Consider the following 111,854-nt stretch of genomic DNA (forward strand, 5'->3'; position numbering starts at 1 on the left):
CAAGCTGGCCAAGCTGGAGTCGGTGCGTGTGCTGGCGGCTGGTGAAGAAGCGCCGATGTCCGCCACCGCCCTGGTCGGCGAGATGCAGGTGCTGGTGCCGATGGCCGGGCTGATCGACAAGGACGCGGAGCTGGCGCGCCTGGACAAGGAAATCCAGCGCCTGCAAGGCGAAGTCCAGCGCGTCGGCGGCAAGCTGGCCAACGAAGGCTTCGTCGCCAAGGCCCCGGCCGAAGTACTCGACAAAGAGCGCGCCAAGCTGGCCGAAGCCGAACAGGCGCTGGCCAAGCTGGCCGAGCAGCGCGAGAAGATCGCCGCGCTGTAAACCTCGGCTCTGCCAAAAGGCCCGCCGTCCTCGCGACTGCGGGCCTTTTTTCTGTCCGCATGACCCAGCTGCGACTTAGGGCGGCACGATAATTGCGCCAGACAACACTTCCCAGTATGGTTCCGGAGCTGCTGTGACCCAAAGCTCACCATCAAAACAACAAATGACCGCGAAACAGCGGCTAGACCCAGGGAGCCACTCATGACCCCAGCCGAACTGCTGCTGGAAGGCGTCGAGCTCATGCTGTTCGGCATGGGCATCGTCTTCAGCTTCCTCATCCTCCTGGTGTTCGCCATCCGCCTGATGTCGGCCGTGGTTGCACGCTTCGCCCCGGAGCCGGTACCTCAGCCAGTCGCGACAGCTGCCCCGCCCAGCGCGCTCGTCGATCCCGACACCCTCGCCGCCATTCAGGCCGCCATTCGCCAGCACCGCGCCAAGCGCCGCTGAATCGCCCTTCCGGAGAGAACAAGATGAGCCAGAATCCTCTCGGCATCACCGACGTGGTGCTGCGCGACGCCCACCAATCCATCCTCGCCACCCGCCTGCGTCTGGAAGACATGCTGCCGATCGCGCCCAAACTCGACCAGGTCGGCTTCTGGTCGGTGGAGTCCTGGGGCGGCGCCACCTTCGACGCCTGCATCCGCTACCTGGGCGAAGACCCCTGGGAGCGCATCCGCCAGCTCAAGGCGGCGATGCCCAATACCCGCCAGCAGATGCTCCTGCGCGGGCAGAACCTGCTCGGCTACCGGCATTACGCCGACGATGTGGTGGACAAGTTCGTCGAGCGTGCCGCGCTCAACGGCGTCGACGTGTTCCGCGTATTCGACGCGATGAACGACCCGCGCAACATGGAAACCGCCCTGCAGGCGGTCAAGCGCCAGGACAAGCACGCCCAGGGCACCATTTCCTACACCACCAGCCCGGTGCACAACCTGCAGATGTGGCTGGACCTGGCCAAGCAGATCGAGGACATGGGCGCCGACTCCCTGGCGATCAAGGACATGGCCGGCATCCTCACGCCCTACATGGCCTTCGAACTGGTCTCGCGCCTGAAGCAGAGCCTGGCCATCCCGATCCACATGCAGTGCCATGCCACCGCCGGGCTCTCCAGCGTGGCCATCCTCAAGGCCGTGGAAGCCGGCATCGACAACGTCGACACGGCCATCTCCTCGCTGTCGATGACCTACGGCCACTCGCCGACCGAATCCGTGGTAGCCATGTTCCAGGGCACCGAGCGCGACACCGGACTGAACCTGCCGCTGCTGGAGGAAATCGCCGCCTACTTCCGCGAGGTGCGGAAGAAATACGCCAAGTTCGAAGGCAACCTGCGCGGCGTCGACTCGCGCATTCTGGTCGCCCAGGTGCCCGGCGGCATGCTCACCAACATGGAAAGTCAGCTCAAGGAACAGGGCGCCTCGGACAAGTTCGACCAAGTGTTGGCGGAAATCCCGCGGGTGCGCGAAGACCTCGGTTTCATCCCGCTGGTGACGCCGACCTCGCAGATCGTCGGCACCCAGGCAGTGATCAACGTGCTCACGGGCGAGCGCTACAAGTCCATCACCAAGGAAACCGCCGGCGTGCTCAAGGGCGAGTACGGCGCCGCCCCCGCGCCGTTCAACCTGGCCCTGCAGGCACGAGTACTCGACGGCGGCGAAGCCATCACCTGCCGCCCGGCCGACCTGCTCGAACCGGAAATGGACAAGCTCGAGCAGGAGCTGCGCGAGCTGGCGGCGCAGAAAGGCTTCGCCCTGGCCGAACAGGCCATCGACGATGTGCTGACCTACGCCCTGTTCCCGCAGATCGGCCTCAAATTCCTGGAAAACCGCGGCAACCCGGCCGCCTTCGAGCCGGCGCCGAACGGCCAGGAGTCCGTGGCCCGCGAGCCTGGCCAGCCCGAGTCCTATACGGTCGAGGTCAATGGCCGCAGTTTCGTCGTGCAGGTCAGCGACGGCGGCGATATCAGCGGCATTCTGCCCCTGGGCGGCCATCCCCAGGCCGCTGCACCGGCGCCGATGACCGCCCACGGCGGTGGCGAGCCACAGAAGGCGCCGCTGGCCGGCAACATCTTCAAGGTACTGGTACAGCCCGGCCAGCGGGTCGAGGAAGGCCAGCTGGTGATGATTCTCGAAGCGATGAAGATGGAGACCGAAATCCGCGCCTTCCGCGCCGGCAGCATCGGCAGCGTCAACGTCAAGGTCGGCGACGTGGTGGCGGTGGGCGACAGCCTGCTGACCATCGGCTGAGGAGGCGACCATGGAAAACCTCGTCAAACTCTGGCAGAGCACCGGCATCTACAACCTGGAGCCCGGCCAGGCGCTGATGATCGCGGTGTGCGCCGGGCTGATCTTCCTCGCCATTCGCAAAGGCTTCGAGCCGCTGCTGCTGATTCCCATCGGCTTCGGCGGCATCCTCGCCAACATCCCGGTAGCCAATATGGCCGAGGGCGCCGGCATCCTCCACCTGTTCTACGAGGTGGGCCTGCCGACCAGCGTGTTCCCCCTGCTGATCTTCATGGGCGTCGGCGCCATGACCGACTTCGGCCCCATGCTGGCCAACCCCAAGACCCTGCTGCTCGGTGCCGCCGCCCAGTTCGGCATCTTCGGCACCCTGCTCGGCGCCCTGGCGCTGACCGCCGCCGGCATCCCGGGCATGGAGTTCAGCATCAAGGAAGCCGCCTCCATCGCCATCATTGGCGGCGCCGATGGCCCGACCTCGATCTTCGTCACCGCCAAGCTGGCGCCCGATCTGCTCGGCCCCATCGCCGTAGCGGCCTACTCCTACATGGCCCTGGTGCCGCTGCTGCAGCCGCCGATCATGCGCGCGCTGACCACCCCGGCGGAGCGTGCCATCGTCATGCAGCAGCTGCGCCCCGTCAGCCAGGCCGAGAAGATCGTCTTCCCCATCGTGCTGTGCCTGCTGATCGGTATGCTACTGCCGGATGCCGCCCCCCTGGTCGGCATGTTCGCCTTCGGCAACCTGCTGCGTGAGGCAGGCGTGGTCGAGCGCCTGGCCGACACCTCGCGCAACGCGCTGATCAATATCGTCACCATCTTCCTCGGCCTGACCGTGGGCTCCAAGCTGTCGGCCGAGGCCTTCCTGCAGATCAAGACCCTGGGCATCCTCCTGCTCGGCATGGTCGCCTTCTGCGGCGGCACCGCCGCTGGCGTGCTGATGGCCAAGGCGATGAACCTGTTCAGCCAGCAGAAGATCAACCCGCTGATCGGCTCGGCCGGCGTCTCCGCCGTGCCGATGGCGGCGCGGGTGTCAAACAAGGTGGGCCTGGAAGCCAATCCGCAGAACTTCCTGCTGATGCACGCCATGGGGCCCAACGTGGCAGGGGTGATCGGCTCGGCGGTGGCCGCCGGCGTGCTGCTCAACTTTGTCGGCTGACTGTCGTTCGGTGAACCAAGGCCCCGCTCTCGCGGGGCCTTTTCGTTACACCCGGCAAAGCCGCTCGGCGGCCTGGCGCAGCGTTTCCTCGCGTTTGGCGAAACAGAAGCGCACCAAACGCATATCGGCGGGGGGATCACGGTAGAACACCGACACCGGAATCGCCGCGACGCCATGCTCACGGGTCAGCCACTCCGCCATCTCCACATCGCCCAGCTCTGGGCGGATCAGCGAATAATCAACCAGCTGAAAATAGGTGCCAGGCGCCGGTTTGAAGCTGAAGCGGGAGCCTGCCAGCAGCTCGCAGAACAGATCGCGCTTGGCCTGGTAGAAGGCCGGCAACTCCTCCACGTGTTCGGGGTTGGAAGCCATGAAGTCGGCGAGGGCATGTTGCAGCGGAGTTACCCCGCAGAAGTTGACGTACTGGTGGATCTTGCGCAGCTCGGCGGTGAGTGCCGGCGGCGCCACCACGTAGCCGGTCTTCCAGCCGGTGACGTGGTAGGTCTTGCCGAACGAGCTGACCACGAAGGCGCGGGCGTACAGCTCGTCGTGAGCCAGCACGCTGGCGTGGCGGGCGCCGTCGAAGATCAGGTGCTCGTAGACCTCGTCGCTGATCACATGGATATCGCGACCGCGGATCAATGCGGCCAGGCGGTCCAGGTCGGCACCGCTGAGCAGGGCGCCACTGGGGTTGTGCGGCGAGTTGAGGAAGATCAGGCGAGTACGCGCGGTGATGGCATCGGCCAGGCGCTGCCAGTCCACAGCGAAGTCTGGCAACGCCAGCGGCACATGCACGCAGCGGCCGCCGGCCAGTTCCACCGAGGGCTCATAGCTGTCGTAGCAGGGATCGAGGACGATGGCCTCGTCACCCGGACGGATCAGCGCCTGCACCGCGCAGAAGATCGCCTCGGTGGCGCCGGGGGTGATGGTGATCTCGCCCTCGGCATCGCGCTGCACGCCGTAGCTGCGGGCGATCTTGGCCGCTACCTGCTGGCGCAGTGCCGGCAGGCCGATCATCGGGCAGTACTGGTTGCGCCCCTCCAGCACATGCCGGCTCACCGCTTCGCGCAAGGCCAGCGGGCCATCGAAATCGGGAAATCCCTGAGACAGGTTGATAGCGCCGGTTTCCGCAGCGAGCTGGGACATACGGGTGAAGATGGTGGTGCCGACATTGGGCAGCTTGCTGGCGAGCATCGGGACTTCCTGCGGGGCTTGGTGCGAGCCGCGAGCATAGCCGAACGCCAGGCCCGCTCCCATATGAAAAAGGCGTGCAGAGCGGGAGTCTGCACGCCTTTTCAGCGTTACCGCCAGGGAATCAGCGCTTCTTGTCCTTGCGCTTCTTCTCGGCCTTCTTGTGGTGGCTCATCAGGCGCTTCTTGCGGTTCACCTGGCGCTCGGTGAGCTTGTTCTTCTTGCCCTCGTAGGGGTTTTCGCCGCCCTTGTACTCGATGCGGATCGGCGTACCGACCAGCTTGAGTACACGGCGGTAGGTGTTCTCCAGGTAGCGCGTGTAGGTCTTCGGTACGGAATCCACCTGGTTGCCGTGGATCACGATCAGGGGCGGGTTGGCGCCACCGAGGTGAGCGTAACGCAGCTTGATGCGGCGGCCATTGACGGTCGGCGGCTGGTGCTCCTGTACGCAGTCTTCGAGGATCTGCGTCAGGCGGTTGGTCGGCCAGCGAGTGACGGCGGCCTTGAACGCGGTCTGCACCGACTTGTACAGGTGACCGACACCGGTACCGTGCTTGGCGGAAATGAAGTGGATGTCCGCCCAGTCGACGAACATCAACCGGCGCTCCAACTCGGTCTTCACGTAGTCCTTCTCGCCCTGCTCCATGCCGTCCCATTTGTTCAGGGCGATGACCAGCGCGCGACCGGTCTCCAGCACGAAGCCGAGCAGGTTGAGGTCGTGCTCGACAACGCCCTCGCGGGCGTCCATCACGAAGATCACCACGTTGGCGTCCTGGATGGCCTGCAGGGTCTTGACCACCGAGAACTTCTCGACGGCCTCGAAGATCTTGCCGCGACGGCGCACACCGGCCGTGTCGATCAGGGTGTACTTCTCTTCGTCGCGCTCGAACGGGATGTAGATGCTGTCACGGGTGGTGCCGGCCTGGTCATAGACGATCACCCGCTCTTCGCCAAGCATGCGGTTGACCAGGGTCGACTTGCCGACGTTGGGACGGCCGATGATGGCGATCTTGATGCCATCCTTCTCGCTCGGGCCGGGGATGCGCTTGGCTTCCTGGCCTTCGGCAACCACTTCCTCGGCCGGGGCTTGCTCGCCCTCCTCGCCTTCAACCGGCTCGGGCTCGCCATCGTCACGCGGAAAAATACCCAGCGCGGCTTCCAGCATCTGGCTGATACCACGACCATGAGCGGCGGCGATCGGCAGGGCATCCCCCAGGCCCAGCGGGCTGAACTCGGCGCGGGCGATGTCCGGATCAACGGTATCGACCTTGTTGGCGATCAGGAAGCTGCGTTTGTTTCGCTTGCGCAGGTGCTCAGCGATCATCTGATCGGAGGCAGTCATGCCGGCGCGCGAGTCGACCATGAACAGCACGGCATCGGCTTCTTCAATGGCCTGCAGTGACTGCTCGGCCATCTTCGCGTCGATGCCTTCCTCGTCGCCGGAGATACCGCCGGTATCGATGACGATGTAGGTGCGCCCCTGCCACTTGGCCTCGCCGTACTGGCGATCACGGGTCAGCCCCGCGTATTCGGCGACGATAGCATCACGGGTCTTGGTCAGGCGATTGAACAGCGTCGACTTGCCGACATTGGGGCGGCCCACCAGGGCGATAACCGGAACCATTGGCTCCTCCTCAGAAAACACAAAGGCCGCTGCCGTAGAACGGCAGCGGCCGGACATTGCTCAACAGCTTAGCGGATGGTCAGGCCGACCAGCTTGCCGCTGTTGCCGTAAACATAAATCCAGTCGCCAATCACCAACGGGCGGGCACGCACGCCATCACCGTCGATCTTTTCGCGACCGACGAAGTGGCCATCCACTTGGCTCAGCAGGTGCAGGTAGCCTTCGAAGTCACCCACGGCCACATAGCTGGAGAACACTTCAGGGGCCGACAGCTGGCGACGCGCCAGGGCATCGTTGTTCCACAGCGCCGAGTTGGAGCGCTCGTCGACACCTTCCACGGCACCGGCGGACTGACTCACATAGACACTGCCGAAGCCCTGGGCCAGGCCGCTGTAGCTGGAGGCATCGCGATTCCACAGCGGACGCCCGCTGTCGACGTCGATGGCGGCCACTTTGCCCTGATAGGTCACCACATACAGGGTGCCGCCGGAGAGCAGCAGGTTGCCATCGATATCAACCACACGCTCCAGTTCGGAACGGCCTTGCGGGATGGCCACACGCTGTTCCCACACGGGGATACCACGGCTGGCATCCAGCGCCAGCACCTTGCCGGTGGACAGGCCAGCCATGACCAGGCGATTGGTCATCACCGGACTGCTGGTACCACGCAGGGTCAGCACGGCAGGGCTGTTTTCATAGATCCAGCGCTGGTTGCCCGTACTGGCATCGAAAGCGATCAGGCGGTCATCCTGAGTCTGCACCACCACGACGTCACCATTGGTGGCTGGAGCAGACAACACTTCGCTGGTCACGCGAGCACGCCACTTCTCTTCACCGCTGCTGGCATCCAGGGCGATGACCTCCCCCTTGAGGGTTCCGACCATGACCAGACCATAACCAGCGCCAACGCCACCGGAAATCGGCAGATCAAGTTCGACCTCCCAGAATTTGTCGCCCGTCAGACGATCCAAAGCCACGACTTCACCGTCGGCAGAGGCGGCGAACAGGCGCTCGCCATCGGCGGCGGGAGTCAGCAGGTTGTACAGTTCACCCTGCCCATCACCCACGGATACGCTCCACTGGGCATCAAGACGGACTTCTTCCTGGATATCAGGGAGCTCGGCTGGCGGCAGTTCCTTCTTGCTATTGCTGCTGCAACCCACGGCCATCACGGCCAGGGCCAGCACTGCGGCATTCTTCCAACGCATCACGTCAGGCATCCCCTTTCGCCAGGTCATCGAGTTTCATCTGCAGGCCACCCACCGCGGCATCCTCGGCGAGGGACTCCTTGGCCTTCAGGTAGGCCGCATGAGCTTCATCACTACGACCGAGTTGCACCAGCAAGTCGCCTTTGAGTTCTTCGCGGCTGGCCTGCCAGGCCTTGTCAGCCTCACCGTCCAGCAGTTTCAGCCCTTCTTCGGCCTTGCCCTGTGCAGCCAGCACGCGAGCCAGGCGCTGACGCGCCAGCTCGCCTACGGTCGCGCCGGCCGGCTTGTCCACCAGCGGCTTGAGTTCGGCAACCGCGTCATCCAGCTTGTCGCTCTCGACGGCCAGCTTGGCGACGAAGAGGCTGGCGTACTGGGCATAATGACTGCCGCTGTATTCGCTCTTGAGCTTGTTGGCCAGCTCGGTGACCTTACCGATATCCGGCTCGCCAGAAGACGTCAGGCTGGTTTCCAGCAACTGTTGGTACAGCGCCGATGCGCTCTGCGCCTGATTGCTCTGATACTGCTGCCAGGCCTGCCAGCCGAATACCAGTGCCAGCGCCAGCGCGCCGCCAGTGAGCAGGGGCTTGCCGTTGCGCTGCCACCAGTCCTTGATCTGCGCAATCTGTTCTTCTTCGGTCATGCTCACCCCAATGGACTCCTATTCGCTGTGTTCTCAGGCCTGCAGGCAGGCGGCGAGATGCGCGGCCAGCGCATCCCAGGCAATGTTCTGTTGCTGCGTGTCGTCACGCAGGGGTTTGCAACCTACCACGCGGGCAGCCAGTTCGTCCTCACCCAGAATCAGGGCGTAACGAGCGCCGCTCTTGTCGGCCTTCTTGAACTGGCTCTTGAAGCTGCCACCACCGCTGTTGACCAGCAGGCGCAGACCGGGAATGGCATCGCGTAAACGCTCGGCCAAACCGAGGCCCGCCAGCTCGGCCGCGTCGCCAAAGGCGCACAGGTACAGATCCGCCGGAGCATTGAGCTCGGCCGGCAGCAGCTCAAGGGTCTCGAGCAGCAGTACCAGACGCTCAACGCCCATGGCGAAACCGACGCCCGGCGTGGCCTTGCCGCCCAGCTGGGTGACCAGACCATCGTAGCGGCCACCGGCACACACGGTGCCCTGGGCGCCGAGCTTGTCGGTGACCCACTCGAACACGGTGCGGTTGTAGTAGTCGAGACCACGCACCAGCTTGTGGTTGATCTCGTAGCGGATGCCCACGGCGTCCAGGCGCGCCTTGACGCCTTCGAAGTGCAGACGCGACTCCTCGTCGAGGTAGTCAGCCAGGGTCGGCGCACCGACCAGCAACGCCTGAGTCTGGGCATTCTTGCTGTCGAGGATACGTAACGGATTGCTGGTCAGTCGGCGCTGACTGTCCTCGTCGAGCTGATCGAAACGCTCGTTCAGGTAAGCCACCAGCGCATCACGGTAGGCCGCGCGCGCCTCGCTGGAGCCCAGGCTGTTGAGCTGCAGGGTCACCGCATCGGCCAGGCCGAGCTTCTGCCACAGACGCCAGGTCAGCACGATCAGCTCGGCATCGACATCCGGGCCAGGCAGATTGAACGCTTCTACGCCAATCTGGTGAAACTGGCGATAACGCCCTTTCTGCGGTTTCTCGTAGCGGAACATCGGGCCGGCGTACCACAGTTTCTGCACCTGCCCACCGCCGGACAGGCCGTGTTCGAGCACGGCACGCACGCAGCCCGCAGTGCCTTCCGGACGCAAGGTCAGGGACTCAGCGTTACGGTCGAGGAAGGTGTACATCTCCTTGTCCACCACATCGGTGCCTTCGCCGATACCACGGGCGAAGAGCTCGGTGAACTCGAGGATGGGCAGACGAATTTCCTGGTAACCGTAGCCATCCAGCAGCTCGGCCAGGGTGCCTTCCAGGTAACGCCAGGCAGGGGTCTGCGCTGGCAGGATGTCATTCATGCCACGAATGGCTTGCAGGGACTTGCTCACGAATCTTCCTTTATCAGCCGCGGGCGATGACTGCCGCGTCGGCCTCGACCTTCTCGGCCGCCTTGCGACGGATCAGCTTCTCCAGCTCATCCACCAGGTTGTCATTGGTCAGTTTCGAGGCCGGAGCGCCATCGATATAGACCAGGTTGTTCGGGGTGCCGCCGGTAAGGCCGATATGCGCCTCCTTGGCTTCACCCGGGCCATTGACCACGCAGCCGATCACGGCAACGTCGAGCGGCACCAGCAGATCCTCGACCCGCTGTTCCAGCTCATTCATGGTCTTGACCACATCGAAATTCTGCCGCGAGCAGCTCGGGCAGGCGATGAAGTTGATGCCACGCGAACGCAAGCGCAGTGACTTGAGGATATCGAAACCGACCTTGATCTCCTCCACCGGATCGGCGGCCAGGGAGATGCGAATGGTGTCGCCGATGCCCTCGGCCAGCAGCATCCCCAGGCCAACCGCCGATTTCACGGTGCCGGAACGCAGGCCACCGGCCTCGGTGATGCCCAGGTGCAGCGGCTGTTCGATCTGCTTGGCCAGCAGCCGGTAGGCCTCGACGGCCATGAACACATCGGAGGCCTTCACACTGACCTTGAAGTCCGGGAAGTTCAGGCGGTCCAGATGCTCGACATGGCGCAGTGCAGATTCCACCAGCGCCTCGGGCGTGGGCTCGCCGTACTTTTTCTGCAGGTCTTTTTCCAAAGAGCCGGCATTCACGCCGATACGAATCGGAATGCCTTTGTCGCGAGCAGCCTCGACCACGGCCTTAACACGGTCTTCGCGACCGATATTACCCGGATTGATGCGCAGGCAATCGACACCCAGTTCGGCCACGCGCAGGGCAATCTGGTAATCGAAATGGATATCGGCCACTAGCGGCAGATTGACCCGCTGCTTGATCAGGCCAAACGCCTCGGCCGCCTCCATGGAAGGCACGGAGACGCGCACGATGTCGGCGCCAGCCGCCTCCAGACGCTGGATCTGGCCGACCGTGGCATCGACATCGCAGGTCTCGGTGTTGGTCATGCTCTGCACCGCAATGGGCGCATCGCCACCGACCGCTACATTACCGACCCAGATTTTGCGAGATGGGCGACGCTTGATGGGAGATTCGCAATGCATGTTCTGACTCACTGCCCCAGTTTGAGGCGAGCGGTTTCACCGTGAATGAAAGGCGCGACGTCGACCGCCTGGCCATTGACCAGCACCACAGCACCACGGGCATAGCCCAGGCGCAGTTCCAGCGGAGCCTTGCCGACCAGTTCGACGCTGTCGCCACGACGCTTCAGAGCACTGAGCAGCACCTTGCCATCAGCATCGGTCAGCTGCGTCCAGCAATCAGCCGTAAATTGCAGATTGACCAGCGCCTCACCCGCTACAGCAGCCACCGCCGTAGCTTCCGGAGCCGAAGAAGACTGTGTCGCTTCCGCGGGCTGCTCAACAGGCGCTTCGACAGGGGCAGCAGGCGTTGCGACAGAGTCTGGGGCTGGTGCGGGGTTTGTCTCTGGCTCGGCGGCAGGTGCCTCATCGGCGCTCAGAGCCGGAGACTCGACCAGCGCCGGCGTATCCGTTGCAGACAGGGCCGGCTCCTCAGCCTGAGCGTCGGCCACGGCCTGATCTTCCGGCTCGGTAAAGGTGTGAATCTCCACCGTACCGTCAGCCGCTTCCACTTCAACATGTGCGGGGGTTGCGTTACCCGCCTCCAGACGCTTGCCCTGATCCTGCCACCAGAAAAAGCCGGCCGCCCCCAGCGCCAACAAGGCAACGATGCTGAAAAACTTCAGAATGCCTTGCGAAACCCGTGCTGGCTCCTCGATACGCGACAAACTGGACACGCTGCTGCCACCGGCATTGGTGCCTGTGAACCGATCGAACTCTTCGACCAACTGAGCGGGGTCCAAGCCCATCAGCTTGGCATAGGAGCGCACATAACCACGAGCAAAGGTGTGCCCTGGAAGCTGATCAAAGTCGCCCGCCTCCAGGTGACGCAGGGCGCTCGGGGTGAGATTCAACTGTGCGGCAACATCGCCCAGCGCCAGGTTGCGGTCTTCGCGTACCTTGCGCAGCGTCTCACCAGGATTGACCCGATGCGCTGTCGCTACTTCAGGATGCGAACTCTTCATCACTGCTCCGCCAGGTATTGCTGATACTCCGGAGTGCCCGGATAGAGACGTTTAAGCTGTAGGCCGAGACTGGCGGCCTGATCAGGATCACTGAACACCTTGGCCAGGCGAATACCCAGCAGCAGGCTTTGCGGGGTCTGCCTGGACTGCTGGCTGAAACCTGCGTAATAGCTGCGTGCTGCCACGTAGTCCTTATCCTGATAGGACAATAGCCCCATCTGCAGCAACGAAGTCGGACGCTGGCTATTCAGGCGCAAGGCTTTCTGAAAATGCTGCTTGGCCTCATCCGGCTTGCCCAGTTGCAAAGCTGTCAGGCCAAGGTTTTCGAAAACCCGGGAACGTTCGCCATAGAGAGTATCCTCGGCCGCGTTACTGTATTGGGCATAGGCCTCGGGATAGCGCTTTTGTTCGAAGAGAAAGCCGCCATAGTTATTCAACAGGCGTGCATCGCCATTGCTCAGCGCAATCGCCTTGCGATAGTTCTCATCGGCCAGTTTGGGTTCAAGTTCATACTGATAAACCAGCGCCAGTGCGGCATAGGCTTCAGCACTCGACGAATCAATCTCCAGGGCTTTACGCAGGGGCTCTTTGGCCTTCTCGGTGGAGCCTTGCCGCAGATGACCGATACCCAGTTGAATGTAGGCATCGCGTGCATTATTGCGCCCCTCTTCGGTATCCATGGGATTTTGTGGTCCTCCGGTCCGGACACATCCCGCCAACAGGCAGACAACGAATAGGTAAAGCGCAGCGCGCAAAGTCATGGAGCCCCTCCCCTTCAATTTCGATTATTTTCGCGAGGTTCTACAGCCTCGCTACCCAACTGGCGCACCGCAATGTAACGCTCGCTACGCCGAGTGCGATCTTGCACCTGGCCGACCAGCTGCCCGCAGGCGGCATCGATATCGTCACCACGCGTGGTGCGTACGGTGACGTTGAAACCAGCCTTGTGCAACAGATCCTGGAAGCGACGGATAGCGTTGTTGCTCGGCCGTTCGTAACCGGAGAAGGGGAAGGGATTAAACGGAATCAGATTGATCTTGCAAGGAAAATCCTTGAGAAGTGCGATCATCTGCGCAGCGTGTTCGGGCTGGTCGTTGACGTCCTTGAGCAGCGTGTACTCGACGGTCAGGAAGCGTTTCTCGCCCAAACCCTCGATATAACGGCGGCAGGAAGCCAGCAGCACGTCCAGAGGATACTTCTTGTTGAGCGGCACCAGTTGGTTGCGCAGCTCGTCGTTCGGTGCGTGCAGCGACAGGGCCAGGGACACGTCGGTAACGGTCGCAAGCTTGTCGATCATGGGCACGACGCCGGAGGTGGACAAAGTCACCTTACGCTTGGAAATGCCATAACCCAGATCATCCATCATGATCTGCATGGCGGGTACGACATTGTCGAAATTCAGCAGGGGCTCGCCCATGCCCATCATCACCACGTTGGTGATGGCACGGTCGATCTTCGCCGGTACGGTGCCGAAGGATTTGTTGGCGATCCACACCTGGCCGATGATTTCCGCGGCAGTCAGGTCGCTGTTGAAGCCCTGCTTGCCGGTGGAACAGAAACTGCAATCCAGCGCACAGCCGGCCTGCGAGGACACACAGAGGGTGCCACGGCCGCCTTGCGGGATATATACGGTCTCGACGCAGCTACCGGACGCCACGCGCACCACCCACTTGCGGGTGCCGTCGCTGGAGATATCCTGACTGACGATCTCGGGACCGCGAATCTCGGCGCAGGCACTGAGCTTTTCGCGCAGGGCCTTGCCGAGATTGCTCATGGCGTCGAAATTCTCGACGCCAAAGTGGTGAATCCACTTCATGACCTGACCGGCACGGAAACGCTTTTCCCCGATGCTCTCGAAGAAGCTTTCCATTTCAGGCTGGGTCAGCCCCAGCAGGTTGGTCTTGGCTACATCAGTCATGGATTCACCCTCGCCGGTTCGCGCTTAGCGAATGCGAGCGCACACCTCGGTGGCGGAGAAGAAGTACGCGATCTCGCGAGCGGCGGAAGCCTCGGAGTCGGAACCGTGTACGGCGTTCTCGTCGATGGAAACGGCGAAATCGGCGCGGATGGTGCCGGCAGCAGCTTCTTTCGGGTTGGTGGCACCCATCAGCTCACGATTCTTCAGGACGGCGTCTTCGCCTTCCAGTACCTGGACGATGACCGGACCGGAGGTCATGAAGGCAACCAGATCCTTGAAGAAGCCGCGCTCGCTGTGCTCGGCATAGAAGCCAGCAGCTTCGCGCTCGGACAGCTGAACCATCTTGGAAGCGACGACGCGCAGGCCGGCCTTCTCGAAACGGGTGGTGATTTCACCGATTACGTTCTTGGCAACGGCATCGGGCTTGATGATGGAAAAAGTGCGTTGAACAGCCATGTGAAGCTCCAGAGTTAAAGCGAAAAATTAAACCCGCGAATTATACGCGGGTTAGGGGGAATTGCGTAGGGTGGCACCCAAGGGTGCAGCAGCTCAGTCGAGCTCTCCGATCCAGGCAGCTTGAATGGCCTCTAGCACCTTCTCGCCACCGCGCTGTGGATCGTCGGAGAAATCCGGCAAGTCCAGCACCCAACGATGAAGATCAACGAAGTTGACGTAGCGTGGATCGACATCCGGCTTGCTGTCCGCCAGCTCGATGGCGATATCCAGCACATCCGTCCATTTCAGGCTCATGACAGCTCCCAGATTCAATGCGGCGCTTCGGCGGCGTGGTTGAGCGAGTATTTGGGGATTTCGACGGTCAGGTCTTCAGTACCAACGATAGCCTGACAGGCCAGGCGTGACTGAGCCTCCAAGCCCCAAGCCCGATCGAGGAAGTCTTCCTCCAGCTCATCCGCCTCTTCCAGCGAGTCGAAACCCTCGCGAATGATGCAATGGCAGGTGGTGCAGGCGCAGACACCGCCACAGGCGCTCTCCATTTCGATGTGGTGCTCATGAGCCAGATCGAGAATGGAAGTACCCGGCTCAGCCTCGACGACCATGCCTTCGGGGCAGAACTTCTCGTGAGGCAGAAAAATGACCTGCGGCATTGCGCTTATTCCTCGAGTTCGTTGAGTCGACGCCCGGACAGAGCCGCCTTGACGCTGGCATCCATCCGCCGCGCGGCGAAGGCATCGGTAATCTGGGCCAGGCGTTTGGTCTGCTGCTCGATGGCATGACTGTCATCGCCCACGACCAGGCTGCGCAGCTCATCCATGGCGGCCTGGATTGCAAGCCGCTCATCACCATCCAGCAGACGTTCGCCATCAGCATCCAGCGCGGACTGCACAGCCTCAAGCAGGCGCTCGGCCTCGACCTGCTGCTCACGCAGCGCACGCGCCGCCTTGTCGCCCCCAGCATTGCTGAAGGAGTCCTGCAGCATGCGGGCAATCTCGCCATCAGTCAGGCCGTAGGACGGCTTGACCTGAATACTGGCCTCGACCCCCGAACCCAGCTCACGCGCCGCAACACTGAGCAAGCCATCAGCATCGACCTGGAAAGTCACGCGAATCTTCGCCGCCCCGGCGACCATGGGCGGGATGCCACGCAACTCGAAGCGCGCCAGCGAACGGCAATCCTTGATCAGCTCACGCTCACCTTGCAGCACATGCACGGCAAGCGCCGTCTGGCCATCACGATAGGTGGTGAAATCCTGCGCACGCGCCACCGGAATGGTGGTGTTGCGCGGAATGATCTTCTCCATGAGGCCGCCCATGGTTTCCAGCCCCAGGGACAACGGAATCACATCGAGCAGCAGCAACTCTTCACCGTCGCCGCGCTGATTACCAGCCAGCGTATCCGCCTGGATGGCAGCACCGATGGCAACCACCTGATCGGGGTCGATATCGGTCAGCGGCTCGCGCGCGAATAGCTCCGCAACGGCCTGGCGTACACGCGGCACTCGGGTGGAACCGCCCACCATGACCACCGCCTCGACCTCATCGAGCTCGATATCAGCATCACGCACCGCACGACGGCAAGCCTTGAGGCTACGCGCGATCATCGGCTCGATCAGCGACTCGAAGTGGCTGCGCGTCAGCTGACCGGCCCAGCCACCGTATACAACCTGAACCTCATCGCCAGCGGTCAACGCTTCCTTGGCGACACAGGCAGCCTGCAACAGACTGCGCTGAGCCGCTGGATCCAGATCACTGGAAAGCCCGACCTGCTCGATGATCCAACCGGCGATGGCATGATCGAAGTCATCACCGCCCAAGGCACTGTCACCACCGGTAGCCAGCACCTCGAAAACACCACGACTCAGCCGCAGGATGGAAATATCGAATGTACCGCCGCCCAGGTCGTAGATAGCCACAACCCCTTCGGCACCTTTATCCAGACCATAGGCCACGGCAGCGGCAGTCGGCTCATTGAGCAGCCGCAACACACTGAGCCCGGCCAGGCGGGCAGCATCCTTGGTCGCCTGGCGCTGCGCATCGTCGAAATAGGCCGGCACCGTGATCACTGCCCCGACCAGCTCGCCACCCAACGCGCCCTCGGCGCGCAGACGCAGCTCACGCAGGATGTCCGCCGACACCTCAACCGGACTCTTCGCCCCCTGCACCGTCTCGATGAACGGCATGTGCGACTCGCCTTCGGCAAAGCGATAGGGCAACTGCTCGCCGAGCTGCTTGACGTCGGACAGGCCGCGACCCATCAGACGCTTGACGGACGAGACGGTATTCAGCGGATCCTGGGCGGCAGCCGCCCTGGCCGACAGACCGATCTCGACACGATCGGCGTGATAACGCACCACGGACGGCAGAATCACCTGCCCAGCAGCATCGGCCAGCGGTTCGGAGAGGCCGCTGCGCACGGCAGCGACCAGCGAATTGGTGGTGCCAAGGTCGATACCCACGGCCAGACGGCGTTGGTGGGGTTGCGGGCTCTGCCCGGGCTCGGCGATCTGCAATAGGGCCATGGTGCTCTGAATGTCAGGCGCGCAGCGCGAGGCTACGCCGGGTTAATCGTCGAGGCGCTCTTCCAGAGCGCGCACTTCATGTGCCAGCTTATCGAGGAACTGCATGCGGCGAACCAGGCGCTCAGCCTCGTCACGCCGAGCGGCATCATCCCAGCAGGCAGCGAAAGCCTGGCCCAGCTCATCCTGAGCCAGCCTGAGTCGCTTCTTGAACATAGAGACGCCGGACAGATCGGCATCGTCCTGCAGATCTTCCAGCTCCTCTCGCCACTGCATCTGCTGGAGCAGAAAATCGGGATCCTGCACCGTCACCTCGAGCGGCAACTCTCGGCCACGCAGAGCCAGAAGATAAAGCGCCCGCCGCGGAGCACTCTTGAGCGTCTGATAGGCATCATTGAGGCTTGCCGAGCGCTCCAGCGCCAAGCGCTGCTCACGCTCACCAGCATCGGCGAAACGGTCCGGATGCACAGCCTTGGCCAGCTCACGATAACGCGCAGACAACTGAGCCAGATCCAGGGAAAAATCCGGCTTCAGATCGAACAGGGCGAAATGACAGGGACTACCCACGCAAGCCTCAGACGTTGAAGCTCTCGCCGCAGCCGCATTCGCCGCGCACGTTGGGGTTGTTGAACTTGAAGCCCTCATTGAGGCCTTCCTTGGTGAAGTCCAACTCGGTGCCATCGAGGTAGACCAGGCTCTTCGGGTCGATGATGACCTTCACGCCATGGCTCTCGAACACCTGATCCTCGGCAGCCAGTTCGTCGACGAACTCCAGCACATAGGCCAGGCCGGAACAGCCGGTGGTGCGCACACCCAGGCGAATACCCTCGCCCTTGCCGCGCCCATCAAGGGAGCGCTGTACATGGCGAGCGGCAGCTTCGGTCATGGTGATGGCCATAGCAACTCCTTAAGGCTTAGAGCAGGCCTTTCTTCTGCTTGTAATCACGCACGGCAGCCTTGATGGCATCTTCGGCGAGTACAGAGCAGTGAATTTTCACCGGCGGCAAGGCCAGCTCTTCGGCCAGCTGGGTATTCTTGATGGTTTCGGCTTCGTCCAGAGTCTTGCCCTTCATCCACTCGGTGGCGAGGGAGCTGGAGGCGATGGCGGAGCCACAGCCATAGGTCTTGAACTTGGCATCTTCGATCACGCCCTGCTCATTGACCTTGATCTGCAGGCGCATGACGTCGCCGCACGCCGGAGCACCAACCATACCGGTGCCGACATCAGGATCCGCCGCATCCATCTTGCCGACGTTGCGCGGATTCTCGTAGTGGTCGATGACCTTATCACTGTACGACATGGTGTAATTCCTCTCTCATCAGGTGCCGCTCTGCAGGCGACTACAAACTCAGTGTGCCTGCCATTCGACCTTGGACAGATCGACACCCTCTTTGAACATATCCCACAGCGGCGACAGCTCACGTAGCTTGTTAACCGCACCGGCCACCTTGCTGGCGGCGTAGTCGATTTCTTCTTCGGTGGTAAAACGACCAAAGGTGAAGCGGATCGAGCTGTGCGCGAGCTCGTCGTTGCGCCCCAGCGCACGCAGCACGTAAGAGGGCTCCAGGGAGGCGGAAGTACAGGCGGAACCGGAGGACACCGCCAGATCCTTGAGCGCCATGATCAAGGACTCGCCCTCGACATAGTTGAAGCTCAGGTTCAGGTTGTGCGGCACGCGCTGGGTCATGCTGCCATTGATGTACAGCTCTTCCATGCCCTCGACCTGCTTATAGAAGCGGTCACGCAGGGCCAGAATGCGCTGATTTTCCTGAACCATTTCTTCCTTGGCGATGCGGAAAGCCTCACCCATGCCGACAATCTGATGGGTCGCCAGGGTGCCGGAGCGCATACCGCGCTCATGACCACCACCATGGATCATCGCCTCGAGACGGACGCGCGGCTTGCGGCGCACATAAAGCGCACCAATGCCTTTCGGGCCGTAGGTCTTGTGGGCAGAGAAGGACATCAGGTCGACCTTCATGGTCTCCAGATCGATCGCAACCTTACCGGTGGACTGCGCCGCATCGACATGGAACAGAATGCCGCGCGAGCGGGTCAGCTCGCCAATAGCAGCAATGTCGTTGATGGTGCCAATTTCGTTATTGACGTGCATGATCGACACCAGAATGGTGTCCTCACGCAGGGCCGCCTCGACCATGGCAGGCGTGACGATGCCATCCTCGCCCGGCTCGATATAGGTCACTTCGAAACCTTCGCGCTCCAGCTGACGGGTAGTATCCAGAACCGCCTTGTGCTCGATCTTCGACGTGATGATGTGCTTGCCCTTGCTGCCATAGAAATGCGCAACACCCTTGATGGCCAGGTTGTCGGACTCGGTGGCACCGGAAGTCCAGACGATCTCGCGCGGATCGGCATTGACCAGCTCGGCGACCTGACGGCGTGCATTTTCTACGGACTCCTCAGCCTTCCAGCCGAAAGCATGGGAGCGCGACGCCGGATTGCCGAAGTTGCCATCCACCAGCAGGCATTCGCTCATTTTCTGCGCCACACGCGGGTCGACCGGAGTGGTGGCGGAGTAATCAAGGTAAATCGGCAATCTCATCAGGTATCTCCTATTCAGGCAGGCGCCCTGCTCACTCGATGGCGGACGCTTCTATCTTGTCCAGCTGCGGCATCATGCCGCTGCGGCGGCGCTGATCCTGACGCAGTGCGACTTCCTGCACCTCGCGCCGGGTTACCAGATCAGCCAGACTGATGCCGCTGAGAAACTCGTGAATCTGTTGACTGAGGTCGCACCACAGGTGGTGTGTCAGACAGGTGTCACCCGAGTGACAATCACCCATGCCCTGGCAACGGGTTGCATCGACCGACTCATTGACCGCATCGATCACCTGAGCCACCTGAATCCCTCGCATGTCCCGCGACAGCTGATAACCACCACCCGGACCGCGCACACTGCTAACCAGATTGCCGCGGCGCAACTTGGCGAACAGCTGCTCCAGATACGACAGGGAAATACCCTGCCGCTCGGAGATATCCGCCAGCGATACCGGCCCACTCTGAGCATGCAGCGCAAGATCAAGCATGGCGGTCACGGCGTAACGGCCTTTAGTAGTCAGACGCATGGTTTCGCACCACGGGTGAAACTGAATTGCCGCGATTATCGCCTTTTCCGACTATTTAGGTCAACTATAAGACCAATCAAAACAGTCAGGTATAGCGGCAGCGTGGGGCGCGAATCATAGCAGAGTCCGCCAGAATCAGGCAGCCGGCTTGTCGCCTTGCTCCTTGCAGACCCCAACGAAGTCTTCATCCCGCAGCTCTGGGAGATCCTTGGCACAGTAATCACTACCGAGAGCCTTGAGCGCCGAGCACATACCCTCCAGACGCCCATCCACGGCATGCAGATGATCAAGCAACTGACCAATGGCCCGCGCCACCGGATCCGGCATGTCCTGACCAACGCCATAGGCGTCGAAACCCAGCTTTTCAGCCATGGCCTGGCGCTTGGCCTCTTGCTCATCATCGCTCTTGACGATGATCCGGCCAGGAATACCCACCACCGTAGCACCCGCCGGCACCGCCTTGGTCACCACCGCATTGGAGCCCACTTTAGCTCCCGCACCGACAGTGAAAGGACCCAGCACCTTGGCCCCCGCCCCCACGACCACACCATCCTCCAGCGTCGGGTGACGCTTACCCTTGTTCCAGCTGGTGCCACCCAGGGTGACCCCCTGATAGAGCGTCACGTCGTCACCAATTTCCGCCGTCTCGCCAATAACGATGCCCATGCCGTGATCAATAAAGAAGCGTCGACCGATCTTGGCCCCTGGGTGAATCTCGATACCGGTCAGCCAGCGACCGAAATTCGACACCACCCGCGCCAGCCACTTCCACCCACCACCCCACAAGGCATGGGCAACACGATGCAGCCACACGGCATGCAATCCGGGATAGCAGGTCACCACCTCAAAAGCATTGCGCGCCGCCGGGTCACGATGGAAGACGCTCTGGATATCCTCGCGCATACGCTCAAACATCATCTTCTCTCCGCTTGTGGGACTCGCCACGCGCCGCCTTCTGAGTTTCCGTGAGAATGCCGCGCAGGATGTTCATTTCCAGCTTGCTGATACCCGAGCGCCCATAGAGGCGGCGCAGGCGCGACATCAAATGACGCGGCTTGGCAGGATCAAGGAAACCGATATCCACCAAGGTAGTTTCCAGGTGCCCATAGAACAGCTCCAGCTCGTCAGTGGTCACTGGTTGCGTATTCAGCATCGCGGTGGTTTCCACCTTGCTCATCTTGGTCGGCTGCCCTTGAATCGCCAGCCAAGCCATGCGCACCTCATAGGCCAGAACCTGCACGGCAGCCGCCAGATTCAGCGAGCTGAAATCCGGATTTGAAGGAATATGCACATGAAACTGACAGCGCTGCAGCTCTTCGTTGGTCAGGCCGGCATATTCACGCCCGAACACCAGCGCCACCTCGCCGCCCTGCTCCACATGCAGCAGAGAAGTCGTTGCGCATTCACGCGGATCAAGCAACGGCCAGGGAATACGACGATCCCGTGCACTGGTGCCCAGCGCCACGCTGCAACCCACCAGCGCCTCCTCCAAAGTATTCACAACGACGGCGGCGTCGAGAATATCGGTCGCACCCGAAGCACGCGCCACCGCCTCGCCACTGGGAAAGTCCAGCGGATCGACCAGCACCAGGCGCGACAGCCCCATGTTTTTCATGGCCCGCGCAGCGCCGCCTATGTTGCCGGGATGACTGGTATTGACCAGAACCACACGAATATTCTGCAGCACGCTCGCCCTGCCAATAATGCAAAAGGGCTATGGATGTTACAGAAGGCCACAGCCCAATGCCATGCACCGCAATATGCCGGCTGCGTAGAAAAAGCTAGTCTGCTAGAATGCTCGGCTTTCTTCTTTAACGACCCAGGTAACCTTCCATGCAGCCTATGCTGAATATCGCGCTGCGCGCTGCGCGCAGTGCCGGCGAACTGATCATCCGCTCCGTCGAACGCCTGGACGTCATCTCGGTCAACGAGAAAGATGCCAACGACTACGTCAGCGAAGTCGACCGCGCCGCCGAACAGACCATCATCCAAGCGCTGCAGAAGGCCTACCCGAACCACGGCTTCGTCGGTGAAGAGAGTGGCGTCATCAAAGGCAGCGGCGAAGGCGCTGACTACCAGTGGATCATTGACCCGCTGGACGGCACCACCAACTTCCTGCGCGGCGTACCGCACTTCGCCGTGAGCATCGCCTGCAAATACCGTGGCCGCCTGGAGCACGCCGTGGTGCTCGACCCGGTACGCCAGGAAGAGTTCACCGCCAGCCGCGGCCGTGGCGCCGCCGTCAATGGTCGCCGCATCCGCGTCAGCAATCGCAAGAGCCTGGACGGCGCGCTGCTGGGTACCGGCTTCCCGTTCCGCGCTGAGCAGGTCGACAACCTCGACAACTACCTGGGCATGTTCCGCAGCCTGGTCGGCCAGACCGCCGGCATTCGCCGCGCCGGCGCCGCCAGCCTGGATCTGGCCTACGTCGCCTCCGGTCGCTATGACGCCTTCTGGGAATTCGGCCTGTCGGAATGGGACATGGCTGCTGGCGCCCTACTAATCCAGGAAGCTGGCGGCCTGATCAGCGACTTCAGCGGCGGTCACGAATTCCTCGAGAAAGGCCAGGTGGTCGCCGGCAATACCAAGTGCTTCAAGGCTGTACTGACCGCCATTCAGCCGCACCTGGCGCCCTCGATGAAACGCTGAACACTAGCCAATAAAAAACGCCCTACAGGGCGTTTTTTATTGGCTGAAAATCACTACTGCGCCTGCTGCACCAGCACCAACTGGCCCTGCTCATTGACCGGTATGCGGCTACCCGGATCGCGATCCATACGCACCTGATCGACCTTGCCATCCAGCTGATATTTCACGTTATAGCCCACCACTTTTTCGCTGGTGTCCATAACCGTGTTGCAGCGGGTTTCCGTGGTGGTGTAGGTGTCACGCTCCTGCATGCCTTCCTGCACTTTGTTGCCGGCATAACCACCGCCAACAGCACCCGCCACAGTAGCAATCTTCTTGCCGCTGCCACCACCGACCTGGTTACCGAGCAAGCCACCCACTACCGCGCCAATGGCAGTCCCGGCAATCTGGTGCTGATCCTTGACGGGCGCCTGACGTGTAACGGCGACGTCCTTACAAACCTCGCGCGGCGTCTTGATGGTTTCTTTTACCGGCTGCACGGCCAGTACTTCTGCATAGCTAGGGCCGCTGACCAGACTGTAAGTGGCGACTGCACCGCCGGCAGTGACACCTACCGCACCCAGCACCGCACCCACGATCATCGACTTGTTCATTTCGCCCTCCTCAGGCTTTTACGAGCGTTTTTTCGCCCTTGCTCTGAGCCTTGGAAAGCTAAAGCCTGGCGCGAGTTCCACGAAAGGCAAATCGAAACCGATAAATGGGACAACCTTCACAGGCCAGAAACGACAAGGCCCGGCATATGCCGGGCCTTGCTGAACGATGCGCCTTAGGGGCGCTCGTCTACCTCCTCCACCACCGGCGGAATCAGATCATCACGGGTCAGTTTCAGCCAAACAAGCAGCGCGCTGGCGATATACACCGACGAGTAGGTACCCGCAGTCACACCAATAAACAGCGCCAGCGAGAAGCCCCACAGGTTTTCACCACCGAAAACCATCAACGCAATGATCGCCAGCAAGGTGGAGACCGACGTTGCCAAGGTCCGCAGCAGGGTCTGGGTGGTCGAAATGTTGATGTTCTCGATCAGCTCAGCCTTGCGCAATACGCGGAAGTTTTCCCGGATGCGGTCGAACACCACGATGGTGTCGTTCAGTGAGTAACCGATCAGCGCCAAGACAGCCGCCAGCACCGTAAGATCGAAGGGAATCTGAAAGAAGGAAAAAACCCCCAGGGTCACGATCACGTCATGGATCAGCGACACGATGGCACCAAAACCGAACTTCCACTGGAAGCGAAACGCCACGTAAACGAGGATGCCGCCCAACGCGAGAAGCATGCCCAGGCCGCCCTGGTCACGCAGCTCTTCCCCCACAGCCGGCCCGACGAACTCCACACGCTTAACACTGAAAGTCTCACCACTGACCTTAGCCAGATCGGCGGCCAGCTGGTTGCCCAGCTGCGGATCATCACCCTGCAGACGCACAACCACATCGGTAGTGGCACCGAAGTGCTGCACCACAGCACTGCCGTAGCCGACTTCCGCGAGCTGGCTACGTACCTTGGCCAGATCGGCCGGCTGCTCGTAAGACAGCTCGATCAGCGCACCGCCAGTGAAGTCCAGGCCGAAATTGAGCCCCTTGACCGCCAGACTACCGAGCGAGATCAGGGTGAGCAGCACAGTCACGGCAAACGCCACATGGCGAATGCCCATGAAATTGATTACACGTTTCATCGCAACACGCCCCTTAGATCCACAGCTTCTTAAAGTCACGACCACCGAAGATCAGGTTGACCATGGCACGGGTCACAAAGATAGCGGTGAACATCGAGGTGATAATGCCGAGCGACATAGTCACGGCGAAGCCCTTGACCGGGCCGGTACCCATGGCGAACAGGATGCCGCCGACCAGCAGAGTGGTCAGGTTGCCGTCGATGATCGCCGAGAAGGCCCGATCAAAGCCCTCGTGAATGGCCCGCGCCACCGACATGCCGTTGGCGATCTCTTCGCGGATACGCGAGAAGATCAGCACGTTGGCGTCCACGGCCATACCCATGGTCAGCACGATACCGGCGATACCTGGCAGAGTCAGCGTCGCGCCGAGCGCCGACATCAGCGCCAGCAGCACCACCATGTTCAGCCCAAGAGCAAAAGTCGCCAAAATGCCGAAGAAGCGGTAGATGGCGATGATGAACAGCGACACGAAGAGCATGCCCCAGAGCGACGCGTCGATACCCTTGGCGATGTTGTCGGCGCCCAGGCTCGGACCAATGGTGCGTTCCTCGGCAAAGTACATCGGCGCCGCCAGACCGCCGGCCCGCAGCAGCAGCGCCAGCTCGGAAGATTCACCCTGGCCGTTCAGCCCGGTAATACGGAACTGGCTACCCAGCGGCGACTGAATGGTCGCCAGACTGATGATTTTCTTCTCTTCCTTGAAGCTCTGAACCGGCACTTCCTTCTCGACGCCGTCGACCATCTGCTTGACGTAGCGGGTCAGCGGCTTCTGCTCGATGAAGATCACCGCCATGCTGCGCCCGACGTTGTTGCGGGTGGCGCGGTTCATCAGATCGCCGCCATGGCCATCAAGACGAATATTGACCTGCGGACGACCGTTCTCGTCGAAGCTGGCCTGGGCATCGGTCACCTGATCACCGGTGATGATCAGACTGCGCTCCAGATCCACAGGCGGACGGCCCGACTCGCGGAACTCGAAGGACTCAGTCGAAGCACGCGAAGCGTCAACATCAGCCTGCAGACGGAATTCCAGGTTGGCGGTCTTGCCGAGAATACGCTTGGCCTCAGCGGTGTCCTGCACACCCGGCAGCTCGACCACGATGCGGTTGGCACCCTGGCGCTGCACCAGCGGCTCGGCCACACCCAGTTCGTTGACCCGGTTGCGCACGGTGGTCAGGTTCTGTTTTATCGAGTATTCGCGAATCTCGGCCAGCTTGGCCTGCGTCATCGCCAGGCGCAGCACCTGCTGACCATTGCGCTCCTCACTGGTCAACTCGAAGTCATTGAAGCTCTTGCGAATCAGGCTCTGCGCCTGGTCCAACTGCTCGCTGTCGGCAAAACCGAGGAGGAAAGCAGTGTCCTGCGCCGGCAGACTACGGTAGCGCACGCGCTCCTTGCGCAGCAGGCTCTTGACCTCGCTCTCGTAGACCTTGAGGCGAGCATCCAGCGCCTTGTCCATATCCACTTCGAGCAGGAAATGCACACCGCCGGACAGGTCCAGACCCAGCTTCATCGGGCCAGCGCCCAGGTTGCGCAGCCAGTCCGGAGTGGTAGGCGCGAGATTGAGCGCGACGACGTAGTCATCGCCCAGCACCTTGCGCGCCAGCTCCTTGGCCGGCAGCTGATCGTCCTGCTTGACCAGGCGCAGCAAGGCACCCTTGCCCTCCTTGGTCAGGTCGGCCGCCTTCACCGCGATGCCCGCTGCTTCGAGCGCCTGGCTGACACGATCGATGTCGCCCTGGCTGATCTCGGTTGCGGTACTGACGCCGCTGAACTGGATGGCCGGATCGTCCGGATAAAGATTGGGTGCGGAATAGATGAAGCCGATCACCAGCACAGCCAGGATCAGCAGGTACTTCCACAGGGGAAATTTATTGAGCATGACGCCGCCCGTTATGACACGGGGCGCTAGAAGCGCCCCGTAGTGGTGAACAAAGAATCGTTAGATGGCTTTCAGCGTGCCTTTCGGCAGAGTGGCCGCGATGGCCTGCTTCTGGAACTTCAGCTCGACGTTGTCGGACACCTCGATCACAACGAAATCGTCGGCCACCTTGGTGACCTTGCCAGCAATACCGCCGCTGGTCACAACCTCGTCACCCTTCTGCAGGCTACCGAGCAGATTCTTGTGCTCCTTGGCCCGCTTGGCCTGCGGACGCCAGATCATCAGATAGAAGATGACCAGAAAGCCGATCAGAAACACCCACTCGAAGCCACTACCAGCAGGACCAGCGGCAGCTGCCGGAGCGGCGGCATCGGCGTAAGCGGCGGGAATCAGAAAGCTCATGGAACACTCCTATCAAAGGTCGGGAATCGAACTATTTATTATCTGCACCCGCACGCGGCCGGCGGGCTGGGTCGACACTTAATGGGGTGCCGCCCAGCCTATTTCAATGCGGATGCGACTCAGGGCTCGAGAGGCGGCGTTGATTGGCCGCGCTTGGCATAGAAGGCATCGACGAAGTCGGCCAATTTACCCTGTTGAATAGCCTCGCGCAAACCGGCCATCAGGCGCTGATAATGGCGCAAATTGTGGATCGTATTAAGCATGCTACCCAGCATTTCACCGCATTTATCCAGGTGATGCAGATAGGCACGGGAGAAGTGTTTGCAGGTGTAACAGTCGCATGCGGGATCCAGCGGCGAGTTGTCGTGCTTGTGCACCGAGTTGCGGATCTTGATCACACCCGTGCCCGTGAACAGATGACCATTGCGCGCATTACGCGTCGGCATCACGCAATCGAACATGTCCACACCGCGACGCACACCCTCGACCAGGTCTTCCGGCTTGCCAACCCCCATCAGATAACGGGGCTTGTCCGCCGGCATGTGCGGCGGCAGAAAATCCAGCACGCGGATCATCTCTTCCTTGGGTTCGCCCACGGACAAACCACCGATGGCCAGACCATCGAAACCGATCTCCATCAACCCTTCCAGCGAGCGCAGGCGCAGTTCCTCGTGCATACCACCCTGCACGATGCCGAACAGCGCTGATGGATTGCCCTCATGGGCATTCTTCGAACGCTTAGCCCAGCGCAGCGACAGCTCCATGGAGCGCTTGGCCACCTCGAAATCGGCTGGATACGGAGTGCACTCGTCGAAGATCATCACAATGTCCGAGCCGAGATCGCGCTGGACCTGCATGGACTCTTCCGGCCCCATGAACACCTTGGCGCCGTCCACCGGCGAGGAGAAGTACACGCCCTCCTCCTTGATCTTGCGCATGGCGCCCAGGCTGAACACCTGGAAACCACCGGAATCGGTGAGAATCGGCCCCTGCCACTGCATGAAGTCGTGCAGATCGCCGTGACGCTTGATCACCTCGGTACCCGGGCGCAGCCACAGGTGGAAGGTGTTGCCCAGGATAATCTGTGCACCGATATCCTCGACATCACGCGGCAGCATGCCCTTGACCGTACCGTAGGTACCCACCGGCATGAAGGCCGGGGTCTCCACAACGCCACGCGGAAAAGTCAGGCGACCACGCCGGGCACGTCCGTCGGTGGTCAGCAACTCGAAGGACATATGGCTCATGGGGTTTCCTCGGGGCCACGCGGGGCGGGATTACGGGTAATGAACATGGCATCGCCATAGCTGAAGAAGCGGTACTGCTCGCGCACCGCCTCCGCATAGGCGGCCATGGTTTCCGGATAACCGGCGAAGGCCGAAACCAGCATCAGCAAGGTCGACTCCGGCAGGTGGAAGTTGGTGACCAGGGCGTCGACCACATGGAACGGCTTGCCCGGGTAGAGAAAGATGTCGGTGTCGCCGCTGAACGCCTTGAGTTCACCATCGCGCGCCGCACTTTCCAGCGAGCGCACGCTGGTAGTGCCTACCGCGACCACCCGCCCACCACGGGCACGACAGGCCACCACGGCATCGACCACGGCCTGCTCGACCTGCAGCCACTCACGGTGCATGTGGTGTTCCTCGATGCGTTCGACCCTAACGGGCTGGAACGTACCGGCGCCGACGTGCAAGGTCACGAACGCCGTCTCGACACCCTTGTCCCGAATCGCCGCCAACAGCGCCTCGTCGAAGTGCAGCCCTGCCGTAGGCGCTGCCACGGCACCCGCCTTGTCACGATCGGAATAGACCGTCTGGTAGCGCTCGCGGTCAGCAGCTTCGTCGGGGCGATCGATATAGGGCGGCAACGGCATGTGCCCCACTCGATCCAGCAACGGCAGTACCGGCTCGGCGAAGCGCAGCTCGAATAGAGAATCATGGCGCTGCAGCATTTCGGCTTCGCCGCCGCCTTCCACCTGAATCAAGGTGCCCGGCTTGGGCGCCTTGCTGGCACGCACATGCGCCAGCACGCGATGCTCATCCAGCACCCGCTCGATAAGCATTTCCAGCTTGCCGCCCGAAGCCTTCTGGCCGAACAGGCGCGCAGGAATCACCCGGGTGTTGTTGAACACCATGAGATCGCCGGGCTGCAGATAGTCGAGCAGATCGGGAAAGGCACGGTGGGCTAGAGCACCGCTGGCGCCATCGAGCACCAGCAGGCGACTGCCCCTTCGCTCAGCCAGCGGATGGCGGGCGATCAGGGCATCAGGAAGGTCAAAATGAAAGTCGGCAACACGCATGGTCGGTCAGTCTCGCGGGGGCGGAGAGCTTACCGGAAAGCAACCCCATCTGGCCATTCGGGCCGATTGACCGCCTCTATTCGCCTCCCTATACTGCGCGCCCATCGTGCCTCGGTGGCGGAATCGGTAGACGCGGCGGATTCAAAATCCGTTTTCGAAAGAAGTGAGAGTTCGAGTCTCTCCCGGGGCACCACGATATTCCCTCCTTTACCCCCTGCAGACCTCTGGAATCAGCCATTCCAAGAGGGTTGGCAAACGCGTTTGAGTTAGCGTAGAGTTGGCCAACTGTGTTTGCATGGGTCGCCTTGAATCGTGACCTGGTGCAGTAGATCCTAGATCCGCTACATCCCGCTCGACTTCTCTTACTCTCTGCAACCAGTTCCAGCCCTCTCGTGCCAGAAGCACAAGAGGCTGTCATCAACTCTAGTTTCAAGGAAATAAGACAATGTCGAATCGTCAAACCGGCACCGTCAAATGGTTCAACGACGAGAAGGGCTTCGGCTTCATCACCCCCGAGAGCGGTCCGGATCTGTTCGTGCACTTCCGCGCTATCGAAGGTTCGGGCTTCCGCAGCCTGAAAGAAGGCCAGAAGGTCACCTTCGAAGCCGTGCAAGGCCAGAAAGGCATGCAAGCTGATAAGGTTCAGGTTCTGGCCTAATCGCTTCAGCTGCGAAAAAGCCCCTGTTGGCAACATCAGGGGCTTTTTTGTGCCTGTCGTTATGACCCCGTACAATCCTGCGCAGTTTTCCCGCTGTCGAGCCCTCCATGCCCAAGCACATGCTGCGCCCGCAAGGCGATTTCCCTAGCGCCGGCCTGATCCGACGCCTCGCCGCAATGTTCTATGACTTCCTGTTGTCCGTCGCCCTGCTGATGGTCACCACTCTGCTCTACAAAGTGGTGCAGATGGGCATCTACGGCCAGGAACAGCTTCGTCAGATGTCCGATGCCGGCGCCCTGGACGGTGACCCACTGCTCTCCACCCTGTTGGTAATGACGCTATTCGCCTTCTTCGCCAAGTTCTGGACCCACAACGGCCAGACGCTGGGCATGCAGGTGTGGGGCTTGCGCATTCAGAACGCCGACGGCTCGGCCATTAGCCTGTGGCAAGCTCTGCTGCGCTTCGTCGTGGCCATCGGCTCCTGGCTGTGCCTGGGGCTCGGGTTCGTCTGGGTATTGTGGGACAAGAACAAGCGCAGCTGGCATGACATCTACTCGGACAGCCGCGTGGTGCAACTACCCAAAGGCATTCACAAGAAGGCCTGATCGGCTATAGCCCCGGCAGCAGCACGTTACTCATTAGCCAGGCGGTAGCCAGCGCACCGGCCACGCACACCAGCGCGCCGCCTGCCGCCTGCCAGTAGAAGCCCCTTGCCAGCTCGTCTTCTCCGCGCGTGGAAAGAATGAAGGGGTAAGCCTCCCCCGGCTGGCGCAACTGGTGGTGCACCGGCGCCTCACCTCGTGCCTGCTGGCGACGCTGCGCTTCGACGCGAGCCGACTGGCGCATACGCTCCCACTCGGCCGGATCCAACTGGCCATCGCCATTGCTGTCGAAACGCTGCAGCAACCCGGCGAAGTCGTTTTTCCACTCTCGCACCACAGCGCCCTGGGCCAGGGTCAGGTCGAAGGCCTCGGTGCCGCCCTTGGTACGGAAGTCGCCGATGGCGTACAACGGCTGCCCGGCATGGAGGCGCTCCTCGGTGTAACGATATTCACTGCCCACCGAGAGCAACCGGCCGAGCAGGCTGCCGCGCCCGCTCAGGCCACGCGGATGCCGCTCGCTGCCACGCCAGACCTGCCGGGTGCTGACCCGCACCTCGGCACCCGCCGGGTTGATCAGGCACTCGCCGGTACCATCCTTCAGCCGCAGCCATGCCTCGCTGGTGCCGCGTTCCACCACCCTCCAGGAGCGCCGCTTGCCGTTACTGTCGTACTCCTCGATCTTGAAGCGCCACCACAGGCAAGGCGTGCCGCTCAACGGTGCCTCGACCTCGCCGCCCTCCAGCGCATGCAGCACGCCGTACAGCTCGACGTAGCCCTGGGCCGCAGAGCGGATCTTCGAGGTCGGGGTATTGAGCAGAAAGCGCGCTTCCGAAACGCGCTTGACGAACCACCAGCCGCCGCCGGCACAGGCTCCGACACTGAAGGCCATGCTGATGGCCAGCCCCGCCACATCCATCTCAGTTGAACAGCGACTTGAGGTCGACGTCGGCCTTTTCAACGTCACTGAACTGCAGCAGTTCAGCCTCCTTGAAGGCGAACAGGCGCGCCAGAATCACGTCGGGAAACTGCTCGATGCGCACGTTGTTCAGGTTGACCGCCTCGTTGTACAGCTCGCGGCGGTCGGCGATGGCGTTCTCCAGACCGGAGATGCGCTGCTGCAGGTGCTGGAAGCTTTCGTTGGCCTTCAGCTCCGGATAGTTCTCGGCCAGGGCAAACAACTGCCCGAGCCCGGCACGCAGACCGCTCTCGGCCTTGCCCAGAGCGCCCACATCGTGCTGCTCGCGGGCACTGGCGACGGCACTGCGCGCCGCAATTACCCGCTCCAGGGTGGTGCGCTCGTGCTGCATATATTGCTTGCAGGTTTCCACCAGCTTGGGCAGCTCGTCATGGCGCTGCTTGAGTAGCACGTCGATATTCGACCAGGCCTTGCTCACGCCGTGCTTCAGGCGCACCAACCCGTTGTAGAGGCTCACCGCCCAGGCGGCGAGCAGAAACAGTACGACAACAACCGCTACGAGCGAGAGACTCATGCCAGGCACTCCGTGTGGACTGACGGCATTCTAACGAGCGCAGCACAGGCGTCCAGCGCAGTGCCAAGCGGAAAACGTCTTTGCATTTAATGCAAATCTTTCGCATCATTACTGCTGTTTATCTCATGCCTTCCAACACTAGAAAGCAAAGGACTCCGCTATGACTCGCATGCCCCTGGCTACCGCCAGCTTGCTGGCACTCGCCATTTCCCTCGCCGGCTGCGGTGACGACAAGAAAGAGGCCGCCGCATCGCAGGCGGCTGCTCCAGCCGCAGCCGCCGCTGCCGCCGCGCCGGCTAAAGTCGCGGATGCCGAAGCCAAAGCGGTTGTCACTCATTACGCCGACCTGGCCCTGGCCGTGTTCAGCGATGCCGCCAGCACCGGCAAGCAGCTGCAGGCCGCCGTCGACGCCCTGCTGGCCAACCCCAGCGCAGAGACCCTGAACGCCGCCAAACAGGCCTGGCTGGCTGCTCGAGTGCCCTACATGCAGACCGAAGTATTCCGCTTCGGCAATGCCGTGGTCGACGACTGGGAAGGCCAGCTGAACGCCTGGCCACTGGACGAAGGCCTGATCGACTACGTGGCCAAGGACTACCAGCACGCCCTGGGCAACCCGGGTGCCAGCGCCAACATCATCGCCAACACCGAGATTCAGGTTGGCGAAGACAAGGTCGACGTCAGCGAGATCACCGGCGAGAAGCTGGCCGAGCTGAACGAACTGGGCGGCTCGGAAGCCAACGTCGCCACCGGCTACCACGCCATCGAGTTCCTGCTCTGGGGCCAGGATCTGCATGGCACCGCTGCCGGCGCCGGCGAGCGCCCATACACCGACTACCTGACCGGTGAAGGCGCCACTGGCGAGCACAACGAGCGTCGCCGCGCCTACCTGAAGGCCGCTACCGACCTGCTGGTCGCCGACCTCGACAGCATGGTCGAGCAGTGGAAAGCCGGTGTTGCCGGCAACTACCGCGCCACCCTGGAAGCCGAACCGGCCGAGAACGGCCTGCGCAAGATGCTGTTCGGCATGGGCAGCCTGTCGCTCGGCGAACTGGCTGGCGAGCGCATGAAAGTCGCGCTGGAAGCCAACTCCACCGAAGACGAGCACGACTGCTTCAGCGACAACACCCACAACTCGCACTTCTACAACGGCAAAGGCATCCGCAACGTCTACCTGGGCGAGTACAAGAAGGTCGACGGCACCACCCTGAGCGGCCCGAGCCTGTCCTCGCTGGTGGCCAAGACCGACGCCGCGACCGACACCACCCTCAAGGCCGACCTTGCCGATACCGAGGCCAAGCTGCAGGTACTGGTCGACAGCGCCGAGAAGGACAACGTGCACTTCGACCAACTGATCGCCGCCGACAACACCGCCGGCCAGCAGAAGGTTCGTGATGCCATCGCCGCCCTGGTCAAGCAGACCGGCGCCATCGAGAAGGCCTCCGCCGCGCTGGGCATCAGCGACCTGAACCCGGACACCGCCGATCACCAGTTCTGATACCCGCAGAGCTGTCCAGGACGGATGCGCCCACAAGGTGCATCCGTTTTTTTATGGCCCGCCATCCCTGACGCCCCCCTCGGTCCGTCGCTATGCGACGTTAAGAATGGCTCTCGGCAATTCTTGTAGCCGCGACAATCTGGCCAAGACACAAACGCTAATTGCTCTTATTTGACATCCATTAGCCTGCTAAGATTGCCCACCTGTTCGATTGCCCTGGTTCGTGCCAATGCCTTCCCCGTTGCGCCTCTGCCTTCTGCCGCTGGTTTTCGCCCTGGCAGCCTGCGAGCGCACACCGCCGCCCGCCGAGCCCGGCGAGGCGCTGTCCGCAGGCAGCACCACGGTGCGCCAGGCTGACCACAACGCCTTCTCCCTGCCTTCCGCCAACCTCGCCCCGTCACGGCGCCTGGACTTCAGCGTGGGCAATAGCTTCTTCCGCAACCCCTGGGTCATCGCGCCGTCCACCACCACGGCGCGCGACGGCCTCGGGCCGCTGTTCAACACCAACGCCTGTCAGAACTGCCATATCAAGGACGGCCGCGGCCACCCGCCCGCCCCCGACGCCATCAGCGCCGCCTCGCTGCTGGTGCGCCTGTCGATCCCCGGTGACGACTCGCCAGCCCACGCAGCCCTGCGCCAACGCCTGGGCGTGGTGCCCGAGCCGGTGTACGGCGGCCAGTTGCAGGACATGAGCAACCCCGGCCATGCCCCCGAAGGCAAGGTGCGCTTCAGCTACCAGCCGGTGACGGTGCGCTTTGCCGATGGCACCCAGGTCGAACTGCGCAAACCGCTACTGCAGATCAGCAACCTCGGCTACGGTGCGATGCAGGCCGACACCCTGTTCTCCGCCCGCGTCGCACCACCGATGATCGGCCTGGGGCTGCTGGAGGCGATTCCCGAGAGCGCCATTCTGGCCAATGCCGACCCGGATGATCGCGATGGTGACGGCATTCGCGGCATGGCCAACCGGGTCTGGGACGACGCTCGCGGTGAAACCGTACTCGGCCGCTTCGGCTGGAAGGCCGGCCAGCCCAGCCTCAACCAGCAGAATGCCCACGCCTTCGCTGGCGACATGGGCCTGACCACCAGCCTGCTGCCCCGTGACGATTGCAGCGAGGCGCAAGCCCTCTGCCGCAGCACACCCGATGGCGGCAGCCCGGAAGTCAGCGACAACATCCTCGCCGCTGTGCTGTTCTACAGTCGCAACCTGGCCGTGCCAGCCCGGCGCAACGTGGACGATCTGGAAGTACGCCGCGGCAAGCAGCTGTTCATGGACGCCGGCTGCCAGAAATGCCACACCCCCAGCTTCGTCACCGCCGCCAATGCTGCCGAGCCGGAACTGGCCGAACAGACCATCCGCCCCTATACCGATATGCTGCTGCACGATATGGGCGAAGGCCTGGCCGACAACCGTCCGGAATTCCTCGCCAGCGGCCGCCAATGGCGTACCGCGCCGCTGTGGGGGATCGGCCTGACTGAAACGGTCAACGGCCACACCCAGTTCCTGCATGACGGCCGTGCACGCAACTTGCTGGAAGCCATTCTCTGGCACGGTGGCGAGGCGGAAAGCGCCAAACAGGCCATCCTCGACTTCGATGTCAGTGAGCGCAGCGCGCTGCTGGCCTTCCTCAACTCCCTGTAAGGAGACCGGCATGATCCGCTCGCCCTTCGCCATTACGCTGCTTGCTCTCGGCCTCAGCGCCTGCAGCCAGCCCGATCCCCAGCAACGCGTCAGCGCCGCCCTGGCCGAAGGCGTCATGCTGCCGGCCTACAGCGCCTGGCAGCAATCGAGCCAGCAACTGGCTGACAGCGCCAAGGCCTATTGCGATGGCAGCCAGGACCTGGGCGTGGCGCAACAGGCCTTTCTCGCCGACGTCAGCAGCTGGGCTGCCCTGCAGCCGCTGCTGTTAGGCCCGCTGGCCGAGGGCAACCGCGCCTGGCAGGTACAGTTCTGGCCGGACAAGAAGAACCTGGTGCAGCGTCAGGTCGAGGCACTGCTCAAAAGCAAACCGCAGCTGAGCCAGGCGGATGTGGAAAAAGCCAGCGTCGTGGTCCAGGGCCTCACTGCCTATGAATACGTACTGTTCGATGCGGGTGTCGACCTGTCCGACGCGGCGCAGAAGAGCCGCTATTGCCCGCTGCTGACCGCCATCGGCGAGCATCAGGTACAGCTGTCCAGCGATATCCTCCAGCAGTGGCAGGCCGAAGGCGGCATGCGCGCCCAGCTCAGTGAATTCCCCAACGCTCGCTACGCCGAGGCCCCCGAGGCCATGGCCGAGCTGCTGCGTGCTCAGGTCAGCGCCATCGACGGCCTGAAGAAAAAGCTCGGCACGGCCCTCGGCCGTCAGAGCAAAGGCGTACCGCAGCCTTATCAGGCCGAGTTCTGGCGCAGCAGCGCCAGCCTGGCCAGCCTCGCGGCCACCCTGAGCAGCGCCGAGCGTATCTGGCTGGGGGCCAATCAGGATGGCGTGCGCGCCCTGCTCGCCGACGACCAGGTCGAGCTGGCCAAGCGCATCGACCAGCAGTACAGCGCTACCCGCCAGCAGCTAGCGGCCCTGCAACGCCCGCTCGGCGAACTGCTGGCCGACGAAATCGGCCGCAGCGAGCTGAATGCCTTCTACGACAACCTGAACACTCTGCATCGCCTGCACGAGAGCGAGCTGGCCAAGGTGCTCGGCATCCAGCTGGGCTTCAATGCTCACGATGGTGACTGAATGAAGCGCAGAGCTTTCCTGGGGCTCGGCAGCCTGGCCCTGGCCGGTGGTGCACTGGGCGGCTGGCAACTGATCGGCCGAGGCACACACACCATGCTGCTGTCGGCCCGTGATGACGCCGACGGCAACCATTACGCCGTGGGCTACCGCCTGGACGGCAGCCAGGTCTTCGCCACCCGGGTGAACGAGCGTTGCCATGACGTGGTGCCGCACCCGCACCTGCCCCTGGCGGTGTTCGTCGGTCGCCGGCCAAGCCGCGAGAGCTACTTGATCGACACCCGTGACGGCCGCTTGCTACAGACCCTCGCTTCGCCCGCCGAGCGCCATTTCTATGGCCATGGCGTCTTCCACAAGAGCGGCGACTGGTTCTACGCCACCGAGAACGACACCGCCGAACCGGGCCGTGGCGTACTCGGCGTCTACCACCTGCGCAACAACCAGCTGCAGCGCACGGACGAGCACAGCACGCACGGCATCGGCCCGCACCAGTTGCTCTGGCTGCCGGGTGGCGAAGCACTGGTAGTGGCCAATGGCGGCATTCGCACCGAGGCCGACAGCCGGGTAATGATGAACCTCGATGCCATGGAACCGAGCCTGGTACTGATGCACCGCGACGGGCGCCTGATCAGCAAGGAGCAGCTACCCGAGCAGATGAACAGCGTGCGCCACCTGGCCGTGGCCGCCGACGGGACCGTGGTATCCGGCCAGCAGTACGAAGGCGAGCCGCTGGACAAGGTGCCGCTGCTGGCGATCAAGCGCCCCGGCCAGCCGTTCCAGCCGTTCCCCCTGGGCGAAGCGCAGCGCGCGGCGATGAGCCAGTACACCGCCAGCCTGGCCATCCACGACGACCTGCGCCTGCTGGCGCTGACCGCGCCGCGTGGCAATCGCTTCTTCATCTGGAACCTGGACAGCACCGAACTGTTGCTCGACGTACCGCTGCCGGACTGTGCCGGCGTCGGCGCGGTAGCCGACGGTTTCGTCGTCACCTCGGGCCAGGGCCGCTGTCGCCTGTACCACTGCCGTGGCGAGCACATCATCGCCGAAGCGCTCGAACTGCCCGCCGGGCTGTGGGATAACCATCTGCGCCTGGCCTGACCGAGCGAAATACAACTGCAACAAAACCGTCATCTTCGCCCGACATAATCCTGTAACAAACGTCCCTGCGCAGCCAATCGGCTGCGCGGCGGCGCCCGGGCGCAATCACGGCCAAAGGCCATCTCGCCGCTGCCGACCTATACTCAACGGCACGTCACTTTCGCTGCGGGCAGCTGCTTCTGGCCTCTAGCGACAACGACGCCGCAGCACCGCCTGATAGGGATATCCGCAGTTCCGGCACTCACCCGAGTGCCGGGTGCCATTACTCCTCGAAGAGGCGTTCCCCATGTTCCTGCAGAAATCCCTGCGCGCGCAGATCCTCACCCTGCTCGGCGGCAGCCTGGCGCTGATCCTGATCACTGCCCTGGCCTGCTTCAGCTTCCTGTCCAGCGGTATGCGCGACTATCGCGGCCTGCTCGATGGCCCACTGCAGGCCGCCCGCCTGATCGATGTCGCCAACGTCGAATTCAAGATCCAGGTGCAGGAATGGAAGAACGTCCTGCTACGCGGCCAGGACAGCGAGAACCTGAACAAATACTGGGCGCAGTTCGAGGCCCAGGAGCGCAAGGTGCAGGACACCCTCGGCGAGCTGGTCAGCCTGGCCGGCGAGAATGCCCAGCTGAAAAGCCAGGTCGAGCGCCTGCGCAGCGAGCACCAGACCCTCGGTGCCAACTACCGCAAAGGTCGTGACGCCTTCGTCGCCGCCAACGGCGATGCCAAGGCCGGCGATGCCGCCGTCAAGGGCATCGACCGCGCCACCAGCGAGCAGATGAGCGCCCTGGTCGACCAACTGCGCAGCCAGAGCCTGGAGCAAGCCGCACAGATCAACAGCAGCGCCGAACGTACCATCACCCTCGGCACCCTGATCATGCTGGCGGCTGCGACGGTGATCGGTCTGTTCAGCCTGTGGCTGGTCAATAACAACCTGATCATCCCGATCCGCCACCTGATCAGCCATGTCGACCAACTCAGCCACGGCCGTTTCGACCAGCGTGTCGAGGTCAAACGCCAAGACGAACTGGGCATGCTCGCAAGGGCCGCCAACACCCTGCGCGACTTCCTCGCCAGCACCACCGACAGCCTGCGCCACAGCACCGGCAACCTGGACAACGCCAGCGGCGAACTGAACCAGATCGCCACGCGCATGACCCTGGGCATCAACGAGCAGTTCGAGCGCACCGATCAGGTCGCCACCGCCATGCACGAGATGTCCGCCACGGCCCAGGAAGTGGCTCGCCACGCCGCCGAAGCGGCTCATGCCGCGGACGATGCCGACCACTCGGCACGTCAGGGTGGCAAGGTCATGGAATCAACCATCCAGACCATCACCGGCATGCGCAGCGAGATCGCCAGCACCGCCGAGGTGATCCGCCGCCTGGAAGCCGACAGCGGACGCATCGGCAAGGTGCTGGAAGTGATCCGTGGTATCGCCGAGCAAACCAACCTGCTGGCGCTCAACGCTGCCATCGAGGCCGCCCGTGCCGGCGAGCAGGGACGCGGCTTCGCCGTGGTCGCCGACGAGGTGCGCCACCTGGCACAGCGCACCGCCGAATCCACCGCCGAGATCAACCAGATCATCGACACCGTGCAGACCGGCGCGCTGAACGCCGTGCGCGCCATCGAGAGCGGGCAGAACCGCAGTGAGGAAGGCGTGACCCAGGTCACCGAGGCCGGCGCCATGCTTGAACGCATCACCGGCGCGGTCGAAGCCATCCGCGACATGAACCGGCAGATCGCCACCGCCGCCGAGGAACAGACGTCAGTGGCCGAAGACATCTCGCGCAACCTCACCGAGATCACCGCCATCGCCAGTTCCAACCAGGAGAACGTCGAGCGCACCCAGGCCGCCAGCCAGAACCTGCGAGGCCTGTCCGGCGAGCTCAACGAAGTCACCCGACGCCTGGGTTCCTGAGCGGGCGCAAGGCCAGGCAGGGCAAGCACAATGGCTGCAGAAAATGCAGCCATTGGCGCTTTTCGCGCAACAAGTCGTCGTAAAATTGCGCACTAGAAACCTTTTGCATATGGGTTTTTTTGACTTGATCGTCAGGCGGTACTAACGTGCCCGCTTCGCCTATTCCCAGGCCCCCAATTGCCCTGCCAAGGAACCGGAATATGTTGCTCCGCCGCATGCTGATCATGCTGGGCGTAGTCGTCCTCGTGGTACTCGCCCTCGCCGCCTACAAAGGCTTCTCCATCTATCAGCAGATCCAGATGTTCTCGGCCCCGCAGCCGGCCATCAGCGTGTCTGCCGCGATTGCCGAAGAGCAGCCCTGGCAGAAACGCCTGCCGGCCATCGGCACGCTCAAGGCCTTTCAGGGCATCGATCTGACTGCCGAAGTCGTAGGCACGGTCGAATCGGTACTGTTCCAGTCCGGCGAAAAAGTCAGCCTGGGCCAACCTCTACTGCAGCTGGACAGCAAGGTCGAACAGGCCATCCTCACCACCGCCGAAGCGGTGCGTGCTCTTGCGCGGGTCGAGTATCAGCGCGGCCAGGACCTGATCAAGCGCCAGGCCATTTCCAAGAGCGAGTTCGACCGGCTCAACGCCGAACTGCTCAAGGCCGAGGCCAGCGTCACCCAGCTCAAGGCCGAACTGGATAAGAAGCGCATCGTCGCCCCTTTCGCCGGCACCATCGGCATTCGCCAGGTAGACACCGGCGACTACCTGAGCCCCGGTAACCCCTTCGCCACCCTGCAGGATTTGTCCAGGCTGTACGTCGACTTCTTCCTGCCCGAACAGGACTACCCCTTACTGGCCATCGGTCAGAAAGTGCGCATCAGTGTGGCGGCGTATCCGGGCAAGGTGTTCGAGGGCGAAATCAACGCACTCAACCCCAAGGTCGAGGAAACCACCCGCAACGTGCAGGTACGCGCCATGCTACCGAACCCGGACAACAAGCTGCTGCCGGGCATGTTCGCCAACCTGGAAGTGCTGTTGCCGGGCAGCACGCCACAGGTGCTTGTCCCTGAAACCGCCATCACCTACACCCTCTACGGCAACTCGGTCTACGTGATCGGCGAGCAGAAGGATGAGCAAGGTCAGGTAGTGAAGGACGAGCAGGGCCAGGTACAGCTGAGCGTCGAGCGCCGCTTCGTCGAGACCGGCGAGCGCCGCGATGGCCAGGTGCTGGTGCTCAAGGGCCTCAAGGCTGGCGAGCAGGTCGTCACCGCCGGCCAGCTCAAACTGGACAACGGCGCCCATATCAAGGTGGTCGACGACCCGGCGCTGGCCAGCAAGCCCGAGTAATCGCCGCGAGAGCCCGCCGGCAACCTGACGGGCTCCATTCGCTGATGCACAGGCCGCCCCGCGGCAGCCAAGGAAATCGTTATGGCTTTTACAGATCCCTTTATCCGTCGCCCGGTGCTGGCGACCGTGGTCAGCCTGCTGATCATCCTGCTGGGCCTGCAGGCCTTCAGCAAACTGGTGATCCGCCAGTACCCGCAGATGGAAAACGCCCTGATCACGGTCAGCACCGCCTACCCCGGCGCCAACGCCGAAACCATCCAGGGCTACATCACCCAGCCGCTGCAGCAGAGCCTGGCCAGCGCCGAAGGCATCGACTACATGACCTCGTCGAGCCAGCAGAACCTGTCAGTGATTTCCATCTATGCGCGCATCGGTGCCGACAGCGACCGCCTGTTCACCGAGCTGCTGGCCAAGGCCAACGAGGTGAAGAACCAGCTGCCGCAGGACGCCGAAGACCCGGTGCTGTCCAAGGAAGCGGCCGATGCCTCGGCACTGATGTACGTCAGCTTCTACAGCGACGAGCTGTCCAACCCGCAGATTACCGACTACCTGTCCCGCGTCATCCAACCCAAGCTGGCCACCCTGCCCGGTATGGCCGAGGCCGAGATCCTCGGCAACCAGGTGTTCGCCATGCGCCTGTGGCTGGACCCGGTGAAGATGGCTGCCTACGGTATCAGCGCCGTGGACGTGACCAACGCCGTGCAGCGCTACAACTTCCTCGCCGCCGCCGGCGAAGTGAAGGGCCAGTACGTGGTCACCAGTATCAATGCCAGCACCGACCTCAAGTCGGCCGAGGCCTTCGCCGCCATTCCGGTAAAGACCGACGGCGACAGTCGCGTGTTGGTGCGCGACATCGCCCGGGTGGAAATGGGCGCGGCCAACTACGACTCGATCAGCTCCTTCGACGGCATTCCCTCGGTATACATCGCGATCAAGGGCACACCCAGCGCCAACCCGCTGGACGTGATCAAGCATGTGCGCGCCGCCCTGCCGGAACTGGAAGCCCAGCTGCCACCCAACCTGAAAGTCTCCATCGCCTACGACGCCACCGAGTTCATCCGCGCCTCCATCGAGGAAGTGATCAAAACCCTGGGCGAGGCGGTGCTGATCGTCGTCGTCGTGGTGTTCCTGTTCCTCGGCGCCTTCCGCTCAGTGCTGATTCCGGTCATCACCATCCCGCTGTCGATGATCGGCGTGCTGTTCTTCATGCAGCTGATGGGCTACTCGATCAACCTGCTGACCCTGCTGGCCATGGTGCTGGCCATCGGTCTGGTGGTGGACGACGCCATTGTGGTGGTGGAAAACATCCACCGCCATATCGAGGAGGGCAAGACGCCGTTCGACGCCGCCATTGAGGGCGCCCGCGAGATCGCCATCCCGGTGGTGTCGATGACCATCACCCTGGCCGCGGTGTACGCCCCCATCGGCTTCCTCGAGGGTCTGACCGGCGCGCTGTTCAAGGAGTTCGCCCTGACCCTGGCCGGCGCGGTAATCATCTCCGGCATCGTCGCCCTGACCCTGTCGCCGATGATGTGCTCGCGCCTGCTGCGCCACGAGGAGAACCCCACGGGTCTGGCACACAAGCTCGACCAGATTTTCGACAAGCTCAAGCGGCGCTATCAGAAGGCACTGCACGGCACCCTGGAAACCCGTCCGGTAGTACTGGTATTCGGGGTAATCGTCATGTGCCTGATCCCGGTACTGCTGAGTTTCAGCAAGAACGAGCTGGCGCCGGACGAAGACCAGGGCATCGTGTTCCTGTTCACCAACGCGCCGCAGCCGACCAACCTCAATTACCTGAACGCCTACACCGACCAGTTCGTGGACATCTTCAAAGAGTTCCCCGAGTACTACTCGTCCTTCCAGATCAACGGTTTTAGTGGCGTACAGTCCGGTATCGGCGGTTTCCTGCTGCAGCCCTGGAGCGAGCGTGAGCGCACGCAGATGGAACTGCTGCCCATCGTGCAGGAACGTCTGAACGACATCCCCGGCCTGCAGATCTTCGGCTTCAACCTGCCGGCCCTGCCCGGCACCGGTGAGGGCCTGCCGTTCCAGTTCGTGGTCAACACGCCGAACGACTACGAATCACTGCTGCAAGTCGCGGAGCGGATCAAGACACGCGCCATGGAGTCCGGCAAGTTTGCCTTCCTCAACGTCGACCTGGCCTTCGACAAGCCCGAAGTGGTGGTCGATATCGACCGCGCCAAGGCCGCCCAGATGGGCGTGTCCATGCAGGACCTGGGCGCCACCCTGGCCATTCTGCTCGGCGAAGGCGAGATCAACCGCTTCACCATCGACGGGCGCAGCTACAAGGTGATCGCCCAGGTCGAGCGCGCCTACCGCGACAATCCGGGCTGGCTGAGCAACTACTACGTCAAAAGTGAAAGCGGACAGATGGTGCCGCTGGGCACGCTGATCAGCGTCAGTGACCGCGCCCGGCCGACCAAGCTCAAGCAGTTCCAGCAGCTCAACTCGGCCATTGTCGAGGGTGTGCCGATCGTCAGCATGGGTGAGGCGGCCGAGACCATCGCCCAGATCGCGCGCGAGGAAGCTCCGCGCGGCTTTACCTTCGACTATGCCGGCGCCACCCGCCAGTATGTGCAGGAGGGCAGCGCGCTGTACGTCACCTTCGGCCTGGCCCTGGCCATCATCTTCCTGGTGCTGGCGGCGCAGTTCGAGAGCTTCCGCGACCCACTGGTGATCCTGGTCACCGTGCCGCTGTCGATCTGCGGCGCGCTGATCCCGATCTTCCTCGGCTTCTCCAGCATGAACATCTACACCCAGGTGGGCCTGGTGACGCTGATCGGCCTGATCAGCAAGCACGGCATCCTGATCGTCGAGTTCGCCAACCAGCTGCGCCGCGACAAGGGCATGAGCATCCGCGAAGCGATCGAGGAAGCTGCCTCTATCCGCCTGCGCCCGGTGCTGATGACCACGGCGGCCATGGTCTTCGGCATGGTGCCGCTGATCCTTGCCAGCGGTGCCGGCGCGGTGAGCCGCTTCGATATCGGCCTGGTGATTGCCACCGGCATGAGTGTCGGCACGCTGTTCACCCTGTTCGTGCTGCCCTGTGTCTACACCCTGCTGGCCAAGCCGGACCAGGCGCCGGCCACAGCGCCCGCGCACTGAGGCCGAGCAACAAAAAGCCCCGCAAATGCGGGGCTTTTTGTTGGTCCATCCGTTGTTCTACTGCTCGCCTTTCATGGCCTGATTCAGACCGAACATCAATAGCAGCAGGTTGTCGCTGTCGGCCTCGACCGGCGTAACGCCGGCATGATGCTTGGAGACCGCCGGACAGGCTTGCTCGGCACAGTGCTTGTCATCCAGTACGCGCGGGGCCGGCTCCTGCCAGGCTGCGGCGGCCAGCGCGGTCACGCTGAGCGCGCCTACGAGGAACAAACCTCGAGCGATTTCTAGCTTCATCACAGTAACCTCTTGATAGTGCTGCCAAACACCTGTTCGTAACCGTAGCCCACCTGCTGCCACTCCAGCGCACTCCACGACGAATGGCGCCGTAACTGACGCAGGTCGTGACGTGCCGCGGCCCGGCGAGTCCAGCGGCGGCGGCTCTTCTCCAGATCGAGCAGCGCCACATCCAGCGCGTCGTCGGTCACTTTCACGAACACATGCTTGGCATACAGGCAGCCATGCTGCCAGCGGGCCAAGTTCATGCGGGCCAGCATCGCACCAATGCGTTGCAACAGCTGGTTATGCCGAGCAGGGTCGATCTGCTCACGGCCACCCGCGGCATACCAGCTCTCGATATCCTGAAAGCCTTCGAGTTCGGCACTGATCAGCAAGCCGCGCCACCCCTCGACGCTGCGCTCGGTACCGCAATAGACGATCTGCGGCACACGCACGCCGTGTCGATCGAGAGCGAGCAGGGCCTTGCGCTCACGCAGCACGGTCGGGCAACCGAACGGATGGCGCAAGCTGCGGTAGATATGTCCCACCTGGCGCTTGGCGTAATAGACGCTGCCGTCTTCCTGCTGCAGACGCTGCACGCCGCTCTCCCCACCACGCCTGCGATTGGGCTCCTCCACCCAATCGCCTTGGCGCTGCCACCACTGCTCGAACTGGCCAGCTAGATTCATCTGTTTCTCCGCTCTATAACCCGACTGGGTTTACCTTGCTTCTGCTCCCGGTCACCCTGGGTAACACGGTAACCCGCGCTCCCATCCACAACGCCTCTGGCTCAAGGGCGTGAGCGGTGCAGGGTATTAACCAAAAGCTACCAGCAAGTTGCATACCGCCAATCATCATCAGCCTTTCATTTGGCCAAATTGACTTCAAAACGACAGCCACGCGGCACAGCATCTGCCAGTTCCACACTCCAGCCCTGGCTTTCACAGATGCGCTGCACCAGGGACAGACCGAGGCCAAGCCCCTCCCCCCGCGCCGCGCCGCCACGCACGAAAGGCTGAAACATCGCCTCGCGCTCCGCGGCGGGAATCCCCACACCCGTGTCCTCGACCACAAAGCCACTGCCCCCCAGGCGTAGCTCGATCCGTCCCTGCTCGGTGTAATGCCAGGCGTTGCGTAGCAGGTTGCCCAATACCGAGCGCAGCAGCGGACCGTTATAGGTTTGCTGGCCGCCGTCTGCCGGCTGGTAGTCAAACACCAGGCCCTTGCTTTCGATCAGCGGACGCCATTGCTCGACCAACCCATCGGCAATCTCGCGCAAACCCGCTTGCGACTCCGCAGCGACGCCATCAGCAGTCGAACGCGCCAGCAGGAGAAAGGTTTGCACCAGTTCGCGCATCTCTTCACATGCACGAGCAATGCGTTGCACCTGAGTGCGGCTACGCGCGCTCAGTTCCGGGCTTTCCAGCAACAGCTCACAGGAGCTGGCGACGACCATCAACGGCGTACGCAGTTCATGACTGACATCGCTGGTGAACAGCCGCTCACGCATCAGCGCGCGGCGCAGCAGTCCCAGCGTGATATCGAAGGAAGCGGCCAGACGCCCTACTTCGTCCTCGGCATAATCCGGCGCCAACTGCGGAGCCCGCTCGAGCAGTTGATCCGGATGGCCGACTTGGCCCGACAACCGCACCACGGGCTCGATCACCTTGCGCGCCAGCAACCAGCCAAGCAGGCCGGACAACCCCAGGCTGAGCAGGAAGCCCACCAGCACTACGGCAAACAGCAGCTGCTCGCGTTCCTCGAACTCGCTCTGATCCTCCATCAGCACATAGCGCCGGCCGTCGACCAGATGCACATAGGCATAATAGGAATGGTTGTCGCGAAACAACTCGCTGAAACCAGGCGGCAGGTTTTGCAGATCCTCGCTCAACGCGAAGTCGCCACGCCCCCCGGAAAAGTGGAACAGCTGTGAAGGTTCCGGACGATGCCGCCATTCATCGATACTCTCCATCTTCAGCAGACGATCGAGGTCGCCGCCCAGCTCGGAGGAAATCAGCCGTTCTTCGACCAGATGCACGGTTTCGACGATGCCGATGGCGAACGTACCGCCCACCAGCGCCGTCATCAGCACGAAAGCGATGACAATGCGCCGCGACAGGCTTTGCTTAAACTCCATCGCCACCCTCGACCAGACGGTAGCCGACACCGTGCACGGTCTGCAGCAAAGCACTGGGGAAAGGCTTGTCGATCACCTGGCGCAACTGATGCACATGGCTGCGCAGGCTGTCGCTGTCGGGGCAATCGTCGCCCCATAGCGCCTCTTCCAGCACATCACGGCGCACCACGTGAGGGCTTTTCTGCATCAACAGCGCGAGCAGCTTGAGCCCCACGGGATTGAGCTTGAGCGCCTTGCCCGCGCGGACAATCTCCAGGGTGTCGAGGTCATAGCTCAGGTCGCCCACCTGCAGCAGACGCTTGCCAGCGCCCAGACTACGGCGCAATACGGCCTCAATGCGTGCGGCCAGCTCGGACAGCGCGAAGGGCTTGACCAAATAGTCGTCAGCCCCCGACTTGAAGCCCTGCAGCCGATCATCCAGCTGGTCGCGGGCGGTGAGCATGATCACCGGGGTATTGCTGCGCGCCTCCTCACGCAGGCGCTTGCACAGGGTGTAGCCATCGATACCCGGCAGCATGATGTCCAGCACCAGCAGGTCATAGTGTTGAGTCGTGGCCAGGTGCAGGCCGGATAGGCCATCCTGGGCGCAGTCCACCGTATAGCCCTTGATCTGCAGGTAGTCGGCCATGTTGGCCAGAATGTCGCGGTTATCCTCGACCAGGAGGAGGCGCATGGTCGTCGTTCTCGTTGCCTGATGCCGGCAAAGATAACCCGCAGTCACCGCGCATTGGCGAGTAATGACAGATTTTTCACATTCGCCAGCACCTCGAATCACGCCCATGAAAAAGCCCCGCACGAGGCGGGGCTTTTTCTGACAGCTCAGGGAGCAGGTCGGCTTACATCATGCCGCCCATGCCGCCCATGCCACCCATGTCCGGCATGGCCGGAGCAGCCTTGTCTTCCGGAATGTCGGCGACCATGGCTTCGGTGGTGATCATCAGACCGCCGATGGAGGCCGCAGCCTGCAGGGCGGAACGAGTGACCTTGGCCGGGTCCAGGATGCCCATCTCGATCATGTCACCGTAGGTGTCGGTGGCAGCGTTGAAGCCGAAGTTGCCGGCACCCGCCTTGACCTTGTCGACCACGACGCTCGGCTCGCCGCCGGCGTTGGAAACGATCTGACGCAGCGGCGCTTCAACCGCGCGACGCAGCAGGGCGATACCGACGTTCTGGTCTTCGTTGTCGCCTTTCAGGCCTTCGATGGCCTGCAGAGCACGAACCAGAGCCACGCCACCGCCAGGTACCACACCTTCTTCCACGGCAGCACGGGTCGCGTGCAGGGCGTCTTCAACGCGGGCCTTCTTCTCTTTCATCTCGACTTCGGTGGCAGCGCCAACCTTGATCACGGCAACACCGCCAGCCAGCTTGGCCAGACGCTCTTGCAGCTTCTCTTTGTCGTAGTCGGAAGAGGTTTCTTCAACCTGCTTGCGGATCTGCGCAACGCGGGCTTCGATGTCAGCCTGAGCGCCAGCACCGTCGATGATGGTGGTGTTTTCCTTGCTCAGCTGAACGCGCTTGGCGTTACCCAGGTGCTCCAGAGTGGCGCCTTCCAGGGACAGGCCGACTTCCTCGGAAATCACGGTACCACCGGTCAGGATGGCGATGTCCTGCAGCATGGCCTTGCGACGGTCGCCGAAGCCAGGAGCCTTGACGGCAGCGACTTTGACGATGCCACGCATGTTGTTCACGACCAGGGTGGCCAGGGCTTCGCCTTCCACGTCCTCGGCAACGATCAGCAGCGGACGACCGGCCTTGGCAACGGCTTCCAGCACCGGCAGCAGCTCACGGATGTTGCTGATCTTCTTGTCGACCAGCAGCAGCAGCGGGCTTTCCAGCTCGGCGACCATGGTGTCCGGCTTGTTGATGAAGTACGGCGACAGGTAGCCGCGGTCGAACTGCATGCCTTCTACGACGGACAGTTCGTTTTCCAGGCCAGAGCCTTCTTCAACGGTGATCACGCCTTCCTTGCCGACCTTTTCCATGGCTTCGGCAATGATGTTGCCGATGGAGTCGTCGGAGTTGGCGGAGATGGTGCCGACCTGGGCGATGGCCTTGGTGTCAGCGCACGGCTTGGACAGTTCCTTGATCTGGGCAACGATGGCCGCGGTGGCCTTGTCGATGCCGCGCTTCAGGTCCATCGGGTTCATGCCAGCGGCAACCGATTTCAGACCTTCGTTGACGATGGCCTGGGCCAGAACGGTCGCAGTGGTGGTGCCGTCACCGGCAGCGTCGTTGGCCTTGGAAGCAACGTCCTTGACCAGCTGAGCGCCCATGTTTTCGAACTTGTCTTTCAGCTCGATTTCCTTGGCAACGGATACGCCGTCCTTAGTGATCAGCGGAGCACCGAAGCTGCGATCCAGCACCACGTTACGGCCTTTCGGGCCGAGGGTGGCTTTGACGGCGTCGGCCAGGACGTTGACGCCAACCAGCATTTTCTTACGAGCGGAATCGCCGAATTTGACTTCTTTAGCAGCCATTTTGCTTGTTCCTCAATTCTTGAATTAGACGGGGATTCGCGAGAATCAGGCTTCGATGACAGCGAGGATTTCGTTCTCGCCCATCACCAGCAGGTCTTCGCCGTCGACCTTGACGGTGTTGCTGCCGCTGTACGGGCCGAACACCACTTTGTCACCGACCTTGACGGCCAGGGCGCGGACTTCGCCGTTTTCCAGAACCTTGCCAGCGCCGACAGCGACGATCACACCCTGATTCGGCTTCTCGGCAGCCGAACCCGGCAGCACGATGCCACCGGCGGTTTTGGTCTCTTCTTCGCTACGACGGATTACGACGCGGTCGTGCAGAGGACGAAGCTTCATTGTCGATCACTCCTGATAGTGGTTTCACTGGCCGGCGACTGCGCCGGCGGGTTAGGCAAAAACCGGCTTGAGGCCGGGCGCGCCTCGCCGACGGCAAGACGCGAAAGTCTGTTCTGTCGCACAACGCGACAGAAACCTTGCGGTGATCGCTAGATAAGGGCGTTCAAGCGCTTTTCAAGGCCGCGGGCGAAATTTTTTACGCGCCGCGCACTCAATCGCGACGCTGATACTCGCCTTCGATCACATGGGGATGGGTCTGGCCGCTACGGGCCTGGGGATCATCGAAGAAAGCACGCTGACGCAGCGCCTGTTCCTGGGCACGGCGTTGCAGCTTGCCAATCATCAGGCGACGGGTGAACGGAAACAGACAAAGCAGGCCGAAGATGTCGCTGATAAAGCCCGGCAGCAGCAGCAAGCCGCCACCCACGGCAATCAGCAGGCCCTCGAACATCTCCTGCTCAGGCATCTCGCCGCGGGCCAGCTTCTCGCGGGCACGCCAGGCAGTGGCCACACCGGCCACGCGCAGCAGCACGCTACCCAGCACGGCCGAGCCGATGACCAGCAGCAGGGTGGGCAGAACGCCGATGGCGCTGCCGACCTGAATCAGCACGGCCAGTTCGAGGATGGGGAACAGCAAAAAGAGAAACAGAAAAGCGCGCATTGCAGGGTCCTTGGCGGAAGAACGGCTTCCGGTAACGATGAAGTATGGGGGGCGGCGCTTAATTCAAGCTGAAGCCTGCCCAACGGTCGGCCAGGCATCGCTGCGAGCCAGCTGTACCAGGGCCTGACGCACCGCCCCCGGGTTGTTACAGGATGTTGGAAAGGCCAGCCAATACAGCGCTTTGCCGATGCGCAGGTGGAAGCCCTCACTGTCGATGCCGACCAACTGCGCCGGCTCGTGCCGGGGCAACCCGGCCAACGCGACATAGTGGGCGATGGCACTGGCGTGTTCGTCATTCATGTGCTCGACCATGCTGCGCTCGGCCTCGCCGGCATGCGGATTGGCCAGGGTGACCTCCGCCAGCCAGTGAATGGCGCCGAAACCGCCGATATAACGGCTGCGTACCGGTTTCAAGTGCCAAAAGTCGAAGTCATGGGTGCGGTGGTAGTCACGCGCCTCAGGGAAGTAGCGGTAGTAACGCGCCGCAGCAGCCTCGACGGCGCCTCGCTCCTCTAACTGCTCTGCCTCGGCCAGAATGGTCAAGCGCCCAGCGGCCTGAACATCCTCGGCACCCCGCTCGCCCACCAGCAACGAGCATTTGTTGTCCTTCTGCAGGTTATGGGTGTGCTGAGCTATACGGCTGATGAGGATCAGCGGCCAGCCCCGTTCATCCAGGCAATAGGGCACCACTGATCCAAAAGGGAAGCCCTGTAGCACTTTGGAGTGAGTGGAAAGCACCCCGTGGTATTCCTTGAGCAGCAATTCTCGGGCATGCTTTGCGGCTGTTTCGCTCAATTTATGACTCCTCGCTGAGAATCCGTCGAAAATGAAACGGATCGGCGCCCTGCACAGCCAGCTGAAGCGCGGGCGAGGCCACCTGTAAGACCTTGAGGGGTAGTGTTATGGAACTCAAAGACAAAGTCATCATCATCACCGGTGGCTGCCAGGGCCTGGGCCGTGCCATGGGCGAATACCTGGCCGCCAAGGGCGCCAAGCTGGCGCTGGTCGACCTCAACCAGGAAAAACTCGATGAAGCCGTAGCCGCCTGCAAGGCCGCTGGCGGTGACGCCCGCGCTTACCTGTGCAACGTCGCCAATGAAGAGCAGGTGACCCACATGGTTGCCCAGGTGGCCGAGGACTTCGGCGCCATCAACGGCCTGGTCAATAACGCCGGCATCCTGCGTGACGGCCTGACCATCAAGGTCAAGGACGGCGAGCTGAGCAAGATGAGCCTGGCCCAGTGGCAGTCGGTGATCGACGTTAACCTGACCGGCGTGTTCCTCTGCACCCGCGAAGTCGCCGCCAAGATGATCGAGCTGAAGAACCAGGGCGCCATCATCAACATCTCCTCCATCTCCCGCGCCGGCAACATCGGCCAGGCCAACTACTCCGCAGCCAAGGCCGGTGTCGCTGCCGACACCGTGGTCTGGGCCAAGGAGCTGGCGCGCTACGGCATCCGCGTAGCGGGCGTGGCGCCGGGCTTCATCGAGACCGAGATGACCGGCAGCATGAAGCCGGAAGCCCTGGAGAAGATGACCGCCGGCATTCCGCTGCGCCGCATGGGCAAGCCGGCCGAGATCGCCCACTCGGTGGCCTACATCATGGAGAACGACTACTACACCGGTCGGATCCTCGAACTCGACGGCGGCCTGCGCCTGTAACTTGGGTTTCGATCTGCTGCGCGTCGGCCTGGCGTTGTTGGAGAAGGGCCTCAGGCTGCTCATTTACACTCGGTAAACTCCGCGCCCTCGGCCCTTCTCCGCCTAGCCTGGCTCTAGCTCGCGAGATCGATTCTTCAGCCCGTAAAAAAGCCCCGCAATGCGGGGCTTTTTGTTTTCTGCGACGGTTACTTCTTGCGCAGCTTGGCGCAGTGATCCTCCGGCGCATTGGCGGCGGTGTACCAGACGTAATCGGCGCTGCCGGCGGCCGGCTGCTTGCCGACTTCGGCGAGGATCAGCACCAGGTTGCCTTCGCCGGCACCGAGGTCGGCCAGGTGCAGCGGCACACCCAGGTCCTTGCGCACATGGAAGGCACCGGCCAACAGCATGGCCGGCTGCGGCGCGGCGAGCAGGCGCTCAGCCATGCGCCGGTCGCGCTGCTGCTGCATGGCGAGCATGGCGGGAATCTGGCTGTCCGGCAGCAGGCCGCAGTGGGACTCGCGAATGTCGTCCTGCAGTTTTTCCTGCACCGCCGATGCGGTGGAAGCCGAGCCTTGCAGGGTCGGACGCGCCTGGTAGATCTGCATGATCTCGGCGCGGTCCAGGTTGGCCGACAGCAGCGGATAGGGCTGGCGCAACTGGTAGTTCACCAGCGCACCATATAAGCCCCAGTCCCAGCCCGGCTGCCAGGCCAGCGCAGCAAAAGCGTCGGTCGGCGGCTGCCCGGCACGAGTCTCGGCCTGCGCCTGTTCAACCCTGGCCTGCTGGTCGGGGTTGAGCATCTCCAGCAGCACGCTGCCCTGCGGACGCTGCGCCGCCAGCTCGCGCGACAGCCATAGCTGCAGCGCATGGTGGTCGGGATTGTCATGCTGTTCGCCGACCAGCACGCGCGGAGCCTTGGCCAGGCGCTTGATCAGTTGTTCAGGGGTGATGCGTGCACCGCTGGCCAGGTCGATGATCTGGCCCAGCTCGGCGTGGGCGCGCCCCTCGGGGGCGATGGGCGCCGGAGGCGGCAGTACGCCGCGGGACTGGCAGGCGGCCAGTAGAGAGATGCAGCAGAGCAGAAAAATGCGCATGCGGTTTCCTTGTGGAAAAGTCCCCTCTCGAGTTTACGGGGAAACGCCTAGTTGAGAGCGCCAGGGGGAGGCCCAGCCCTCTCCCCCTCTCCCACAAGCGGGAAAGGAGGGTTCATTTGGCCGTAGCCCGGATGCAATCCGGGGCAGCCCATCCCGGATTGCATCCGGGCTACCTCAGCGCGCAATGATCAGCGGGTGGCCACGCTCCGGATGACGCTGGATCAGCACATCGAGGCCAAACACCTGGCGCAGCGGTTCGGCCTGCAACACCTCATCGGGGCTGCCGAGGGCATGTGGCCGGCCGTTCTGCAGCAACAGGATGCGGTCGCAGTAACGCGCCGCCAGGTTGAGATCATGCAGGATCACCAGCACCGCCGCGCCCTGGCCAGCGAAGTCGCGCACGGCCTGCAGCGTGGTGTGCTGGTGCAGCGGATCGAGCGCCGAGGTCGGCTCGTCGAGCAGCAGCACCTGCCCCGCCCCACCCGGCCACAGCTGCGCCAGCACCCGCGCCAGGTGCACGCGCTGGCGCTCGCCACCGGACAGCGCCAGATAGCTGCGCCCGCGCAGGTGTTCGGCGTCGGCCGCCTGTAGCGCGGCCTCGACGATCTCGGCATCGCGCACGCGGCCGCTGTCATGAGGCAGGCGGCCCATGGCAACCACCTCCTGCACCGGGAAGGCAAAACTCAGGGTCGAACTCTGCGGCAGCACGGCCAGGCGTCGCGCGCGCTCCTGACCGGGCCAGGCGTCGAGCCCCCGCTCGTCGAGCGTCACACGGCCCTCGCTGGGCGCCAGCTCGCCGCACAGGGCGCCGAGCAGGGTGCTCTTGCCGGCACCGTTGGGGCCGAGTACGCCGAGCACTTCACCAGGCTGCAAGGCCAGGTCGATACCTGACAGCACGGTGCAGGGTCCGCGACGGACGCTGAGGTTATCTGCACGCAGCATCAGGCACGCCCCCGAACCAACAGATAAAGGAAGAACGGCGCGCCGATCAGCGCCGTGACGATGCCGATCGGCAGCTCCGCCGGCGCCAGCACCAGGCGCGCCGCCAGGTCGGCCAGCAGCAACAGGCTGGCCCCAGCCAACAGGGACGCCGGCAGCAGCACGCGATGGTCCGGGCCGACCAGCAGGCGCATGAGGTGCGGCACCACCAGACCGATGAAGCCGATCAGACCGGCCGCCGCGACCGCCGCGCCAACACCCAGCGCCGTGCACAGCACCAGCTCCAGCTTGATCCGCTCGACATTGAAGCCCAGGTGACGCGCCTCGGACTCACCGAGCAGCAGCGCATTGAGCGCCGAAGCCCGCCGCGGCAGCCAGAGGGCGATGCCGAGGGTGATCAGCAGCAGCGGCCACAGCCGCGGATAGCTGGCGCCATTGAGGCTGCCGAGGTTCCAGAAGGTCAGGCTGCGCAGGGTGGCGTCGTCGGCCAGGTAGGTGAACAGGCCGACACCGGCGCCGGACATGGCGGTCAGCGCCACCCCGGCCAAGAGCATGGTGGCGACGTTGGTCTGCCCGTCGCGCCGGCCGAAGCGATAGACCACCGCAGTCACGATCAGGCCGCCGCCGAAGGCGCAAAACGACAACAAATAAGGTGCAATGGCCGGCGGCAGGCCACCGACCAGACTGCCGCCGACGATGGCGATGGCCGCACCGAGCGCCGCACCGCCGGCGACACCGACCAGGCCGGGGTCGGCCAGCGGGTTGCGGAACAGGCCCTGCATGGCGACACCGGACAGCGCCAGTACGATGCCCACGCACAGCCCCAGCAGGCTGCGCGGCAGGCGGATCTGGCCGAGAATCAGCTCGGCCTGCTGCAGGCCCTCGCCATCGATGGGCAGGCCCGTCAGACGCAGCGCCGCCAGCAGGGTGTCGCCCAGCGGCAGGCTAACCGGCCCGAGGGCCAGCGACAGCCAGAAGGCGAGCAGCAGGAGAGCGCCCATTGCCAACAACAATGGGCGGGGGCGGAAAACAGGAGTCATCGGTCGCGTTTGGCCGTCAGTGCGTGCTCGGAAGGATAAAAGGCTGCCGACAGATCGGCCAGCCCTTCAGGTAGACGCGGGCCAAGACCGCCGACCAGCAGGGTCGGGTCGAGGCTCAACAGGCGGCCCTCACGCGCGGCGCTGGTCTGCCGCAGCACCGGGTTATGCTGTAGCAGCGCCTGGCGCGCCTCCTCGCCCTGCAGGCTACGGTCGGCGAAGATCACCACTTGCGGGTCCATGGCCAGCAGCGCCTCATTGGAGATCGGCTTATAGCCGCTGTGCTCGATACGGCTCTCGCCACCGGCCCGTTCAATCAGCCACACCGCCAGGCTGTCCTTGCCCGCTGCCATCACGCTGCTGCCGGCATGGCCAAGCAGCATCAGCACCCTCGGTGCCTTTTGCTGGGTGCGCGCTTCGGCCACCCAATCGGCCTGCTGCTGCAGCGCAGCGCGGTAGGCGGCCATCTGCTCGCGCGCCTTTTCCGCAGTGCCCAGCAGTTCGCCCAAACGCAGCACGTTATGTTCCAGGGTATCCAGATCCGGCTTGGCCGAGAGGGTCTCGACCACGATACCAGCGGCCTTGAGCTGTGCAATCACCGGCGGCGGGCCCATTTCCTCGCTGCCGATGAGGATATCCGGGCGCAGCGCCAGCACGCCCTCGGCGGACAGCGCGCGCTGGTAGCCGACACTCGGCAACGCGCGCAGGGTCTGCGGGTGCAGGCTGGTGGTGTCGACGCCAACCAGCTTGCCCTCGCCTCCGAGGCGCACCACCCATTCGCTCAGCGAGCCGCCGGAGCTGACCCAGCGCTGCGGCAGCTCGGCCGCCGCCGCGCCGTGGCTGAACAGCAGGCTGCCACACAGCAGGAGAAACTTGGACAGGCGCATCTCAGGCCTCCAGGGCAGCGAAGGATTCGGCCAGCTCACGCCACTCGACCAGCTCCGGCACACCCGGCTTGCGCGCACCGAACAGCTGTACGACCAGCTCACCCTCGGCATCGAAGGCCTCGTAGCTGGTGATGATGCCGTCGCTGCTCGGCTTGCGCACACGCCACAGCTCGACCACGCCCGGGGTCTTCAGGTGCAGGTTGAACTCGGGGTCGAGCACGTTGAACCAGTCGCCCACCCAGCGCAGGTTGCTCACGGTGCCGGAGTGGATCTGGATGCAGTGCGGGTTGCCGACAAAGACCATGATCGGCACCTGACGGCTACCGGCTTCTTCCAGCAGCCTGGGCAGCTCGGCGGTGGCCAGCGGCTCGGCCCACTCGCGACCGGCCAGACGCAGGGCCTGAGTACGCGCAACGGCGTGGCGCTTGAGCAGGGCGAAGAAGTGGTGGGTGTCCTTCAGCTCGGCCCAGTCGGCGCGCAAGGCGACGGCATCCACCTCGGCGTCGGCGCGCGGCGCCTTGCGCTCGGCCAGCGGCTGCAGGTCCAGCTCGGCGCTTTGCTCTTCGGCGCGGAAGCGTTCGACCAGCGGCGCCCAGGCCGCCTCCTCGCTCTTGTCGGTCAGGTAAACCTTGTGCACGGCGGTGCCCTGGCGATCGAAGATCTGGATGCTGCGCTGCACGCCACGCTCGGTGGTCTCGGCCACGGCGAACACGCTGGCCCATTGGCTCATGAACAGGCGCAGGTCGATGTCGGGAGAAACCACCAGGCCCATGGCGCCGTTGGCGCTGACCGAGACCTCGCGGTAGTAGCCCTTGCGCTCGTGCACGCAATGCTCGTTACGGGTCAGCGCCATGATGTAACCCAGCTCGCCGAGGGCCGGCAGCAGCTCGGCCCAGTCGGTGCGCAGGCGTACGGCATCCACGCCGAGGCGGCTGGCGGTCAGTTCGGCCTCGCTGACGCCCAGACGGGCGGCAGCGTCGCGGGCGCGCAGGCCGGCTTGCTCGGTGCGCAGCTGTTGCCAGCGCTGATACAGGGGAGAAACGGTCGCGTGGGTGGCGATATTCATGAATGACCTCGAGTTGGCTAGATGACGGCTGAAACACCCCCCACCCCGACGCGGGGAGCAAGGCGCCTCACATGAAGCGAGTCGGCGCAGCCTACCCAAAAGAAAATGAATTTCCAATGCTTTCAAGAATTATTTGCATTTGAGAACTTGATTCAAGTAACGTGCGCCCCGCCAATTCAACCGGCCCCCAGAGCCGTATCGCGGGAGTAATGCCATGACCACACCACCCTTCGCCCTGCGCCCATGGATGGCGCTCGTGTTGCTCAGCCCATCGCTGGCGCTGGCCCAGGACGCCGAGACCAGCAGCGTCGCCACCGAACTCGCCGCCACCCGGGTGGTGAGCCAGCACAGCGAACCCACACTGCCCACCACCAGCGAAACCAGCGCCGCAACCCTCGAACAACGGCAGATCCGCAGCTTCGACGACCTCGGCCGCCGCGCCGAGCCCGGGGTGAACTACAGCCGCAGCAGTGAGAGCATCAACATCCGTGGCCTGGACCGCGACCGCGTGCTCACGACCATCGACGGCATCCGCGTGCCGTGGCTGACCGACGGCGCACGCAGCCAGGGCCCGACCGGCGGCGCACAAGGCGGGCTCGACTCGATCGACTTCAACGGCTTGTCCGCGGTGGACATCGTGCGCGGCGCCAACTCCAGCGTGGTGGGCTCCGGTGCGCTGGGCGGCGCGGTGCAACTGCGCACCCTCAACCCGGAAGATCTGCTGCGCGAAGGCAAGGACTTCGGCAGTCTGGTGAAAACCGATTACGACAGCGCCGACCACAGCTGGGGCCTGAACGGCGCCCTCGCCGGCCGTTACCAGGACACTTCCTGGCTATTGCAAGCCGGCCAGCGCCAGGGCCACGAACTGGAGAGCGGCGGTAGCGACAACAGCTACGGCACCAGCCGCACCGAGGCCAACCCGGCCGATACCGAGCAGCAGAGCCTGCTGGTCAAGCTGCAGCAGCGCTTCGACGGCGGCCACAAGCTCGGCTTCACCGGCGAACTCTTCGAGCGCGAGAACGACATCGACAGCCGCACCGGCCAGGGCAGCACCTACCTGCTGGGCGAAAACAGCACCACCGAGCATGTGAAGCGCCAGCGCCTGTCGGTCGACTACGCCTTCCGCAGCGAGAGCGACGACAACCTGATCGACAGCGCCAACGCCATCGCCTACTGGCAGAAGCTGCGCCGCCATGACGACCAGAACGGCATCCGCACCGTCAGCGATTCGCGCGCGGCGATTCCGGACTTCGTCTTCGGCCCCGCCGGCAACCCCTACAAGTACCCGAGCGGCGCCTTCGGCCGCGACAACCAGATCGAGAAGGAGCTGTACGGCGTTTCCGGCGACATCGGCAAGAGCTTCACCATCGCCGGCTTGCCGAACAGCCTGACCCTGGGCGGCGAGCTGTACCAGGTCAACACCGAACAGCTCTCCGAGGGCTACGACAACTGCCCGGCCGTGCTGAACGAGCTGATGGGCCCGAGCGCCTGCAGCTTCCTGCATACCAACCAGGCCGACATGCCCAAGGCCGAAGGCACCCTGTGGGCGCTCTACGCCAGCAACGAGATCAGCTTCGCAAATGGTCTGGTCAAGCTCACCCCGGGCCTGCGCTACGACCACTACGAGCAGGACCCACAGGCCACCAGCGACTTCGCCCACAACATCAACCCGGCCAACGACCAGACCCTGGAAACCAGCTCGGACCACAAGCTGTCCGGCAGTCTGCTGCTGACCTGGCAGGCGGCTGAGCAGGTCATGCTGTATGCCCAGTGGGCGCAGGGCTTCAAGGCGCCGGACGCCACCCAGCTGTACATGAACTACGGCGCCGAAGGCAGCTACCTGCGCCTGGGCAATGCCGACCTCAAGCCGGAAGAAAGCAATGGCTACGAGATCGGTGCGCAACTGGGCGACGAGAAACTGGGCGGCTCGATCAGCCTGTTCGACAACCACTACAAAAACTTCATCGACGACGACGTGGCGGTGAGCGCCGCCGACCTCGCCGCCATCGGCCTGGACACAGCCGACTACCCCTACGGCGTGACCCGCACCGAGAACCGCGCCAAGGTGCAGATCTACGGTGCCGAGCTGGCCGCGCACTGGGAGTTAGCCCCGCACTGGCAGGTCTGGGGCTCGGTGGCCTGGGCCAACGGCGAGGATCGTCAGACCAACCAGCGTCTGAGCTCGGTCGCACCGATCAGCAGCCTGCTCGGCCTCAGCTACGAGCATGACCAGTACGGTGCCGACCTGATGCTGCGCGCCGCCACCGCCCGCGACAAGGTGGAAACCGACGGCGACTTCAAGGCCCCCGGCTACGGCGTGGTGGACCTCACCGGCTGGTGGCAACCCGCCGAGCTGAAGGGCGTCAAGCTGCAGGCCGGCCTGTTCAACGCCTTCGACAAGCAATACTGGAACGCGCTCAACGTGCCCACCGGCACCCTGGCGCAACCGGACGACTACTACAGCGAAGTCGGACGCAACTTCCGCGTTTCCGCCTCCTGGCAGTACTGAGCAAGACCCTGGCGCAAGGATGCGCCCCCGCTCACCTTGAGGGATAATCCGCCGCCTGTTGCTGGAGGTAGCGATGATCCTTCTTTGCGCCCCGGATGCGCTGGCCGAAGGCCAGAGCCGGGGCTTCTCCCTCGATGATTTACAGGTGCTCGCGGTTCGCCGCGCGGGCCAGGTCTACGTGTACCGTAATCGCTGCCCGCACCGGGACCTGAACCTGGAGTGGCGCGCCGACGACTTCCTCGACGCCAGCGGCAGCCTGCTGCAGTGCAGCCACCATGGCGCGCTGTTCCTGATCGAGAGCGGCGAGTGCGTGACCGGCCCCTGCGCCGGACAATCCTTGCAGTCCGTGCACTGCCGGGAAGACAGCGGCGGTATCTGGATCGAGCCCTAGGCTGGATCGCCGCGCGACCAGCAAAGCCGTGCCTACTCCAGCACGTCCAGACGCCTCAGCAGACGCACTTCCTCGGGCGTGATATCGACGCCATAGGCCAGTACCTCGACCCCCGCCGCCTTCGCTTCGCGCAGGGCGGCCGCGTAGGCCGGGTCGATCTCCTCGGCGGCGCGTACCGCTTCGATACCGTTGAGGTTGACGCAATACACCAGCACCGCGCGCATGCCCTGCCGTGCCAGCGCCGCCAGCTCGCGCAAGTGCTTGGCGCCACGCGTGGTCACCGCATCGGGGAAGGCCGCTACCGGCGAGCCGGCAAAGCCCAGGGTCACGCTCTTCACTTCGACAAAGACAGACTCGCCTGGGTAATCGAGGCGAAAATCCGCCCGGCTGTTCTCCTCGCCATAACGCACCTCGCGCTTGAGCTCGGTGAAACCGGCCAGCTCGCCGATCACCCCGGCGCGCAGGGCCTCTTCCACCAGGCCATTGGCGCGACCGGTATTCAGACAGGCCAGGCGCCCATGCGGAGTCTCGCCCAGTTCCCAGGTGCCCTTGAGCTTGCGCTTGGGATCGTCACTGCGGCTGAACCAGACCCGCCCACCCGGGTTCAGGCAGTTGAGCATCGAGCCGGTATTGGGACAGTGAATGGTCAGTGGCCCGCTCGCCGTCTCGATATCGGCGAAGAAACGCTTGTAGCGCTTGACCAGGCGCCCTTCTTCCAGCGGCGGGTCAAAGCGCATCGGGCCTCCAGGTCTTGAGACCTCGGGCGATGCGCTCGACAGCCTGCCCCAGCCGCTCCAGGTTCTGCGTGTAGGCGAAGCGCACATGGTGACCGGCCAGATGGCGACCGAAGTCCAGCCCCGGGGTGAAGGCCACGTGCTCGGTTTCGATGAAGTGCCGGCAGAAGGCAAAGGCATCGCCGCCGAAAGCCGAGATATCGGCATATAGATAGAAGGCGCCCTCCGGCTCCACGGCGATGCCGAAGCCCAGCTCGCGCAGTGCCGGCAACAGGTAGTCGCGGCGGCGCTGGAACGCGTGACGACGCTCTTCGAGGATGGCCAGGGTTGCCGGTTCGAAACAGGCCAGCGCGGCATACTGGGCCATGCTCGGCGCACTGATGTAGAGATTCTGCGCCAGCTTTTCCAGCTCCGGCACCGCGTTTTCCGGCGCCACCAGCCAGCCCAGGCGCCAGCCGGTCATGCCGAAATACTTGGAAAAACTGTTGAGCACGAAGGCCTCGTCATCCACCTCCAGCACGCTGGCGGCATCGCAACCGTAGGTCAGGCCATGGTAGATCTCGTCCACCACCAGATGACCACCGCGTTGCCTGAGGCTGGCCGACAGCGCCGCCAGTTCATCGCGGTGCAACAGGGTGCCGGTAGGGTTGGCCGGCGAGGCGACCAGGGCGCCGACGCTGTCGCCATCCCAGTGACGCTCGACCAGCTGTGGCGTCAGCTGGTAACGGCTTTCCGGGCCGACCGGCACCAGCTGGGCGGCGCCCTCGACCAGGCGCAGGAAGTGGCGGTTGCAGGGGTAGCCTGGATCGGCCAGCAGCCAGTGCTTGCCGGGGTCGACCAGCAGGCTCGATGCCAGCAGCAGGGCGCCGGAGCCACCCGGGGTGATCAGGATGCGCTCGGGGTCGACAGTCACCGCGTAGCGGCTGGCGTAGAAGTCGGCGATGGCCTGGCGCAACGGCGGAATGCCCCGCGCCGCGGTGTAACGGGTATGCCCGGCCGCCAGCGCCGCCTGCCCGGCCTGGACGATGGGCGCGGCGGTGGTGAAGTCCGGCTCGCCGATCTCCAGGTGGATCACATCGTGACCGGCCGCCTGCAGTTCGTTGGCCCTGGCCAGCAGGGCCATGACGTGGAAAGGTTCGATGGCGCGACTGCGCCCGCTGTAGGGCTGGGCCATGGGCCTTCCTTAATCTGCGAAATGGGAGGATTCTACCTAACTGCCCATCAGGCATGACAACCGGGAGTAGCGTCGTCGGAATCGATCTGGTAAGTTCGCCCGCTTGCAGCCGCAGGGCCGGCGCATTTGCTGGCAAAGGAACAGATCCTGCGCAATGGATCAGAAGAGTGAGAGGCGGTCATCCATGCCCACCAAAGCAAAACAGAACGGCAGTCAGCTGATTCGTGGCTTCGAACCCTATAAAGAGAAAAAGGGCGAGGAGTACATGAGCGATCCGATGCGAGCTCACTTCACCGGCATCCTCAACAAGTGGAAGCTGGAGCTGATGCAGGAAGTGGATCGCACCGTGCACCACATGCAGGACGAAGCCGCCAACTTCCCGGATCCGGCCGACCGTGCCAGCCAGGAAGAAGAGTTCAGCCTGGAACTGCGTGCCCGCGACCGCGAGCGCAAGCTGATCAAGAAGATCGACGAAACGCTGCAACTGATCGAAGACAACGAATACGGCTGGTGCGACTCCTGCGGCGTTGAAATCGGCATCCGCCGCCTGGAAGCCCGCCCGACCGCCACCCTGTGCATCGACTGCAAGACCCTGGCGGAAATCAAGGAAAAGCAGCTCGGTTCCTGATCGGAACAGCTGTAACGAAACGGGGCGCTCAGGCGCCCCGTTTGCATTTTGGGGGCTGGCAATCGCGATCAGCAGTCGATAGCCTCGCGCCTCATGAACGGCTCTTCCTACATCGGGCGCTTTGCCCCCACCCCCAGCGGTTATCTGCATTTCGGCTCACTGGTAGCCGCCCTCGCCTCCTACCTGGATGCCCGCAGTGTTGGCGGCCAGTGGCTGCTGCGCATGGAAGACCTCGACCCGCCACGGGAAGTCCCCGGCGCCCAGGACGCCATCCTGCGCAGCCTGGAAACCTACGGTTTCGAGTGGGACGGCCAGCTGATACGCCAGAGCGAACGCCACAGCGAATACGCCGCGCTGATCCAGCGCCTGCTCGGCCAGGGCCTGGCCTACGCCTGCACCTGTTCGCGCAAGCAACTGGAAGGTAGCGGCGGCATCTACCCTGGTACCTGTCGCAACCTCTGCCACCCCGACCATGACGCCGCCATCCGCCTGCGCGTACCGGAGCTGGAATACCGATTCGTCGACCGGGTGCAGGGCGAGTTTCGTCAGCACTTGGGCCGCGAAGTCGGCGACTTCGTCATCCGCCGCCGCGATGGCCTGTTCGCCTACCAACTGGCCGTGGTGCTGGACGATGCCTGGCAAGGTGTCACCGATATCGTGCGCGGCGCCGACCTGCTCGACTCGACCCCACGCCAGCTGTACCTGCAGGAACTGCTCGGCCTGCCGCAGCCGCGTTACCTGCATGTCCCACTGATCATCCAGCCGGATGGCCACAAGCTGGGCAAGAGTTACCGCTCGCCGCCGCTACCGGCCGACCAGGCCGCACCGCTGCTCAACCGCGCCTTGCGCGCCCTCGGCCAGCAGCCGCCTGCCGACCTGAGCCAGAGCCGCCCACAGGAGGTGCTGGCCTGGGGGATAACCCACTGGGACGCCACGCGTATACCGCGCAGCCGCACCCTGGCCGAGGCGCAACTGCGCTGATGCGGTCAAGACTCGCCAAGCCAGGGCTCAACGCTTATAACTGACAGCTTGCTGCCTGAGGCTTGTCGCTCAATATGTACATCTATCGACTGGTGCTGATCCTGGTGGTCGGCATCTACCTGTTCTCCCCCGCCATCATGGACTGGTGGATCGACCCGAGTGGCGCCTGGTATCGGCCCTACCTGCTGTGGCTGATCCTCATCGTGGTTACCTTGATCCTGCAGAGTCACCGCGATGCCGATGAGCTTTGATCTCAGCCAGCTGATCCTGATCAGCTGCGCCTACCTGCTGGTGCTGTTCGGCGTGGCCTGGGTCAGCGAGAAGGGCCTGATCCCGCGCTGGATCATCCGCCACCCACTGACCTACACCCTGTCGCTGGGCGTTTACGCCAGCGCCTGGGCCTTCTACGGCACGGTGGGCCTGGCCTACCAGTACGGCTTCGGCTTCCTCGCCAGTTATCTGGGCGTGACGGGCGCCTTCCTGCTCGCTCCGGTGCTGCTCTACCCGATCCTACGCATCACCCGTACCTATCAGCTGTCGTCGCTGGCCGACCTGTTCGCCTTTCGCTTTCGCAGCACCTGGGCCGGTGTGCTCACCACACTGTTCATGCTGGTCGGCCTGCTGCCACTGCTGGCGTTGCAGATCCAGGCGGTGGCCGACTCCATCGGCATCCTCACCCGCGAACCGTTGCAGGACCGCTTCGCCCTCGGCTTCTGCGCGCTGATCACTCTGTTCACCATCCTCTTCGGCGCCCGCCACATCGCCACCCGCGAGAAACACGAGGGTCTGGTGTTCGCCATCGCCTTCGAATCGGTGGTCAAGCTGGTCGCCCTCGGTGGTATCGGGCTGTACGCCCTGTACGGTGTATTCGGCGGCCCCACCGAGCTGGAGCAATGGCTGCAACAGAACCAGCACGCACTCAGCAACCTGCACACGCCCCTCCAGGAAGGCCCCTGGCGCACCTTGCTGTTGGTGTTTTTCGCCTCGGCCATTGTCATGCCGCACATGTACCACATGACCTTCACCGAGAACCTCAACCCGCGTGCCATCGTCAGCGCCAGCTGGGGCCTGCCTCTGCTCCTGCTGCTGTTCAGCCTGGCGGTGCCGCTGATCCTCTGGGCCAGCCTCAAGCTCGGCACCACCACCAACCCCGAATACTTCACCCTGGGCCTGGGCCTGGCTGTGGGCGACAGCCGCCTGGCCTTGCTCGCCTATGTCGGCGGCCTGTCGGCTTCCAGCGGCCTGATCATCGTCAGCACCCTGGCGCTCTCCGGCATGGCCCTCAACCACCTGGTGCTGCCGCTCTATCAGCCGCCAGCCGAGGGCAATATCTATCGCTGGCTGAAATGGACACGCCGCGGCCTGATCCTCGCCATCATCGCCGCCGCCTATGGCTTCTACCTGCTGCTCGGTGCCGAACAGGACCTGGCCAACCTCGGCATCGTCGCCTTCGTCGCCACCCTGCAATTCCTCCCCGGTGCCCTGTCGGTGCTGTACTGGCCGGCCGCCAATCGCCGTGGCTTCATCGCCGGCCTGCTGACCGGCATCGTCGTGTGGACGCTGAGCATGCTGATTCCACTGGTCAGCAACCTGGAAGGCATGCACCTGCCCTGGTTCGACATCATCTACGTGCTGGACGAGAACAGCTGGCACTACGCGGCCGTCGGCTCGCTGGCGGCCAACGTCCTGGTGTTCACCCTGGTCTCACTGTTCAGCGAGATCAGTGACGAGGAGAAGAGCGCCGCCGAGGCCTGCACCGTCGACAACATCCGCCGCCCGCAGCGCCGTGAACTGGTGGCCGGCTCGCCCCAGGAATTCGCCAGCGAGCTGGCCAAGCCGCTCGGCGCGGTGACCGCGCAGAAGGAAGTGGAGCGCGCCCTGCGTGACCTGCACCTGCCGTTCGACGAGCATCGGCCCTACGCCCTGCGCCGCCTGCGCGACCGTATCGAGGCCAATCTGTCGGGCCTGATGGGCCCGAGCGTGGCCCAGGACATGGTCGAGACCTTCCTGCCCTACAAGGCCGGCAGCGAGGCCTATGTCAGCGAGGACATCCACTTCATCGAGAGCCGCCTGGAAGACTACCAGTCGCGCCTCACCGGCCTGGCCGCCGAGCTCGACGCCTTGCGCCGCTTCCATCGCCAGACCCTGCAAGACCTGCCCATGGGCGTGTGCTCGCTGGCCAAGGATCAGGAGGTGCTGATGTGGAACCGCGCCCTGGAAGAACTCACCGGCGTGGCCGCGCAGCACGTGGTGGGTTCGCGCCTGGCCAGCCTGGACGAGCCCTGGCGCGGCCTGCTGCAGGGCTTCATCGAGCAAGGCGAGGAGCACCAGCACAAGCAGCACCTGGCCGTGGACGGCGAAGTGCGCTGGCTCAACCTGCACAAGGCCGCCATCGACGAGCCCCTGGCGCCGGGCAACAGCGGCCTGGTACTGCTGATCGAGGATGTGACCGAGACCCGCGTGCTGGAAGACCAGCTGGTGCATGCCGAGCGCCTGGCCAGCATCGGCCGCCTGGCCGCCGGGGTCGCCCACGAGATCGGCAACCCGGTCACCGGCATCGCCTGCCTGGCGCAGAACCTGCGCGAGGATCGCGAGGAAGACGAAGAGATGGTCGAGCTGAGCGGACAGATCCTGCAGCAGACCAAACGCATCTCGCGCATCGTCCAGTCACTGATGAACTTTGCCCACGCCGGTCAGCAGGAGCAGGCCGAATACCCGGTGAGCCTGGCCGAGGCCGCACAGGATGCCATTGGCCTGCTGTCGCTCAACCGCAACGCCAACGAGGTGCAGTTCTTCAACCTGTGCGACCCGGAACACCTGGCCAAGGGCGACCCACAGCGCCTGGCCCAGGTACTGATCAACCTGCTGTCCAATGCCCGCGACGCCTCACCGCCCGGTGGCGCCATCCGTGTGCGCAGCGAGGCTTCGCAACAGAGCGTGGAACTGATCGTCGAGGATGAAGGCCCGGGCATCCCCCAAGCCATCATGGATCGTCTGTTCGAGCCGTTCTTCACCACCAAGGACCCCGGCAAAGGCACCGGTTTGGGACTCGCGCTGGTCTATTCGATCGTGGAAGAGCATTATGGGCAGATAACCATCGACAGCCCGGCCGACCCACAAGGCCATCACGGAACCCGTTTCCGCGTGACCCTGCCGCGCTATGTCGAAGCGACGTCCGAAGCGACCTGAGTAGTGACCTATGAATCCGCGCCGCTTCAACAGGCCCGGAATCTGAGACCGTCGAGAGAGAGTCAATGCCGCATATCCTCATCGTCGAAGACGAAACCATCATCCGCTCCGCCCTGCGCCGTTTGCTCGAGCGCAACCAGTATCAGGTCAGCGAGGCCGGTTCCGTGCAGGAGGCTCAGGAGCGCTTCAGCATTCCCAGCTTCGACCTGGTGGTGAGCGACCTGCGCCTGCCTGGCGCGCCCGGTACCGAGCTGATCAAGCTGGCCCAGGGCATCCCGGTGCTGATCATGACCAGCTACGCCAGCCTGCGCTCGGCAGTGGACTCGATGAAGATGGGTGCGGTCGACTACATCGCCAAACCCTTCGACCACGACGAGATGCTCCAGGCCGTGGCGCGCATCCTGCGTGATTTCCAGGAAGCGCGTCGCAACCCGCCCAGCGAAGCGCCGAGCAAAGCCGCCGGCAAAGCCAATGGCAGCGCCGCCGAGGGCGAGATCGGCATCATCGGCTCCTGCGCCGCCATGCAGGACCTGTACAGCAAGATCCGCAAGGTTTCCCCGACCGACTCCAATGTCTTGATCCAGGGCGAGTCCGGTACCGGCAAGGAGCTGGTCGCCCGTGCCCTGCACAACCTGTCCAAGCGCGCCAAGGCGCCGCTGATCTCGGTGAACTGCGCGGCCATTCCGGAAACCCTGATCGAGTCGGAACTGTTCGGCCATGAAAAAGGCGCGTTCACCGGCGCCAGCGCCGGCCGTGCCGGCCTGGTGGAAGCAGCGGATGGCGGCACCCTGTTTCTCGACGAAATCGGCGAACTGCCGCTGGAAGCACAGGCCCGCTTGCTGCGCGTGCTGCAGGAAGGCGAGATCCGCCGGGTCGGCTCGGTACAGTCGCAGAAGGTCGATGTGCGCCTGATCGCCGCCACCCACCGCGACCTGAAAACACTGGCCAAGACCGGCCAGTTCCGCGAAGACCTCTATTACCGCCTGCACGTCATCGCCCTCAAGCTGCCGCCGCTGCGCGAACGTGGTGCCGACGTCAACGAAATCGCCCACGCCTTCCTCGCCCGCCAATGCACCCGAATGGGGCGTGAGGAGCTGCGCTTCGCCCACGACGCCGAGCAGGCGATCCGCCACTATCCCTGGCCAGGTAACGTGCGCGAGCTGGAAAACGCCATCGAGCGCTCGGTGATTCTCTGTGAAGGCACGGAAATCTCCGCTGAGCTGCTGGGCATCGACATCGAACTGGATGATCTGGACGACGAGGACTACAGCGCCTCCGGCAGCGCATCCGGCTCCAGCAACAACAACCACGAGCCAACCGAAGATCTATCGCTGGAAGACTATTTCCAGCACTTCGTGCTCGAGCACCAGGATCACATGACCGAGACCGAACTGGCGCGCAAGCTGGGCATCAGCCGCAAGTGCCTGTGGGAGCGTCGCCAGCGCCTGGGCATTCCACGGCGCAAGAGCGGAGCCGCGACCGGGTCCTGACAGAAAGGCAAGTGACAAAGGCGAGCGACAAAGGTTCCGCATTTGTTACCCCTACAAATATCGCGTAACAAAAGCCGGGTTCATCGGTAACGAGAACCCGGCTTTTTTCTGCCCACCCTTAGCGCCAGATATCCGTAACCCATTGAAAATAAAGGAATCCAAAAAACTGGCACGGCTTCTGCTTTATCTCTGGCACAACAACAATAACAACGCTCGAAAACTCCATAACAAAAACAACATAGAACGACTCCAGCACAACAAAAACAACAACGCGGAGGCGCAGCTAACTGATTCTTTTGGAGAGGATTTGCCTTAAGAGACTCGTCTCACGGCCAGGTCGAGAACAACAAAAACTGCACTCCAAAGCAGCACCTACCCTGGTTGGATCACGGAAAGATCAAGGCAGCATCAGCATCCAAAGCAATCCGTTTGCTACTGGTACCCGGATGGGGTTACCAACAACGAGCCGAAAACAAAAACAACAGGCTCGCATCAATAACAAAAACAAAGCACGCACCTATTTGGGGGGGAGCTTCGGCTCCCCCTGTAGCTTAAGCCCCCTCGCCATCCCCAGCCTGCCTTTACCCTCATTTTCTCTCCCGATGCTAGAATCCGCGCCATTCCTGTGGCTGATGGCATTCCCGGCCGCCTATTCCTGCAAACAGTGCCCCCCATGCTGAAAAAGCTGTTCAAGTCATTTCGTTCGCCACTCAAGCGCGCCCAGCGCCCGCGCAGTACTCCGGAAGTCCTGGGGCCGCGCCAGCACTCACTGCAGCGCGGCCAGTTCAGCCGTAATGCCGTCAGTGTGGTCGAGCGCCTGCAGAAGGCCGGCTACCAGGCCTACCTGGTCGGCGGATGCGTTCGCGATCTGTTGATCGGCGTGCAACCCAAGGATTTCGATGTCGCCACCAGCGCCACGCCCGAACAGGTCCGCGCCGAGTTCCGCAATGCACGCGTCATCGGTCGCCGCTTCAAGCTGGCCCACGTGCACTTCGGTCGCGAGATCATTGAGGTCGCCACCTTCCGCAGCAACCACCCGCAAGGCGACGACGAGGAAGACAGCCATCTGGCCGCACGCCACGAAAGCGGGCGCATCCTGCGAGACAACGTCTACGGCACCCAGGAAAGCGATGCCCAGCGCCGTGACTTCACCATCAACGCCCTGTATTTCGACGTGACCGGCGAGCGCGTACTCGATTACGCCCACGGCGTGCACGACATCCGCAACCGCCTGATTCGTCTGATCGGCGACCCCGAGCAACGCTATCTTGAAGATCCGGTTCGCATGCTGCGCGCCGTCCGCTTCGCCGCCAAGCTCGATTTCGACATCGAACAACACAGCGCCGCGCCCATCCGCCGTCTGGCCCCCATGCTGCGCGACATACCTGCCGCGCGCCTGTTCGACGAAGTGCTCAAGCTGTTTCTGGCCGGCTATGCCGAGTACACCTTCGAACTGCTGGTCGAGTACGACCTGTTCGCCCCGCTGTTCCCCGCCAGCGCCAGGGCACTGGAACAGAACCCCGACTACACCGCAAAGCTGATCCGCCAGGCCCTGGCCAACACCGACGAACGCATCGCTCTGGGCAAACCGGTCACCCCAGCCTTCCTCTTTGCCGCACTGCTCTGGCCGGCCATCCCGGCCCGCGCTGCCCAACTGCAGGCACGCGGCATGCCGCCGATCCCGGCCATGCAGGAAGCCGCACACGACCTGATCAGCGAGCAGTGCAAGCGCATAGCCGTACCCAAGCGCTTCACCCTGCCGATCCGCGAAATCTGGGACATGCAGGAGCGCCTGCCTCGGCGCCAGGGTAAACGTGCTGACCAGCTGCTGGAGAATCCTCGTTTCCGCGCCGGTTACGACTTCCTTCTGCTGCGCGAAGAAGCGGGTGAACAGACCGGCGGCCTTGGCGACTGGTGGACCGAGTATCAGGACGCCAGCGACAGCGAGCGCCGCGCCATGATCCGCGACCTCAGCAATCGTCCTGCGGAGACCGGCGAAGCGCCGGCCCGCAAGCGCCGCCGTGGCGGACGCAATCGCAACCGCAAACCTCGCGACGATACTCCAGCAGGCGAATAGGATGGAGCGGGTCTATATCGGCCTCGGCAGTAATCTGGCCGAGCCCCGCACACAGCTGCAGGCAGCACTCGCAGCTATCGCCGAACTGCCAAACAGCCACCTGGCCGCCACCTCCTCTTTCTATGCCAGCGACCCGCTGGGGCCGCCTGACCAGCCGCGCTACGTCAACGCAGTGGCCGCACTGGATACCGGCCTGGAGCCGCTGCAACTGCTCGACGCCCTGCAACGCATCGAACAAGAGCAGGGGCGTGTGCGCAAAGCCGAACGCTGGGGACCACGCACCCTGGATCTGGACATCTTGCTATTCGGCTCGCGCCAGCTGGCCGAAGAGCGCCTGACCGTACCGCACTACCACATGCACGCCCGTGCCTTCGTGCTCTACCCGCTGGCCGAGATCGCATCCGAGTTGCTACTGCCCGATGGCCGCTCCCTGCGGCAGCTGCTGGCTGAGTGCCCCTACACCGGCCTGGAGCGCATGTGCGACTAGGCCGCGCCAATCTGCGGTAACGTCGTAACAGCGCGGTAACACCGCGTGATTGACTTCACGCACCCTCATCGGGACTATAGGCGTCCCTTTGCCCCGAGACGGCGTATATAAGCCGTCCAGAGAGGCCAGAGCAGGCGCCACAAGTGCCGGAATCCGGCCCGTAGATGAGGATTTGCCAATGCCTGATGTAACCGTAAGCACTCTGTTGGGCCTCAAGCAGAAAGGCGAGAAGATCGTCATGCTGACCGCCTACGACGCCACCTTCGCCCAGGCAGCGTGCCAGGCGGGTGTGGAAGTGCTGCTGGTAGGCGACTCCCTGGGGATGGTCCTGCAAGGCCACGACAGCACCCTGCCGGTGTCCGTCGCCGACATGGCCTACCACACCGCTGCGGTCAAGCGCGGTAATCAGGGCGCGCTGATCCTCACCGACCTGCCCTTCATGGGCTATGCCACGCTGGATCAGACCTTCGCCAGTTGCGCCGCGGTGATGCAGGCAGGGGCGCACATGGTCAAACTGGAAGGCGCCGGCTGGCTGGCCGAACCGATCCGCCAGCTGGCCGAGCGCGGCGTGCCGGTGTGCGCCCACCTGGGCCTGACACCGCAAGCGGTCAATGTCTTCGGTGGCTTCAAGGTACAGGGGCGTGGCGACGCCGCCGCACGCCAGCTGCGTGCCGACGCCATGGCCCTGGAGCAGGCTGGCGCGGCCATGCTGCTGCTTGAGTGTGTACCTAGCGAGCTGGCGGCCGAAATCACCCAGGCGGTGAAGATCCCGGTCATCGGCATCGGCGCCGGCAGCGCCACCGACGGCCAGGTGCTGGTGATGCATGATTTGCTCGGCCTGGCGCTGACCGGTCGCACACCCAAGTTCGTGAAGAATTTCATGGAAGGCCAGACCAGCGTGCAAGCGGCCTTCGCCGCCTATGTACGCGCCGTGAAGGACGTCAGTTTCCCCGCCGAGGAGCACGGTTTCTCCGCATGAATACCGTCAAGACCGTACTGGAGCTACGTGCCGCTGTCGCACGCGCTCGCAGCGAGGGCAAGCGCATCGCTTTCGTGCCAACCATGGGCAACCTGCATGCCGGGCACGTCGCTTTGGTGGAAAAAGCTCGGCAACGCGCCGACTTCGTGGTTGCCAGCATCTTCGTCAACCCGCTGCAGTTCGGCCTCAGCGAGGATCTGGCCAGTTATCCGCGTACCCTGGCTGCCGATCAGGACAAGCTGGTCGCCGCCGGCTGCCATCTGCTGTTCCACCCGGATGTCGAAGAAATGTACCCCCACGGCATGGATAGCCAAACCCGCGTCAGCGTGCGCGGAGTTTCCGAAGGCCTTTGCGGCGGCAGCCGCCCCGGCCACTTCGACGGCGTGGCCACGGTGGTCAGCAAGCTGTTCAACATGGTCCAGCCAGATATCGCCGTGTTCGGCGAGAAGGATTTCCAGCAACTGGCGGTGATCCGCACCCTGGTGCGTGACCTGAACATGCCGATCCAGATCATCGGCGAGCCGACCGTACGCGCCGAGGACGGCCTGGCCCTGTCCTCGCGCAACGGCTACCTCGATGCAGAGCAACGCGCCACGGCCCCCGTGCTCTACCGCACGCTGATGCAGATGGCCGACGCCATCCGCGGTGGCGAGCGCGACTTCGAACGCCTGACCGAGCAAGGTAAAACCATGCTGCAACGCGCCGGCCTGCGCCCCGACTACCTGGAGGTGCGCGACAGCCACGACCTGCGCAGCGCCACGGAAGAGAGCCGCCAACTGGTCATCCTGGCCGCCGCCTTTCTCGGCAAGACCCGCCTGATCGACAATCTGGCCTTCGAGCTGTAATCGCCGAGGCATGGCACCGCGCCACACTGGCTGTCGCCTGAGCACAGCGCATGCCGTTACACTCAAGCCCGGAACCCTCCGGGCTTTTTATTGCCAGGACGCCACACCTACAAGGAGGCAGCACTACATGGCCTACTATCAGCAGCCACTCGACGTCACCGCCCTGCCGAGCTGGCAGGCTCTGCTCCAACACCGCAAGGCCATGCAGGATTTCAGCATGCGCGAAGCATTTGCCAGTGACAGCAAACGCTTCGAGCGTTTTTCCCTCAGCACCAGCGGCATTTTCCTCGACTATTCGAAGAACCTGATCAACGAAGAGACTCGCAACCTGTTGGTCGACCTGGCCAAAGAGAGCGGCCTGCAGGAAGCCATCGAAGCGCTATTCAACGGCGAACACATCAACGCTTCGGAGAACCGTCCGGCCCTGCATACGGCACTGCGCCGCCCGATCGGCGACTCGGTCGAGGTCGACGGTCAGGATGTGATGCCGCAAGTGCATCGCGTGCTCAACCAGATGACCGATATCGTCAGCCGCATCCACAGCAACCAGTGGCGTGGCTACAGCGACCAGACCATCACGGATGTGGTCAATATCGGTATCGGGGGCTCCTTCCTCGGCCCACAACTGGTCTCGGAGGCCCTGCTGCCTTTCACTCAGCGCGGTGTGCGCTGCCATTACCTAGCCAATATCGACGGCAGCGAGTTCCACGAACTGTCCGCCAAGCTGAATGCCGAAACCACCCTGTTCATCGTCTCCAGCAAGTCCTTCGGCACCCTGGAAACGCTGAAGAACGCCCAGGCCGCACGCAGTTGGTACCTGGCCCGCGGCGGCACCGAAGAAAAGCTCTATCGCCACTTCATCGCCGTGACCAGCAACAAGGAAGCGGCCATCACCTTCGGTATCCGCGAGAAAAACATCTTCCCCATGTGGGACTGGGTGGGCGGGCGCTATTCACTGTGGTCGGCTATCGGCCTGCCCATCGCCCTGGCCATCGGCATGTCCAATTTCAAGGAGCTGCTGTCCGGCGCGTACAGTATGGACGTGCACTTCCGTACAGCCCCCTTCGAGCAGAACATGCCCGTGCTGCTGGCCCTGCTCGGCATCTGGTATGGCAACTTCTGGGGCGCACAGAGCCACGCGATCCTGCCGTACGACCATTACCTGCGGAACATCACCAAGCACCTGCAGCAGCTGGACATGGAATCCAACGGCAAGAGCGTGCGCCAGGACGGCAGCCCGGTCAGCTGCGCAACCGGCCCGGTGATCTGGGGTGGTGTCGGCTGCAATGGCCAGCATGCCTACCACCAACTGCTGCACCAGGGCACCGAACTGATTCCGGCGGACTTCATCGTACCGGTGGTCAGCTACAACCCGGTGGCCGATCACCATCAGTGGCTCTACGCCAACTGCCTGTCGCAAAGCCAGGCGCTGATGCTGGGCAAAAACCGCAGCGAAGCCGAGGCCGAGCTGCGCGCGCGTGGTGCTGAAGAAGCCGAAGTGCAGCGCCTGGCACCACACAAGGTGATCCCCGGAAACCGCCCCAGCAACACCCTGGTGCTGGAACGCATCAGCCCGCGCCGCCTCGGCGCGCTGGTGGCCATGTACGAGCACAAGGTGTTCGCGCAGAGCGTGTTGTGGGGCATCAACGCCTTCGACCAATGGGGGGTGGAGCTGGGCAAGGAGCTGGGCAAGGGCGTGTATGAACGCCTCACGGGCTGGGACCAGCCAGCGGCAGAAGATGCCTCGACCCAGGGTCTGATCGACTTCTTCCGCGGCCGGCACCGCGGCTGACGAACGCCTGCACCGACGAACCCGGCCCCGCGCCGGGTTCGTGCTTTCTGGGGTGTTCTAAAGTGGAGGGTAGTCTGACTGCGGGTTGAACCAAGCAGCCGCTTGGATGCACCCTAGCCCCATCGCGAACGACAACAAAAAGGCCCAAGCCATGTTCGAAATCACCCGCCACCCCGTGCCCGACGCCGTACGCCAGCGCGCCCTACTGAACAACGAGGGTTACCTGCGCCTGTATCAACAGTCCATCGAGCAGCCCGAAGCGTTCTGGAGCGAGCAGGCACAGCAGTTCCTCGACTGGTTCAAACCCTGGGAGCAGCTCCATCACAGCGACCTGAGCAAAGGCGACGCGCAGTGGTTCAAGGGCGGCCTGCTCAACGTCGCGCACAACTGCATCGACCGTCACTTGAAAGAGCGTGGTGAGCAGATCGCCATCATCTGGGAAGGCGACAATCCGGCCGAGTCGGCCAACATCACCTACAACAAGCTGCACAGCCATGTCTGCCGCCTGGCCAATGTGCTCAAAAGCCGTGGCGTCAAGAAAGGCGACCGGGTATGCATCTATATGCCGATGATCCCCGAAGCGGCCTATGCCATGCTCGCCTGCACGCGCATCGGTGCCATCCACTCGGTGGTGTTCGGCGGTTTCTCCCCGGACGCGCTGCGCGACCGTATCCTCGATGCCGATTGCCACACCGTGATCACCGCCGACGAGGGCGTGCGTGGCGGCAAGTACATTGCGCTGAAGAACAACGTCGACAAGGCCCTGCAGAGTTGCCCCAAGGTCAGCACCGTGGTGGTGGTCGAGCGCACCCAGGGTGAGATCGCCTGGGTGGAGGGGCGCGACCTCTGGTATCACCAGGCCCTGCATGAGGCCAGTGCAGACTGCCCCGCCGAGCCAATGGACGCCGAGGACCCGCTGTTCATCCTCTACACCTCGGGCAGCACCGGCAAACCCAAGGGCGTGCTGCACAGCACCGGCGGCTACCTGCTCAGCGCGGCCATGACCCACAAGTACGTGTTCGACTACCACGAGGGCGACATCTACTGGTGCACCGCCGACGTCGGCTGGGTCACCGGGCACAGCTACATCGTCTACGGTCCGCTGGCCAACGGTGCCACCACCCTGATGTTCGAGGGCGTCCCCAACTACCCGGACGCCTCGCGCTTCTGGCAGGTGATCGACAAGCATCAGGTCAACATCTTCTACACCGCACCCACCGCCCTGCGTGCGTTGATGCGCGAGGGGGAGGCGCCGGTCAAGGCCACCGACCGCTCCAGCCTGCGCCTGCTCGGCTCGGTGGGCGAACCGATCAACCCGGAAGCCTGGGAGTGGTACTACCACGTGGTCGGCGAAACCCGCTGCCCGATCGTCGACACCTGGTGGCAGACCGAGACCGGCTCGATCCTGATCACCCCACTGCCTGGCGCCACCGACCTCAAACCCGGCTCGGCGACCCGGCCGTTCTTCGGCGTGCAACCGGTACTGCTCGATGAACAGGGCAAGGAGATCGGCGGCCCCGGCGCCGGCGTGCTGGCGATCAAAGCCAGCTGGCCGAGCCAGATCCGCAGTGTGTACGGCGACCATCAGCGCATGATCGACACCTACTTCAAGCCCTACCCCGGCTACTACTTCACCGGCGACGGTGCGCGCCGCGACGAGGATGGCTACTACTGGATCACCGGTCGCGTCGACGATGTGATCAACGTCTCCGGCCACCGCATCGGCACCGCCGAGGTGGAAAGCGCCCTGGTACTGCACGATGCCGTGGCCGAAGCGGCGGTGGTCGGTTACCCACACGACCTCAAGGGCCAGGGAATTTACGCCTATGTCACCCTGATGAAAGGCAGCGAACCCTCCGAAGCCCTGCAGAAAGAGCTGCTGACACTGGTCGGCAAGGAGATCGGCAGCTTCGCCAAACCCGAGCTGATCCAGTGGGCGCCCGGCCTGCCCAAGACCCGCTCGGGCAAAATCATGCGCCGCATCCTGCGCAAGATCGCCTGCAACGAACTGGAGAACATGGGTGACACCTCCACTCTGGCAGACCCCTCGGTGGTCGACAGCCTGATCGAACAGCGTCTCAATCGCTGAAACGCCGGCGGGGCATCAACCCCGCCAGCGTCTTGATCCAAGGGGTCAGAGCACGGACACTGGCGCACATGGAGCCCCTACGCCGCCAAATAGAAGCCCAGGTGCACAGCCTCACCGGTGCTTCGCTGAAACAGCTCGACCTCGACCAGCCACGAGGCGATCCCGGCCTGTTCGGCCCCGCGTCGATGGTCTGGGAAGTACACGCCGACTTCACCTCAATGATGGTCGGCGGCATCTCCGCCCTGCTCCTGCAGATGCTCCATCCGCTGGCCCTGGCCGGCGTCTGGGACCACTCCAACTTCCGCCAGGACATGCTCGGCCGCCTGCGGCGCACCAGCCTGTTCATCGCCGGCACCAGCTATGGCGGGGTGCAGGATGCCGAGCGGCTGCTCGACAAGGTGCGCACCATCCATTTACAGGTGGTGGGCCAGGCGCCGGATGGCCGTGCCTATGCAGCCAGCGATCCGCAGCTGCTGACCTGGGTGCATGTTTCCGAAGTCAGCCAGTTCCTCGCCGGCTACCTGCGTTACGTCAATCCGCAGCTGCCAACGGCCGAGCAGGATCGCTACTACCAGGAGGTGGCGCTGATCGCTCACCGGCTGGGCGCGCGGGACGTGCCCCAGTCACGCCAGGCGGTCGCCGACTACCTGCAACGCATGCAGGCACAACTGCTCTGCGATGAACGCACCCGCGAAGTGGTCCGACTGCTGTACGCGGCGCCGATGCCGAGCATCCTGGCCAAACCCTTCGGTCAGCTGATGATGAGCGCCGGCATCGACCTGCTGCCGGACTGGGCCAGCGACCTGCTGGGCGAGCGACAGGCCGCCTGGCGTCGCCCGTTGATTCGCAGCAGTGTCCAGCGCACGGCTGCGATGCTGCGCTGGGCCGTGCGCAACAGCGCAGCCCAGCGCGCAAGAGGTCGCCTGTTGCCGTAAAGAACGTGGCTGGCCGGTCAGCTGTGGCTGTGCGACCATCAACGCCTTTCCGGTCACACCATGAACCGAATCGAGGAACTGCACATGCAAGAAGTCGTCATCGTCGCCGCAACCCGCACCGCCATCGGCGGCTTCCAGGGCGCCCTGGCCAATGTGCCGGCCGTCGACCTGGGCGCCGCGGTGATCCGCAGCCTGCTGGACAAGACCGGCCTCAACCCCGCCGAAGTCGATGAAGTACTGCTCGGCCATGTGCTCACCGCCGGCGCCGGGCAGAACACCGCACGCCAGGCCGCGATCAAGGCCGGCCTGCCGCACGCCGTACCCGCCATGACCCTGAACAAGGTCTGCGGCTCAGGCCTGAAGGCCCTGCACCTGGGCGCCCAGGCCATTCGCTGCGGCGACGCCGAGGTCATCATCGCCGGCGGCATGGAGAACATGAGCCTGGCGCCCTACGTCATGCCCGCTGCCCGCACCGGCCAGCGCATGGGCCACGGCAAGCTCATCGACACGATGATCCAGGACGGCCTGTGGGATGCCTTCAACGACTACCACATGGGCATCACCGCCGAGAACCTGGTGGAGAAATACGGCATCAGCCGTGAGGCGCAGGACGCCTTCGCCGCCGCCTCGCAACAAAAGGCCTGCGCCGCCATCGAGGCCGGGCGTTTCAATGATGAGATCACCCCGATCCTGATCCCCTCGCGCAAGGGCGAGCCGGTCAGCTTCGCCACCGACGAGCAGCCGCGCGCCGGCACCAGCGCCGAATCCCTGGCCAAACTCAAACCGGCGTTCAAGAAGGACGGCACAGTGACCGCCGGCAACGCCTCCAGCCTCAACGACGGCGCCGCCGCCGTGCTGCTGATGAGCGCGAGCAAAGCCGAGGCCCTGGGCCTACCGGTGCTGGCCAGGATCGCTGCCTACGCCAATGCCGGCGTCGATCCGGCGATCATGGGCATCGGCCCGGTGTCGGCCACCCAGCGCTGCCTGGAGAAAGCCGGCTGGCAGCTGAGCGATCTGGACCTGATCGAGGCCAACGAAGCCTTCGCCGCCCAGGCCCTGTCGGTGGGCCAGGAACTGGGCTGGGACGCCAGCAAGGTCAACGTCAACGGCGGCGCCATCGCCCTCGGTCATCCGATTGGCGCCTCCGGTTGCCGCGTGCTGGTGACCCTGCTGCACGAAATGCTCAAGCGTGATGCCAAGAAAGGCCTGGCCACCCTGTGCATCGGCGGCGGTCAAGGTGTGGCCCTGGCCATCGAAAGGTAAAAGCGTGATCCCGTAGGTTGGGTCGGGCCGCGTAGGTTGAGGGCATAGCCCGAAGCCCAACGGGAGGAGCAAACGGCCACGACGCGGCTCTCGACATCGCTTGTTGGGCTTCGCTGCGCTCAACCTACGCGGCCCGGCCCAACCTACACACCAAGGTTTACTTCTCGGGCATCGGCATGGGGAACGGCATCACGTTGCCGCCGCCCTTGGCTTCGCTGATCTTCGGTGTACCCAGGCGCTCCACCTCATCGATGCGAATGATCGCGTGCATCGGCACGAAGCTGCGTACCACGCCCTCGAACTGCGCCTTGAGTTTCTCCTCGCTGGGGTCGACCACCACCTGGGTACGCTCGCCAAAGACGAACTCCTCCACCTCCAGGAAACCCCACAGATCGCTCTGGTAGATCTGCTTGGCATACATCTCGTACACCTGGCCCTGGTTCTGAAAGATCACCTTGTAGATAGGTTCGCGCTTGCTCATGAGGGGAAACTGCTGAAAATCGGGGGCGCAGATACTAGCACAGCACCTCCCCGCAGACGGCACTTGCCCATTCCCCGCCAGCAGCTATGCCCCTATAATCCCCGGTCATTTTTTAAACAGCACGACCTTACCCATGGCCAAGAAGCTTTATATCGAAACCCACGGTTGCCAGATGAACGAGTACGACAGCTCGCGCATGGTCGATCTGCTGGGCGAACACCAGGCCCTGGAAGTCACGGAAAACCCGGCAGAAGCCGACGTGATCCTCCTCAATACCTGCTCGATCCGCGAAAAAGCCCAGGACAAGGTGTTCTCCCAGCTGGGCCGCTGGCGCGAGCTGAAACAGGAAAACCCTAACCTGGTGATCGGCGTCGGCGGCTGCGTGGCCAGCCAGGAAGGCGCCGCCATCCGCGACCGCGCGCCCTATGTCGACGTGGTCTTCGGCCCGCAGACCCTGCACCGTCTGCCGGAAATGATCGACGCCGCCCGCACCACCAAGACCGCCCAGGTCGACATTAGCTTCCCCGAGATCGAAAAGTTCGATCACCTGCCCGAAGCCCGCGTCGACGGCCCCAGCGCCTTCGTCTCGGTCATGGAGGGCTGCAGCAAGTACTGCACCTTCTGCGTGGTGCCCTACACCCGCGGCGAGGAAGTCAGCCGGCCGCTGGCCGACGTACTGGTGGAAATCACCCAGCTGGCCGAGAAGGGCGTGAAGGAAGTCACCCTGCTCGGGCAGAACGTCAACGGCTACCGCGGCCCGACCCCGGACGGACATATCGCTGACTTCGCCGAACTGCTCTACGCAGTCGCCGAAATCGACGGTATCGAGCGCATCCGCTACACCACCAGCCACCCACTGGAGTTCTCCGACGCCATCATCCAGGCCCATGCCGACATCCCGAAGCTGGTCAAATACCTGCACCTGCCGGTGCAGTCCGGTTCGGACCGCATCCTGGCGGCGATGAAGCGCAACCACACGGCACTGGAGTACAAGTCGCGCATCCGCAAGCTCAAGGCGGCTGTGCCGGATATTCTGCTCAGCACCGACTTCATCGTCGGCTTCCCCGGCGAGACCGAGAAAGACTTCGAGCAGACCATGAAGCTGATCGAGGATGTCGGCTTCGACTTCTCCTACTCCTTCATCTACAGCTCGCGCCCCGGCACCCCGGCCGCCGACCTGGCCGACGACACTCCGGAAGAGGTGAAGAAGCAGCGCCTGTCGATCCTGCAGGCGCGCATCGCCCAGCAGGGCTTCGAGAACAGCCGACGTATGGTCGGCACCACCCAGCGCATCCTGGTCAGCGACTACTCGAAGAAGGACCCCGGCATGCTCCAGGGCCGCACCGAGAGCAACCGCGTGGTCAACTTCCGCTGTGATAATCCACGCCTGATCGGCCAGTTCGTCGACGTGCATATCGATGACGCCCTGCCCCACTCACTGCGCGGCACGCTGATCGACGCCGTGCACTGATCGACCAATGGCTAATATGTCCCTGCGCGCGCGAACTTTTCCCGCGGCCCGCGCAGGGTTATGCTCCCTCCATCATTTCTGCCGCATGGCGGTAACCGGACTCCATTGAACGCCCCCATAGAACCCCATCGTTTTATCCTCGAACCCTTCGAAGCACGCCGCTTCGCCAACCTCTGCGGACAGTTCGACGAGCATCTGCGCCTGATCGAGCAACGCCTCGCCATCGAGATCCGCAACCGTGGCAACCAGTTCGAGCTGATCGGCCCGTCGCAGCACACCCAGTCCGCCGAGAACCTGCTGCGCCGTCTGTACCGCGAAACCAAAAGCACCGAGCTGTCGCCCGAACTGGTCCACCTGTACCTGCAGGAATCCGGCCTGGAAGCGCTGGACAGCGGCAAGGCTGACGCCGGTGTCACCCTGCGCACCAAGAAAGGCGTGATCAAGCCGCGCGGCGCCAACCAGCAGCGCTACGTCAAGGCGATCCTCGATAACGACATCAACTTCGGCATCGGCCCGGCCGGTACCGGCAAGACCTACCTGGCCGTGGCCTGTGCAGTCGATGCGCTGGAGCGCGAGCAGGTGCGCCGCATCCTCTTGGTACGCCCGGCGGTCGAGGCCGGCGAGAAGCTCGGCTTCCTCCCTGGCGACCTGGCGCAGAAGATCGACCCCTACCTGCGCCCTCTGTACGACGCGCTGTACGAGATGCTTGGCTTCGAGACCGTGGCCAAGCTGATCGAGAAGCAGGTGATCGAGATCGCCCCGCTGGCCTATATGCGCGGGCGCACCCTTAACAACAGCTTCATCATTCTCGACGAGAGTCAGAACACCACCCTCGAACAGATGAAGATGTTCCTCACCCGTATCGGCTTCGGCTCCACCGCCGTGATCACCGGCGACATCACCCAGGTCGACCTGCCGCGCGGCACCAAGTCGGGCCTGAGCCATGTGATGACCGTACTCAAGGACGTCCCCGGCATCAGCTTCACCCACTTCAAGCCCAAGGACGTGGTGCGCCACCCGCTGGTGCAGCGCATCGTCGAAGCCTACGAGCGCTTCGAGGAAAGCCAGAGCCAGGACGGCAAGGGTCACCCCGATGCTTGAGCTCGACCTGCAGAACGCCTCGCAGGCCAGCCAGCTGCCGAGCGAGGCGCAGTTCCGCCAGTGGTGCGAACTGGCCCTGCGCCAGCGCACGGCTGATTCCGAACTGACCATCCGCCTGGTCGATGAAGCCGAAGGCCAGGAGCTGAACCGCACCTGGCGGCACAAGGACTACCCGACCAACGTGCTGTCCTTCCCGGCCGATGTGCCCGACGAGATGCTCGACATTCCGCTGCTCGGCGATCTGGTGATCTGCGTGCCGGTGGTCGAGCGCGAAGCGCAGGAACAGAACAAGTCGCCAGAGGCCCACTGGGCCCACCTGGTGATCCACGGCTGCCTGCACCTGCTCGGCTACGACCACATCGAGGATGAGGAAGCCGAGGAAATGGAAACACTGGAACGACAATTGCTGGCTGAACTGGGTCATCCCGACCCTTATGCAGCCGACGAATAACCACAGAGACTCAGGAAAACTCCCGAGACCATCATGAGCGAAGACCGATCGAGCAACGAGCAGAAGTCCTGGTTCAACAAACTGACCCAAGCTTTTGCTCATGAGCCGAAAAACCGCGAAGAACTGCTGGAAGTCCTGCGCGAAGCCCACCAGAACAAGCTGCTCGACAGCGAAGCGCTGACCATTGTCGAAGGCGCCATCCAGGTCGCCGACCTGCAGGTACGCGACATCATGGTGCCGCGCTCGCAGATGATCAGCATCAAGGCCAGCCAGTCGCCGGCCGAATTCCTCCCCTCCATCATCGACTCCGCGCATTCGCGCTACCCGGTGATCGGTGAGAGCCTCGATGAAGTCATCGGCATCCTCCTGGCCAAGGATCTGCTGCCGCTGATCCTCGGAGGCGACCAGCCTTTCGACATCAAACAACTGCTGCGCCCGGCCACCTTCGTGCCGGAATCCAAGCGCCTCAATGTGCTGCTGCGCGAGTTCCGCGCCAACCATAACCACATGGCCGTGGTGATCGACGAATACGGCGGCGTAGCCGGCCTGGTGACCATCGAGGATGTGCTGGAGCAGATCGTCGGCGACATCGAGGACGAACACGATGTCGAGGAAGACAGCTATATCAAGCCACTGCCATCCGGCGACTTCCTGATCAAGGCACTGACCCCGATCGAAAACTTCAACGAAACCTTCGACACCGAGTTCCCCGACGACGAGTTCGACACGGTCGGCGGTCTGGTGATGAACGCTTTCGGTCACCTGCCCAAGCGCAATGAGATCACCGAGATCGGCGAATACCGCTTCCGCGTGCTCAACGCCGACAGCCGCCGCCTGCACCTGCTGCGCCTGACGCCACTGGAGCGTTAAAGCGTGCACGGCTTGCAGGAGGGGCCTTGGTCGCGACGAGAAACCTCGCGTTGCCAAGGTCGCGGCCAAGGCCCCTCCTACAGCTCGTAGCCCGGACTTAAGTCCGGGAAACAGGCTGCAATACCCCGGGCTACGAGTCTGGACAACGCTCACCCGCAAGGGCGAGATTTCCACCCAGCCCGCCAAAGCGCTCGACTTCCAGCCTCCCCTCCCTTCCAGTACCCTTGCCCGCCAGACTTCCCGCTCAAGGACGCACGATGCGCTGGATCACCCAACCCGGCTGGCCGGGCAATCTGCTGGCCATCGCCGGCGGCGCCTCCACCACACTGGCCCTGGCTCCTTTCAACGCCTGGCCATTGGCTTTGCTGGCCATCGCCATTTTCTACCTTGGCCTGCGCCACCTGAATCCACGCCAGGCGCTGCTGCGCGGCTGGTGTTATGGCCTCGGCCTGTTCCTCGCCGGCACCAGCTGGATCTATGTCAGCATCCACGACTACGGCGCCGCCTCGGTGCCCCTGGCGGCCTTCCTGACCTTCGCCTTCTGCGCGGGCGTGGCACTGTTCTTCGCCCTGCCCGCCTGGCTCTGGGCGCGCTGGCTGCGCCGCAATGACGCGCCCATCGCCGACGCCCTGGCCTTCGCCGCGCTGTGGCTGGCCCAGGAAGCCTTTCGCGGCTGGTTCCTCACCGGCTTCCCCTGGCTCTATGCCGGCTACAGCCAGCTACATGGCCCACTGGCCGGACTGGCACCGGTCGGCGGCATGTGGCTGATCTCCCTGGTGCTGGCATTAAGTGCTGCACTGCTGGTCAACCTGCACCCTCTACGCCATCAGCGTTCTCGTCTGATTGGCGCAGTTGCCTTGCTGTTGGCCCCCTGGCTGGCTGGCCTGGCCCTTAACGGCCAGAGCTGGACCACGCCCATGGGTGAGCCGCTAAAGGTCGCCGCCCTGCAGGGCAATATCGAACAGAACCTGAAGTGGGATCCGGCGCAGCTGGATGCCCAGCTGGCGCTGTACCGCGACATGACCCTGAGCAGCCAACCGGCCGACCTGATCGTCTGGCCGGAAACCGCGGTGCCGGTACTCAAGGAATACGCCGAGGGCTACCTGAAAGTGATGGGCCGCGTGGCGGCCGACCGCGACGCTGCACTGATCACCGGCATCCCGCTGCGTCAGCTCAACGAACAGGGTGAGAAGCGCTACTACAACGCAATTACTGCAACAGGCTGGGGCGAGGGCACCTACCTCAAGCAGAAGCTGGTGCCCTTCGGCGAATACGTACCACTGCAGGATGTGCTGCGCGGGCTGATCGCCTTCTTCGACCTGCCCATGTCCGACTTCGCCCGCGGCCCCGCCAACCAGAGCCCGCTGCAAGCCAAGGGCGTGCGTATCGCGCCGTTCATCTGCTATGAGGTGGTCTACCCGGAATTCGCCGCCACCATGGCCGCGCAAAGCGAACTGCTGCTGACGGTCAGCAACGACACCTGGTTCGGCACCTCGATCGGGCCGCTGCAGCACCTGCAGATGGCGCAGATGCGCGCCCTGGAGGCCGGACGCTGGATGATCCGCGCCACCAACAACGGCGTCACCGCGCTGATCGACCCGCAAGGTCGTATTGCCGCGCAGATCCCGCAGTTCCAGCAGGGCACACTCTATGGCGCAGTCCAGCCGATGCAGGGCCTGACGCCTTACCTGCGCTGGCGCGCCTGGCCGCTGGTGGTGCTGGGTGTCCTGCTGCTGGGCTGGGCGCTTATCGCCCGTCGTCGCGAGAGGTAGGCGTAGGTTGGGTTGAGCGCAGCGAAGCCCAACAGGGGGAGTTGCCTGAGGGCCCGCACCTTGGGCTTCTCTGCGCCTACGCGGCCCGACCCAACAGTGCCTCATCCAATCTACCGATAGATCAGCGGATAAACCGCCATCCCTAATGCCTCGTTGAGCAGGCGGGTGTTCTGCCACAGCGCCTTGCTCTCCGGCAGCCAGCCACCGACCGGGCGCTCGTTGGGTACGCCGAGAAAGCCCAACGGTGCCGCCACCACCTCCAGCCCGGCGCGTTCGAAACACCAACGCGCCCGCGGCATGTGCGCCGCCTGTGTCACCAGCACCACTCGCCGGACACCTTCGGTCTTGAGCAGCTCGGCGCTGAACTGAGCATTCTCCCAGGTGGTACGGCTGCGCTCCTCGCGCCAGCGCGTCGGCACAGAAAAATCGCGCTGCAGCACATCGGCCATCAGCTGCGCCTCGCTGGGTGGCTGGCCATAGTGCAAACCACCACTGATCAGAACTGGCAGCTGCGACGCTCGCTGCAGGCGTGCCGCATAGCGCAGCCGCTCGATGGCGGTCACACTGGGCTGGTCACCGCCCCAGGCAGGATCGGCCTCCTCGCGCCCCGAGCCAAGAATCACGATCACCTCTGCCTGCTGGGCCAAGCCCGGCCACTGTGCCTCGGCCAGCGCCGGCTCACGCTCGATCTGCCGTGCCGCCCACTCCATGACTACGGGCAAGCTGAACAGCCACAGACCGGCCAGGCCGATGAACACAACCAAGCCAGCCGCGCGCGGCCGCCCCAGCCAAGCCCACAACAGCCAGGCGAACAGCAGCAGCACTAGAAAGCCACCAGGTGGCAGGATCAGTTGTTTGAGGATAAAACGCAGTTCCATGGGCACCTCCTGTGCCCGCAGAGACTATGCCCTGCCACACAAGGAGTCGAGCCGTGCGATCAGCGCGGCTGCCCGGCACGAAACAGCTTGGAGCCACAAGCGCTACAGGGCATCACGCCCTCGCCACGCTGCACCTGCGCAGCCGTGCCACATAGGGCGCAACACAACTGCTGGCGCTTCTTGATCAGGGCCTTGCTACGCCCCGGCAATGACCTGCTCGGCAACCGCCCAGGCGGTTTACTGACCGGCCTGCCCTGGCGCTCGGGCAATTGCTCGATCGACGCCAACTCCTCGGCCGCCGCATGCCAGCCGCGCAACCAATTAAGGTCACGGTCCAGATAGGCCCGGATCAATTCCAGCTCAGCAGGCGTCAGACCACGCAACTCCAGTTCTGCGGGGGGAGTCCGGCACAGACGGCTCGCGGTTTCTGCTTCTTCTAGTGCCAGGGCAAGACGCTGCAACAGCCGCTCATAGAGCCCGCCCGCCGCCTCCGTGTGCCGCAACTCAGCCATCATCACCTCAACCGGGCGCCGTCGCTGCACGCCCTTGTAACAAGCTTAGCGCCGCGCCGCCTGGCAGCCGTGCGCCGCGACAAACGGCGGGCAGCGCCTTGTGCCGAGGACAATCAGGGTTTCCCTGAATCAGGGGGGGTCATGTATGCTACGGCGTTTCTCGCAGCCCTCTATTTCAGCGCCGAAAACCCATGCACGAACAGTATTCGCCCCGTGATATCGAAGCCGCCGCCCAGACCCACTGGAACGAGCAGAAATCCTTTGTAGTGAGCGAGCAACCAGGCAAGGAAACCTTCTACTGCCTGTCGATGTTCCCCTACCCGAGCGGCAAGCTGCACATGGGCCACGTGCGCAACTACACCATCGGTGACGTAATCGCCCGCTACCAGCGCATGCAGGGCAAGAACGTGCTGCAACCGATGGGCTGGGACGCCTTCGGCATGCCGGCGGAAAATGCCGCCATGAAAAACCAGGTGGCGCCGGCCAAGTGGACCTACGAGAACATCGACTACATGAAGTCCCAGCTGAAATCGCTGGGCCTGGCCATCGACTGGACACGCGAAGTCACCACCTGCAAGCCGGACTACTACCGCTGGGAGCAGTGGCTGTTCACACGCCTGTTCGAAAAGGGCGTGATCTACCGCAAGAACGGCACCGTGAACTGGGACCCGGTCGACCAGACCGTACTGGCCAACGAGCAGGTCATCGACGGCCGTGGCTGGCGTTCGGGCGCGCTGATCGAGAAGCGCGAAATCCCGATGTACTACTTCAAGATCACCGCCTATGCCGAAGAGCTGCTGAGCAGCCTGGATGAGCTGGAGGGCTGGCCCGAGCAGGTCAAGACCATGCAGCGCAACTGGATCGGCAAGAGCTTCGGTGCCGACATCGTGTTCGACTACGACGTCGCCAGCATCGGCATCGACGGCCAGCTCAAGGTCTACTCGACCCGCCCCGACACCCTGATGGGCGCCACCTATGTGGCCGTGGCCGCCGAGCACCCGCTGGCGCAGCGCGCCGCCGAAGCCAATCCGGCCATCGCCGCGTTCATTGCCGAATGCAAGGCAGGATCGGTCGCGGAAGCCGATATGGCGACCATGGAAAAGAAGGGCGTGGCCACCGGCCAGTTCGTCATCCATCCGCTGACCGGCGACAAGCTGCCGGTATTCGTCGCCAACTACGTACTGTGGGGCTACGGCGAAGGCGCGGTGATGGCCGTACCGGCCCACGACGAGCGTGACTTCGAGTTTGCCAACAAGTACGGCCTGCCGATTCAGCAGGTCTATGCCGGTGAAGGCAAGGACTACAGCACTGCCGAGTGGCAGAGCTGGTATGGCGACAAGGAAGGCCTCACCACCATCAACTCCGGCAAGTACGACGGCAAGGGCTTCAGCGAAGCCTTCGACGCCATCGTCGCCGACTTGGAAGCCAGCGCCCACGGCGCGCGCAAGACCCAGTTCCGCCTGCGCGACTGGGGCATCAGTCGCCAGCGCTATTGGGGCTGCCCGATCCCGATCATCCACTGCCCGAGCTGCGGCGACGTGCCGGTGCCGGAAGACCAGCTGCCGGTCGTCCTGCCGGAAGACGTGGTGCCGGACGGCGCCGGTTCGCCGCTGGCCAAGATGCCCGAGTTCTACGAATGCAGCTGCCCGAAGTGCGGCAGCCCGGCCAAGCGTGAAACCGACACCATGGACACCTTCGTCGAGTCGTCCTGGTACTACGCCCGCTACGCCAGCCCGCAGTACACCGGCGGCATGGTCGACCCGCAGGCCGCCAACCACTGGCTGCCGGTGGATCAGTACATCGGCGGCATCGAACACGCCATCCTGCACCTGCTGTACGCGCGCTTCTTCCACAAGCTGATGCGCGACGAAGGCCTGGTCACTTCCAACGAGCCGTTCAAGAACCTGCTGACCCAGGGCATGGTGGTCGCCGAGACCTACTACCGCACCCTGGAAAACGGCGGCAAGGACTGGTTCAACCCGGCCGACGTGGAAGTCGAGCGTGACGCCAAGGCCAAGGTCATAGGCGCTCGCCTCAAATCCGACGGCCTGCCGGTGGAAATCGGCGGCACCGAGAAGATGTCCAAGTCGAAGAACAACGGCGTCGACCCGCAGGCCATGATCGATGCCTACGGCGCCGACACCTGCCGCCTGTTCATGATGTTCGCCTCGCCGCCCGACATGAGCTGCGAGTGGTCGGACGCCGGCATCGAAGGCGCCAACCGTTTCCTGCGCCGCGTCTGGCGTCTGGCCCACAGCCACGTCAGCGCCGGCCTGCCGGGCCAGCTGGACGTCGCCAGCCTGACGGACGAGCAGAAGAACGTGCGCCGCGCCATCCACCTGGCGATCAGGCAGGCCAGCAACGACGTGGGCCAGCACCACAAGTTCAACACCGCCGTCGCCCAGGTGATGACCCTGATGAACGTGCTGGAAAAGGCCGCCACCGCCACCGAACAGGACCGTGCCCTGCTGCAGGAAGGCCTGGAAACCGTGGCCCTGCTGCTGGCACCGATCACCCCGCACATCTGCCATGAGCTGTGGCAACAGCTGGGCAAGGCCGGCGCCATCATCGATGCGCCGTGGCCGCAGGTCGACGAATCGGCCCTGGTACAGGACAGCCTGACCCTGGTCATCCAGGTCAACGGCAAGCTGCGTGGGCAGATCGAAGTGCCGGCATCGGCCAGCCGCGAAGAAGTCGAAGCCGCTGCCCGTGCCAACGAGAACGTGCAGCGCTTCACCGAAGGCGTGACCATCCGCAAGGTCATCGTCGTGCCGGGCAAGCTGGTCAACATCGTCGCCAATTGATAACGGTCGCCAACTGCTTAAGCTCGGTGCCATGCCCGCATGGCACCGAGGCTCTCCAAGGGGATAGAAGAGAATGATGAAACGGAATCTGGTGGTAATCGGTCTGGCCGTTCTGCTCAGCGCCTGCGGCTTCCAGCTGCGTGGCACCGGCGATGCCCAGTTCGCTCTCAAGGAAATCGACCTGCAGGCACGCAACGCCTACGGTGAGACCGTCAAGGAGCTGCGTGAACTGCTGGAAAACAACGGCGTCAGAGTGCACAACGGCGCACCCTATCGCCTGTTCCTGAGCAACGAGCAGCAGACCCAGCGTACCGCCAGTTACACCAGCAGCGCCCGCAGCGCCGAGTACCAGCTGACCAATCAGCTGGACTACGAAATCCGCGGCAGCAAGAACATGCTGTTACTGCAGGATCAGCTGGAAGTACAAGGGACCTACGTACACGATGGCAACAACCTGGCCGGCTCCACCCAGGAGTCCGAACAGGTCCGCCAGGAGATGCGTCGCGAGCTGATCCAGCGCCTGTCGCTGCGCTTGCAGCAACTGACCCCGGCCCAGCTGGAGCAACTGCAGCAGGAAGCCGAGGCACGCGCCCAGGCCGAGGCGGAAGCCGCCGCAGCCGCGCGCCGCGCCGAGCAGGAGTCGGCGCCCCAGCAGTCGCCGATCCAGCTGCCGATCAGCCAGTAGCTGCACAGGGCCGGGTAACCGGCCCTTTTCACACCCATGAAGCTCTATCCCAACCAGCTTGGCAAACACCTGCAGGGAGTCCTGGCCCCGGTCTACGTGGTCAGCGGTGACGAGCCACTGCTGTGTCAGGAAGCCGAGGACGCTATCCGCAGTGCCGCGCGCGCTCAGGGGGTCAGCGAGCGCCAGGTGTTCCATGCCGAAGCCAGTTTCGACTGGAACCTGCTCTATGAAGCCGGCGCCAGTCTGTCGCTGTTTGCCGAGAAACGCCTGATCGAACTGCGCATCGCCAACGGCAAACCGGGCGACAAGGGCACCGCCGCGATTCTCGAATACCTGCAGCGTCCGCCGGAAGACACCACACTGCTCATCAGCCTGCCCAAGCTCGACGGCAGCACGCAGAAGACCAAGTGGGCCAAGGCCCTGATCGAGGGTCCCAACTGCCAGTTCCTGCAGATCTGGCCGGTCGACAGCAGCCAGCTTCCGGCCTGGATCCGCCAGCGCATGTCCCAGGCCGGCCTGGCCGCCAGCCAGGAGGCAGTGGAACTGATCGCCGCCCGCGTGGAAGGCAACCTGCTGGCGGCTGCTCAGGAGATCGAAAAACTCAAGCTGCTGGCCGAAGGCAACCAGGTCGATGTCAGCACCGTGCAAGCGGCGGTGGCCGACAGTGCTCGCTACGACGTGTTCGGCCTGATCGACGCCATCCTCAACGGCGAAGCCAGCCATGCCCTGCGCATGCTCGACGGCTTGCGCGGCGAAGGCGTGGAGTCGCTGTTCATCGTCGTCATGCTGGCCCGCGAGTTGCGCCAGCTGGCGGGCATCGCCCAACAGTTCAGTCAGGGGGTCCCCCTGGAGAAGGCCTTCGCCAGCGCCCGCCCGCCCATCTGGGACAAACGCCGGCCATTGATCGGCAAGGCCGTGCAGCGCCATACCGCCGCACGCTGGAACCAGCTACTGATCGATGCCCAGCGCATCGACGCCCAGGTCAAGGGCCAGGCCGCTGGCGACCCGTGGCGCAGCCTGGCGCGCCTGGCCATGCTAATGGCCGGCCAGCGCCTGCCGCTCAGCGAGTAGTCGCTGGACAATTTCTGAGCAGCGGCGCATAGTCCGCGCCGCCCGCAATCCAGCGGAGCCTGCGAGGAATTCCGAATGAGCAAGAAAGCCGGAAAACGGCCGAACAAGGCCAAATCCATCATCGCCCAGCCACTGTTCCGCAGCCGTCAGGAACAGCCGAAAAAAGGCAAAGGCAGCTACCGCCGCGAAGCCTCCCAGCACCACTGGGAGGCTTCTTGCTTTATGGCAGCCTGAAAAAAGTAAAGGCACCTGCTCCGCCAAGCCTGGCATGTTAAGGTCGCAGCCTAACTGGCAAGACCGAGACACCACCATGCTGTACCGCACCACCCGCCGCCCTCTCTGCCTGACCCTCGCCAGCCTCCTGCTGCTGGCCGCATGCGCCGAAACACCTCAGACCGAGGCTAACTCCCCGATCACGCCAGCTCAGCCCCAGGCTCCTGCTGTTGTCAGCCCACCGGCACAGGTCTCGACTGCCCCCGTGTCTGCCATCGACTTCGCCACCTGGCGCCAGCAGTTTCGCGGCAAAGCCCTGCAGGCCGGCATCCAGAGCGAACTGTTCGACCGCGTGTTTGCAGGAGTCACACCCGACCCCAGCGTGGTACGCGCTGATGGTGCGCAGCCCGAATTCACCCGCCCGGTTTGGGAATACCTGGAAGGTGCGATTTCGCCGACGCGCGTCCGCAAGGGCCAGGCCCTGCTCAGCCAACATGCCGCCACCCTGAGCGCCATCGAGCAACGCTACGGCGTCAATCGCGAAGTACTGGTAGCAATCTGGGGCATGGAAAGCAGCTTCGGCCAGTTCATGGGCGAGCAATCGGTCATCCGCTCACTGGCCACCCTGGCCTACGAAGGCCGCCGCCCGCAGTTCGCCGAAGATCAACTGCTGGCAGCCCTGCAGATCCTGCAAAGCGGCGACACCACACCAGCCGGGCTGCGTGGCTCCTGGGCCGGCGCCATGGGCCAGACGCAGTTCATCCCCACCACCTACCTCAGCCATGCCGTGGATTTCGATGGCGACGGTCGTCGCGATATCTGGGGCTCCAGCGCCGATGCCCTGGCCTCCGCAGCGCACTACCTGCAGGCCTCCGGCTGGCAGATGGACAAGCCCTGGGGCTTTCAGGTCGCCCTGCCGACAGGTTTTGATTACGCCCTGGCGGACACGGAGATCCGCAAGACCTACGCCCAGTGGCACGCGCTCGGCGTGAAAGGCACTCCGGCCGGGCTGGCGGCAGAGGACACAGGCTACCTGTTGCTACCGGCAGGCCACCGCGGCCCGGCCTTTCTGGTGTTCCGCAACTTCGGCGCCATCCTCAGATACAACAACTCATCATCCTACGCCCTGGCGGTGGGCCTGCTCAGCGCGCGCTTCGACGGCGGCGGGCAGATCAGTGGCAGCTGGCCTAAAGATGAGCGCCCACTGAGCCGCAGCGAACGCGTTGCCCTGCAGGAAGGCCTGACCCAGCGCGGCTACAACCCCGGGCCGGCAGACGGCATTATCGGCGCCAACACCCGTCGTGCGATTCGCGCTTTCCAGCAGAGCCTGGGGCTGCCTGCCGACGGGTATCCGACCCCGGCATTGCTGCAACAGTTGCAGTAGACGCATACCGTCACGAGCACGCCTCATGACATCGCCCAGAGGTGGGCTGCCACCAGCGCCCGCCAGGGCGAGAACGGCAACAGCCAGTCACGCACAAAGGACTGGCTGAGTTTCTCTGGCGCCCCCAGCAAGCGCTGTAACTGGCGGCGCACGGCGGCGTCACCCTCCAGCGAGCCATCCAGACGGGCGAACCCACGTAGCAGGGCATAGTCCACAGTCCAGGGACCTATGCCCCTGAGCGCCAGAAGGCGCTCCCTGATGGCTGCGGCAGGTTCATCTTCCAGCCAGGCATCCAGCGGCAGACGTCCTTCTGCAACTTCACGCGCCAGCAGCAACAAGGCCTGGGTTTTGGCGTGCGAGAAGCCGGCCTGGCCCAGCGCATGCGCGTCCAGAACCGCGACTGCGGGCGCATCCGGGTAACAGAACAGGCCGCTGGAGTGCTGCCGTCCAGCCAGCTGGATCAGGCGCCGACGCAGCGTAATGGCGACGGGCAGACTGATCTGCTGGCCGCTAATCGCCCATGTCAGCGCCTCGAATGGCGAAGCGGCTTGTGGCACACGCAGCCCGCGATTGAGCGCCAGCACGCTGCCAAGCTGCGGATGCGCGGCATAGGCAGCCTCGAATGCCTGCACCGGCTGGGTCAGCCCTAGCATGCGCGCCGCCAGCGCCCTCAATGCTTGCGCATCAATCCTGCCACCGGCGTCCACCTGTAACGTCACCCGAACGTGTCCACCCGCAAAGCCCAGACTCAGACGGGCCGCAAGCCCCTCCCAGAGGATGCCCTTGGCCAGCCCATCCGACTCGACACATTCAGCCAGGCCCTGAGCATCGCGCCGATGAAAGCTCAACAGGTCAGACCGTCGAAAGCCCGCAGGCAATGGCAGCTCGATTTCGCAGAGGGACATGCGTTCTCGTCGTAATTGAAGTGACTGCAAATGGCACAACCTGCGTCTGCATCTCACATGAAGAAGCACAGGCGCAATACGTCCAGCCTTGCGTCGCCCACGGCGCTGGCGCAAACCCAGCTATGGTAGACTGCGCGCCGGCCAAAAGCCCTGCCACCGAAGCCCCTACCGGAGCCGAGATCCGATGTCCGACACTCCCTCGCCCAAGTCCGTCTCCAGCGGTGAAAAATTTCGCACCGCCCAGGGTATCACTGCGATCAAGGATGGCCAGAAGCGTCGCGCCTCGGCCGAGCCGCAGGTCGTCGAACCCAAACCGAGCTGGCTGAGGGTCAAGGCGCCGAGCGGTAGCCGCTTCGATGCCGTCAAACGCAATGTCGGCGAACATCGCCTGAGCACCGTCTGCCAGGAATCCCACTGCCCGAACATGGGCGAATGCTGGTCCAACGGTACCGCCACCATCATGCTGATGGGCTCGGTGTGCACCCGTGCCTGCCGCTTCTGTGCAGTCGACACCGGCAACCCGAACGGCTGGCTGGACCTGGAAGAGCCGCAGAACACCGCGAAGTCGGTCGAGCTGATGGGCCTGCGCTACATCGTGCTGACTTCGGTGGACCGCGACGACCTGGCCGATGGTGGTGCTGCCCACTACGCCGCCTGCGTGCAGGCAATCAAGGCCAATACCCCGCAGGTGGTGGTGGAAGCCCTGACCCCGGACTTCGACGGTGAACACGACGCCATTGCCCGCGTGGTGGACTCCGGTCTTGAGGTGTTCGCGCAGAACGTCGAGACGGTCAAGCGCCTGACTCATGTTGTGCGCGACCCCCGCGCCGGCTACGAGAAGACGCTCAAAGTGCTCGAGTTCGCCAAGCAGCATCGCCCCTCGGTCATCACCAAGACCAGCCTGATGCTGGGCCTGGGCGAGACCGACGAGGAAATCCTTGAAACCATGGATGACCTGCGCGCCATCGGCGTGGACATCCTCACCCTCGGCCAATACCTGCAGCCGACCCGCAATCACCTGCCGGTCAAGCGTTGGGTCAGCCCCGAGGAGTTCAACCGCTTCCGTGACATCGGCCTGGAGAAAGGCTTCATGGAAGTCGCCGCCGGCCCGCTGGTACGCTCCAGCTACCGTGCCGACCGAGTGTTCGAGAAGAACAACCTGGGCCTGTCCGCGCCGGCTCCGGTCCCCGGCCAACAGCAGGACGACAGCCTGATTCCGGCGCTCAACCTGCACTAAGCGCGACGGGAAACAAAAGGCCATGGTCACCCATGGCCTTTTGGTTTGAATCAGCGGTAACCGAGCCTCTCGCGCAGTGCACGCTCCAGGCGCTGTGCCACCTCATCGAGCGAAGGTGACGTGACCAGCAGATCCTTTAGCTGAACCATCTTCAGGCCCGCGTAACCGCATGGATTGATGCGCCCGAACGGCGCCATGTCCATGTCGACATTCAGCGCCAGGCCGTGGAACGAACAGCCATTGCGCACCCGCAGCCCCAGCGAGGCGATCTTCTCGCCGTTGACGTATACACCCGGCGCATCGGCCTTGGGTGCCGCCTCGATGCCATAACCCGCCAGTACGTCGACCAACGCCAGCTCCATGGCAGTCACCAGCTCACGCACACCCAACTTGCGCCGACGCAGATTGAGCATCAGGTAGGCCACCAGTTGGCCGGGGCCGTGGTAGGTCACCTGGCCACCGCGCTCGACCTGAATCACCGGAATATCCCCCGGTGCCAGCACATGCTCGGCCTTGCCGGCCTGCCCCTGGGTGAACACCTGCGGGTGCTGCAGCAGCCAGATTTCGTCCGCGGTCGACTCATCGCGCTCGGCGGTGAAGCTGCGCATGGCTTCCAGGGTCGGCAGGTAGTCCACCAGCCCCAAGTGACGTACAACAAGCTCCGCCACTAGAGCACCATGTGCACGCGGCCGGTGGCCTTGAGGTCGACATGGATGGCCTGCAGCTGCTCAACGCCGGTGGCCGTGATCAGCACCTGCACGGAGAGAAAGCGGCCATTGCGGCTGTCGCGCACCACCAGGCTGGCGGCATCGAAGCCTGGCGCATGGCGCTGGATGATTTCGACGATCAGATCAGTGAACCCCTCACCAGCTTCGCCAATCACCTTGATCGGGTAACGCTCGCAGGGGAATTCGATTTTCGGCGCAGATACTTCGCTATCGGTCATGGCGGTTACTCCGGGTTTTCGCCCGTAAAATGCAGAACGCCCCGATGGCGGGGCGTCCTTGTGAGTGTTCAGGTCTGGCCCTCAATCTGGGGCCAGCGCGGCAGCCTTTCAAGGCTGCCGCCGATCCTTTAGTTGAACAGGCCGAAGAAGAACAGGCGGATGCTATCCCACAGGCGACGGAAGAAACCACCTTCCTCCACCTCTTCCAGAGCGATCAGGTCGGCGCTGTGGACCACCTCGTCACCCAGCTTGACCTCGACCTTGCCGATCACATCGCCCTGCTTGAGCGGTGCCACCAGTTGCGGCTCCAGGACCATGACAGCCTGCAGTTTCTTGATCTGGCCCTTGGGCAGGGTCAGCGACAGATCCTCGGCCAGGCCGGCCTTGACCTGACGCGTGGTGCCTTTCCAGACAGTCGCCTGGCTCAGCTCCTCACCCTTCTTATAGAAGGTCTGAGTCTCGAAGAAGCGAAAGCCGTAGGTCAGCAGCTTCTGCGTCTCGGCGGCGCGGGTCTTCTCGCTGTCGGTACCGAACACCGAGGTGATCATGCGAGCACCGTCGCGCAAGGCCGAGGCCACCAGGCAGTAGCCCGCTTCCTCGGTGTGACCGGTCTTCAGGCCATCCACGGTACTGTCACGCCACAGCAGCAGGTTGCGGTTGCCCTGCTTGATGTTGTTCCAGAGGAATTCCTTCTGCGAATAAATCGCGTAGTGTTCCTGGTCCTCATTGATGATGGCGCGGGCCAGGATGGCCATGTCATGGGCGCTGGAATAGTGCTCCGGATGCGGCAGACCAGTGGCATTCATGAAGTGCGAGTTCTTCATGCCGAGCCTCTCGGCCGTTTCGTTCATCATGTCGGCGAAGGCATCTTCGCTACCGGCAATGTATTCGGCCAGGGCGATGCTGGCGTCATTGCCGGACTGGATGATGATGCCATGCAGCAGGTCATCGACCGTCACCTGGCTGTTGATCGGCAGGAACATGGTGGAACCGCCGGAAGCGGCGCCACCGGTACGCCAGGCGTGCTCGCTGACGGTCACCAGATCCTGCTCGCCGATCTTGCCCTTGCGAATTTCCAGGGTGGCGATATAGGCGGTCATCAGCTTGGTGAGGCTGGCCGGCGGCAGGCGCTGGTCACCGTTATTCTCAACCAGCACCTTACCGCTGGCTGCATCCATCAGCACATAGGACTTGGCAGCCAGCTGCGGCGGCGAAGGAATCGCAGAGTCGGCAGAAGCGGCGAGTGGCGCGACCAGCAGTGTGGCCACCAGGGAAAGGCGTTGGGCAAAGCGGGAGATGTTCATCCGTCTCTCTGAAGGTTGCGTTTCAACAATGGCACAGGCGACCTGAGGTCGCCTGCGTTTTGGCGCCGCCCTCCGGACGGCGTACCAAGGCGTTGCTCAGTCGGGCCGGACCATGGTCGGCTCGCCGAGATTCGCCAGGCGCACGCTGTTTTGCAGCTGCTGCGCTTCGGCCTGGGTTTCAACCGGGCCCAGGCGAACCCGATGCAGGATCTGCTGGTTGAGCACCACCGAGCTGATAAACACCTTGGCAGGCACCGTTTGGCTCAGCTTGTCCTTGAGAAGTTCCGCAGCGTCCGGATTGGCGAAGGCGGCCACTTGGAGATACAGGCCAGAGGCTGCGGGCGAAGCGTTTTTTTTTACATCGACCTGTACCGGCAGCACGGCCGCAGCATGTTGTGCTGGCGGTGGGTTGTATTGCTCGATCTGCTGCACCTGGCTTGCGGCCGGTGCTGGCGCTGCCTGGGCGGCCATTTTCGGCTGCGCCAGCACCATCGGCACCGGACGCCCCTGCGCTGCCCACCACTCGTGCGGATCGATACCTTCGACCTTGACCCGGGCGGTGCCGCTCTCGGCATACCCAAGCTTCTTCGCTGCTGCGAAGGACAGATCGATGATGCGATCGGAATAGAACGGGCCACGGTCGTTGACTCTCAGGATCACGCTCTTGCCGTTCTCCAGGTTGGTCACCCGCACATAACTCGGCAACGGCAGGGTCTTGTGCGCAGCAGTCATGCCGTACAGGTCGTAGGCCTCACCGTTGGCCGTGGCCTGGCCATGGAATTTGGTGCCATACCAGGAAGCGGTGCCAATGGCGTTGTAGCGCCGGCCGTCCTGAATCGGGTAATAGGTCTTACCCATCACGGTATAGGGATTGGCCTTGAAACGACCGTAATGCGGCATGGGCACGGCATCGGGAATGCGAGACACATCCACGTCCCACCAGGGCGCACCGTCACGGTGCGGGCGATTGTAGTCCTGTGGCCCGGATATAGGCTGCGCGCCCGGCGCCACAGGCTGCGGCGCACGACTACTGGAGCAGCTGACCAGCGTCAGCCCCAGGGCCGCCATAGCCAGACCGCGCAGGAGCCTGCTCATTGCTTGCTCCGGCGCGCCAACAGCTCGTTGGACAACTGGTACACCGCCATGGAGTACATGGTGCTGCGGTTGTAGCGGGTAATCACGTAGAAGTTCGGCAGGCCCATCCAGTACTCCTCACCCTCGGCGCCGTCAAAGCGGAAGGCTGTCACCGGGATATCGTCACGCAACACGTCGCTGCTGGTCCAGCCGAGGGCGCGCAGTTCGCCGACATTCTTCACCGGGTCAAGGCCCGGAGTCAGCCCCTCCTTGGCCTGCTCGCCCTTGATCTGGGCGCGGCTGACCACCGGCTCGCCGGTCGCCCAACCGTGGCGCTTGAAATAACTGGCCACACTGCCGATGGCGTCGGTCGGGTTGCTCCAGATATTGATGTGGCCATCACCATCGAAATCGACGGCGTAGGCGCGGTAACTGCCCGGCATGAATTGCGGCAGCCCCATGGCACCCGCATAGGAACCCGTGCGACTGAGCGGCTCGACCTGCTGTTCACGGGTCAGGAGGAGGAATTCACGCAGCTGCTGGCAAAAGAACTCGGCGCGCGGTGGGTAATCGAAGCACAGGGTCGAGAGCGCATCGAGCACGCGCCAACTCCCGGTATTACCACCGTAGAAGGTTTCCACGCCGATGATGGCGACGATGATCTGCGCCGGCACGCCGTATTCCTGCTCGGCACGGGCCAGGGCCTCGGCGTTCTGACTCCAGAAATCTAAGCCCTTGCTGATGCGCGCTTCGGTGATGAAGATCGGCCGATAGTCCTTCCACGGCTTCACCTTCTCCGCCGGCCGGGAGATCGCGTCGAGAATCGCCTGCTTGCGCTCGACCTGGTCGAACAACGCCGTCAGTTGCTCACTGGCAAAACCATGGTCGCGAGTCATCTCAGCCACGAACTCGGCCACCTGCGCCGAGCCCTGGTATTCCCCGGCGGCCTGCGCCTGCCCGGCCATGCCGAGCAGCGCCATCATGGCCACGCCCCAGCTACGCATTGCTTGATTCAAATTCTGCACTCTTGTCATGACTGGGCGATCCACTTGCGGTGCGTCTGAATCGCCATCAAAACCCCAAACCCAGACAACAGCGTCACCAGATGGGTTCCGCCATAGCTAATGAAGGGCAGGGGCACCCCCACTACCGGCAACAGGCCACTGACCATACCGATGTTAACGAATACATACACGAAGAAGGTCATGGTCAGGCTGCCGGCCAGTAACTTGCCAAACAGCGTTTGAGCATTGGCCGTGATCACCAGGCCGCGCGCAATCAGCAGCAGGTAGACAAACAGCAGGATGCACACGCCCACCATGCCGAACTCTTCGCTCAGCACGGCAATGATAAAGTCCGTATGGCTTTCCGGCAAAAAATCCAGGTGCGACTGAGTCCCCAGCAACCAGCCCTTGCCAAATACACCGCCCGAACCGATAGCGGCCTTGGACTGGATGATGTTCCAGCCGGTGCCCAGAGGATCGCTCTCCGGGTTGAGGAAGGTCAGAACACGCTGTTTCTGATACTGGTGCAGCACGAAGAACCACATGGCGATGGCAATAGGCACCACGGCAGCGGCGGCGCCGATGATCCAGCGCCACTGCAGACCCGCCATGAACAGCACGAAGGCTCCCGAGGCAAGGATCAGCAGCGAGGTACCGAGGTCCGGCTGCTTGAGGACCAGTACGAAGGGAACTCCGATCAGCGCCAGGCTGATGACGATGTGTTTGAACTTGGGCGGCAGGTTGTGCCGGGCCAGGTACCAGGCGATGGTCGCCGGCATGATGATTTTCATGAATTCCGAAGGCTGGAAGCGGATCACCCCGGGGATGTTGATCCAGCGCGTCGCGCCCATGGCGGTATGGCCCATCACTTCGACCACCACCAGCAACGCAACGCCACCGATATAGGCCAGCGGGACCCAACGCGCCATGAAGCGCGGCTCGAACTGGGCGATGAACAGTGCAGCGACCAGACCTATGCCAAAGGATGTGCCCTGCTTGATCACCAAATCCCAGTTCTTGCCACTGGCCGAATACAGCACGAACAGACTGCCGGCACACAGCGCCAGCAGGATCAGTAGCAGCCAGCCATCGATGTGCAGCCGTTGCAGCAATGTAGCGCGACGCTTGAACACGTCCTCGTCAGAGATGCTGCGATCGAACTCCTGGCGCTTCATGGCTGTACGCGGGCCTCTTCTGACGTTACCTGCGGCGGGCGAAACTCAGGTTTGAGCTGACCATCTTCGCCCAGCAGCCAGGCATCCATCACCTGCTTAACCACGGGAGCCGCCACACCGGAACCGGACTCACCATTCTCCACCATCACCGCCACAGCAATCTTCGGCGCCTCGGCCGGGGCAAAAGCGACGAACAGGGCGTGGTCGCGGTGGCGCTCTGCGACCTTGTTGCGGTCGTACTTCTCGCCCTGCTTGATCGCCACCACTTGCGCCGTGCCACTCTTGCCGGCGATACGGTAAACCGCCGTGGCACCCACCTTGGCCGCCGTGCCGCGCGGAGCATGCATCACCGCTTCCATGCCGAGGCGACCGTAATCCCAGAACTTGTCGTCACGCAGCTTGATGTCCGGAGGCGTCTCGACCTTGTCGATCATGCCGGCATCCATCAGCTGCTGTGCGTTGCGCCCTTCGGCGCTGCGCAGCAGGTGTGGGCGAATCCACTTGCCACGGGTGGCCATCAGTGCGGTCGCCTGCGCCAGCTGCAGGGGCGTGGCCTGCATATAGCCCTGGCCAATGCCGAGGATCAGCGTTTCGCCCGGATACCAGGCCTGGCGATAGCGGGCGCGCTTCCACTCGCGCGACGGCATCAGGCCGGCGGTTTCCTCGAACATGTCCAGTGACACACGCTGACCAAGGCCGAAGCGGGTCATATAGTCATGCATGCGATCGATGCCCATCTTGTGGGCCAGATCGTAAAAGTAGGTGTCGTTGGAGCGCATGATGGCGAACTCCAGGTTCACCGAGCCGTCGCCGTTGCGGTTCCAGTTACGGTACTTGTGGCTGTGACCGGGCAACTGATAGAAGCCCGGATCGTAGACCCGGCTCTGCGGTGTCACCACCCCGGCATCCAGACCGGCCACCGCCACCATGGGCTTGATGGTCGAGCCCGGAGGATACAGGCCGCGCAGTACGCGGTTATACAGAGGCCGGTCAATGGAATCACGCAGCTCGGCATAAGCCTTGAAGCTGATACCTGTAACGAAAGGGTTGGGGTCGAAGCTGGGCTGGCTGACCATTGCCAGCACCTCGCCAGTGGCGGGTTCGATCGCCACCACGGCGCCGCGTCGGCCCGCCAGCGCCAGCTCGGCAGCCTCCTGCAGTTTGGCGTCGAGCGTCAGAGTCAGATCCTTGCCTGGCAGCGGATCAGTGCGTTTGAGCACACGCAGCACGCGCCCGCGAGCGTTGGTCTCGACCTCTTCATAACCAACCTGGCCGTGCAACAAGGGCTCGTAGAAACGCTCGATACCGGTCTTGCCGATATGGTGGGTGCCGCTGTAATTGACCGGATCGAGTTTCTTGAGCTCCTGCTCGTTGATTCGCCCCACATACCCTACCGAGTGGGCGAAGTGATCCTTCTGCGGATAGTGCCGCACCAACTGGGCCGCCACCTCGACGCCGGGCAGACGGAACTGGTTGACCGCGATACGGGCAATCTGCTCCTCGGACAGTTCAAACAGTACCGGCACCGGTTCGAAGGGGCGGCGCCCCTGCAGCATGCGCTTCTCGAACAGTGCGCGATCTTCTGGCGTCAGCTCCAGCACCTCGACCACCACATCCAGCACCCGGCGCCAGTCACCCGCGCGCTCACGCGTCAGGGTCAGACTGAAGCTGGGCCGGTTATCGGCGATGATCACCCCATTGCGGTCGAAGATCAGCCCGCGAGTCGGCGGAATCGGCTGCACATGGATGCGGTTGTTTTCCGCCAGGGTCGAATGGTGTTCGTACTGGATCACTTGCAGGTAGTACATCCGCGCCACCAGCACCATCGTCAGCAACAGCACCACGGCCCCGCCGACGAAGACGCGACGGCGCACCTGGCGGGCGTCTCTCTCGTGGTCTTTCAGGCGTATGGGCTGCGGCATCGACTACTGCTTATTTGTGATACGGATGACCGGACAGCACGGTCCAGGCACGGTAGATCTGCTCACCGATGAGGATGCGCACCAGCGGATGGGGCAAGGTCAGCGGCGACAGCGACCAGCGCTGCTCGCTACGCGCACAGACCTCCGGCGCCAGCCCTTCAGGGCCACCGACCATGAGGTTGACGTTACGCGCATCCAGGCGCCAGCGTTCCAGTTCGGCCGCCAGCTGCTCGGTGCTCCAGGGTTTGCCATGGACTTCCAGAGTGACGATACGTTCCCCTGGCTGCACCTTGCTCAGCATGGCCTCGCCCTCCTGACGAATCAGGCGGGTCACATCGGCGTTCTTGCCGCGGGTGGTCAGCGGAATCTCGACCAACTCAAGCGGCAACTCCGATGGCAGACGCTTGGCATACTCCTGCCAGCCATCCTCCACCCAGCGCGGCATGCGCGAGCCAACGGCGATCAGCTTGATACGCACGTCGGACGCTTATTCCGGCTGATCCTGGTGCTGCGCACGGCTCTGCTCGGCGCCCTGCCACAGACGTTCCAGATCGTAGAACTGGCGGGTGGCAACCTGCATCACGTGCACCACGACGTCGCCCAGGTCGAGCAGGGCCCACTCGCCGCCGTCCAGACCTTCGCTGCCGATCGGGCGCACACCCTGCTCCTTGACCTTCTCCAGCACTTCGTTGGCCATCGATTTGACGTGACGGCTGGAGGTACCGCTGGCGATCACCATGAAATCGGTGACGCTGGTCTTGCCGCGCACATCGATGGTGGTGATATCGGCACCTTTCATGTCTTCCAGGGCCGCCACGGCGACCTTGACCAGTTCTTCGTTTTGCATCGTTACCTCATGAATCGGTTTGCCCAGAGTACAGTCCCTGGGCTTGGATATAGGCCAGCACGGCGTCGGGCACCAGATAACGCACCGAACGCCCTTGCGCCAGCAACTGGCGAACCTGGGTGGCAGACACCGCCAGCGGCGTCTGCCAGATAAAGCTGATCTGCCCGCCAGGCCCGGCCAGACTCAGCGGATCGTTCTCACTACGTGCCGCCAACAGATCACGCAGGGCCTCGGACGGCTCGCTATCGGCATCAGGCCGCTGCAGCACGAGGATATGGCAGAACTCCAGCAACTCCTGCCAGCGATACCAGCTGGGCAAGCCGCAGAAGGCATCCCAGCCCAGCAGGAGAAAAAGCTGGTCCTCTACCGCCAGTTCACCCCGCACCGACTCCAGGGTGTCGTAGGTGAATGACGGCTTGTCACGCTGCAGTTCACGGTCATCGACCCGCAGCTGCGCTTCGCCGGCCACTGCCAGCTCAACCATGGCCAGACGCTGCTCGGCCGAGACCAGCGGTGCCTGACGATGCGGCGGACGTGCGCTGGGGATCAAGCGCAGCTCGTCCAACCCCATGTACTCGGCTACTTCCAGCGCCGCGCGCAGATGCCCGATATGCACCGGATTAAAGGTGCCGCCCAGGATGCCAATGCGTCGCGCCATCAGGTGCGAATGTGCCCGTCGCCGAACACCACGTACTTCTCGCTGGTCAGGCCTTCCAGGCCGACCGGACCACGCGCATGCAGCTTGTCGGTGGAAATGCCGATCTCCGCCCCCAGGCCGTACTCGAAGCCATCGGCGAAACGGGTCGAGGCATTGACCATCACCGAGGCGGAATCCACTTCGGTGAGGAAACGCCGCGCATCACTGAAGTGCTCGGTGATGATCGCGTCGGTGTGTTGCGAACCGTAGGTGTTGATGTGGGCGATGGCCGCGTCGAGCGAGTCGACGATGCGAATCGCCAGGATCGGCGCGTTGTACTCGGCGTACCAATCATCCTCGCTCGCTTCCAGCACATCGCTGCCGAGCAGCGCGCGGGTGGCGGCATCGCCACGCAACTCCACGCCCTTGTCGCGGTAGATGGCGGCCAGCGGCGGCAGCACACGAGCGGCGATGGCCTCGTGCACCAGCAGAGTTTCCATGGCGTTGCACGGCGAGTAGCGCTGGGTCTTGGCGTTGTCGGCGACGCGGATTGCCTTGTCGATATCGGCGGCGACATCGATATAGACATGGCAGACGCCGTCCAGGTGCTTGATCACCGGCACCTTGGCATCGCGGCTGATGCGCTCGATCAGGCCCTTGCCGCCACGCGGCACGATCACATCGACGAATTCCGGCATGCTGATCAGCGCGCCCACGGCGGCACGGTCGGTGGTTTCCACCACCTGCACGGCGCTGGCCGGCAGACCGGCCTCGGCCAGGCCGAGCTGAATGCAGCGGGCGATGGCCTGGTTGGAATGAATGGCTTCGGAGCCGCCACGCAGGATGGTGGCGTTGCCGGACTTCAGGCACAGGCTGGCGGCATCGATGGTCACGTTGGGCCGCGACTCGTAGATGATGCCGATCACGCCCAGCGGCACGCGCATCTTGCCGACCTGGATGCCGGACGGCAGGAAGCGCATGTCGCGAATCTCACCGATCGGGTCCGGCAGGGTAGCGACCTGGCGCAGGCCTTCGATCATCGAGTCGATCACGGCTGGAGTCAGCGCCAGGCGGTCAACCATGGCCGGCTCCAGGCCATTGGCGCGCGCGGCTGCCAGGTCCAGCTCGTTGGCGGCGGTCAGCTCGGCGCGGGCAGCGTCGAGGGCGTTGGCGGCAGCCTGCAGGGCGCGATTCTTCTGCGCGGTGCTGGCACGGGCGAGCACCCGCGAGGCCTCACGCGCGGCGCGGCCCAGGCGGGTCATATAGTCGAGTACGGACTCGGTCATGGTTGGCGATGGCCTGGCAGCTGGAAAAAGGGGCTGATTATAGCGGGCGCGCCCCGCCGCGCACAGCATTGCCGGGCAGACGGCAAGCAATCACGGTCGTTCAGCCAGAATTCAGCCTGACATTGATAAGATCGCCCCGTTTCCAGGCCGACCGGACGCCCCCATGCCTGCGCCCCTACCAGACAGCTTCTTCGACCGCGACGCACAGACTCTGGCGCGCGGCCTGTTGGGCAAAGTGATCCGCCATTGCCACCAAGGGCACTGGCTGGCCGCTCGAATTATCGAAACCGAGGCTTATTACCTGACCGACAAAGGCAGCCATGCCTCGCTTGGCTATACCGAGAAACGCAGGGCGCTATTCCTCGACGGCGGCCACATCTACATGTACTACGCCCGCGGCGGTGACTCGCTCAACTTCAGCGCGCAGGGTGCGGGCAATGCGGTGCTGATCAAATCGGCCATGCCCTGGCTGGACGAACACTGTGCCGCGGATGCCCTGCAGCGCATGCACGCCAACAACCCCGCCGCCAACGGCAGCCTGCGCCCCACCGAGCGCCTGTGTGCCGGGCAGACGCTGCTGTGCAAGGCACTGGGCCTCAAGGTGCCGGACTGGGACGGTCAGCGCTTCGACCCGCAACGTCTGTTCGTCGAGGACATTGGCGAACGCCCCCGGCAGATCATCCAATGCGCGCGCCTGGGCATCCCCCGCGGGCGCGACGAGCACCTGCCCTACCGTTTTGTCGATGCCGCCTACAGCCGTCAGTGCACGCGCAATCCGCTGCGCCGAGGCCAGGTCGAAGGCCGCGACTATGTTCTGCTGAATATCGAGGAACTCCCCGTATGAACCACTGGTTCGACACCCTGACCCTGTGGCTGGAAAGCAACCCGCACTGGCTGGGCCTGACATTGTTGATCATGGCCTGCGTCGAATGCCTGGCCATTGTCGGCCTCCTGATTCCCGGCACCGTCGTGCTGTTCAGCCTCGGCGTGTTGGCCGGCAGCGGCGCTCTGGAACTGTGGCAGACCCTGTTGCTCGGCTATGTCGGCGGCCTGCTCGGCGACCTGGCCTCTTACGGACTGGGCAGGCGCTACCACCAGGGTATTCGCAACCTGGCGCCACTGCGCAAACACCCTGGCTGGCTGAATGGCGCCGAACGCTACTTCGAGCGCTATGGTGTGGCCAGCCTGCTGGTCGGGCGCTTTATCGGCCCGCTGCGACCCATGCTGCCGCTGGTAGCCGGCATGCTCGACATGCCATTCATGCGTTTTCTGCTGGTCAGCATGCTGGCCGCCGCCGGCTGGTCTGTCGCCTACCTGCTGCCCGGCTGGGCGACTGGCGCCGCCTTGCGCCTGCCACTGCCGGACGGTTTCTGGAGCGAGGCTGGCGCGGTAATCGGCGCCGTGGCGCTGATGCTGGTACTGGTTATTCACAGCAGCCTGCGCGAACTGCGCTGGGCCACACTGCTGGCCGCCGGCCTGAGCGGTGCGCTGCTGCTGGCCCTGTTGCTCAGCGCCAGCCATCTGCAGGCACTGGATCAGGGGCTGCTGGCCCTGGTGCAGGAGCAGCGGGCGCCCGCCATGGACAGCCTGGCCCTGCTGATTACCGGCATGGGCGACTTCAACACACAGTTGGCGGCCGGTGTACTGCTGACCTTGCTGCTAGTGGTTGCGCGACGTTTTCAGGCGGCGCTGTATGTCTGCAGCTGCATGCTGCTCACCGCGCTGGCCAATGGTGCCCTCAAGCAACTGTTCGCCCGCGCCCGCCCCGACGTACTGCTGCAGCCGCTGGATACCTTCAGCCTGCCCAGTGGGCATAGCTCGGCAGCCTTCGCCTGCTTCCTCGCCCTCGGCGTGCTGGCCGGCCGCGGCGCACCGGCGCGCACACGCCTGACCTGGTTGCTGCTGGCCAGCCTGCCGGCACTGGCGATTGCCCTGTCGCGGGTGTATCTGGGCGTGCACTGGCCGACCGACATCATCGCTGGCGCGCTGCTGGCGGGCATGGTCTGCGCCCTCAGCCTGGCCTGGCTGCAACGCCGTGCCCCCATGCAACCACTGAGCGCGCGGGTCTGGTGGCTGATCCTACCGGCAACCCTGGCGCTGCTCGGCGCAGTGAGCGTCTGGGCGTTGCCACAGGCGATCCAGCAGTATCGCTATTGAGTCAGCTGCAGGGGTTCCGCCCCTACGCCGTCAGCTCGCCCTGCAGCTGGTCAAGCAGCCCCTGGATCAAACCGAGCCGCTGCAACGGCTCGTCGAGCGTCAGCGCCTGCAGCTTTTCCTCGACACTGAACGGCAGCAGGTAGGCCAGCTGGTTGGCCAGTGCCTGCTGGCCGCTAACCACACCCCCCATGCCCAACCCCGACACCATGGGATGCTCGGCCAGGGCCGCGAGCAGTGCCGCCAGATCGGCGTGCTCGGCCAGCAGCGGAGCATCCGCCGGCTCCTCGACCCAACTGACCTCGGCCAGGGCCAACTGATCGGGCTGCACCACCACTTTATCCACATGGAAGCGTCGGCCGCCCTCGACGCGAATCCCCAGCAGGCCGTTGGGGCGCTGCTGGAAATCACGGATCAGCGCCTCGCACCCCAGGGCCGCGAAACGACTGGCGGCCTCGCCGACCTCCTCGCCCTCGAGGATGCCGACCACGCCGAAGCCCTCGCCGCGCTTCATGCAGGCGCTGATCATGTCCAGGTAACGCGGCTCGAATATCTGCAGATCGAGCACACAGCCAGGAAACAGCACGGTATTGAGGGGGAACAGCGGAAAACTCATCCGATACGCTCCGAATCAGACAATCAGGGTAACGACCAGCGGCAAGGCGATGGCAGTGATCATGCCCATCAGGCTCATGGCCAGGGCAGCGAAAGCGCCACTCTCCTCACTGTCCTGCAAGGCTCTGGCGGTGCCGACCGCATGAGCGGTGATGCCCAGCGCCATGCCCTGAGCCGCCGGGTGGTGCACACCGATGCGGCGCAACAGCTCCGGCCCGCAGATGGCGCCGATCACCCCGGTGATCAGCACGAACACCGCCGCCAGGGCAGCCACGCCACCGATCTGCTCGGCCACCAGCATGGCGATCGGCGAGGTCACCGACTTCGGCGCCAGGGTCATCAGCATCATCCGCTCGGCGCCAAAGGCCCAGGCCAGCGCCACCCCCAGCACGGTGGCCAGCAAGCCGCCCAGCAGCAGGGTCAGCAGCACCGGCCAGAACAGCTCGCGGATGCGCCGCAGGTTGAGGAACAGCGGCACGGCCAGCGCCACGGTGGTCGGCCCCAGCAGCACGCTGAGCAGGAAGGTGCTGCTGCGGTATTCGTCATAGGTCAGGCCACAGATCACCAGCACGCCGATGACCACGCTCATGGACACCAGCACCGGCTGCAGGAAGAACCAGCGGGTCCTCTCGTAGGCGGCTAGCGCCAACTGATATGCCGCCAGAGTAATGCCCACGCCGAACAGTGGATGATGAATCACGGCTTGCAGCGCCGCCTGCCAGGAGCCGGTCATGGCTGTTCTCCTTTACCGGCCTGGCGGTCGATCAGCTTCTGCATCAGCCAGCCACAGAACAGCAGCGAAATCACCAGCGACAGCCCGAGAGCACCCGCCAGCGCCCAGAAATCGGCGGCGATCTGCTCGGCATACACCATCACCCCGACGGCCGGCGGCACCAGCAGCAACGGCAGGTAGCGCAATAGCCCGGTGGCCGCCTCGCTGATGGGCTGACCCACCTCGCCACGCAGCAGCAGAAAAACGAACAGCAGCAGCATGCCGATGATCGGCCCCGGCAGCATGTGTAGAAAGAGGACATTGAGGGCAGTGCCGAGCAACTGGAACAGCACCAGCCAGGTCAGGCCGCGAAGCAACATGCGAGGGTCTCCAACGGTAAGGCGCGGCCATTATAGGCATGTCGAAGGGGCCGCTATAAACCGCGACATTTGGCTTGACCCGCAGTTATTGACCGTGATGATCTAAGGCCAGCAGGTTCATCGCAAAAACAACAAATAACCTCGCATCCTCAAGGAGGATCTATGCCGTTCGTACCCGTGTCGCAACTGCAAGACTATGTAGGCAAGGATCTCGGTCGCTCCGAGTGGCTGACCATCGACCAGGAACGTATCAATCAGTTCGCCGAGTGCACCGGTGACCACCAGTTCATTCATGTCGATCCGGAGAAAGCCAAGCTCACCCCCTTCGGCACCACCATTGCCCACGGTTTCCTCTCCCTGTCGCTGATTCCCAAGCTGATGGAAAACCTGATCGTGCTGCCCGAAGGCATGAAGATGGGCGTCAACTACGGCCTGGACAGCGTGCGCTTCATCCAGCCGGTCAAGGTCAACTCACGCGTGCGCCTGGGCCTGAAGATCACCGAGGTCACCGAAAAGCGTCCGGGCCAGTGGCTGATCAAGTCGGAAGCCACCCTGGAAATCGAGGGCGAGGAAAAGCCGGCCTACATCGCCGAGCCGATCAGCCTGTGCTTCGTCTGAAGCCTTGACGGTCTAGCGAACGGGGCGCTGAGGCGCCCCGTTTGCATGTGCACTGCGGCATACTCGAAGCAACTTCCCGCAGGATGCCCACCATGCCCCGCCGCTTCGCTCCGCTAACCCTTGCCCTGCTCCTGACCGCCTGCGGCGATGGCGAACCCCTGCTGCCCGCCGATGCCGTGCTGCCCGATGGCGGCCGCTATCGTGGCGAGATCATCGATGGACGGCTTCAGGGCGAAGGCCGCATCGACTACGCCAATGGCATGTACTACCAGGGCCAGTTCAAGGACGGCCTGTTCGAAGGCCATGGCACGTGGCACGGCGCCAGCGGCGAGACCTACACCGGCGAATTCCGCCAGGGTCTGTTTGAAGGCCAGGGCGAGCTGGTCTACGGCAATGGCACGCGCTACGAGGGCAGCTTCAAGCAGGGTCGCATGCATGGCGAGGGCCACCTGCAACAGGGCGGCATGAGCTATCGGGGCGAGTTTCGCGACAACCTCTACCACGGCATCGGCACCCTGGAGCTGCCAGACGGCAGCCGCCACCAGGGCCGCTTCGTGCGTGGCGACCCGCAAGGCGAGGGGCTGCGCAGCTCTGCCGAAGGACAGTTCAGCGGCACCTTCCGCAAGGGCCGTCTGCACGGCGAAGGCAGCTACCGCGGCGAAGACGGCGAGACCTACAGCGGTGGTTTCCGCAACGACCAGTTCCACGGCAAGGGCCGCTTTCAAAGTGCCGAGGGCGACGTCTGGAGCGGGTATTTCGTCGATGGTGAGTTGACTGGCCAGGGCGAGTACCGCGGCAGCGACGGCAGTCACTACGCAGGCCAATTCCGTTACTGGCGCTTCCATGGCATCGGCAAGCTGAAGCTGGCCGACGGCAGCGTCTACCAGGGCAACTTCGCCAACGGCCAGTATGCCGGCGAGGGCACCCTGACCAGCGCCAGCGGCCAGCAGACTCGCGGCACTTGGCACGCCGGCGAATTGATCAGCGACCAGAACGGCAGCCGCCGCCCGGACCCGCTGGAACTGGGCCTGCTTAATCAGGGCCAACTGCTGCAAGAAAGCCTCGCCGCCCTGCCCGCTTCCACCCCGGCGGTCGAGCTGTACAGCCTGACCCTGGCCGGCGATGGCAAGCAGAGCGTGTTCCTGCGCGAGGCCGACTACGTGGCCAAACTGCTGCGCGAGCGTTTCGGCGCCCGCGGCAATATCACCCTGACCAACCATCGCAACCACCTGGCCGACCGCCCGCTGGCCACCCGCGAGAGCCTGACCCGCGCAGTGCGCGCCCTGGCCGAACGCAGCGGCCCGGAGGATCTGGTGTTCATCTACCTGACCAGCCATGGCTCGCGCAGCCACGAGCTGAGCATCGACCAGCCGCGCCTGCAGCTGGCTGACCTGCCTGCCAGCGAGCTCGCCGCCCTGCTGCAACCCCTGGCCGGGCGCGACAAGGTCATCGTCATCTCCGCCTGCTACTCCGGCGGCTTCATCCCCCTGCTGCAGGACGATCACACCCTGGTGATGACCGCCGCCCGCGCCGACCGGGTGTCGTTCGGCTGTTCCGAGGAAAACGACTTTACCTACTTCGGCCGCGCCCTGTTCGCCGAGGCGCTGCAGCAAACCGATGACCTGCAACGCGCCTTTGAACTGGCCAAGCGAACCGTTGCCGAAAGAGAACAGGCGGATGATTTCGAGCCCTCCGAGCCGCAGCTCTGGGCGCCGCGCGCGGTGCTGAAGCGCTGGAACGACTTGCGCCAGAACCAGGCCGAATCGGCGCTGAGCGCAGCCACCGACGGGACGAAGAAAAATCTCTGAAATGCGATGCGCCGCGGCCTGCTTCTTCTAAATCGTTCTAAGCTGAGCAGTAACAGCGGAGAAAAAGCATGTACCTCACGCCCCAGCACATCCTGCTTGCCGGCGCCACCGGCCTGACCGGCGAGCATCTGCTCGACCGCCTGCTCAGCGAGCCCACCATCAGCCGTGTGCTGGCGCCCAGCCGCCGCCCCCTGGCCGAGCATCCACACCTGGACAACCCGGTGGGCGAGCTGGCAGAACTGCTGCCGCAACTGACGGGGCAGGTCGATGCCGCCTTCTGCTGCCTCGGCAGCACCATCAAGCAGGCGGGCTCCCAGGACGCCTTTCGCGCCATCGACCACGACCTGGTCCTGGCCTTCGCCCGCCGCGCCCGCGAGCTGGGTAGCCGCCACCTGCTGGTAATCAGTGCCCTGGGCGCTGACCCGAAGTCCTCGGTGTTTTACAACCGGGTCAAGGGCGAAATGGAAGCCGCGCTGCAGGCCATGGACTGGCCACAGCTGACCATCGCCCGCCCCTCGCTGCTGCTCGGCCCGCGCAGTGAGTTCCGCCTCGGTGAACGCCTGGCTGCCCCGCTGATGCGCTGGATACCCGGCAAATACCGCGGCATCGACGTCGCCGTGCTGGCCCGCGCCCTGTGGCGCCTGGCCCTGGAGGAAGGCGACGGCGTGCGCGTGGTGGAGTCTGACGAGCTGCGCCGGCTGGGACGTTGATGCGTTTCTACGACGAAAAGATCCTGCCGCACCTGATCGACTTCGCCTGCGGCATGGGGCATGTGATGAAGACCCGCGCGCAGGTGGTGCCACAGGCCGAGGGCCGGGTGCTGGAGATCGGTATCGGTACCGGACTCAACCTGAACTTCTACGACGCGCAGAAGGTCAGCGCCATCGTCGGTGTCGACCCTGCCGCCCAGATGCAGGGCAAAGCCCGCGAACGCGCCGAGCAGATTGCTATTCCGGTGGAGATGATCGCCCTGGAACTGGGGCAGATCCAGGCCGAGGATGCCAGCTTCGACAGCATCGTCTGCACCTTCACCCTGTGCACCATCCCCGACCCTATCGCCGCCCTGGAGGAGATGCGCCGCGTACTCAAACCCGGCGGCAAGCTGTTGTTCAGCGAGCACGGTCGCGCGCCGGACCTCAAGGTCCGCCTCTGGCAGGATCGCCTGACGCCGCTGTGGAAGCCCATGGCCGGCGGCTGTCACCTCAACCGCGACATTCCGGGCCTGCTGCAGGCTGGCGGTTTTCATATCCGCGACCTGCACAGCGGCTACCTGCCGGGCCCGCGCCCGATGACCTGGGTCTGGTACGGCTGGGCCGACTGAGGCCGGGCCAAACAAGGGTTTTGCTCCTATTGTTGTTGCATCAACATGGAACGGAACACGGCCAGGATGACAGTTTCCAACCCTCTCCGCGCGCACTGGCGCCATGCCCTGCTGCTCAGCCTGACGCTCAGCAGCAGCGTTGTGCTTGGTGCCGGCGAAATCCGTGTCGGCAGCTACGCCAACGAACCCAAGCTACTGCTCGATGACACGGGCCGCCTGAGCGGCATCTTCGGCGACCTGCTCGGCGAGATCGCCCGGCGCGAGGACTGGCGCCTAGTGCCGGTGCCATGCGACTGGCAGCAGTGCCTGGACATGGCCCGCGATGGCGAGATCGATCTGTTGCCCGACGTCGCCTGGAGCGAAGAGCGCGCTACTTTCCTCGACTTCCACCAGACCCCGGCGCTGTTCAGCTGGTCGCAGCTGTACAGTGCCCCAGGCGTACGCCTGGACTCCATCCTCGACCTCAAGGAACAGCGGATTGCCGTGCTGGCCGGCTCGGTGCAGGAATCCCACCTGCGCAACCTGCTCGACAGCTTCGGCCTGCGAGCCGAGTTGCTGGCGGTGGACAGCCTGGAGCAGGGCTTTGGCCTGGTGGCCGATGGCGCCGCGGACGCGGCGGTGGCCAACCAGCGTTTTGGTGATTACCACGCCGAGCGCTTCGGCCTGCACGGCACCACCATCATGTTCCAGCCGGCACGACTGTTCTTCGCCACGCGCAAAGGCAGCAACAGCGCACTGCTGACCGCCATCGACCGCCACCTGGACGACTGGCAGAGTCAGGCAGACTCGCCGCTCTACCACATCATCCAGCGCTGGGGCGGCAGGCCGCCGCAACTGGATATCCCGATCAGCTTCTGGTGGGGCATGGCCAGCCTCGGCGGCCTGCTGTTGCTGGCCCTGGTCGGCACCCTGCTGCTGCGGCGCAAGGTTGCCGAGCAGACCCGCCACCTGAGCAACAGCGAGCTG

At 63.7% G+C, this 111,854-nt stretch carries 109 protein-coding genes and 1 tRNA gene (2 of these 110 cut by a window edge); 49 read left to right on the forward strand and 61 right to left on the reverse strand.

What is annotated here, in order from left to right:
• From ACF8C6_RS07695 to ACF8C6_RS07710, 4 genes are all read left to right on the forward strand, one after another.
• Positions 1-322, forward strand: partial view of a valine--tRNA ligase gene (locus ACF8C6_RS07695; protein WP_392498747.1) — the 3' end only. The gene continues 2,510 nt to the left of window position 1, outside the view; the window shows 322 of its 2,832 coding nt (coding positions 2,511-2,832); its start codon lies off the left edge, out of view; the stop codon is at positions 320-322.
• A 201-nt stretch (positions 323-523) separates the two neighbouring features.
• Positions 524-769, forward strand: coding sequence for an OadG family protein (locus ACF8C6_RS07700; protein WP_392498748.1), 246 nt, complete (start codon positions 524-526; stop codon positions 767-769).
• A gap of 23 nt (positions 770-792) precedes the next feature.
• On the forward strand, positions 793-2,565 hold the full coding sequence (gene oadA / locus ACF8C6_RS07705) for a sodium-extruding oxaloacetate decarboxylase subunit alpha (RefSeq protein WP_392498749.1): 1,773 nt from the start codon (positions 793-795) through the stop codon (positions 2,563-2,565).
• 10 nt (positions 2,566-2,575) lie between these two features.
• Positions 2,576-3,712 (forward strand): sodium ion-translocating decarboxylase subunit beta, encoded by a 1,137-nt coding sequence (locus tag ACF8C6_RS07710; protein WP_392498750.1) that lies wholly within the window; start codon positions 2,576-2,578, stop codon positions 3,710-3,712.
• Positions 3,713-3,757: 45 nt separating this feature from the next.
• Here the strand turns inward: ACF8C6_RS07710 and ACF8C6_RS07715 are convergent, their stop codons facing one another.
• The 20 genes from ACF8C6_RS07715 to trmJ all read right to left on the reverse strand — a co-directional run bounded on the left by ACF8C6_RS07715 (position 3,758) and on the right by trmJ (position 21,488).
• Positions 3,758-4,906, reverse strand: coding sequence for a pyridoxal phosphate-dependent aminotransferase (locus tag ACF8C6_RS07715; RefSeq protein ID WP_392498751.1), 1,149 nt, complete (start codon positions 4,904-4,906; stop codon positions 3,758-3,760).
• 121 nt (positions 4,907-5,027) lie between these two features.
• Complete coding sequence (der, locus tag ACF8C6_RS07720; protein WP_392498752.1) at positions 5,028-6,527, reverse strand: ribosome biogenesis GTPase Der; 1,500 nt, start codon at positions 6,525-6,527, stop codon at positions 5,028-5,030.
• A 68-nt stretch (positions 6,528-6,595) separates the two neighbouring features.
• Entirely contained in the window at positions 6,596-7,747 is a 1,152-nt protein-coding gene (gene bamB, locus ACF8C6_RS07725; protein WP_277688741.1) for an outer membrane protein assembly factor BamB, read from the reverse strand.
• Entirely contained in the window at positions 7,740-8,375 is a 636-nt protein-coding gene (locus tag ACF8C6_RS07730) for a tetratricopeptide repeat protein (protein WP_277688442.1), read from the reverse strand. The genes bamB and ACF8C6_RS07730 overlap by 8 nt, the downstream gene beginning before the upstream one ends.
• Positions 8,376-8,408: 33 nt before the next feature.
• On the reverse strand, positions 8,409-9,695 hold the full coding sequence (gene hisS, locus ACF8C6_RS07735; RefSeq protein WP_392498753.1) for a histidine--tRNA ligase: 1,287 nt from the start codon (positions 9,693-9,695) through the stop codon (positions 8,409-8,411).
• 13 nt (positions 9,696-9,708) lie between these two features.
• Complete coding sequence (gene ispG / locus ACF8C6_RS07740) at positions 9,709-10,821, reverse strand: flavodoxin-dependent (E)-4-hydroxy-3-methylbut-2-enyl-diphosphate synthase (protein WP_277688440.1); 1,113 nt, start codon at positions 10,819-10,821, stop codon at positions 9,709-9,711.
• Between the two features lie 8 nt (positions 10,822-10,829).
• On the reverse strand, positions 10,830-11,822 hold the full coding sequence (locus tag ACF8C6_RS07745; protein ID WP_392498754.1) for a RodZ domain-containing protein: 993 nt from the start codon (positions 11,820-11,822) through the stop codon (positions 10,830-10,832).
• The gene (pilW, locus tag ACF8C6_RS07750) at positions 11,822-12,583 is read right to left on the reverse strand and encodes a type IV pilus biogenesis/stability protein PilW (RefSeq protein WP_392498755.1); all 762 of its coding nucleotides are present in this window, start codon (positions 12,581-12,583) and stop codon (positions 11,822-11,824) included. Before pilW ends, ACF8C6_RS07745 begins: the two co-directional genes overlap by 1 nt.
• Before the next feature lie 14 nt (positions 12,584-12,597).
• Positions 12,598-13,740 carry a 23S rRNA (adenine(2503)-C(2))-methyltransferase RlmN gene (gene rlmN, locus ACF8C6_RS07755; protein WP_392498756.1) on the reverse strand — a complete coding sequence of 381 codons (1,143 nt, stop codon included), beginning with the start codon at positions 13,738-13,740 and terminating at the stop codon, positions 12,598-12,600.
• A 24-nt stretch (positions 13,741-13,764) separates the two neighbouring features.
• On the reverse strand, positions 13,765-14,196 hold the full coding sequence (ndk, locus tag ACF8C6_RS07760) for a nucleoside-diphosphate kinase (protein WP_043308688.1): 432 nt from the start codon (positions 14,194-14,196) through the stop codon (positions 13,765-13,767).
• Positions 14,197-14,289: 93 nt separating this feature from the next.
• Positions 14,290-14,490, reverse strand: a complete 201-nt coding sequence (gene iscX / locus ACF8C6_RS07765) for a Fe-S cluster assembly protein IscX (RefSeq protein WP_392498757.1) — start codon at positions 14,488-14,490, stop codon at positions 14,290-14,292.
• Between the two features lie 14 nt (positions 14,491-14,504).
• Positions 14,505-14,846 carry an ISC system 2Fe-2S type ferredoxin gene (gene fdx, locus ACF8C6_RS07770; protein WP_392498758.1) on the reverse strand — a complete coding sequence of 114 codons (342 nt, stop codon included), beginning with the start codon at positions 14,844-14,846 and terminating at the stop codon, positions 14,505-14,507.
• Positions 14,847-14,851: 5 nt separating this feature from the next.
• Positions 14,852-16,717, reverse strand: a complete 1,866-nt coding sequence (gene hscA / locus ACF8C6_RS07775; RefSeq protein WP_392498759.1) for a Fe-S protein assembly chaperone HscA — start codon at positions 16,715-16,717, stop codon at positions 14,852-14,854.
• 42 nt (positions 16,718-16,759) lie between these two features.
• Positions 16,760-17,281 (reverse strand): co-chaperone HscB, encoded by a 522-nt coding sequence (gene hscB, locus ACF8C6_RS07780; RefSeq protein WP_392498760.1) that lies wholly within the window; start codon positions 17,279-17,281, stop codon positions 16,760-16,762.
• Positions 17,282-17,288: 7 nt separating this feature from the next.
• A complete protein-coding gene (gene iscA, locus ACF8C6_RS07785; RefSeq protein WP_341693319.1) occupies positions 17,289-17,612 on the reverse strand; it encodes an iron-sulfur cluster assembly protein IscA in 324 nt (107 codons plus the stop codon).
• Between the two features lie 16 nt (positions 17,613-17,628).
• Complete coding sequence (iscU, locus tag ACF8C6_RS07790; RefSeq protein WP_277688430.1) at positions 17,629-18,015, reverse strand: Fe-S cluster assembly scaffold IscU; 387 nt, start codon at positions 18,013-18,015, stop codon at positions 17,629-17,631.
• Positions 18,016-18,063: 48 nt separating this feature from the next.
• Positions 18,064-19,278 (reverse strand): IscS subfamily cysteine desulfurase, encoded by a 1,215-nt coding sequence (locus tag ACF8C6_RS07795; RefSeq protein ID WP_277688429.1) that lies wholly within the window; start codon positions 19,276-19,278, stop codon positions 18,064-18,066.
• A gap of 31 nt (positions 19,279-19,309) precedes the next feature.
• Positions 19,310-19,801 (reverse strand): Fe-S cluster assembly transcriptional regulator IscR, encoded by a 492-nt coding sequence (iscR, locus tag ACF8C6_RS07800; RefSeq protein ID WP_392498761.1) that lies wholly within the window; start codon positions 19,799-19,801, stop codon positions 19,310-19,312.
• A gap of 135 nt (positions 19,802-19,936) precedes the next feature.
• Positions 19,937-20,716, reverse strand: a complete 780-nt coding sequence (gene cysE / locus ACF8C6_RS07805) for a serine O-acetyltransferase (protein WP_392498904.1) — start codon at positions 20,714-20,716, stop codon at positions 19,937-19,939.
• Complete coding sequence (gene trmJ, locus ACF8C6_RS07810; RefSeq protein ID WP_392498762.1) at positions 20,709-21,488, reverse strand: tRNA (cytosine(32)/uridine(32)-2'-O)-methyltransferase TrmJ; 780 nt, start codon at positions 21,486-21,488, stop codon at positions 20,709-20,711. Before trmJ ends, cysE begins: the two co-directional genes overlap by 8 nt.
• A 146-nt stretch (positions 21,489-21,634) precedes the next feature.
• On the opposite strand from trmJ, the gene suhB reads away from it, so the two are divergent.
• Entirely contained in the window at positions 21,635-22,450 is an 816-nt protein-coding gene (gene suhB, locus ACF8C6_RS07815; protein ID WP_277688425.1) for an inositol-phosphate phosphatase, read from the forward strand.
• A 53-nt stretch (positions 22,451-22,503) separates the two neighbouring features.
• Here the strand turns inward: suhB and ACF8C6_RS07820 are convergent, their stop codons facing one another.
• The 6 genes from ACF8C6_RS07820 to queA all read right to left on the reverse strand — a co-directional run bounded on the left by ACF8C6_RS07820 (position 22,504) and on the right by queA (position 28,705).
• Positions 22,504-23,043, reverse strand: coding sequence for a glycine zipper 2TM domain-containing protein (locus ACF8C6_RS07820; protein WP_392498763.1), 540 nt, complete (start codon positions 23,041-23,043; stop codon positions 22,504-22,506).
• 173 nt (positions 23,044-23,216) lie between these two features.
• Positions 23,217-24,122 carry a protein translocase subunit SecF gene (gene secF / locus ACF8C6_RS07825; RefSeq protein ID WP_392498764.1) on the reverse strand — a complete coding sequence of 302 codons (906 nt, stop codon included), beginning with the start codon at positions 24,120-24,122 and terminating at the stop codon, positions 23,217-23,219.
• Between the two features lie 13 nt (positions 24,123-24,135).
• Complete coding sequence (secD, locus tag ACF8C6_RS07830; RefSeq protein WP_392498765.1) at positions 24,136-26,004, reverse strand: protein translocase subunit SecD; 1,869 nt, start codon at positions 26,002-26,004, stop codon at positions 24,136-24,138.
• A 60-nt stretch (positions 26,005-26,064) separates the two neighbouring features.
• Positions 26,065-26,406, reverse strand: coding sequence for a preprotein translocase subunit YajC (yajC, locus tag ACF8C6_RS07835; RefSeq protein WP_277688421.1), 342 nt, complete (start codon positions 26,404-26,406; stop codon positions 26,065-26,067).
• Between the two features lie 119 nt (positions 26,407-26,525).
• The gene (gene tgt, locus ACF8C6_RS07840) at positions 26,526-27,644 is read right to left on the reverse strand and encodes a tRNA guanosine(34) transglycosylase Tgt (RefSeq protein ID WP_392498905.1); all 1,119 of its coding nucleotides are present in this window, start codon (positions 27,642-27,644) and stop codon (positions 26,526-26,528) included.
• A gap of 5 nt (positions 27,645-27,649) precedes the next feature.
• On the reverse strand, positions 27,650-28,705 hold the full coding sequence (gene queA, locus ACF8C6_RS07845; protein ID WP_392498766.1) for a tRNA preQ1(34) S-adenosylmethionine ribosyltransferase-isomerase QueA: 1,056 nt from the start codon (positions 28,703-28,705) through the stop codon (positions 27,650-27,652).
• Between the two features lie 108 nt (positions 28,706-28,813).
• Between queA and ACF8C6_RS07850 the strand changes: the two genes are divergently transcribed.
• The 3 genes from ACF8C6_RS07850 (at position 28,814) to ACF8C6_RS07860 (ending at position 29,968) form a co-directional block, all read left to right on the forward strand.
• A tRNA-Leu gene (locus tag ACF8C6_RS07850) sits at positions 28,814-28,898 on the forward strand.
• A gap of 252 nt (positions 28,899-29,150) precedes the next feature.
• Positions 29,151-29,363, forward strand: a complete 213-nt coding sequence (locus tag ACF8C6_RS07855) for a cold-shock protein (RefSeq protein WP_044406025.1) — start codon at positions 29,151-29,153, stop codon at positions 29,361-29,363.
• Positions 29,364-29,470: 107 nt separating this feature from the next.
• Entirely contained in the window at positions 29,471-29,968 is a 498-nt protein-coding gene (locus tag ACF8C6_RS07860; protein ID WP_392498767.1) for an RDD family protein, read from the forward strand.
• 4 nt (positions 29,969-29,972) lie between these two features.
• Here ACF8C6_RS07860 and ACF8C6_RS07865 read toward each other — a convergent pair whose 3' ends face one another.
• Complete coding sequence (locus ACF8C6_RS07865) at positions 29,973-30,854, reverse strand: GIDE domain-containing protein (RefSeq protein WP_392498768.1); 882 nt, start codon at positions 30,852-30,854, stop codon at positions 29,973-29,975.
• A gap of 28 nt (positions 30,855-30,882) precedes the next feature.
• A complete protein-coding gene (locus tag ACF8C6_RS07870) occupies positions 30,883-31,455 on the reverse strand; it encodes a LemA family protein (protein WP_392498769.1) in 573 nt (190 codons plus the stop codon).
• Between the two features lie 160 nt (positions 31,456-31,615).
• Here ACF8C6_RS07870 and ACF8C6_RS07875 point away from each other — a divergent pair, with 160 nt between their 5' ends.
• From ACF8C6_RS07875 to ACF8C6_RS07905, 7 genes are all read left to right on the forward strand, one after another.
• Complete coding sequence (locus ACF8C6_RS07875; RefSeq protein WP_392498770.1) at positions 31,616-32,950, forward strand: imelysin family protein; 1,335 nt, start codon at positions 31,616-31,618, stop codon at positions 32,948-32,950.
• Positions 32,951-33,179: 229 nt separating this feature from the next.
• On the forward strand, positions 33,180-34,592 hold the full coding sequence (locus ACF8C6_RS07880; protein WP_392498771.1) for a di-heme oxidoredictase family protein: 1,413 nt from the start codon (positions 33,180-33,182) through the stop codon (positions 34,590-34,592).
• Between the two features lie 10 nt (positions 34,593-34,602).
• Complete coding sequence (locus ACF8C6_RS07885) at positions 34,603-35,664, forward strand: imelysin family protein (protein ID WP_392498772.1); 1,062 nt, start codon at positions 34,603-34,605, stop codon at positions 35,662-35,664.
• Entirely contained in the window at positions 35,665-36,759 is a 1,095-nt protein-coding gene (locus ACF8C6_RS07890; protein WP_392498773.1) for a DUF1513 domain-containing protein, read from the forward strand.
• A gap of 286 nt (positions 36,760-37,045) precedes the next feature.
• Positions 37,046-38,671, forward strand: a complete 1,626-nt coding sequence (locus ACF8C6_RS07895; protein ID WP_392498774.1) for a methyl-accepting chemotaxis protein — start codon at positions 37,046-37,048, stop codon at positions 38,669-38,671.
• Between the two features lie 200 nt (positions 38,672-38,871).
• Positions 38,872-40,005, forward strand: coding sequence for an efflux RND transporter periplasmic adaptor subunit (locus tag ACF8C6_RS07900; protein ID WP_392498775.1), 1,134 nt, complete (start codon positions 38,872-38,874; stop codon positions 40,003-40,005).
• A gap of 81 nt (positions 40,006-40,086) precedes the next feature.
• On the forward strand, positions 40,087-43,134 hold the full coding sequence (locus tag ACF8C6_RS07905; protein WP_392498776.1) for a multidrug efflux RND transporter permease subunit: 3,048 nt from the start codon (positions 40,087-40,089) through the stop codon (positions 43,132-43,134).
• Positions 43,135-43,191: 57 nt separating this feature from the next.
• Here the strand turns inward: ACF8C6_RS07905 and ACF8C6_RS07910 are convergent, their stop codons facing one another.
• The 8 genes from ACF8C6_RS07910 to ACF8C6_RS07945 all read right to left on the reverse strand — a co-directional run bounded on the left by ACF8C6_RS07910 (position 43,192) and on the right by ACF8C6_RS07945 (position 49,819).
• Positions 43,192-43,428 (reverse strand): hypothetical protein, encoded by a 237-nt coding sequence (locus ACF8C6_RS07910; RefSeq protein WP_392498777.1) that lies wholly within the window; start codon positions 43,426-43,428, stop codon positions 43,192-43,194.
• Entirely contained in the window at positions 43,428-44,099 is a 672-nt protein-coding gene (locus ACF8C6_RS07915; RefSeq protein WP_392498778.1) for a lipopolysaccharide kinase InaA family protein, read from the reverse strand. The genes ACF8C6_RS07910 and ACF8C6_RS07915 overlap by 1 nt, the downstream gene beginning before the upstream one ends.
• Positions 44,100-44,275: 176 nt before the next feature.
• Positions 44,276-45,547 carry a sensor histidine kinase gene (locus tag ACF8C6_RS07920; protein WP_392498779.1) on the reverse strand — a complete coding sequence of 424 codons (1,272 nt, stop codon included), beginning with the start codon at positions 45,545-45,547 and terminating at the stop codon, positions 44,276-44,278.
• On the reverse strand, positions 45,537-46,220 hold the full coding sequence (locus ACF8C6_RS07925) for a response regulator transcription factor (protein WP_277688406.1): 684 nt from the start codon (positions 46,218-46,220) through the stop codon (positions 45,537-45,539). Before ACF8C6_RS07925 ends, ACF8C6_RS07920 begins: the two co-directional genes overlap by 11 nt.
• A 163-nt stretch (positions 46,221-46,383) precedes the next feature.
• On the reverse strand, positions 46,384-48,024 hold the full coding sequence (groL, locus tag ACF8C6_RS07930; protein ID WP_277688405.1) for a chaperonin GroEL: 1,641 nt from the start codon (positions 48,022-48,024) through the stop codon (positions 46,384-46,386).
• Positions 48,025-48,069: 45 nt separating this feature from the next.
• Positions 48,070-48,363 carry a co-chaperone GroES gene (locus ACF8C6_RS07935; protein WP_277688404.1) on the reverse strand — a complete coding sequence of 98 codons (294 nt, stop codon included), beginning with the start codon at positions 48,361-48,363 and terminating at the stop codon, positions 48,070-48,072.
• A gap of 211 nt (positions 48,364-48,574) precedes the next feature.
• Positions 48,575-49,024, reverse strand: coding sequence for an FxsA family protein (locus ACF8C6_RS07940; protein ID WP_392498780.1), 450 nt, complete (start codon positions 49,022-49,024; stop codon positions 48,575-48,577).
• A gap of 63 nt (positions 49,025-49,087) precedes the next feature.
• Positions 49,088-49,819, reverse strand: coding sequence for a HugZ family protein (locus ACF8C6_RS07945; RefSeq protein ID WP_392498781.1), 732 nt, complete (start codon positions 49,817-49,819; stop codon positions 49,088-49,090).
• Positions 49,820-49,926: 107 nt separating this feature from the next.
• Here ACF8C6_RS07945 and ACF8C6_RS07950 point away from each other — a divergent pair, with 107 nt between their 5' ends.
• Positions 49,927-50,685, forward strand: a complete 759-nt coding sequence (locus ACF8C6_RS07950) for an SDR family oxidoreductase (RefSeq protein WP_068828194.1) — start codon at positions 49,927-49,929, stop codon at positions 50,683-50,685.
• Between the two features lie 185 nt (positions 50,686-50,870).
• Here ACF8C6_RS07950 and ACF8C6_RS07955 read toward each other — a convergent pair whose 3' ends face one another.
• The 5 genes from ACF8C6_RS07955 to ACF8C6_RS07975 all read right to left on the reverse strand — a co-directional run bounded on the left by ACF8C6_RS07955 (position 50,871) and on the right by ACF8C6_RS07975 (position 55,687).
• Positions 50,871-51,758, reverse strand: coding sequence for a ChaN family lipoprotein (locus ACF8C6_RS07955; RefSeq protein ID WP_392498782.1), 888 nt, complete (start codon positions 51,756-51,758; stop codon positions 50,871-50,873).
• 174 nt (positions 51,759-51,932) lie between these two features.
• Positions 51,933-52,700 (reverse strand): heme ABC transporter ATP-binding protein, encoded by a 768-nt coding sequence (locus ACF8C6_RS07960; protein WP_392498783.1) that lies wholly within the window; start codon positions 52,698-52,700, stop codon positions 51,933-51,935.
• On the reverse strand, positions 52,700-53,683 hold the full coding sequence (locus tag ACF8C6_RS07965) for a FecCD family ABC transporter permease (RefSeq protein ID WP_392498906.1): 984 nt from the start codon (positions 53,681-53,683) through the stop codon (positions 52,700-52,702). Before ACF8C6_RS07965 ends, ACF8C6_RS07960 begins: the two co-directional genes overlap by 1 nt.
• A gap of 50 nt (positions 53,684-53,733) precedes the next feature.
• Positions 53,734-54,621 carry a hemin ABC transporter substrate-binding protein gene (locus ACF8C6_RS07970; RefSeq protein ID WP_392498784.1) on the reverse strand — a complete coding sequence of 296 codons (888 nt, stop codon included), beginning with the start codon at positions 54,619-54,621 and terminating at the stop codon, positions 53,734-53,736.
• 1 nt (position 54,622) lies between these two features.
• Positions 54,623-55,687, reverse strand: coding sequence for a hemin-degrading factor (locus ACF8C6_RS07975; protein ID WP_392498785.1), 1,065 nt, complete (start codon positions 55,685-55,687; stop codon positions 54,623-54,625).
• Between the two features lie 214 nt (positions 55,688-55,901).
• On the opposite strand from ACF8C6_RS07975, the gene ACF8C6_RS07980 reads away from it, so the two are divergent.
• The gene (locus ACF8C6_RS07980; RefSeq protein WP_392498786.1) at positions 55,902-58,196 is read left to right on the forward strand and encodes a TonB-dependent hemoglobin/transferrin/lactoferrin family receptor; all 2,295 of its coding nucleotides are present in this window, start codon (positions 55,902-55,904) and stop codon (positions 58,194-58,196) included.
• Between the two features lie 73 nt (positions 58,197-58,269).
• Positions 58,270-58,587, forward strand: coding sequence for a Rieske (2Fe-2S) protein (locus ACF8C6_RS07985; RefSeq protein WP_392498787.1), 318 nt, complete (start codon positions 58,270-58,272; stop codon positions 58,585-58,587).
• Between the two features lie 32 nt (positions 58,588-58,619).
• On the opposite strand, the gene sfsA is transcribed toward ACF8C6_RS07985, so the two are convergent.
• Positions 58,620-59,324, reverse strand: coding sequence for a DNA/RNA nuclease SfsA (gene sfsA / locus ACF8C6_RS07990; protein ID WP_392498788.1), 705 nt, complete (start codon positions 59,322-59,324; stop codon positions 58,620-58,622).
• Complete coding sequence (locus ACF8C6_RS07995; RefSeq protein ID WP_392498789.1) at positions 59,314-60,495, reverse strand: pyridoxal phosphate-dependent aminotransferase; 1,182 nt, start codon at positions 60,493-60,495, stop codon at positions 59,314-59,316. The genes sfsA and ACF8C6_RS07995 overlap by 11 nt, the downstream gene beginning before the upstream one ends.
• 184 nt (positions 60,496-60,679) lie before the next feature.
• On the opposite strand from ACF8C6_RS07995, the gene dksA reads away from it, so the two are divergent.
• The 13 genes from dksA to ACF8C6_RS08060 all read left to right on the forward strand — a co-directional run bounded on the left by dksA (position 60,680) and on the right by ACF8C6_RS08060 (position 77,250).
• A complete protein-coding gene (gene dksA / locus ACF8C6_RS08000; RefSeq protein WP_277688392.1) occupies positions 60,680-61,123 on the forward strand; it encodes an RNA polymerase-binding protein DksA in 444 nt (147 codons plus the stop codon).
• 93 nt (positions 61,124-61,216) lie between these two features.
• The gene (gluQRS, locus tag ACF8C6_RS08005) at positions 61,217-62,104 is read left to right on the forward strand and encodes a tRNA glutamyl-Q(34) synthetase GluQRS (RefSeq protein WP_392498790.1); all 888 of its coding nucleotides are present in this window, start codon (positions 61,217-61,219) and stop codon (positions 62,102-62,104) included.
• A gap of 74 nt (positions 62,105-62,178) precedes the next feature.
• The gene (locus ACF8C6_RS08010) at positions 62,179-62,355 is read left to right on the forward strand and encodes a hypothetical protein (RefSeq protein ID WP_277688390.1); all 177 of its coding nucleotides are present in this window, start codon (positions 62,179-62,181) and stop codon (positions 62,353-62,355) included.
• The gene (locus tag ACF8C6_RS08015) at positions 62,339-65,293 is read left to right on the forward strand and encodes a sensor histidine kinase (protein WP_392498791.1); all 2,955 of its coding nucleotides are present in this window, start codon (positions 62,339-62,341) and stop codon (positions 65,291-65,293) included. The genes ACF8C6_RS08010 and ACF8C6_RS08015 overlap by 17 nt, the downstream gene beginning before the upstream one ends.
• Positions 65,294-65,358: 65 nt before the next feature.
• Positions 65,359-66,783 (forward strand): sigma-54-dependent transcriptional regulator, encoded by a 1,425-nt coding sequence (locus tag ACF8C6_RS08020; RefSeq protein WP_392498792.1) that lies wholly within the window; start codon positions 65,359-65,361, stop codon positions 66,781-66,783.
• A gap of 673 nt (positions 66,784-67,456) precedes the next feature.
• The gene (locus ACF8C6_RS08025; protein WP_392498793.1) at positions 67,457-68,860 is read left to right on the forward strand and encodes a polynucleotide adenylyltransferase PcnB; all 1,404 of its coding nucleotides are present in this window, start codon (positions 67,457-67,459) and stop codon (positions 68,858-68,860) included.
• A gap of 1 nt (position 68,861) precedes the next feature.
• Positions 68,862-69,347, forward strand: coding sequence for a 2-amino-4-hydroxy-6-hydroxymethyldihydropteridine diphosphokinase (gene folK / locus ACF8C6_RS08030; RefSeq protein ID WP_392498794.1), 486 nt, complete (start codon positions 68,862-68,864; stop codon positions 69,345-69,347).
• 178 nt (positions 69,348-69,525) lie between these two features.
• Complete coding sequence (panB, locus tag ACF8C6_RS08035) at positions 69,526-70,326, forward strand: 3-methyl-2-oxobutanoate hydroxymethyltransferase (protein ID WP_392498795.1); 801 nt, start codon at positions 69,526-69,528, stop codon at positions 70,324-70,326.
• Entirely contained in the window at positions 70,323-71,171 is an 849-nt protein-coding gene (gene panC, locus ACF8C6_RS08040) for a pantoate--beta-alanine ligase (protein WP_392498796.1), read from the forward strand. The genes panB and panC overlap by 4 nt, the downstream gene beginning before the upstream one ends.
• Before the next feature lie 127 nt (positions 71,172-71,298).
• Positions 71,299-72,963 carry a glucose-6-phosphate isomerase gene (gene pgi / locus ACF8C6_RS08045; protein ID WP_392498797.1) on the forward strand — a complete coding sequence of 555 codons (1,665 nt, stop codon included), beginning with the start codon at positions 71,299-71,301 and terminating at the stop codon, positions 72,961-72,963.
• A 151-nt stretch (positions 72,964-73,114) separates the two neighbouring features.
• A complete protein-coding gene (gene acs, locus ACF8C6_RS08050; RefSeq protein WP_392498799.1) occupies positions 73,115-75,052 on the forward strand; it encodes an acetate--CoA ligase in 1,938 nt (645 codons plus the stop codon).
• Between the two features lie 68 nt (positions 75,053-75,120).
• Positions 75,121-75,987: an oxygenase MpaB family protein gene (locus ACF8C6_RS08055; RefSeq protein ID WP_392498800.1), complete on the forward strand. Its 867-nt coding sequence runs from the start codon at positions 75,121-75,123 to the stop codon at positions 75,985-75,987.
• Positions 75,988-76,071: 84 nt separating this feature from the next.
• Positions 76,072-77,250: an acetyl-CoA C-acetyltransferase gene (locus ACF8C6_RS08060; protein WP_392498801.1), complete on the forward strand. Its 1,179-nt coding sequence runs from the start codon at positions 76,072-76,074 to the stop codon at positions 77,248-77,250.
• Between the two features lie 157 nt (positions 77,251-77,407).
• Here the strand turns inward: ACF8C6_RS08060 and ACF8C6_RS08065 are convergent, their stop codons facing one another.
• Entirely contained in the window at positions 77,408-77,731 is a 324-nt protein-coding gene (locus ACF8C6_RS08065; RefSeq protein WP_068830405.1) for a DUF1820 family protein, read from the reverse strand.
• A 133-nt stretch (positions 77,732-77,864) separates the two neighbouring features.
• Between ACF8C6_RS08065 and miaB the strand changes: the two genes are divergently transcribed.
• The 5 genes from miaB to lnt all read left to right on the forward strand — a co-directional run bounded on the left by miaB (position 77,865) and on the right by lnt (position 83,396).
• Positions 77,865-79,202: a tRNA (N6-isopentenyl adenosine(37)-C2)-methylthiotransferase MiaB gene (gene miaB, locus ACF8C6_RS08070; protein WP_392498802.1), complete on the forward strand. Its 1,338-nt coding sequence runs from the start codon at positions 77,865-77,867 to the stop codon at positions 79,200-79,202.
• Positions 79,203-79,307: 105 nt separating this feature from the next.
• Positions 79,308-80,303, forward strand: a complete 996-nt coding sequence (locus ACF8C6_RS08075; protein ID WP_392498803.1) for a PhoH family protein — start codon at positions 79,308-79,310, stop codon at positions 80,301-80,303.
• Positions 80,296-80,754 carry an rRNA maturation RNase YbeY gene (ybeY, locus tag ACF8C6_RS08080; protein WP_277691960.1) on the forward strand — a complete coding sequence of 153 codons (459 nt, stop codon included), beginning with the start codon at positions 80,296-80,298 and terminating at the stop codon, positions 80,752-80,754. Before ACF8C6_RS08075 ends, ybeY begins: the two co-directional genes overlap by 8 nt.
• A gap of 33 nt (positions 80,755-80,787) precedes the next feature.
• On the forward strand, positions 80,788-81,624 hold the full coding sequence (locus ACF8C6_RS08085; RefSeq protein ID WP_277691958.1) for an HlyC/CorC family transporter: 837 nt from the start codon (positions 80,788-80,790) through the stop codon (positions 81,622-81,624).
• Between the two features lie 257 nt (positions 81,625-81,881).
• The gene (gene lnt / locus ACF8C6_RS08090; RefSeq protein ID WP_392498804.1) at positions 81,882-83,396 is read left to right on the forward strand and encodes an apolipoprotein N-acyltransferase; all 1,515 of its coding nucleotides are present in this window, start codon (positions 81,882-81,884) and stop codon (positions 83,394-83,396) included.
• 110 nt (positions 83,397-83,506) lie between these two features.
• Here the strand turns inward: lnt and ACF8C6_RS08095 are convergent, their stop codons facing one another.
• Both ACF8C6_RS08095 and ACF8C6_RS08100 read right to left on the reverse strand, forming a co-directional pair.
• The gene (locus ACF8C6_RS08095) at positions 83,507-84,274 is read right to left on the reverse strand and encodes a YdcF family protein (protein WP_392498805.1); all 768 of its coding nucleotides are present in this window, start codon (positions 84,272-84,274) and stop codon (positions 83,507-83,509) included.
• A gap of 59 nt (positions 84,275-84,333) precedes the next feature.
• On the reverse strand, positions 84,334-84,786 hold the full coding sequence (locus ACF8C6_RS08100; protein WP_392498908.1) for a hypothetical protein: 453 nt from the start codon (positions 84,784-84,786) through the stop codon (positions 84,334-84,336).
• A 191-nt stretch (positions 84,787-84,977) separates the two neighbouring features.
• Between ACF8C6_RS08100 and leuS the strand changes: the two genes are divergently transcribed.
• From leuS to ACF8C6_RS08125, 5 genes are all read left to right on the forward strand, one after another.
• Positions 84,978-87,590 (forward strand): leucine--tRNA ligase, encoded by a 2,613-nt coding sequence (gene leuS, locus ACF8C6_RS08105; protein ID WP_277691955.1) that lies wholly within the window; start codon positions 84,978-84,980, stop codon positions 87,588-87,590.
• A gap of 73 nt (positions 87,591-87,663) precedes the next feature.
• A complete protein-coding gene (gene lptE, locus ACF8C6_RS08110; protein ID WP_277691954.1) occupies positions 87,664-88,275 on the forward strand; it encodes an LPS assembly lipoprotein LptE in 612 nt (203 codons plus the stop codon).
• 36 nt (positions 88,276-88,311) lie between these two features.
• Positions 88,312-89,346: a DNA polymerase III subunit delta gene (holA, locus tag ACF8C6_RS08115; protein WP_277691952.1), complete on the forward strand. Its 1,035-nt coding sequence runs from the start codon at positions 88,312-88,314 to the stop codon at positions 89,344-89,346.
• A 75-nt stretch (positions 89,347-89,421) separates the two neighbouring features.
• Entirely contained in the window at positions 89,422-89,580 is a 159-nt protein-coding gene (gene arfA, locus ACF8C6_RS08120; RefSeq protein ID WP_277691951.1) for an alternative ribosome rescue factor ArfA, read from the forward strand.
• Between the two features lie 76 nt (positions 89,581-89,656).
• Positions 89,657-90,943: a lytic murein transglycosylase gene (locus tag ACF8C6_RS08125; protein WP_277691950.1), complete on the forward strand. Its 1,287-nt coding sequence runs from the start codon at positions 89,657-89,659 to the stop codon at positions 90,941-90,943.
• 23 nt (positions 90,944-90,966) lie between these two features.
• Here ACF8C6_RS08125 and ACF8C6_RS08130 read toward each other — a convergent pair whose 3' ends face one another.
• Positions 90,967-91,848, reverse strand: coding sequence for a DNA-3-methyladenine glycosylase (locus tag ACF8C6_RS08130; RefSeq protein ID WP_277691949.1), 882 nt, complete (start codon positions 91,846-91,848; stop codon positions 90,967-90,969).
• 184 nt (positions 91,849-92,032) lie between these two features.
• Here ACF8C6_RS08130 and lipA point away from each other — a divergent pair, with 184 nt between their 5' ends.
• Positions 92,033-93,085: a lipoyl synthase gene (gene lipA, locus ACF8C6_RS08135; protein ID WP_277691948.1), complete on the forward strand. Its 1,053-nt coding sequence runs from the start codon at positions 92,033-92,035 to the stop codon at positions 93,083-93,085.
• A gap of 50 nt (positions 93,086-93,135) precedes the next feature.
• Here the strand turns inward: lipA and lipB are convergent, their stop codons facing one another.
• From lipB to ACF8C6_RS08190, 11 genes are all read right to left on the reverse strand, one after another.
• A complete protein-coding gene (gene lipB / locus ACF8C6_RS08140; protein WP_392498806.1) occupies positions 93,136-93,753 on the reverse strand; it encodes a lipoyl(octanoyl) transferase LipB in 618 nt (205 codons plus the stop codon).
• Positions 93,753-94,031: a DUF493 domain-containing protein gene (locus ACF8C6_RS08145; RefSeq protein WP_277691945.1), complete on the reverse strand. Its 279-nt coding sequence runs from the start codon at positions 94,029-94,031 to the stop codon at positions 93,753-93,755. Before ACF8C6_RS08145 ends, lipB begins: the two co-directional genes overlap by 1 nt.
• Positions 94,032-94,159: 128 nt before the next feature.
• The gene (locus ACF8C6_RS08150) at positions 94,160-95,335 is read right to left on the reverse strand and encodes a D-alanyl-D-alanine carboxypeptidase family protein (RefSeq protein ID WP_392498807.1); all 1,176 of its coding nucleotides are present in this window, start codon (positions 95,333-95,335) and stop codon (positions 94,160-94,162) included.
• Positions 95,336-95,431: 96 nt separating this feature from the next.
• Complete coding sequence (locus ACF8C6_RS08155; protein WP_392498809.1) at positions 95,432-96,430, reverse strand: septal ring lytic transglycosylase RlpA family protein; 999 nt, start codon at positions 96,428-96,430, stop codon at positions 95,432-95,434.
• Positions 96,427-97,443, reverse strand: coding sequence for a lytic murein transglycosylase B (mltB, locus tag ACF8C6_RS08160; RefSeq protein ID WP_392498810.1), 1,017 nt, complete (start codon positions 97,441-97,443; stop codon positions 96,427-96,429). Before mltB ends, ACF8C6_RS08155 begins: the two co-directional genes overlap by 4 nt.
• A complete protein-coding gene (gene rodA / locus ACF8C6_RS08165; protein ID WP_392498811.1) occupies positions 97,440-98,588 on the reverse strand; it encodes a rod shape-determining protein RodA in 1,149 nt (382 codons plus the stop codon). The genes mltB and rodA overlap by 4 nt, the downstream gene beginning before the upstream one ends.
• Entirely contained in the window at positions 98,585-100,510 is a 1,926-nt protein-coding gene (gene mrdA / locus ACF8C6_RS08170; RefSeq protein WP_392498812.1) for a penicillin-binding protein 2, read from the reverse strand. The genes rodA and mrdA overlap by 4 nt, the downstream gene beginning before the upstream one ends.
• Before the next feature lie 10 nt (positions 100,511-100,520).
• Entirely contained in the window at positions 100,521-100,988 is a 468-nt protein-coding gene (rlmH, locus tag ACF8C6_RS08175) for a 23S rRNA (pseudouridine(1915)-N(3))-methyltransferase RlmH (RefSeq protein ID WP_392498813.1), read from the reverse strand.
• Between the two features lie 9 nt (positions 100,989-100,997).
• Positions 100,998-101,357 (reverse strand): ribosome silencing factor, encoded by a 360-nt coding sequence (gene rsfS, locus ACF8C6_RS08180; protein WP_277691939.1) that lies wholly within the window; start codon positions 101,355-101,357, stop codon positions 100,998-101,000.
• 7 nt (positions 101,358-101,364) lie between these two features.
• Complete coding sequence (gene nadD / locus ACF8C6_RS08185; RefSeq protein ID WP_392498816.1) at positions 101,365-102,015, reverse strand: nicotinate-nucleotide adenylyltransferase; 651 nt, start codon at positions 102,013-102,015, stop codon at positions 101,365-101,367.
• Entirely contained in the window at positions 102,015-103,280 is a 1,266-nt protein-coding gene (locus ACF8C6_RS08190) for a glutamate-5-semialdehyde dehydrogenase (protein ID WP_392498817.1), read from the reverse strand. The genes nadD and ACF8C6_RS08190 overlap by 1 nt, the downstream gene beginning before the upstream one ends.
• A gap of 163 nt (positions 103,281-103,443) precedes the next feature.
• On the opposite strand from ACF8C6_RS08190, the gene ACF8C6_RS08195 reads away from it, so the two are divergent.
• Both ACF8C6_RS08195 and ACF8C6_RS08200 read left to right on the forward strand, forming a co-directional pair.
• Positions 103,444-104,124, forward strand: coding sequence for a DNA-3-methyladenine glycosylase (locus ACF8C6_RS08195; RefSeq protein WP_392498818.1), 681 nt, complete (start codon positions 103,444-103,446; stop codon positions 104,122-104,124).
• Complete coding sequence (locus ACF8C6_RS08200) at positions 104,121-105,437, forward strand: bifunctional DedA family/phosphatase PAP2 family protein (protein WP_392498819.1); 1,317 nt, start codon at positions 104,121-104,123, stop codon at positions 105,435-105,437. The genes ACF8C6_RS08195 and ACF8C6_RS08200 overlap by 4 nt, the downstream gene beginning before the upstream one ends.
• Positions 105,438-105,459: 22 nt before the next feature.
• Here ACF8C6_RS08200 and ACF8C6_RS08205 read toward each other — a convergent pair whose 3' ends face one another.
• Genes ACF8C6_RS08205 through ACF8C6_RS08215 form a run of 3 tightly spaced genes read right to left on the reverse strand, consistent with a single transcriptional unit; the run spans position 105,460 to position 107,141 of the window.
• Positions 105,460-106,050: an LON peptidase substrate-binding domain-containing protein gene (locus ACF8C6_RS08205; protein ID WP_277691933.1), complete on the reverse strand. Its 591-nt coding sequence runs from the start codon at positions 106,048-106,050 to the stop codon at positions 105,460-105,462.
• 15 nt (positions 106,051-106,065) lie between these two features.
• Entirely contained in the window at positions 106,066-106,782 is a 717-nt protein-coding gene (locus ACF8C6_RS08210; RefSeq protein ID WP_392498821.1) for an LrgB family protein, read from the reverse strand.
• Positions 106,779-107,141: a CidA/LrgA family protein gene (locus ACF8C6_RS08215; RefSeq protein ID WP_277691931.1), complete on the reverse strand. Its 363-nt coding sequence runs from the start codon at positions 107,139-107,141 to the stop codon at positions 106,779-106,781. Before ACF8C6_RS08215 ends, ACF8C6_RS08210 begins: the two co-directional genes overlap by 4 nt.
• A gap of 162 nt (positions 107,142-107,303) precedes the next feature.
• Between ACF8C6_RS08215 and ACF8C6_RS08220 the strand changes: the two genes are divergently transcribed.
• The 5 genes from ACF8C6_RS08220 to ACF8C6_RS08240 form a co-directional block, all read left to right on the forward strand.
• Positions 107,304-107,759, forward strand: coding sequence for a MaoC family dehydratase (locus tag ACF8C6_RS08220; RefSeq protein ID WP_277691930.1), 456 nt, complete (start codon positions 107,304-107,306; stop codon positions 107,757-107,759).
• Positions 107,760-107,842: 83 nt separating this feature from the next.
• The gene (locus ACF8C6_RS08225) at positions 107,843-109,567 is read left to right on the forward strand and encodes a C13 family peptidase (RefSeq protein WP_392498822.1); all 1,725 of its coding nucleotides are present in this window, start codon (positions 107,843-107,845) and stop codon (positions 109,565-109,567) included.
• 68 nt (positions 109,568-109,635) lie between these two features.
• Positions 109,636-110,277, forward strand: coding sequence for an oxidoreductase (locus ACF8C6_RS08230; RefSeq protein WP_277691926.1), 642 nt, complete (start codon positions 109,636-109,638; stop codon positions 110,275-110,277).
• Entirely contained in the window at positions 110,277-110,888 is a 612-nt protein-coding gene (locus ACF8C6_RS08235) for a class I SAM-dependent methyltransferase (protein ID WP_392498823.1), read from the forward strand. The genes ACF8C6_RS08230 and ACF8C6_RS08235 overlap by 1 nt, the downstream gene beginning before the upstream one ends.
• A gap of 66 nt (positions 110,889-110,954) precedes the next feature.
• Positions 110,955-111,854, forward strand: partial view of an EAL domain-containing protein gene (locus ACF8C6_RS08240; protein WP_392498824.1) — the start only. Its footprint extends 1,698 nt past the window's final position; only the first 900 of its 2,598 coding nucleotides appear in the window; the start codon lies at positions 110,955-110,957; its stop codon lies off the right edge, out of view.

The sequence above is a fragment of the Pseudomonas sp. zbq_18 genome, from assembly GCF_043102245.1.
GTDB lineage: Bacteria > Pseudomonadota > Gammaproteobacteria > Pseudomonadales > Pseudomonadaceae > Aquipseudomonas.

What these genes read in the sequence shown, in the direction of transcription:
- ACF8C6_RS07700 (WP_392498748.1), top strand. Translation starts at nt 524, where the DNA reads ATGACCCCAGCCGAACTGCTGCTGGAAGGCGTCGAGCTCATGCTGTTC.
- oadA (WP_392498749.1), top strand. Translation starts at nt 793, where the DNA reads ATGAGCCAGAATCCTCTCGGCATCACCGACGTGGTGCTGCGCGACGCC.
- ACF8C6_RS07710 (WP_392498750.1), top strand. Translation starts at nt 2,576, where the DNA reads ATGGAAAACCTCGTCAAACTCTGGCAGAGCACCGGCATCTACAACCTG.
- ACF8C6_RS07715 (WP_392498751.1), bottom strand. Translation starts at nt 4,906, where the DNA reads ATGCTCGCCAGCAAGCTGCCCAATGTCGGCACCACCATCTTCACCCGT.
- der (WP_392498752.1), bottom strand. Translation starts at nt 6,527, where the DNA reads ATGGTTCCGGTTATCGCCCTGGTGGGCCGCCCCAATGTCGGCAAGTCG.
- bamB (WP_277688741.1), bottom strand. Translation starts at nt 7,747, where the DNA reads ATGCCTGACGTGATGCGTTGGAAGAATGCCGCAGTGCTGGCCCTGGCC.
- ACF8C6_RS07730 (WP_277688442.1), bottom strand. Translation starts at nt 8,375, where the DNA reads ATGACCGAAGAAGAACAGATTGCGCAGATCAAGGACTGGTGGCAGCGC.
- ispG (WP_277688440.1), bottom strand. Translation starts at nt 10,821, where the DNA reads ATGCATTGCGAATCTCCCATCAAGCGTCGCCCATCTCGCAAAATCTGG.
- ACF8C6_RS07745 (WP_392498754.1), bottom strand. Translation starts at nt 11,822, where the DNA reads ATGAAGAGTTCGCATCCTGAAGTAGCGACAGCGCATCGGGTCAATCCT.
- pilW (WP_392498755.1), bottom strand. Translation starts at nt 12,583, where the DNA reads ATGACTTTGCGCGCTGCGCTTTACCTATTCGTTGTCTGCCTGTTGGCG.
- rlmN (WP_392498756.1), bottom strand. Translation starts at nt 13,740, where the DNA reads ATGACTGATGTAGCCAAGACCAACCTGCTGGGGCTGACCCAGCCTGAA.
- ndk (WP_043308688.1), bottom strand. Translation starts at nt 14,196, where the DNA reads ATGGCTGTTCAACGCACTTTTTCCATCATCAAGCCCGATGCCGTTGCC.
- iscX (WP_392498757.1), bottom strand. Translation starts at nt 14,490, where the DNA reads ATGAGCCTGAAATGGACGGATGTGCTGGATATCGCCATCGAGCTGGCG.
- fdx (WP_392498758.1), bottom strand. Translation starts at nt 14,846, where the DNA reads ATGCCGCAGGTCATTTTTCTGCCTCACGAGAAGTTCTGCCCCGAAGGC.
- hscA (WP_392498759.1), bottom strand. Translation starts at nt 16,717, where the DNA reads ATGGCCCTATTGCAGATCGCCGAGCCCGGGCAGAGCCCGCAACCCCAC.
- iscA (WP_341693319.1), bottom strand. Translation starts at nt 17,612, where the DNA reads ATGGCCATCACCATGACCGAAGCTGCCGCTCGCCATGTACAGCGCTCC.
- iscU (WP_277688430.1), bottom strand. Translation starts at nt 18,015, where the DNA reads ATGTCGTACAGTGATAAGGTCATCGACCACTACGAGAATCCGCGCAAC.
- ACF8C6_RS07795 (WP_277688429.1), bottom strand. Translation starts at nt 19,278, where the DNA reads ATGAGATTGCCGATTTACCTTGATTACTCCGCCACCACTCCGGTCGAC.
- iscR (WP_392498761.1), bottom strand. Translation starts at nt 19,801, where the DNA reads ATGCGTCTGACTACTAAAGGCCGTTACGCCGTGACCGCCATGCTTGAT.
- cysE (WP_392498904.1), bottom strand. Translation starts at nt 20,716, where the DNA reads ATGTTTGAGCGTATGCGCGAGGATATCCAGAGCGTCTTCCATCGTGAC.
- suhB (WP_277688425.1), top strand. Translation starts at nt 21,635, where the DNA reads ATGCAGCCTATGCTGAATATCGCGCTGCGCGCTGCGCGCAGTGCCGGC.
- ACF8C6_RS07820 (WP_392498763.1), bottom strand. Translation starts at nt 23,043, where the DNA reads ATGAACAAGTCGATGATCGTGGGTGCGGTGCTGGGTGCGGTAGGTGTC.
- secF (WP_392498764.1), bottom strand. Translation starts at nt 24,122, where the DNA reads ATGAAACGTGTAATCAATTTCATGGGCATTCGCCATGTGGCGTTTGCC.
- secD (WP_392498765.1), bottom strand. Translation starts at nt 26,004, where the DNA reads ATGCTCAATAAATTTCCCCTGTGGAAGTACCTGCTGATCCTGGCTGTG.
- yajC (WP_277688421.1), bottom strand. Translation starts at nt 26,406, where the DNA reads ATGAGCTTTCTGATTCCCGCCGCTTACGCCGATGCCGCCGCTCCGGCA.
- tgt (WP_392498905.1), bottom strand. Translation starts at nt 27,644, where the DNA reads ATGTCCTTCGAGTTGCTGACCACCGACGGACGTGCCCGGCGTGGTCGC.
- queA (WP_392498766.1), bottom strand. Translation starts at nt 28,705, where the DNA reads ATGCGTGTTGCCGACTTTCATTTTGACCTTCCTGATGCCCTGATCGCC.
- ACF8C6_RS07855 (WP_044406025.1), top strand. Translation starts at nt 29,151, where the DNA reads ATGTCGAATCGTCAAACCGGCACCGTCAAATGGTTCAACGACGAGAAG.
- ACF8C6_RS07860 (WP_392498767.1), top strand. Translation starts at nt 29,471, where the DNA reads ATGCCCAAGCACATGCTGCGCCCGCAAGGCGATTTCCCTAGCGCCGGC.
- ACF8C6_RS07865 (WP_392498768.1), bottom strand. Translation starts at nt 30,854, where the DNA reads ATGGCCTTCAGTGTCGGAGCCTGTGCCGGCGGCGGCTGGTGGTTCGTC.
- ACF8C6_RS07870 (WP_392498769.1), bottom strand. Translation starts at nt 31,455, where the DNA reads ATGAGTCTCTCGCTCGTAGCGGTTGTTGTCGTACTGTTTCTGCTCGCC.
- ACF8C6_RS07875 (WP_392498770.1), top strand. Translation starts at nt 31,616, where the DNA reads ATGACTCGCATGCCCCTGGCTACCGCCAGCTTGCTGGCACTCGCCATT.
- ACF8C6_RS07880 (WP_392498771.1), top strand. Translation starts at nt 33,180, where the DNA reads ATGCCTTCCCCGTTGCGCCTCTGCCTTCTGCCGCTGGTTTTCGCCCTG.
- ACF8C6_RS07885 (WP_392498772.1), top strand. Translation starts at nt 34,603, where the DNA reads ATGATCCGCTCGCCCTTCGCCATTACGCTGCTTGCTCTCGGCCTCAGC.
- ACF8C6_RS07890 (WP_392498773.1), top strand. Translation starts at nt 35,665, where the DNA reads ATGAAGCGCAGAGCTTTCCTGGGGCTCGGCAGCCTGGCCCTGGCCGGT.
- ACF8C6_RS07895 (WP_392498774.1), top strand. Translation starts at nt 37,046, where the DNA reads ATGTTCCTGCAGAAATCCCTGCGCGCGCAGATCCTCACCCTGCTCGGC.
- ACF8C6_RS07900 (WP_392498775.1), top strand. Translation starts at nt 38,872, where the DNA reads ATGTTGCTCCGCCGCATGCTGATCATGCTGGGCGTAGTCGTCCTCGTG.
- ACF8C6_RS07905 (WP_392498776.1), top strand. Translation starts at nt 40,087, where the DNA reads ATGGCTTTTACAGATCCCTTTATCCGTCGCCCGGTGCTGGCGACCGTG.
- ACF8C6_RS07910 (WP_392498777.1), bottom strand. Translation starts at nt 43,428, where the DNA reads ATGAAGCTAGAAATCGCTCGAGGTTTGTTCCTCGTAGGCGCGCTCAGC.
- ACF8C6_RS07915 (WP_392498778.1), bottom strand. Translation starts at nt 44,099, where the DNA reads ATGAATCTAGCTGGCCAGTTCGAGCAGTGGTGGCAGCGCCAAGGCGAT.
- ACF8C6_RS07920 (WP_392498779.1), bottom strand. Translation starts at nt 45,547, where the DNA reads ATGGAGTTTAAGCAAAGCCTGTCGCGGCGCATTGTCATCGCTTTCGTG.
- ACF8C6_RS07925 (WP_277688406.1), bottom strand. Translation starts at nt 46,220, where the DNA reads ATGCGCCTCCTCCTGGTCGAGGATAACCGCGACATTCTGGCCAACATG.
- groL (WP_277688405.1), bottom strand. Translation starts at nt 48,024, where the DNA reads ATGGCTGCTAAAGAAGTCAAATTCGGCGATTCCGCTCGTAAGAAAATG.
- ACF8C6_RS07935 (WP_277688404.1), bottom strand. Translation starts at nt 48,363, where the DNA reads ATGAAGCTTCGTCCTCTGCACGACCGCGTCGTAATCCGTCGTAGCGAA.
- ACF8C6_RS07940 (WP_392498780.1), bottom strand. Translation starts at nt 49,024, where the DNA reads ATGCGCGCTTTTCTGTTTCTCTTTTTGCTGTTCCCCATCCTCGAACTG.
- ACF8C6_RS07950 (WP_068828194.1), top strand. Translation starts at nt 49,927, where the DNA reads ATGGAACTCAAAGACAAAGTCATCATCATCACCGGTGGCTGCCAGGGC.
- ACF8C6_RS07955 (WP_392498782.1), bottom strand. Translation starts at nt 51,758, where the DNA reads ATGCGCATTTTTCTGCTCTGCTGCATCTCTCTACTGGCCGCCTGCCAG.
- ACF8C6_RS07960 (WP_392498783.1), bottom strand. Translation starts at nt 52,700, where the DNA reads ATGCTGCGTGCAGATAACCTCAGCGTCCGTCGCGGACCCTGCACCGTG.
- ACF8C6_RS07970 (WP_392498784.1), bottom strand. Translation starts at nt 54,621, where the DNA reads ATGCGCCTGTCCAAGTTTCTCCTGCTGTGTGGCAGCCTGCTGTTCAGC.
- ACF8C6_RS07975 (WP_392498785.1), bottom strand. Translation starts at nt 55,687, where the DNA reads ATGAATATCGCCACCCACGCGACCGTTTCTCCCCTGTATCAGCGCTGG.
- ACF8C6_RS07980 (WP_392498786.1), top strand. Translation starts at nt 55,902, where the DNA reads ATGACCACACCACCCTTCGCCCTGCGCCCATGGATGGCGCTCGTGTTG.
- ACF8C6_RS07985 (WP_392498787.1), top strand. Translation starts at nt 58,270, where the DNA reads ATGATCCTTCTTTGCGCCCCGGATGCGCTGGCCGAAGGCCAGAGCCGG.
- sfsA (WP_392498788.1), bottom strand. Translation starts at nt 59,324, where the DNA reads ATGCGCTTTGACCCGCCGCTGGAAGAAGGGCGCCTGGTCAAGCGCTAC.
- ACF8C6_RS07995 (WP_392498789.1), bottom strand. Translation starts at nt 60,495, where the DNA reads ATGGCCCAGCCCTACAGCGGGCGCAGTCGCGCCATCGAACCTTTCCAC.
- dksA (WP_277688392.1), top strand. Translation starts at nt 60,680, where the DNA reads ATGCCCACCAAAGCAAAACAGAACGGCAGTCAGCTGATTCGTGGCTTC.
- gluQRS (WP_392498790.1), top strand. Translation starts at nt 61,217, where the DNA reads ATGAACGGCTCTTCCTACATCGGGCGCTTTGCCCCCACCCCCAGCGGT.
- ACF8C6_RS08010 (WP_277688390.1), top strand. Translation starts at nt 62,179, where the DNA reads ATGTACATCTATCGACTGGTGCTGATCCTGGTGGTCGGCATCTACCTG.
- ACF8C6_RS08015 (WP_392498791.1), top strand. Translation starts at nt 62,339, where the DNA reads ATGCCGATGAGCTTTGATCTCAGCCAGCTGATCCTGATCAGCTGCGCC.
- ACF8C6_RS08020 (WP_392498792.1), top strand. Translation starts at nt 65,359, where the DNA reads ATGCCGCATATCCTCATCGTCGAAGACGAAACCATCATCCGCTCCGCC.
- ACF8C6_RS08025 (WP_392498793.1), top strand. Translation starts at nt 67,457, where the DNA reads ATGCTGAAAAAGCTGTTCAAGTCATTTCGTTCGCCACTCAAGCGCGCC.
- folK (WP_392498794.1), top strand. Translation starts at nt 68,862, where the DNA reads ATGGAGCGGGTCTATATCGGCCTCGGCAGTAATCTGGCCGAGCCCCGC.
- panB (WP_392498795.1), top strand. Translation starts at nt 69,526, where the DNA reads ATGCCTGATGTAACCGTAAGCACTCTGTTGGGCCTCAAGCAGAAAGGC.
- panC (WP_392498796.1), top strand. Translation starts at nt 70,323, where the DNA reads ATGAATACCGTCAAGACCGTACTGGAGCTACGTGCCGCTGTCGCACGC.
- pgi (WP_392498797.1), top strand. Translation starts at nt 71,299, where the DNA reads ATGGCCTACTATCAGCAGCCACTCGACGTCACCGCCCTGCCGAGCTGG.
- acs (WP_392498799.1), top strand. Translation starts at nt 73,115, where the DNA reads ATGTTCGAAATCACCCGCCACCCCGTGCCCGACGCCGTACGCCAGCGC.
- ACF8C6_RS08055 (WP_392498800.1), top strand. Translation starts at nt 75,121, where the DNA reads ATGGAGCCCCTACGCCGCCAAATAGAAGCCCAGGTGCACAGCCTCACC.
- ACF8C6_RS08060 (WP_392498801.1), top strand. Translation starts at nt 76,072, where the DNA reads ATGCAAGAAGTCGTCATCGTCGCCGCAACCCGCACCGCCATCGGCGGC.
- ACF8C6_RS08065 (WP_068830405.1), bottom strand. Translation starts at nt 77,731, where the DNA reads ATGAGCAAGCGCGAACCTATCTACAAGGTGATCTTTCAGAACCAGGGC.
- miaB (WP_392498802.1), top strand. Translation starts at nt 77,865, where the DNA reads ATGGCCAAGAAGCTTTATATCGAAACCCACGGTTGCCAGATGAACGAG.
- ybeY (WP_277691960.1), top strand. Translation starts at nt 80,296, where the DNA reads ATGCTTGAGCTCGACCTGCAGAACGCCTCGCAGGCCAGCCAGCTGCCG.
- ACF8C6_RS08085 (WP_277691958.1), top strand. Translation starts at nt 80,788, where the DNA reads ATGAGCGAAGACCGATCGAGCAACGAGCAGAAGTCCTGGTTCAACAAA.
- lnt (WP_392498804.1), top strand. Translation starts at nt 81,882, where the DNA reads ATGCGCTGGATCACCCAACCCGGCTGGCCGGGCAATCTGCTGGCCATC.
- ACF8C6_RS08095 (WP_392498805.1), bottom strand. Translation starts at nt 84,274, where the DNA reads ATGGAACTGCGTTTTATCCTCAAACAACTGATCCTGCCACCTGGTGGC.
- ACF8C6_RS08100 (WP_392498908.1), bottom strand. Translation starts at nt 84,786, where the DNA reads ATGGCTGAGTTGCGGCACACGGAGGCGGCGGGCGGGCTCTATGAGCGG.
- leuS (WP_277691955.1), top strand. Translation starts at nt 84,978, where the DNA reads ATGCACGAACAGTATTCGCCCCGTGATATCGAAGCCGCCGCCCAGACC.
- lptE (WP_277691954.1), top strand. Translation starts at nt 87,664, where the DNA reads ATGATGAAACGGAATCTGGTGGTAATCGGTCTGGCCGTTCTGCTCAGC.
- holA (WP_277691952.1), top strand. Translation starts at nt 88,312, where the DNA reads ATGAAGCTCTATCCCAACCAGCTTGGCAAACACCTGCAGGGAGTCCTG.
- arfA (WP_277691951.1), top strand. Translation starts at nt 89,422, where the DNA reads ATGAGCAAGAAAGCCGGAAAACGGCCGAACAAGGCCAAATCCATCATC.
- ACF8C6_RS08125 (WP_277691950.1), top strand. Translation starts at nt 89,657, where the DNA reads ATGCTGTACCGCACCACCCGCCGCCCTCTCTGCCTGACCCTCGCCAGC.
- ACF8C6_RS08130 (WP_277691949.1), bottom strand. Translation starts at nt 91,848, where the DNA reads ATGTCCCTCTGCGAAATCGAGCTGCCATTGCCTGCGGGCTTTCGACGG.
- lipA (WP_277691948.1), top strand. Translation starts at nt 92,033, where the DNA reads ATGTCCGACACTCCCTCGCCCAAGTCCGTCTCCAGCGGTGAAAAATTT.
- ACF8C6_RS08145 (WP_277691945.1), bottom strand. Translation starts at nt 94,031, where the DNA reads ATGACCGATAGCGAAGTATCTGCGCCGAAAATCGAATTCCCCTGCGAG.
- ACF8C6_RS08150 (WP_392498807.1), bottom strand. Translation starts at nt 95,335, where the DNA reads ATGAACATCTCCCGCTTTGCCCAACGCCTTTCCCTGGTGGCCACACTG.
- ACF8C6_RS08155 (WP_392498809.1), bottom strand. Translation starts at nt 96,430, where the DNA reads ATGAGCAGGCTCCTGCGCGGTCTGGCTATGGCGGCCCTGGGGCTGACG.
- mltB (WP_392498810.1), bottom strand. Translation starts at nt 97,443, where the DNA reads ATGACAAGAGTGCAGAATTTGAATCAAGCAATGCGTAGCTGGGGCGTG.
- rodA (WP_392498811.1), bottom strand. Translation starts at nt 98,588, where the DNA reads ATGAAGCGCCAGGAGTTCGATCGCAGCATCTCTGACGAGGACGTGTTC.
- mrdA (WP_392498812.1), bottom strand. Translation starts at nt 100,510, where the DNA reads ATGCCGCAGCCCATACGCCTGAAAGACCACGAGAGAGACGCCCGCCAG.
- rsfS (WP_277691939.1), bottom strand. Translation starts at nt 101,357, where the DNA reads ATGCAAAACGAAGAACTGGTCAAGGTCGCCGTGGCGGCCCTGGAAGAC.
- nadD (WP_392498816.1), bottom strand. Translation starts at nt 102,015, where the DNA reads ATGGCGCGACGCATTGGCATCCTGGGCGGCACCTTTAATCCGGTGCAT.
- ACF8C6_RS08190 (WP_392498817.1), bottom strand. Translation starts at nt 103,280, where the DNA reads ATGACCGAGTCCGTACTCGACTATATGACCCGCCTGGGCCGCGCCGCG.
- ACF8C6_RS08195 (WP_392498818.1), top strand. Translation starts at nt 103,444, where the DNA reads ATGCCTGCGCCCCTACCAGACAGCTTCTTCGACCGCGACGCACAGACT.
- ACF8C6_RS08200 (WP_392498819.1), top strand. Translation starts at nt 104,121, where the DNA reads ATGAACCACTGGTTCGACACCCTGACCCTGTGGCTGGAAAGCAACCCG.
- ACF8C6_RS08205 (WP_277691933.1), bottom strand. Translation starts at nt 106,050, where the DNA reads ATGAGTTTTCCGCTGTTCCCCCTCAATACCGTGCTGTTTCCTGGCTGT.
- ACF8C6_RS08210 (WP_392498821.1), bottom strand. Translation starts at nt 106,782, where the DNA reads ATGACCGGCTCCTGGCAGGCGGCGCTGCAAGCCGTGATTCATCATCCA.
- ACF8C6_RS08215 (WP_277691931.1), bottom strand. Translation starts at nt 107,141, where the DNA reads ATGTTGCTTCGCGGCCTGACCTGGCTGGTGCTGTTCCAGTTGCTCGGC.
- ACF8C6_RS08220 (WP_277691930.1), top strand. Translation starts at nt 107,304, where the DNA reads ATGCCGTTCGTACCCGTGTCGCAACTGCAAGACTATGTAGGCAAGGAT.
- ACF8C6_RS08225 (WP_392498822.1), top strand. Translation starts at nt 107,843, where the DNA reads ATGCCCACCATGCCCCGCCGCTTCGCTCCGCTAACCCTTGCCCTGCTC.
- ACF8C6_RS08230 (WP_277691926.1), top strand. Translation starts at nt 109,636, where the DNA reads ATGTACCTCACGCCCCAGCACATCCTGCTTGCCGGCGCCACCGGCCTG.
- ACF8C6_RS08235 (WP_392498823.1), top strand. Translation starts at nt 110,277, where the DNA reads ATGCGTTTCTACGACGAAAAGATCCTGCCGCACCTGATCGACTTCGCC.